We start from the raw sequence: 106,944 nt of genomic DNA on the forward strand, positions 1-106,944 counted from the left end.
CCCGACCGACAACCGCCACCCCAACACCCCCCCCCCTCCGCGCGGCCCCCCCCCGGGCACCCCCCGCCCCCCCCGCCCCCGGCGCCGGGCACCGGGGCCGGGCCGACCACGGAACGACCCCCGGCCGCGAGGCGGTCCCGCTGCCCGAGGCAGGGCCTTCGCCGCGTACGCAGACGCCGGCCGCCGACCCGGGCAAGGTCGCCACGTTTTCCCGGCCGTCCGGGCCGGGGCCCGGCCCGCGAGGAGCCCGGCCCGCGCAGCCGGTGGATCGGCGGGCGGGGCGTACGGGCGGCGGCCCCGGCGGGCCCGCGCCGGTTCTCCACAGGCTGGGGACAGCGCGTCTGCTACCGGTCGGTACCCCCTCGCCCGAGTCCTGCCCCGGGTGGCGTCCCTCACGGTAGCCGGAGGTTGACAGCCCGAAGCGCTGGATGCCCGTGTGAGCCTCTTTGAGCCCCTTCCCGCATATGGGGAGTCGGAGAGAGGAGGTTCAGGGCGGCACATGCGGACTCAGGTACCGGCAAACCCCCATTCATGTCGGTGGTACCGGTAGACTGGAGCCCAATCCCGCCCAATCGCGGGATCACCTGTTGAGTACCGCTGACAAACGCTGACAACGCAGATCGACGCAGCCGCTCCCGCTCGCATGCCTGCTGGCCCGGAGTACGGCCTGTGCTGTGCCAGAAAGGGCGCTTCGTGGCCGATTCCGGCAACCCCAACGACAAGAACGAGTCCACCGCCGAGGGCGAGGCCGGTGGGGCGAACCAGTCCTCGTACACCGGCAGCAACATCCAGGTCCTGGAGGGCCTGGACGCGGTCCGCAAGCGGCCGGGCATGTACATCGGATCGACGGGTGAGCGCGGACTGCACCACCTCGTCTACGAGGTCGTCGACAACTCGGTCGACGAGGCGCTCGCCGGGCACGCGGACACCATCGACGTGACGATCCTCGCCGACGGCGGTGTCAAGGTCGTGGACAACGGCCGCGGCATCCCCGTCGACATCGTCCCGTCCGAGGGCAAGCCGGCCGTCGAGGTCGTGCTGACCGTCCTGCACGCGGGCGGCAAGTTCGGCGGCGGCGGCTACGCCGTCTCCGGCGGTCTGCACGGCGTCGGCGTCTCCGTCGTGAACGCCCTGTCGACGAAGGTCGCGGTCGAGGTCCGGCGTGACGGCTACCGCTGGACCCAGGACTACAAGCTCGGCGCCCCGACCGCCGCGTTGGCGAAGAACGAGGAGACCGGCGAGACCGGTACCTCGGTCACGTTCTGGGCCGACCCCGACATCTTCGAGACCACCGAGTACTCCTTCGAGACGCTCTCGAGGCGCTTCCAGGAGATGGCCTTCCTGAACAAGGGCCTGACCCTGTCGCTGACCGACGAGCGCGAGTCGGCGAAGGCGACCGTCGGCGCGGACGACCCGGACGCGGATGTCACCGAGCCCGCGGCGCGCACGGTGAAGTACTACTACGAGGGCGGCATCGTCGACTTCGTGAAGTACCTCAACTCGCGCAAGGGCGAGCTGATCCACCCGACCGTCATCGACGTCGAGGCCGAGGACAAGGAGCGCATGCTCTCGGTCGAGATCGCCATGCAGTGGAACTCGCAGTACACGGAGGGCGTCTACTCCTTCGCGAACACGATCCACACGCACGAGGGCGGTACGCACGAGGAGGGCTTCCGTGCGGCGCTGACCGGCCTGGTCAACCGCTACGCGCGCGAGAAGAAGCTGCTCCGCGAGAAGGACGACAACCTCGCCGGCGAGGACGTCCGCGAGGGTCTGACGGCGATCATCTCGGTCAAGCTCGGCGAGCCGCAGTTCGAGGGTCAGACGAAGACCAAGCTGGGCAACACGGAGGCCAAGACCTTCGTGCAGAAGGTCGTGCACGAGCACCTCAACGACTGGTTCGACCGGAACCCGAACGAGGCCGCGGACATCATCCGCAAGTCGATCCAGGCGGCCACGGCGCGCGTCGCGGCCCGCAAGGCCCGTGACCTGACCCGTCGCAAGGGCCTGCTGGAGAGCGCTTCGCTGCCGGGCAAGCTGTCCGACTGCCAGTCGAACGACCCGACGCAGTGCGAGATCTTCATCGTCGAGGGCGACTCGGCCGGCGGCTCGGCCAAGTCCGGCCGCAACCCGATGTACCAGGCCATCCTGCCGATCCGCGGCAAGATCCTGAACGTCGAGAAGGCCCGTATCGACAAGATCCTCCAGAACACCGAGGTGCAGGCGCTGATCTCGGCGTTCGGCACCGGGGTGCACGAGGACTTCGACATCGAGAAGCTCCGCTATCACAAGATCATCCTGATGGCGGACGCCGATGTCGACGGCCAGCACATCAACACCCTGCTGCTGACCTTCCTCTTCCGCTTCATGCGGCCGCTGGTCGAGGCCGGGCACGTGTACCTCTCCCGACCGCCGCTGTACAAGATCAAGTGGGGTCGCGACGACTTCGAGTACGCGTACTCGGACCGCGAGCGCGACGCCCTGGTCGAGCTCGGCAAGCAGAACGGCAAGCGGATCAGGGAAGACTCGATCCAGCGCTTCAAGGGTCTGGGCGAGATGAACGCCGAGGAACTGCGCATCACCACCATGGACGTCGACCACCGCGTGCTCGGCCAGGTCACCCTGGACGACGCGGCGCAGGCCGACGACCTGTTCTCGGTGCTGATGGGCGAGGACGTCGAGGCGCGGCGCTCCTTCATCCAGCGCAATGCCAAGGACGTTCGGTTCCTCGACATCTGAGTCGGCTCAGCTGACTGCCTGAAAGGACTTCTGACCAGCAATGGCCGACGAAATCACCCCCACCGCCGAGAACCCGGCGGAGGAACAGCCCGTGGTGCGCATCGAGCCCGTCGGGCTCGAGACGGAGATGCAGCGCTCCTACCTCGACTACGCGATGTCCGTCATCGTCTCGCGCGCGCTGCCGGACGTACGGGACGGCCTCAAGCCGGTCCACCGGCGCGTGCTCTACGCGATGTACGACGGCGGGTACCGGCCCGAGAAGGGCTTCTACAAGTGCGCCCGCGTCGTCGGCGACGTCATGGGCACCTACCACCCGCACGGCGACACCTCGATCTACGACGCCCTGGTCCGCCTGGCCCAGCCGTGGTCGATGCGCATGCCGCTGGTGGACAGCAACGGCAACTTCGGCTCCCCGGGCAACGACCCGGCGGCCGCGATGCGCTACACCGAGTGCAAGCTGATGCCGCTGGCCATGGAGATGCTCCGGGACATCGACGAGGAGACCGTCGACTTCCAGGACAACTACGACGGCCGCAACCAGGAGCCGACGGTCCTGCCGGCGCGCTTCCCCAACCTGCTGGTCAACGGCAGCGCCGGCATCGCCGTCGGTATGGCCACCAACATCCCGCCGCACAACCTCCGCGAGGTCGCGGCGGGCGCGCAGTGGGCGCTGGAGCACCCGGAGGCCTCCCACGAGGAGCTCCAGGACGCGCTCATCGAGCGGATCAAGGGACCGGACTTCCCCTCCGGCGCCCTGGTCGTGGGCCGCAAGGGCATCGAGGAGGCGTACCGGACCGGTCGCGGCTCCATCACGATGCGCGCGGTGGTGGAGGTCGAGGAGATCCAGAACCGCCAGTGCCTGGTGGTCACCGAGCTCCCGTACCAGACCAACCCCGACAACCTGGCGCAGAAGATCGCCGACCTGGTGAAGGACGGCAAGGTCGGCGGCATCGCCGACGTCCGCGACGAGACCTCCTCGCGGACCGGCCAGCGCCTGGTCATCGTGCTCAAGCGCGACGCGGTCGCCAAGGTCGTGCTGAACAACCTCTACAAGCACACCGACCTGCAGACGAACTTCGGCGCGAACATGCTGGCGCTGGTGGACGGCGTGCCGCGCACCCTGTCGATCGACGCGTTCATTCGCCACTGGGTGACGCACCAGATCGAGGTCATCGTCCGGCGCACGCGCTTCCGCCTGCGCAAGGCGGAGGAGCGCGCCCACATCCTGCGCGGCCTGCTCAAGGCGCTCGACGCGATCGACGAGGTCATCGCGCTGATCCGGCGCAGCAACACGGTCGAGATCGCGCGCGAGGGCCTGATGGGCCTGCTGGAGATCGACGAGATCCAGGCGAACGCGATCCTGGAGATGCAGCTGCGCCGCCTGGCGGCGCTGGAGCGGCAGAAGATCGTCGCCGAACACGACGAGCTCCAGGCGAAGATCAACGAGTACAACGCGATCCTGGCCTCCGAGGAGCGCCAGCGCTCGATCGTCAGCGAGGAACTGGCGGCGATCGTCGAGAAGTTCGGCGACGACCGGCGTTCCAAGCTGGTGCCCTTCGACGGCGACATGTCCATGGAGGACCTGATCGCCGAAGAGGACATCGTCGTCACGATCACGCACGGCGGGTACGTCAAGCGCACCAAGACCGAGGACTACCGCTCGCAGAAGCGCGGCGGCAAGGGCGTGCGCGGCACGAAGCTGAAGCAGGACGACCTGGTCGACCACTTCTTCGTGTCCACCACGCACCACTGGCTGCTGTTCTTCACCAACAAGGGCCGCGTCTACCGGTCCAAGGCGTACGAGCTCCCGGACGCGGGCCGCGACGCCCGCGGGCAGCACGTGGCGAACCTGCTGGCCTTCCAGCCGGACGAGAAGATCGCCCAGATCCTCGCGATCCGCGACTACGAGGCGGCGCCCTACCTGATCCTGGCCACCAAGGGCGGCCTGGTGAAGAAGACGGCGCTCAAGGACTACGACTCGCCCCGATCGGGTGGTGTCATCGCCATCAACCTGCGGGAGACCGGGGACGGCGGCGACGACGAGCTGATCGGCGCCGAGCTGGTGTCCGCCGCGGACGACCTGCTGCTGATCAGCAAGAAGGCGCAGTCGATCCGCTTCACGGCGACCGACGACGCGCTGCGTCCGATGGGCCGGGCGACCTCGGGCGTGAAGGGCATGAGTTTCCGCGAGGGCGACGAACTGCTCTCCATGAGCGTGGTCCGGCCGGGTACGTTCGTCTTCACCGCGACCGACGGCGGCTACGCCAAGCGGACGCCGGTGGACGAGTACCGCGTCCAGGGCCGCGGTGGTCTGGGCATCAAGGCAGCCAAGATCGTGGAGGACCGCGGGTCCCTCGTCGGGGCGCTCGTGGTGGACGAAACGGACGAGATTCTCGCCATCACCCTCGGCGGTGGTGTGATTCGTACGCGCGTCAACGAAGTCAGGGAGACCGGCCGTGACACCATGGGCGTCCAGCTGATCAACCTGGGCAAGCGGGATGCCGTGGTGGGCATCGCCCGCAACGCCGAGGCCGGTCAGGAAGCTGACGAGGTCGACGAGATCGAGACAGAGATCGGGACCGAGGCAGCCGACGCACCGGCCGCCGAGGCCGCCGGGGGCACGCAGCCCTCGGCCGGGGAGCACGAGGAGTAAGTCGTGAGTGGAGCCACGGGCGCCGGACCGGCCATGACTGGAGAGAACGGTGCCCGTGGCCCTGCCGCGGACTCCCAAGGGGGAACCGTGACGGACACCCGAGGACCGCAGCCGCAGGCCGGCGCGGGACCGGACCACGGCCTGGCGGCACCGCCGTACCAGCCGCCGCAGGCCTACTCGGCGCCCTCGGGCCCGGGAGCGCCGCGCGGCGGCGTGGGCGGGGCGGCGCAGCGCAAGCCGCGTACGGGGGCCCGTACGGCCCCCAGGACCCGCAAGGCGCGGCTGCGGGTGACGAAGGCCGACCCGTGGTCGGTGATGAAGGTCAGCTTCCTGCTGTCGATCGCGCTCGGCATCTGCACGATCGTGGCGGCGGTGGTGCTGTGGATGGTCATGGACGCCATGGGTGTCTTCTCGACCGTCGGCGGCACGATCAGCGAGGCGACCGGCTCGAACGAGAGCAACGGCTTCGACCTCCAGTCGTTCCTGTCGCTGCCGCGCGTGATCGTCTTCACGTCGGTGATCGCGGTCATCGACGTGGTGCTGGCGACGGCCCTCGCCACGCTGGGCGCCTTCATCTACAACCTGTCGGCGGGCTTCGTCGGCGGTGTGGAGCTCACGCTCGCCGAGGACGAGTGAGCTCCGGAGACCTCCGCACGGGGTGCCGATGACGCGCGGATGACCTGCGCAGACGGCTCCGGACAACGGATTTTGGACTGACCGCGTCTGTGCGCTAATCTTCTGGAGTCAGCGCGCAGCGCGGATGGGGCTATAGCTCAGTTGGTTAGAGCGCATCCCTGATAAGGATGAGGCCACAGGTTCAAATCCTGTTAGCCCCACAGTGTCGAAGACCCCCAGGCCCGAGGCCTGGGGGTCTTCTTCGTTGGGCCGTCCGAGGGGTCGGCAGGTCACCGATCGGTATCGGTCGGTGTGTATTGTTGGCGGCCATAAGTCCCCAACGTCAACGAAAGACGAGGTCGCGCGGTGAAGAAGCTGCTCCTGGTCGCACTGGCCGCCATCGGCGGGCTCCTCGTGTACCGCCAGATCCAGGCGGACCGCGCCGAGCAGGACCTGTGGACGGAGGCAACTGACTCCGTGCCCTCTGGTTCCGGTGTGTGAGACCGAAAGCTGATCGCTCGAAGCCCCGACTGCCGCTGCGGCCGGGGCTTTGTGCTGTTCTGTGGTGAAAAGTTACGTTATGAAAAGATTTGGCTTGCGCTAGCAAACTCGGGGTGGGCGTGATGGGTCGGGTACGGCGGAACGTGCGGGCGGTGGCCGGGACCGGAGCGGCGGCCGTGCTCCTGGCGGCGCTCCCTCCGGGGGCCGCGGGGGCCGCGCCCGTGGCGCCGGAGCCGGTGCCCGCGTACCGGGCGGCGGACGGCGCGAAGAAGGTCGAGGGCAAACCCTCCACGGCCGACGCCCCGCAGCTGGCGGTCGGGAACCTCTACGCGGACACGATCTCTCCCGGGGACCGCCTCTACCGGCTGGTGCTGGAGAAGGACGGCTCGAACGTCTACGTCTCCGCCGTGGCCCGGCCCGCCGCGGGTGCCGAGGTGAGCTACAGCGACGGCATCGCGGTCCAGGTCATGACCACGGAGGGGCGGGCCTGCCCCGGCAACCCGGGGCGGGCGGACTTCGGCTACGACCCGGTGCCGATCAGCGCCGTCGGCATCCGCTGGGGCGCCGAGGACGCGGTCTGCGCCCCGGCCGGCGTGTACTACGTGAAGGTCACCCGCACCTCGGCCAAGGGCTCCGACCAGAGCCCCTGGCCGCTCGAACTCCGCGTCCAGCGCGAGCCGGCGCGGGGCCCCGGGGGACCCACGAGCGCGCCCGACCCCCGGCCCTCCGCCGCCCCGGTGCTTCCGGGCACGGAGCCCGCGGCCCGCGCGGGCGGCACCGGCTTCAACGACGCCCGCGCCCTGGGCGCCGGGGTGTTCCGCGACGACCTGCGGCCGGGGCAGACCCGTTTCTACCGGGTCCCGCTGGACTGGGGGCAGCAGCTCGGCGTCGGCGCCGAACTCGCCGGGGCGAGGATGACGAAGGAGTCCGGCTCGGCCCCGGGCGGGCTCAGCGTCTCGCTCTACAACCCCTACCGCCAGCTGGTCACCTCCAAGGACGCCTCGTACGACGGCGAGCAGGCCGGGGTGACCCTGGGGAGGACCGCGCCCGTCGCCTACGAGAACCGCTACGCCAGCGAGCGCACCGTCCACTCGGTGGCGCTCGCCGGCTGGTACTACCTCGCCGTCACGATGGGCGGGAAGGTCGGCGAGTTCACCGAGGACGCGCAGCCCGTGCCACTGACCCTGCGGATGGACGTGGCAGGCCGGGGCGCCGCGGGGCCCGCGTACCAGGAGGGCCTGGCCGCGAGCGGGTTCGGGGTCGGCGGGGCGGACCGGGCCGCCGCCGAGGAGGGGCTGACCGCCCCGGAGGCCGCCGACGCCGCGGCGAACCGGTCGGCGATGCGCGTGGTCGCCGCCGCGGGCTTCGGTACCGGGACGTTGCTGCTGGCCGGGCTCGGCGGCTGGATCCTGCTGGCCCGCCGGGGCCGTTCCGTCACATCCGGGTGAGGGCCCAGACGCCGACCGCGAAGCAGAGCAGTGCCGCGAGGACGACCGCGGCCCGCACCCGGGCCGTGGGCGGGGCGACGGCGGCGGGGCGCGGCGCCGGGGCGGCGAGGTCCGCGGGAGCCGGCGGACGCCACCCGTACGGCGTCGGGGGCGGGAGGTGGAAACTGCCCGTCTCCGAGGGTCCGTACGAGGGCCCGGAGGCGGGCCCGTACGGGGGTCCCGGTGCGGGCCCGGGTGCGGGCCCGGGCCCCGGGGCGGGTCCGTACGCGGACCCCTGGGTCGGGACGGCCGGGCGCGGCGGGTGGCCGCCCGGGCCGCCCGCCACGCCCCGCGCGCCCTGGGCCTGCGGCGGGCGCTGTGCCCCAGGCGCACCTGGTGCCCCGGGTGCGCCCTGTGCGCCCGTCAGGGCCGCTGCCGGGGTGCCTGCGGGGTGTCCCGGAGGGGTGGGCGCGGCCGGGCCGCCGGAGAGGGCGCCGCGCGGGTCGGTGCGGGTGGGCTCCGCCGCCGTCGCCGCCGGTCCGCCGAGGGGGTACGAGGGGGCCGTGGGCGGCCCGGCGACGGCCGGGCCCGGGCGGCTCGGGGCCGATTCTTCCCGGTGTCGGCCCAGCGGGCCCTGAGGTCCGAAACCGGCCGGGAGCGGACCGAGTTGGTCGAAGACCTCCACCAGGTCCCGGTCGCCGGCGGCCGCCAGGAGCTCCACGGCCTGGGACAGGGCCTTGCGGGCCCCCGTGGCCGTCTTGAACCGGCTGTGGGGGTCCGGCTGCAGCAGACCGGAGACGACGTCCCAGATCGGCGCCGGGACGCCTTCCGGGGCGCCGGGGGTGCCCTGGGCGGTGAACTGCTCCACCAGGGCCCGGGAATCGGGCTTGCGGCCCTGCAGGAGGTACAGCGCGACCAGTCCGACGGCGAACAGGTCGGCCGAGAAGTCCGGCTCGGCGCCCAGCAGTTGCTCGGGGGCGAAATATCCGGGCGTGCCCACGACGTAGTCGGTCTCGGTCAGCCGGGGCTCGCCCTTGCGCATGGAGATGCCGAAGTCGGACAGCCGCAGGTGCGGCCGCCCGGTTCCGGTGGCCTCCATCAGGATGTTGGCCGGCTTGATGTCGCGGTGGACGACGCCCTCCGCGTGCACCGCCGCGAGCCCCGACAGGAGCTGGTCGAGCAGCGTGCACACGAAACGGGGCGGGAGGGGGCCGTAGTCCCCGATCACGTGCCCCAGGGAGCCCCCGGCGACCAGGTCCATGGTGAACAGGACCTTGTCGTCGTCGGCTGCCCAGCTGGCGGGGGCCAGTACGTGCGGGTGGTCGATCCGCAGGGCCTGCTCCCGCACGAACCGCAGGAGGGTGTGCGCGTCGCTCTGCAGCAGGACCTTCGCGGCGACGTACCGGCGGCGGCGATGGTCCCAGGCCCGCCACACGGCGCCCGCCCCGCCGCGCCCGATCGGATCGATCAACTCGTACCGGCCGGCGAAGATCTTACCCATCGCTGCGCCCGTCCCCCGTCCCCCGTCGCCGTGCGTGCGGTCAGTTCTGGTGCGCCTCGTAGTGGGCGACCGCGTCGGCGGTGCGTCCCGCGCCGTACACCCGGAGGAACTCTGCCAGTTCCGGATGGCTGGGGGCCAGCGAGGCCGCCGCGTCGATGATGTCCCCGGCCGCGGAGACCGACCGCAGGAGCGACTGGATCTCGCGGACGACCCGCTTGACCGTGGGCGCGCCCGAGCTGGTGGGGGTCTGGCCGCTGTTGCTGAGGACGGAGCCCCCCTGGGTCTTCTTGATCTCGTCCATCCGGTCGGTCGCCTCCACCGCGCTGACGCTCCCGTCGGCCACCTGGCCGGCGAGATCCTGGAGGGCCTGGACGCGCTGCACCACGGCCGGGTTGCCGATCTTGGCGCGCTGGCCGCTCATCAGCTGGGAGAGCATGGGCGCCGACAGTCCGAGGACGGCAGCGAGGCGGGCCTGGTTCAAGCCGAGGTCATCTATGAGCCGGCGGAAGAGCGCTCCCAGGGGCTCCCCGTACCAACTCCGTTGCAGCTCTCTGGCTCTGGCCGTGGCCTCTTGCTGTACTGCGTCCACTCTTCGTACTCCCCTTCGCTGGTGCGAACCTCGCGAGCATCTTACGGAGCGTGGTCGCGGGGCGGGAGTCCCTATCATTTTGCGGGAAGAGGGGGTACACCCGGTACTCTGTTCTGCGGAACGACCCCTCCTCGTACGAGGGACGGGTGCGTCCGTATTCCGGGGCCTTAGCTCAGTTGGTAGAGCGCTGCCTTTGCAAGGCAGATGTCAGGAGTTCGAATCTCCTAGGCTCCACTCCTGGAAGGCCCCCTTGACCTGCGAAAACGCAGTTCAAGGGGGCTTTTTGCCTCGCCAGACGGCGGGCGGACACCTCGTCCTTCGTGCCCATCTCCAGCCGGCGCGGGATGGAGCGGCGCAGCTCGCCCTTGGGCGAGTTCCTCGCCGCCGGGATCGGCGAGGTGACGGCGTCGCCGAAGGGGCGGGCGGACTCCCAGACGCTCTCCCGGGAGCGGTAGAGGTAGCTCACCATCGACGGGTCGCGCACGACGAGCGCGCCCTGGCCGGGCGGCTGCTCGGCCTCGGAGATGACCGCAGGGTCAGGCAGCCCTGGGCGGCGAAGTCCGAGTTGTCGCGCGGGACGGCGTGCAGGAGGCGCCGCCCGGTGACCAGCCAGGTGAAGTGGCGAGGGCGGGTATCCGTCACCGGGGCTGGAGATCGATCCAGTAGCGCCGCTTGGGACCGATCAAGGTCTCCCGGACGTCCTCCAGGACCCCGCCGTTGTGCTCGATCGTGCGCACCGAAGGTTCGTTGTCGGGGTCGCAGGTCAGCAGGACCCGGTCCATTCCCCGGATCCGCGCCTCGTGGAGCACCTCGCGCAGCGCCCAGGTGGCCAGGCCGCGCCGGCGGGCCGAGGGGCGGATGCTGTAGCCGATGTGGCCTCCCGCGTCGAGGAGGAAGGCGTTCAGGTAGTGGCGCAGGTCGATGGAGCCGAGGTAGGTGTCGCCTTCGGCGATCCACCAGTAGGTGGCGGGGACCCGGCCCGGCTCGACCGGGGCCGTGCGGTCCGAGCACCGGCGCAGCCACTGCACCCAGGCTTCGAAGCCCTCCGGGTCCTCCACGTCGTCCTGGGCGCCGAGCCCACTCCCGTCCATGTGGGCGTCCTCGCCCCACTCCGCGCGCGCGGCGGTCCAGGAGGGGTACAACCGGGCGGTGGGGGTGATGAGCTCGGGCATGTTCCGGACGCTACCAGGAGGCCCGCTCCTGTCCGCGGGGCGATGTTTCACGTGAAACATCGCCCCGCGGGAGCGTCACGGCCACCGCGACGTCGGTCAGCAGCCGTGCGGCGCCGATCGCGAGGGCCAGGGGGTACCGGCAGTGACGGCGCCCTCCCGCGCCTGGGTCCCTCGGACGGCCCCGTCACAGGGCCGTCGCAAGCACCGTGTCCGACAGTGGGACGAGGGGCACCGAGCCCGGCGGCACCACACGGCGGAGGCGTACAGACATGGGACTCTTCGACTTCCTGAAGTCCGACAAGAAGAAGGCGCACGAGGACGCCGACAAGGCGCGGGAGCAGAATCAGCAGCAGGCGACGGCCGGATCGGCAGCCGCCACGAGCACCGCGTCCGACGCCGCGTCGGCCACCAGGGCCGCCGCCGAGCGGATGGCGGCCGCCGCGCCGCCCAAGCCGGCCCCCGCCGCCCCGGCCCCGACGTCGGCCGCGCACAAGGCCGTTCCCGCCACCCCGACCCCGACGTCGGCCGCGCACAAGGCCGTTCCCGCCACTCCCAGGCCAGCCGCCGTGCCACCGAAGCCGGCGGCGGCCTCCACGCGGCCCGGCGCGCCCCACACCCCGACCCCGATGTCGGCCGCGCACAAGGCCGTTCCGGCGGCCCCCGAGCCGGCCGCCACCGCCAAGAAGCGCACGTACACGGTCCAAACCGGGGACTCGCTCTCCGCGATCGCCCGCCGGGAGCTCGGCAACGAGGGCCGCTGGCGCGAGCTCTACGCCATGAATCAGGGGGTCATCGGCCCCAACCCCGACCTCATCCGCCCCGGCACGGTCCTCCACCTCCCCGGCTGACGTGCCCGCGCCCGGCCGACCCGGCGCGCGCCGCCACGCCGAAGGGGCCCGGATCCTGGTGGATCCGGGCCCCTTCGAACGCTGCGGACGGACGGGTCAGAGCTGCTTGTCCTGCGGGCTCGGACCCGAGCCCGAGTCCGCCTCGCGCTCCTTCTCCGCCAGTTCGTCGTCGAAGCTGGTCGTGCCGGTGTCGCGCGCCGGGACCTCCGTGGCCGCCGGCGGCTCGACGAGCCAGTCCGGATTCGACTGCTGGTCCCACCACTTCCACGCCGCGAACGCCGCGCCCGCGAGTACGCCGGCGATCGCGACCCCGCGCAGGGCCCGCCCGCGGCGCGCCCGCCGCTCGTGGCGCCGCACCAGCCGGCGCACCTCCTGGGCCGTCACCTGTCCGCGCAGGGCGGCCAGCGCCGCGGTCGAGCGGGACGCGGCCTCCTCGGCGGCCGGAGTGGCCGCCACGATGACGCTCTCGATCTTCGGCTGCGTGTAGTCGGCCGCCTGCCGGGCGGCCCGGCGCGTCTGCTCGACGGCCCTCGCCGCCGCCCGGTCCACGTTCGGCGGCACGTGTGCGCGCGCCGACTTGAGCATGGGTTGCAGATGGCAGTCGTACGTCACGCGGGCTTGTCGGGCGGCCTCGTTGGCCGCGTGCGACACCATGGGCGCCAGCCGCTCATTCGCCTCATGCGCGTAGTGCACCGCGGCATCCTTGGCGGATTCTGCGTACGGCGCCACCACTTCCGCCGCGTATCGGACACTCTCCCTGGCGCTCTCGGCGGCCAGGCGTGCGCTGTCCTTGCGGGTCACGGGATCCTCCTCCTCGGTGGCGGACACAGTTCACCTTTCCACCCTTTGTCGGATCATGCCTGCCGCACCGCCGGGGAGCATGCGTGACAAGGCATACGGGTGGCGGATTTTCAGTGGCGGGCTGCGCTCCGTGCGACTATCTGGACCGACAGTGATGACTATGGAAGGCAGACCCGTGGCCGAGAAGCTCTACGCCACCCTGAAGACCAGCAAGGGCGACATCGAGATCGAGCTGCTGGCGAACTTCGCCCCGAAGACCGTACGCAACTTCGTGGAACTGGCCACGGGCGCCCGCGAGTGGACGCGTCCCACCGACGGGCAGAAGACCACGGATCCCCTGTACGACGGCACCGTCTTCCACCGCGTGATCAGCGGCTTCATGATCCAGGGCGGCGACCCGCTCGGGAACGGCACCGGCGGCCCGGGCTACCAGTTCGCCGACGAGTTCCACCCCGACCTCGCCTTCACCAAGCCCTACCTGCTCGCCATGGCCAATGCCGGGCCGGGCACCAACGGCTCGCAGTTCTTCATCACCGTCGCCCCCACCGCCTGGCTGACGCGCAAGCACACCATCTTCGGCGAGGTCACCGACCCGGCCAGCCGGAAGGTCGTGGACCACATCGCCGGAGCCCCCACCAACCCGCGCACCGAGCGCCCCCTGGACGACGTGATCATCCAGTCGGTCGTCGTCGAGAAGCGCTGACCCGGGAACCTTTCCGCCCCGCCCGTCCGTCCTGGATACATACCGGATCGGCGGGGCGCGCATCCCGGCCCCGCCGCTGATCGAGGGGACCGATGGACACCGACCGCCTGCCGGGCTGCTACCGCCACCCGGACCGCGACACGGGGATCAGCTGCACCCGTTGCGAGCGTCCCATCTGCCCCGAGTGCATGATCAGCGCCTCGGTCGGCTTCCAGTGCCCCGAATGCGTCCGCGAGGGCTCCGGCACGGGCCACCGCCCGGGCGCGAACGCCCCGCGCACCGTCGCGGGCGGGGTGGTGGCCGCCGATCCCCACCGCGTCACCAAGATCCTCATCGGCATCAACGCGGCCGTGTTCCTCCTGGCGCAGGTCGTGCCCTCGATCGTCGTCCCGATGGAGCTGCTCGGCCGGTACGTCCTGTCCTTCGGCGGCCCCGCGGAGGGGGTCTCCACCGGCGAGTACCACCGCCTGCTGACCTCGGTCTTCCTGCACGTCGAGTGGTGGCACGTGATCGGCAACATGATCGGCCTGTGGGTGATCGGCGGTCCGCTCGAAGCAGCGCTGGGCCGGGCCCGCTACCTCGCCGTCTACCTGCTGTCCGGCCTCGGCGGCAGCGCCCTCGTCTACCTGCTGACCGCGCCCAACACCCCGACCCTGGGGGCGTCCGGAGCCGTCTTCGGCCTGCTCGGCGCGACCGTCGTACTCGCGCGCCGGCTGCGGTACGAGATGCGGCCGGTGATCGTGATGGTCGTGCTGATGCTGTTCCTGACCTTCGTACCGATCGGCGGCGGCCTCCACGTGTCCTGGCAGGCCCACGTGGGCGGCCTGGTCACGGGCGCGCTGGTGGCCCTGGGCATGCTCGCGCCCGCCACCGGCCGCAAGCGCGCACTGGTCCAGTGGGGGACCTGTGCGGGGGTGTTCCTGCTGGCGGGGGCGGTCGTCCTGGCCCGTACGGCCGCACTCACCTGATCACACCGGCGTCAACTCTCCACAGAGTTATCCACAGATCTTCTGTCTTTTCCTCAGGTGTGGATGACGCTGTGGATAACTCATGGGGAGAGCTTCCGTCAGCGGCGGATCAGTGCTACTTCCACTGCGTGGAAACACCGAATCCGGCGGCGATGAATCCAAAACCGACCACGATGTTCCAATTGCCCAGTGCCTCGACCGGCAGCTGGGTCTCGGTCACGTAGAAGACGACGATCCACGCGAGTCCGATGAGGAAGAGCGCCAGCATCACCGGGGCGACCCAGCTGCGGTTCGTCAGCCTGATCGCCTGGGGCTGCCTCGTCGGCGGCGGCGTGTAGTCGTCCTTCTTGCGGATACGTGACTTCGGCACGAGGGGCTCTCCTGTCGATGGGCTGGGGACCTTGCCTGCCCCGGGCGTCCGTTAGCGTAGTGGACCTGTGGCGTTGAAGGAGAAGGGTACGTTGAGCAATTCCGACGACTCCTCCGCGGGTCCCCGTCGCCGGGCCAGACCGGTCCGGCTGCTCACGGCCGCCGTGTTCGCCCTGGCCGGGCTGATCTTCGTCACGAGCTTCAACACCTCCAAGGGTACGAACATCCGGACGGACGCCTCGCTCCTCAAGCTGTCCGACCTGATCGAGGAGCGCGGCCACGACAACGCGGCGCTGGAGCAGAGCACCGGAGCGCTGCGCGGCCGGGTCGACGCCCTCGCCGAGCGCGACGACGGCAGGACCAAGGCCGAGGACGCCCGCATGGCCGCGCTGCGGACGGCCTCCGGCACCGAAGAGCTGTCCGGGAAGGGCCTGACGGTCACCCTCGACGACGCCCCGCCGAACGCCACCGCCCGCATCCCCCACGTGCCCGAGCCGCAGCCCAACGACCTGGTGATCCACCAGCAGGACCTCCAGGCCGTCGTGAACGCCCTCTGGCAGGGCGGCGCCGAGGGCATCCAGGTCATGGACCAGCGGCTGATCTCCACGAGCGCCGTGCGCTGCGTCGGCAACACCCTGATCCTCCAGGGCCGGGTGTACTCGCCCCCGTACAAGGTCTCGGCGGTCGGTGACCCGGGCGCGCTGCGCAAGGCCCTCGCCGCCTCCCCGGCGCTGCAGAACTACCAGCTGTACGTGAACGCGTACGGCCTCGGCTGGAAAGTGGACGAGCACAGGGCGCTGACACTTCCCGGCTACTCCGGCACAGTGGACCTCCACTATGCGAAGCCGGTGGAACCGACCCCCTGAACGGGCCCGCGCCGACGCCGTGCTGCGCCTGGTGGTGCGGACGTTCAGCGAGGCGTGCCTGACGGCGGGCACGGTGATCGTGCTCTTCGTCGCCTACGTCCTGCTGTGGACCGGGGTCAAGGCCGATCGCGCCATGGACGACGAGCGGGCCCGGCTGCGCGGCAGCTGGTCGGCGGCGGCCCCGGAGGCGGCGCCGGCGGCCGCCCCGGCCCCGGTCCCCGGCCCCGAGACCCCCGAGAGCTACCCCGAGGGCCGGGCCTTCGCCGAGATGTACGTGCCGCGCTTCGGCCGGGACTGGGTCAAGCCCGTCCTGGAGGGCACCGGCACCGAGCTGTTGAAGAAGGGCCTCGGCCACTACCCCGGCACCGCCCGCCTCGGCGCCACCGGCAACTTCTCGGTGGCGGGCCACCGGCGCACGTACGGGGACCCCTTCAAGGACTTCCCCGAGCTGCGCCCGGGGGACGCCGTGATCCTCAAGGACGCGACGACCTGGTACACCTACACCGTCCGGGGCGGGCCCCTGCGCACCCTGCCCACCGATGTCGCGGTCGTCGACCCGGTACCGCGGAAGTCGCCCTTCTCCGCCCCCGGCCGGTACCTGACGCTGACCACCTGCGAGCCGGAATGGGGCCACAGCCACCGGCTGGTCGTCTGGGCGGAGCTCACCGCGACCCGGATCGTGGGGCAGGGCAGGCCGGAGGGTTTGTCCGGGTGACCCTCCCCGCCGGGCCGGTGCCTCTAGTCTGTTGACGTACCGCTCCCGCGGTGCGTGGGACGATCGTGGACGAAGGGGAGCAAGGCGGCATGTACGGCTGGATCTGGCGGCACCTGCCGGGCAACGCGTGGGTGCGCGCGCTGATCTCGCTCGTACTCGCCCTCGCGGTGGTGTTCGTGCTGTTCCAGTACGTCTTCCCGTGGGCCGAGCCGCTCCTCCCGTTCAACGATGTGACGGTGGACGAGGGATCGGGAGCCACTCCGTGAGCGCGCGCATTCTGGTTGTGGACAACTACGACAGCTTTGTCTTCAACCTGGTCCAGTACCTCTACCAGCTCGGCGCCGCGTGCGAGGTGCTGCGCAACGACGAGGTCGAGCTCTCGCACGCGCAGGACGGCTTCGACGGCGTGCTGCTGTCCCCGGGCCCGGGGACGCCGGAGGAGGCGGGCGTCTGCGTCGACATGGTCCGGCACTGCGCGCGGACCGCGGTCCCGGTCTTCGGCGTGTGCCTCGGCATGCAGTCGATGGCCGTGGCGTACGGAGGGGTCGTGGGCCGGGCGCCCGAGCTCCTGCACGGCAAGACCTCACCCGTCGTCCACGGGGGCCTCGGGGTGTTCGAGGGCCTGCCCTCGCCGTTCACCGCCACCCGCTACCACTCCCTGGCCGCCGAGCCCCTGACCCTGCCGGACGCGCTGGAGGTCACCGCGCGGACCGAGGACGGGATCATCATGGGCCTGCGCCACCGGGAGCACGACGTGGAGGGCGTGCAGTTCCACCCCGAGTCCGTGCTGACCGAGTGGGGCCACCGGATGCTCGCGAACTGGCTGGTGCGCTGCGGTGACGCCGGCGCCGTGGAGCGCTCGGTGGGACTGGCCCCGGTGGTGGGCAAGGCCGTCGCGTGACCGCGGTCGCGCCGTCCGCGCCCACGGGGGGCCGGGCCGCGCGGCGCAGGGCGGCGCAGGAGGCCGCCAAGCGGGCCGCCCGACAGTCGCGCAGGCGCGGCGGGCGGCGACGCAGGCGGCCGGCGTCGGGCGGGCCGGTGGTCGTCGCGAGCCGGCTGGCCGGCGAGCTGTTCATCACCCTGGGCCTGGTGATGCTGCTGTTCGTCGCCTACCAGCTCTGGTACACGAACCTGCTGGCGGAGCGCACGGCGAGCGGGGCCGCGGGCTCCCTGCGCCAGACGTGGGAGCGGCAGCCCGACGGCGCGGTCCCGGCGCCCGAGGTGACCGCCTTCGAACCGGGGCAGGGATTCGCGATCCTCCACATCCCCAAGCTGGACGTGAAGGTGCCGGTGGCGGAGGGGATCAGCAAGCCCAAGGTGCTGGACCGCGGGCTGGTCGGGCACTACTCCGAGGGCGCGCTGAAGACGGCGATGCCGGCGGACCCGAAGGGCAACTTCGCGGTGGCGGGTCACCGCAACACGCACGGGGAGCCGTTCCGCTTCATCAACCGGCTGGTGCCCGGGGACCCCGTCGTGGTCGAGACGAGGGACGCGTACTACACGTACGAGACGACCTCGTCGCTGGCGCAGACCCCGCCGACGAACGTCGCGGTGCTGCGGCCGGTGCCGGAGGGCTCGGGCTTCACATCCGAGGGCCGGTACATCACCCTGACCACCTGCACCCCGGAGTTCACCAGCACCTACCGGATGATCGTATGGGGCAGGATGACCGACGAACGCCCCCGCAGCCAGGGCCCGCCGCCCGCGCTGACCAGCCCGTAGCAGCCACGAAGGACGAACCCGCAGTGTCTCGTGCCCGCCGCAGCCCCGACGCCGAGCGACCCCCGAGCCGCAGTCTGCTCGCCGGATTCCTGAGCCTGCTGGGCGAGGTGCTGATCACGGTGGGGCTGGTGCTCGCCCTGTTCGTGGCCTACTCGCTGTGGTGGACCAACGTCCTCGCCGACCGCCAGGCGTCCGCGCGGGGCGACCAGGTCCGCCGGCAGTGGCTGGCGCCCTCCCCCGCGGAGGCGGCGAAGCCCGCCGAGCCGGGCGCCCTGGACACCCGGGACGGCGTCGGCTTCCTGCACGTACCGGCGATGCGCAACGGCGAGGTGCTGGTCAAGCGCGGCACCGCCCCGGAGGTCCTGAACGACGGCGTGGCCGGCTACTACACCGAGCCGGTGAAGTCCGCGCTGCCGTGGGACGAGAAGGGCAACTTCTCGCTCGCCGCGCACCGCGACGGCCACGGCGCCAAGTTCCACCACATCGACAAGCTGCGCGGCGGCGACGCGATCGTCTTCGAGACGAAGGACACCTGGTACGTGTACAAGGTCTTCGCGGAGCTGCGCCAGACCTCGAAGTACAACGTGGACGTGATCAGCCCGGTCCCCAAGGAGTCGGGGCGCACCGCTCCGGGCCGCTTCATCACGCTGACGACCTGCACGCCGGTGTACACCTCGAAGTACCGCTACATCGTCTGGGGCGAGCTGGTCCGGACGGAGAAGGTGGACGTGAAGCGCACCCCGCCGGCGGAGCTGCGCTGACGTCCGGCGCCCGCGGCCCCGGGAAGGGCCCTGCGGGCGCCTGTGAGGCCCTACGACGGAGGCCCGGCCCCCCAAGGGGGCCGGGCCTCTTTGCGCAGGCGTGCGGGGCGGTGCCCGCGGAGCGGTCGGATCAGCGGCGGTTGCCGCCGGTCAGGCCCCCGAAGAGGCCGCCGCCGCCGTTGTTGTTGCCGCCGTCCTGCTGGCCGCCCGCGACGGTGTGGACGTTGACGACCTGGCCCGCGGCGATCGGCGAGCCGGCCGGCGGGTCCGAGAACAGCACCTTCGCGTTGTCGTCGCTCGGGCCCGAGAGCGCCGCCCCGAAGGACAGGTTGGCCCGTCGCAGCTCGTCCTTCGCCTGGGCGAGGGTCTTGCCGGTCAGGTTCGGGACCTGCGTCTGCTGCGCGGCCTTCGAGACGGTGATGTTCACCGTCTTGCCCACCTCGATCTGCTCGCCCGGCTGGTACTGCTGCTGGATGACCGTCTTCGGCGGCGCCCCGGGGGACTCCAGCTCCGTCGTGCTGCCGAGCTTCAGCTTGGCCTCGGCGAGGAGCTTGGAGGCGTCCTCCTTCGACTTGCCGAGGAGGTTGGGGACCTGTGCCTTGGACTGCTCCTTGGACACGGTCAGGGTGACCAGGTCGCCCTTCTTCGCCTCGGTACCGGGCTTGGGGTTCTGCTCCAGGACGATGCCGGGCGTCCGGTCGGACTCCACCAGCTTGCGCTCGACCTGGAACCCCTTGTCCTTCAGGGCCTTCTCCGCCGCGTCGTACTGCGTGTTCAGCACGTCGATGACCGGTACGGGGGCCGAGCCCGAGGAGATCTGCACCGTGACCGTCGAATCCTTCTCGACCTTGCTGTCCGGCGCCGGCTCCTGCTTGCAGACGGCGCCCTTGGGCTGCTCGTCGCAGACGACGTCGCCGCCCTTGACGACCTTCAGGCCGACGTTGTTGCCGTTCTGCTGCGCCTGCTCCAGGGTCGAACCGATGAACCGGGGGACCGTCGGCCGGTTGTCGGCGTTCCCGTTGACCAGGGAGCGGCCGATGAGGATCGCGCCGACCAGGACGAGGATGCCGGCCGCCACGAGCAGGATCGTGGACGCCTTGCTCTTCTTCTGGCGGCGGTGCGGGCCCTGGTCGTAACCGCCGTGGCCCTGGTCGCCGTACCCGTATCCGCCGTCGCCCGGGGGCATCGGCGCCATCATCGAGGTCTGGCCCGCGTCGGTGGTGCGCAGCGCGGTGGTGGGCGCGTCGTAGCCCTGGTGGCCGTAGCCGTGCCCCTGGTCGGGGTAGCCGTAGCCGGCCGCGCCCATGGAGGCGGTGGCGGCCACGGGCTGGCCCTCGAGGCAGGCCTCGATGTCGGCGCGCATCTCGTCGGCGGACTGGTAGCGGTAGTCGGGGTCCTTGACCAGCGCCTTGAGGACGATGGCGTCCATCTCGGGCGTGATCTCGGGGTCGAAGTTCGACGGGGGCTGCGGCTCTTCCCGGACGTGCTGGTAGGCGACGGCCACCGGGGAGTCGCCGACGAAGGGGGGCCGGACGCTGAGCAGCTCGTAGAGCAGGCAGCCCGCGGAGTAGAGGTCGGACCGCGCGTCGACCTGCTCGCCCTTGGCCTGCTCCGGGGAGAGGTACTGGGCGGTGCCGATGACGGCGGCGGTCTGGGTCATGGTCATGCCGGAGTCGCCCATGGCCCGGGCGATGCCGAAGTCCATGACCTTGACCTGGCCGGTGCGGGTGAGCATGACGTTGGCGGGCTTGATGTCGCGGTGCACGATGCCGGCGCGGTGGGAGTACTCCAGGGCCTGGAGGATCCCGGTGGTCATCTCCAGGGTGCGCTCGGGCAGCAGCTTGCGACCGGAGTGCAGGAGTTCGCGCAGGGTCGACCCGTCGACGTACTCCATCACGATGTACGGGATGGAGATGTTGTCGACGTAGTCTTCGCCGGTGTCGTAGACGGCGACGATCGCCGGATGGTTCAGCGACGCGGCCGACTGGGCCTCGCGCCGGAACCGGGCCTGGAAGGACGGGTCGCGGGCGAGATCGGCGCGCAGGGTCTTGACGGCGACGGTACGGCCGAGCCGGGTGTCGTGGGCGAGGTAGACCTCGGCCATGCCACCGCGGCCGAGCACGTGGCTCAGCTCGTACCGGCCGCCGAGGCGACGCGGCTCTTCCATAACGTTGCAGCCCTCTCCGTCAGTCCCGACCGCACCTGTGTGTGGTCCGGCGGTGTGCTGTTCGCGCAAAGGCTACCGGCCGATCGTCGGTGATCGGTTCGCGGCCACAGGCTGATACAGGACCGGTACCGTACGCTCCGATCCGGGCGGGAGCAGTGAGGTGCGCCACCCCGCTCCGGCCGGTCATTCCTTGTTGCTCAACACGGCTTCCATCACGGCCTTGGCCACCGGGGCGGCGAGGCCGCCGCCGCTGATGTCGTCGCGGCTGGCGTCGCTGTCCTCGATGACGACGGCCACGGCGACGGGCGAGGAGCCGTCCGGGTTCTGGGCGTAGGAGATGAACCAGGCGTACGGGCGCTTCTTGTTGCCCTCGCCGTGCTGGGCGGTACCGGTCTTGCCGCCGACCGTCACGTCCTTGATCTTGGCCTTGGTGCCGGTGCCCTTCTCGACGACGTTGACCATCATCTGCTGGATCTTCTGGGCGTTGTCCGCCGAGAGGGGCCGGCTCATCTCCTGCGGGGAGTGCTTCTCGATGATGTCGAGGTTGGGCGCCGTGAGGTGGTCGACCATGTACGGCTTCATCAGCTTGCCGTCGTTGGCGATCGCGGCGGTCACCATGGCCATCTGCAGCGGGGTGGCGGCGGTGTTGAACTGCCCGATGGAGCTCTGGGCGTTGCCGTCCTTGCCCATCTTCTTGTCGTAGACGCTGGCGAAGGCGCGGACCGGGGTGTCGATCTTGTCGTTGTTGAACCCGAACTTCTCCGAGGTCTCCACCATCTTGTCGCGGGTGACCTTGTCGCCCAGGTTCGCGAAGACGGAGTTGCAGGAGACGCGCATCGCCTCGTTGAGGGAGGCCTCCTTGCACCCCGAGGCGTGGTTGATCATCTCGGTCTTGGTGCCGGGCAGGAAGTACGGGTCCGGGGTGTCCGTCGGGTCGTCGATGCCTTTCACGACGCCGTGTTCGAGCGCGGCCGCGGCGGTGACGACCTTGAAGGTCGAGCCCGGCGGGTAGGTCTCGCGCAGGGCGCGGTTGACGAGGTTCTTGTCCTCGCTGTCCTTCAGTTCGACCCAGGCCTTCTCGTCGGTCTTGGAGTTGCCGGCGAAGCGGGAGGGGTCGTACGAGGGGGTGGAGACCAGGGCCAGGATGGCGCCGGTGCGCGGGTCGATGGCGACGGCCGCGCCCTTCGTCTTGCCGAGCGCCTCGAAAGCGGCCTTCTGGGCGGCCGGGTTCAGCGTCGTGACGACGTTGCCGCCCTGCTTCTTCTCGCCCGTGAACATGCCGATGGTGCGGTCGAAGAACAGCCGGTCGTCGTTGCCGGTGAGGATGCCGTCCTCAAGGGACTCCAGCTGGGTGGCGCCGAAGGCCTGCGAGGCGTACCCGGTGACGGGGGCCCAGAGGGGGCCGTCGAGGTAGGTCCGCTTGTACTTGTAGTCGCTGCCGTCGGTCTCCGCGGAGCCCGTGATCGGGTTGCCCTTGACGATGATGTTGCCGCGCTCGGTGGCGTACTGGGCGATCTGGACCCGGCGGTTCTCCTTGCGGGTGCTGAGGTCCTCGGCCTGGACGTACTGCAGCCAGTTGGTGCGGACCAGCAGGGCGAGGACGAGCAGCCCGCAGAACAGCGAGATGCGGCGCAGGGGCTTGTTCATGACGGACGGACCACCTGGGTCATCTCGGAGTCGGGGGACGGCGCGGGGGCCGGGGCGGGTCGGCGTGCGGTGTCGCTGATCCGGATGAGGATCCCGATGAGGGCCCAGTTCGCGAGGACGGAGGAACCGCCCGACGCCAGGAACGGCATGGTCATGCCGGTGAGGGGGATGAGGCCCATGACGCCGCCGGCGACGACGAAGATCTGGAGCGCGAAGGCGCCGGAGAGGCCGATGGCGAAGAGCTTGCCGAAGGGGTCGCGGGCGGCGAGGGCGGTGCGGACGCCCCGCTCGATGATGAGCCCGTAGATCAGCAGGAAGGCCATCACACCAGTGAGCCCGAGCTCCTCGCCGACGGTGGAGAAGATGAAGTCGGAGTTGGCGGCGAAGCCGATCAGGTCGGAGTTGCCCTGGCCCCATCCGGCGCCGAGGACCCCGCCGGAGCCGAAGCTCATGATCGACTGGCCGACCTGCTCGCAGGCGCCCGAGGTGGTGTAGCAGCCGAAGGGGTCGAGCCAGGCGTTCACGCGGGCCTGGACGTGGCTGGCGAAGGAGGCCACGACGACGGCGCCGCCGACCGACATCAGCAGGCCGATGACGATCCAGCTGGTCCGCTCCGTGGCCACGTACAGCATGATCACGAACATGCCGAAGAAGAGCAGCGAGGTGCCGAGGTCGTTCTCGAAGACCAGGATCAGCAGGCTCATCGCCCAGATCATCAGGATGGGGCCGAGGTCGCGGCCGCGCGGCAGGTAGAGCCCCATGAAGCGGCGGCTGGCCAGGGCCAGGGCGTCGCGCTTGACCATCAGGTAACCGGCGAAGAAGACCGCGATGACGATCTTCGCGAATTCGCCGGGCTGGATGGAGAAGCCGCCGACGCTGATCCAGATCTTGGCGCCGAAGACGTCGGCGCCCAGGCCCGGGATGACGGGCAGGATCAGCAGGATGAGCGCGGCGACCATGGAGATGTACGTGAAGCGCTGCAGGACGCGGTGGTCCTTGAGGACCAGCAGCACGCCCGCGAACAGGGCGATGGCCAGTGCCGTGTAGAGCATCTGGTTGGGCGCGGAGGGGGAGAAGTCACCGAAGGAGCGCTTGGCGAGGTTCTGCAGCCGCGGGGACTGGTCGAGCCGCCAGATCAGGACCACGCCGAGTCCGTTGAGCAGGGTCGCCAGCGGCAGCAGCAGCGGGTCCGCGTACTTGGCGTACCGGCGCACGACGAGGTGCGCGACGCCGGCGAGCGCGGCGTAGCCGAGCCCGTACGTGACCATGCCGGGCGGCAGCTTGCCGTCGATCGCGAGGCCCACGTTGGCGTAGGCGAAGATCGGGATGACCACGGCGAAGCCGAGCAGCAGGAGCTCGGTGTTCCGCCGGCTCGGCAGCTCGATGGCGCCGATGGTGGTCGTGTTGGTGACAACGCTCATGGTGTGGCAGGCCCCCTGTGCCCGCGGGTGTCTACTGCTTTCCGCACAGGCCGACCACTTGCTGCTCCTCGGGAGTCAGCGCGGGGCCGGGTGTTTGGCTGTTCTGCGCCTCGGCGTCACGGCGTTCCTGGTCCTTCTTGCAGGCGGAGACCTGGACGCCGAGCTTGTCGATCTTCACGCGGGCGCCGTCCAGGGTGCCTTCGCTGATGGTGGCCCGGACCTGCTTCAGCTGGAACGGCGGCAGGTACTTCAGTTCGATGTCGGGGCGGTCGGTCTGCACCTTGGAGAGCTCCAGCGGCCCGAGCTTCTGGCTGATGCCGCGGAAGAGCGCGACGTGGTCGCCCTTCACGCCGACGTAGAACTGGGTCTGGGTCCAGCGCCAGCCGGCGTACAGGCCGCCGCCGATGACGCCCGCGACCAGCAGGAAGGTCAGCGTACGGGTCGTCCACTTGCGCCCTTTGCTGCGGCGCCGGCGGGGATGGTCGTACGTGTCCTCGTAGCCGGCGTCGGCGTCGTAGCCCTCGGCCTCGCCGAAGCTGCCGTACCCGCCGCCCTGGTCGGAGTAGCCGTAACCGGGGGCGTCACCGCTGCCGGGGGGGCCGAAGGCGCCGGCGGGCGGGGATCCCTGGCGGCCGAGTCCCGAGGCGCGGCCGGCCGGGGTCTGCATGGCGTTTCCGCCGTCGAAGAGCTGGTGCTGGTTCTCGGCGACCGCGCCGACGACGACCGGGGTGTCGCTGACCTGGGCGGCGAGGGTGTCGCCGCTGTCGGTGTCGAGCACGTCCGCGACGATGCAGGTGATGTTGTCGGGTCCGCCGCCGCGCAGGGCGAGCTGGATCAGGGCCTGCACGGTCTCGCGGGGGCCGTGGTAGTCGGCGAGGGTCTCCTCCAGGGTCTGGTGGGAGACGACGCCGGAGAGGCCGTCGGAGCAGATGAGGTAGCGGTCGCCGGCCCGGACCTCGCGGATCGAGAGGTCGGGTTCGACGATGTCGCCGCTGCCCAGCGCGCGCATCAGCAGGGAGCGCTGCGGGTGGGTGGTGGCTTCTTCCTCGGTGATCCGGCCCTCGTCGACCAGGCGCTGCACCCAGGTGTGGTCCTGGGTGATCTGGGTGAGGACGCCGTCGCGCAGCAGGTAGGCGCGCGAGTCGCCGACGTGCACGAGACCGAGGCGCTGGCCGGTCCACAGGAGGGCGGTCAGGGTGGTGCCCATGCCCTCCAGCTGGGGGTCCTCCTCGACCATCGCGCGCAGCTGGTCGTTGGCCCGCTGCACGGCGACGCTCAGGGCGGTGAGGATGTCGGAGCCCGGGACGTCGTCGTCGAGCTGCACGAGGGTGGAGATCACCTCGGAGCTGGCGACCTCGCCCGCGGCCTGGCCGCCCATGCCGTCGGCGATCGCGAGGAGGCGGGGCCCGGCGTAGCCGGAGTCCTCGTTCCCCTCGCGGATCATGCCCTTGTGCGAACCGGCGGCGAACCGCAGGGACAGACTCATGCGCACCTGCCCTGTCGACGATGCCTCCGGGTACAACCGGTCTCGAGCCACACTGCCCACCCTCCGGTCGGGAGCGCGCGCGGGTCCGTGTCCCCGGTGGGACGGACCGCTGCGGCTCGCTCGCTCCGCTCGCTCATTCTCGTACTACTTCCGCAGCTCGATGACGGTCTTGCCGATGCGGATCGGGGCGCCCGGCGGAATGGGCGTCGGGGTGGTCAGCCGGTTCCGGTCGAGGTACGTGCCGTTGGTGGACCCGAGATCCTCGACGATCCACTGGCCGTCACGGTCGGGGTAGATCCTGGCATGGCGGCTGGACGCGTAGTCGTCGTCCAGCACGATCGTGGAGTCGTGCGCGCGGCCCAGCGTGATCGTCTGGCCGGCGAGGGCCACCGTGGTCCCCGTGAGGGTGCCCTCGGACACGACGAGCTTGGTGGGCGCACCGCGGCGCTGCCGCTGCTGCGGGGGCGCGGCCTGGCGGCCCCCCGCCTGCTGCGGGGCGCCTGTGTTCCCGCCGCGGCGGGAGCCGCGCTGGGTCACTCTCGTTCCGAACAGGTCACTGCGGATGACCTGGACGGCCACGATGACGAACAGCCACAGAACGGCTAGGAAACCCAACCGCATGACCGTCAGGGTCAGCTCTGACATTGCCCCCGCTTCACCCTTCGGCTTGCCGGTAAATGATGGTCGTGCTGCCCACGACGATCCGCGAGCCGTCGCGGAGCGTAGCGCGGGTGGTGTGCTGCCCGTCCACCACGATGCCGTTGGTGGACCCGAGATCCTGGATCGTCGAGGGCGTTCCGGTCCGGATCTCACAGTGCCGGCGGGATACGCCGGGGTCGTCGATCCGCACGTCGGCTTCGGTGCTTCGGCCGAGTACGAGCGTCGGGCCCGAGATCTGGTGGCGGGTGCCGTTGATCTCGATCCAGTGGCGCCGGGTGGCGCCCGAGGAGGCTACGGGAGGTACTCCTACGGCACCAGCGGCGGGCCGCCGCGCACCGGGCCCGGGACCGCCCGGAGGCGGACCGGGCGGCATCGGCGGGGCACCGGCCGGGGGGTAGCCGTAGCCGCCCTGGCCGCCGCCGCCCTGCTGCCGGCCCTGGGGGGCCTGCGGCTGGGAGGTGCTGGCGGCGAGGGTGCGGCTGCGGACCCGGTAGAGGCCGGTGTCGAGGTCGTCGGCCTTCTCCAGCTGGACCTTGATGGGGCCCATGAAGCTGTACCGCTGCTGCTTGGCGTAGTCGCGGACCAGGCCCGCGAGCTCGTCGCCGAGCTGCCCGGAGTAAGGGCTCAGGCGGTCGTAGTCACCGGCGCTGAGCTCGACGATGAAGTCGTTGGGGACGACGGTCCGCTCGCGGTTCCAGATGGTGGCGTTGTTGTCGCACTCCCGCTGGAGGGCGCCGGCGATCTCCACCGGCTGGACCTCGGACTTGAACACCTTGGCGAAGGTGCCGTTCACCAGACCTTCGAGTCGCTGCTCGAACCGCTTCAGAACTCCCATGGGGCACCTCCTCCGTCGTTGTCGCCCTGTACTGCTTACTGATCGTATCCACGCGTGGCGGATTCGGCTGGTTCCCCATCGGTCCCGTGGCGAGGAGTGTTGGTCCTCACAAGCGATCGTAGGGGCGGTCCAGCAACAGTGTCCCGCACCGCGAGGGGAGTCCGGGAGGGGTGGTCCCGGCCGGGCCGGGGGTGCCGGGAAAGCGATGTGATTCCACCCCGTCCGACGTGCTAATGTTTCGACGTCGCCAGGGGAACGGACCGAAAGGGAAGAACCGCTGGAGTGCTGCTCGGGCGAGTGGCGGAACGGCAGACGCGCTGGCTTCAGGTGCCAGTGTCCTTCGGGACGTGGGGGTTCAAATCCCCCCTCGCCCACAGAAGCGAAACGGTCGTCATCGTGAAAACGGTGGCGGCCGTTTCGCGTTGGGGCGCGTCCGGGCCCGGAGTTGGCGGGCGGGGGGCGCGAGCCGGTGCCGGGGTGGGGACGAATCCGCTGCGGGGCGGGGGCAGTTCGCTCGGCGGCGCCGGTTCCTCCGGACCTTCGCCGGGCCGGCGGCCTTCGGGTTGCGGGTCCGGGGCCGTGGACTCCTCAGCTGCCGGCGGCCGTCGACTTTCGTCGCGCGGGCCGCGACGAAAGAGGGCAGTGCGCGGACCGGCCGGGTGTCTAGGGTCGGTCGCGTGGATGCGAAGGCGAAGGTGCGGGCGGGCTGGGACTGGCTGAAGGGGCCCGAGCCCTGGACCCGGCGGACGACGGCGGGGGACCTGCTGACGGCGGCCGCGCTCATCCTGCTCGGTCTGGGCGTCGAGGAACTCGACAACGGCTCCGGCGCGCGCATGCTGGCGAGCGCCGCCGTCGTGGTGGTGCTGACCCTGCTGCGGCGCCGGCTGCCGGCGGCGACCCTGGTCCTCGGTTCGGCGGCGGGCGCGTTCCTGCCCGGGGCGTTCCTGGTCATGAGCCTGCTGGGCTGGTCGGCGGGATACCGGATCGTCGGGGTGGGCCGGGCCATGGCCGCCTTCACGGTGGCCTTCCTCGCAACGGTCGGCGGCAGCGTGATCGCCGAGTGGGCCTCGCTGCGTCCCCTGCTCGTGATCGTGTTCACCACGCTCATGTTCCTCGTGACGACCGTCATCCCGGGTCTGGCCAGCCGCTACTGGCACCAGCGCCGCACACTGCTGAGCGCCCTCCAGGAGCGCAACGGGCAGCTGATGCGGGAGCGGGTCATGATCGCCGGACAGGCGCGGCTGCGCGAGCGGCAGCGGATCGCGCAGGACATGCACGACAGCCTCGGCCACCAGCTGGCGCTGATCTCCGTCCACACCGGAGCCCTGGAGGTGGATCCGAAGCTCACCGACCGCCAGCGCGAGGCCGTGGGGGTCCTGCGGCAGGCCTCGGTGGCGGCGATGCACGAGCTGCGGGAGGTCGTCGGCATCCTGCGGGACGGGGTCGAGGCGCCGCTGCCCGTGGAGGAGGCCGCACAGCCGGCGGCGCGCGGGGTCGCGGGGATCGCCGCCGTGGTGGAGGCGGCGCGCGGGGCGGGCACCGACATACGGCTGACCGCCTCGGGACCGCCGAAGCCGCTGGTCGCGGCGTGCGACCACGCGGTGTACCGGATCGTGCAGGAGGCCCTGACGAACGCGTACAAGCACGCCCCGGGGGCGCCGATCTCCGTGGAGCTGCGGTACGAGGACGACTCGCTGGTCGTGGAGATCTCCAACGGTCCGGCGGCCGGACCCGGGGCCGGCGAGGTGGTCTCGGGCGGGCAGGGGCTGACCGGGCTGCGCGAGCGGGCCCGGCTCGTCGGTGGGATGGTGCACGCCGGCGCCACCGAGGGCGGCGGCTTCCGGGTGGCCGGGGTGCTGCCGTACGGGGCGGGGCCGGCCGCCGCGGAGGAGGCGGCCGACGACTTCGGGCAGCGGGACCGGAACCAGCCCCTCGGGCCGAGGGAAGTCCGGCCGATGGACTGGAGCGTGGTGGACCGCGAACTGGCCGTACCGGGGCGCAGCCGCGCCGGGGGCGTCGGGATCGGCTGCGGCATCGCCTTCGCCGCCGTGGTGGTGCTGGTGATCGCGCTCGTGGCCGGAGTGGTCCTGTTCGTGGGCTCGATGGGAGAATCGATGATCGGCCGGGGGGAGTTCGACGCCGTGGGGCTGGGCGAGACGGAGCAGGCGGTCCGTGACCGGCTGCCCGAGGGGGAGAGCATCCTGACCTCGGGAATGGACCGCAAGGGCCCGCCGAGGCCGGAGGGCTCGCACTGCCTGACCCTGCTGTCCACCGAGCCGTCGCGGGAGCTGACCACCGACACGGTTTTCCGGTTCTGCTTCGTGGACGGCAAGCTCGTGGACAAGCAGGCGTACGAGGTCGAGCAGTAGGAGCGCGGGTGACAGCCAAGGTGATCCGAGTGGTGATCGCTGACGACGAGCCGCTGATCCGGGCCGGGATCAGGATGATCCTGACCTCGGCGCCGGACATCGAGGTCGTGGCGGAGGCGGCCAACGGCCGGGAGGCGGTGGACCTGGCCCGCGCCCACGCGCCCGACGTGGTGCTGCTGGACATCCAGATGCCCGTGATGGACGGGCTGACCGCGCTCGGGGAGCTGGTGCGCACCCTGCCGGAGACGCGGTCCCTGATCCTGACCACCTTCGGCGAGAAGGAGAACGTGCTGCGGGCCCTCGGTCAGGGCGGCGCCGGGTTCCTGCTGAAGGACTCGGCGCCCGGCGAGCTGATCGGCGCCGTCCGGGCGGCCGCGGCGGGCGACGCGTACCTCTCCCCCGGAGCGACCCGGCACGTGGTGGACCAGCTGGCGTCCGGCCGGGCCGCCGTGCGCGGCGAGGAGGCCCGGCGGCGGGTGGCGGAGCTGAGCGAGCGCGAGCGCGGCGTGCTGGCCCTGCTGGGCGAGGGGCTGTCGAACGCGGACGCGGGCCGGCGGCTGCACATGAGCGAGGCGACGGTGAAGACGTACGTGAGCCGGATCCTCGCCAAGCTGGGGTGCGAGAACCGGGTCCAGGCCGCGCTGCTGGCCAGGGACGCCGGGCTGTAGGTACGGTCAGCCCGTTCTGGAGATCCACGGACGGACGACGGGTGGGGGCGGCGCGGATGGCGACGGTTGCGGGACTGCGGATTCCGGAGGTGGCGGGGTTCGCCCCGCGTGCGGCGGCGGGTTCGCCCCGGGCCGAGGGCAAGGCGCTGCGCGCGCGCGTGCCGCGCTCGGCCCACGCGCGTTTCGAGGCGCCGGCGGACCGTCCGGACGCGGTGCGGGCCGTGGAGGAGTCCAGCGCCGGCCGGGTCGCCGAGCTGGCGCCGATACGGGTGGGCCGGATGGCCTCGACCCCCTTCGCGTTCCTGCGCGGGGCGGCCGGGCTGATGGCCCACGACCTGGCCGGCGGACCGGTGACCGGCATCGGCGCGCAGATCTGCGGGGACGCGCACGCGGCGAACTTCGGGCTGTACGGGGACGTGCGCGGCCAGCTCGTGATCGACCTGAACGACTTCGACGAGACCGCTTTCGGCCCGTGGGAGTGGGACGTGAAGCGCCTCCTGACCTCGCTGGTGCTGGCCGGGCGGGTGTCCGGCGCGGACGAGGACGCCTGCCGGGCGGCGGCGCTGGACGCGATCGGGGCGTACCGGCGGACCGTGCGGCTGCTGGCCAGGCTGCCCGCGCTCGACGCGTGGAACGCCATCGCCGACGAGGAGCTGGTCTCCCACACCGATGCCCGGGATCTGATGGGCATCCTGGAGCGGGTCGCGGAGAAGGCCCGCAACAACACCTCCGCCCGGTTCGCCGCCAAGTCGACGGAGCCGTCTCCCGACGGCGGGCGGCGGTTCGTGGACGCGCTGCCCGTGCTGCGCCGGGTCGGGGACGGGGAGGCGGCGGCCGTGGCCGCCGCGCTGGGCCCCTACCTCGAAACGCTCCAGGGCGACCGGCTGCCGCTGCTGGCGCGGTACGCGATCCACGACGTGGCCTTCCGCGTGGTGGGCACCGGCAGTGTCGGTACCCGCTCGTACGTGGTGCTGCTGCTGGACCACCGGGGCGAGCCGCTGGTGCTCCAGGTGAAGGAGGCCCGGCCCTCGGTGCTGCTGCCGCACCTGCCCGCCCTGGGCTTCGCTTCTCCCGCGGAGGAGCACGAGGGCCGGCGGGTGGTGTTCGGGCAGAAGCGGATGCAGGTGGTGTCGGACAGCCTGCTGGGTTGGACGACGGTGGAGGGCCGGCCCTTCCAGGTGCGGCAGTTCCGCAACCGCAAGGGCAGCGTGGATCCGGCGGCGCTGGCTCCCGCGCAACTGGACGACTACGCGAGGATGACCGGGGCCCTGCTGGCCCGGGCGCACGCGCACACGGCCGATCCGCGGCTGCTGGCCGGGTACTGCGGCAAGAACGAGGAGCTGGACGAGGCGATGACGGCCTTCGCGGTGGCGTACGCCGACCGGACCGAGGCCGACCACGCCGACCTGCTCGCGGCGGTCCGCGCCGGCCGGATCGCGGCGGAGACCGGGGTCTGACGGGTCGCCTCGCGGCGGGCGGGGCCGGGCTCGGCGTTTCACGTGAAACATCGGGCCCGGGGTGTGCGGGGGCCGGGTTCGACGGCCGCGCTGACGGCGGCGGGAGCCGGGTCTGACGGCCGCGGGAGCCGGGGCCGGGCATGATCCACCGGGCACCCCCTAGGCTGGCCGGGTGAGCGAGCAGAGCGAGCAGCCAGAGCAGACCGTACCCGGCGACGCGGGAGCCTCTTTCGGCGCGGAGCGCCCCGAAGCGCGGCTGGAGCGGGCCGTGCGGGCCGCTGAGCAGGCGCTGATCGAGTTCGAGATCGCGGTGGAGACCTTCCGGGTGGAGGTGGAGAACTTCTCCCGGCTGCACCACCAGAAGCTCGGCCCGATGTACTCGCGCCTCGACGAGCTGGACGCGCTGATCGCGGAGGCGAAGGCGGCCCGGACCGGTGACCCCGACGACCTGCGCCGGGCGCGCGACGCGCGCTCGCTGGTCATGCCGATGCCCGGCGTGGACGAGCTGTTCCACGACTGGTTGGACTCGGACGGGATCTCCGACGACGCGTCCGCGATGCTCACCGAGCGGCCCGTGCGGCCGCCGGAGCGGGTGCGGCCCTCGGAGGAGGTCCGCAGGCTCTACCGCGAGCTGGTCCGCCGGGCCCACCCGGACCTGGCCCAGGACGAGGCCGAGCGCGGGCGGCGCGACACCTTCATCGCACGGGTCAACACCGCGTACGGGCGGGGCGACGAGCAGCTGCTGCGCGAGCTGGCGCAGGAGTGGGAGGCCGGCCCGGCGCCCGAGGCCGCGGGGCCCGAGGAGAGCGGGGAGCTGTACGCCCGGTTGGAGTGGCTGGCCCGCCGCAAGGAGCTGCTGTCGCTCGTGGCCAAGGAGCTGGAGGACAGTGCCATCGGATCCATGCTGCGGATGGCCCCGGAGGACCCGGACCGGCTGCTGGAGGAGATCGCGGAACAGCTCCTGGCGCAGGTGTCCGAGCGTGAGGCGGAGCTGGCGGCGCTCGCTGCCGGTGAGGGCGGGGCGTGATGTGCCGTCGGATAGGTTTGCACCCCCATCTGCGATGAGAGAAGGCGACGTATGAACTTCGGACCGCTTCCCTCGGTGGACGCCGCCGCGGTGCCCTCCGAAGGCTTTGTCCTGGACGTCCGCGAGGACGACGAGTGGGCTGCCGGCCACGTCGAGGGCGCCCTGCACATCCCGATGAGCGACTTCGTGGCCCGCTTCGGTGAGCTGACGCGGGCCGTCGAGGACGGCCGCCGGGTGCACGTGATGTGCCGTGTCGGCGGGCGCTCCGCGCAGGTCACCCAGTACCTGGTGGGCCAGGGCCTCGACGCCGTCAACATCGACGGCGGCATGCAGGCCTGGGACGGCGCCGGGCGCCCGATGGTGACGGACAGCGGGAACCCGGCCTTCGTCCTCTAGGGCGTCCCTGGCGGAGCCGGCGGGACACCCGGCGGGGTCTCAGGTGAGGGAGTGGGCGGCCAGCAGGTCGCCCAGGGCCTCCTCGTGCGCGGCCGCCGGGCCGAGCTGGAGCTCCAGCTGCTTGGCCCACGCGTGGTAGCGGTGCAGCGGGTAGTCGGTGTCGGCGCCGAAGCCGCCGTGCAGGTGCTGCGCGGTCTGCACGACCCGGCGCACGCCTTCCGAGGCCCAGATCTTGGCGACCGCGACGTCCCCGGAGCTGGGCAGGGGGCCGCCGGCCCCGCCGGTCGCGGCGTCGAGCCGCCAGGCGGCCTGCCAGAGGGTGACCTCCATGGCCCGCAGGTCGATGTAGCGGTCGGCGGCCTGGACGGCGACGGCCTGGAAGGTCGCGACGGGGTGGCCGAACTGCTCCCGCTTGCCGGTGTACTGGCTCGTCATGGTGAGGACCTGCTCGCCGAGGCCGAGCGCGAGGGCGCAGGTCCCGGTGGCGAGGAGCTGGCGGAGCCGCTCCCAGGCGCCGGGGGCCTCGACGAGGTGCGCCGCCGGGACCCGTACGCCGTCCAGGGCCAGTTCGGCGAGGCGCTCCCCGCTGGTGGAGTACTGCTCGGCGAGGCCGAGTCCCCCGGCGGTGCGCGGGACGAGGGCGAGGACGGCTTCCGCTCCGTCGGTGTGGGCCGGTACGGCGATCCAGTCGGCGTTGTGGGCCCAGGGGACCGCGGTCTGCGTCCCGTCCAGGACCCAGTCGGGGCCCTCCCGGCGGGCGGTGACGGCCAGCTCCGCGGGATCGTGGCCGGTACGGCCGTGGGCGGCCGCGGTCAGGACGAGCGTGCCGCGCCCGGCGGCCGGCAGCAGCGCGGCGGCCAGTTCCGGACCGCCGTGGGCCTGGACGGCCATGGCCGTGGCGCAGTGCTCCAGCAGCGGCACCCGGGCCAGTGCCCGGCCCGCCTCGCGCAGCACCAGGCACAGGGCGATGGCGTCCAGCCCGGCGCCGCCGTGCTCCTCGGCGAGGACCAGGCCCAGCAGATCGGACGCGGCGAGCGCGGCCCACAGCGGGCGGTCGAAGTCCTCGGCCACGGCTCCGGGGGTGAGCGCCGGGCTGGGCACGCCGTCGGGTGCGACACCCGCGAACACGGCCTTCGCCGCCTCGACGGCGGCCTGCTGCTCCTCGGTGAAGGTGAAGTCCACTACCTGTCCTCCCGCGCGCACCGGATCCCGTCCGTTCAGGTCTGACGGTGCGTCAAGATAGAACAGGTTCTGGAAATTGGACAGGGGGGCGCGGTCCCGGCGGCCCCGTCCCCCACACCCGCCTATCGGTCGAAGTCGATCTCCACTTCCTCGGTCACCGGATGGGACTGGCACGCGAGGACGAAGCCGGCCTCCGTCTCCTCGGCCTCCAGCGCGAAGTTCCGCTCCATCCGGACCTCGCCGGCCACCACGAACGCCCGGCAGGTGCCGCAGACCCCGCCCTTGCAGGCGTACGGAGCGTCCGCGCGGTTGCGCAGCACCGCGTCCAGCAGGGACTCGCCGTCCTGGACGGGCCAGGTGCCCGAGCGGCCGTCGAGCCGCGCCGTGACCCGCCCGCGCGCGGGGGCTCCCGTCGCCGCCGCGCGCGCCGGGGCGGCGACGTCCTCGACGTGGAAGATCTCCTCGTGCACCCGGGTCCGCGGGACACCGAGCGCGCCCAGCGTCCGCTCCGCGCCCTGCACGAGTCCGTACGGGCCGCACAGGAACCAGCCCGTCACGTCCTCGACGGGCAGCAGCGCGGGCAGCAGGGCCGCCAGCCGCTCCCCGTCCAGCCGGCCGGACGGCAGCCCGGCCTCCTGCTCCTCCCGGGAGAGGACGGTGACCAGCTGGAACCGTGCCGGATAGCGGTCCTTGAGGTCGGCGACCTCTTCCAGGAACATCGTGGACGCCGCCGTACGGTCGCTGCGCACGAGACAGAACCGGGCGTCGGGCCGGGCGGCCAGCAGGCTCGCCGCGATCGACAGCACGGGGGTGATGCCGCTGCCGCCGACGATCGCCGCGTAGTGCGCGCGGGCCGGAGCCGAGGCCGGGTCCAGGACGAACCGGCCGGCCGGGACCATCACGTCCAGCACGTCCCCGGCGGCGATCTCCTTGTGCGCGAACGTGGAGAACTCGCCGCCCTCGACCAGGCGCACACCGACCCGCAGCAGCTCCGGACCCGGGCCGTCGGGCGCCGGGGCGGGGGAGCAGATCGAGTAGGTGCGCCGGACCTCGGTGCCCCCCGGGGCGGACCGGCGCAGGGTCAGGTGCTGGCCGGGGGCGTGCCGGTAATCGGCGCGCAGCTCCTCGGGGACCCGCAGCGTCAGCGCCACCGAGTCGTCGGTGAGGCGCTCGACCGAGGCCACCGTGAGCGGGTGGAACGCGCCGTGCCGGGTGGCCGGCCGGGGTGCCTCGGCCATCTACAGCTCCTTGAAGTGGTCGAACGGTTCGCGGCAGGCCACGCAGCGGCGCAGCGCCTTGCACGCGGTGGAGGAGAAGCGGCTGAGCAGCTCGGTGTCGGTGGACCCGCAGTTGGGGCAGCGCACCGAGAGGGTCAGCGGGACCGGTCCGCCGGCCGCGTGCGGGCGCGGCGGTGCGATGCCGAACTCGGCGAGCTTGCGGCGGCCCTCGGCGCTGATGTCGTCCGTCGACCAGGCGGGCGCCAGCACGGTGGACACCCGCACCTCGGGGATGCCGTGGCCGGTCAGGACCCGCTCGATGTCGGCCGACATGGCCTCGATGGCCGGGCAGCCCGTGTAGGTGGGGGTGAGGGTGACCTCGGCGTGGCCGTCCTCGTGCATCCGCACCCCGCGCACCACACCGAGCTCCCCGAGGGTGAGCACGGGCAGTTCGGGATCGGGGACGGAGCCGGCGAGCTCGGCGAGCTCCGCCTCCAGCCGGGTGGTCCCGGTCCCGGTCACCACGACGCCCCCGGGTGGCTGCGGTGAAGGTGCTGCATCTCGGCGAGCAGGCGGCCGAACGGCTCGGTGTGCAGGCCCTGACGGCCGGCCCCGGCCGCCCAGGCGCCGGTGCGGGGCCCGGCGGGCCGGGCGAGCCCGGCCCGCTCCAGGACACCGGTGAGCGCGGTCAGCCAGCGTTCTTCCAGGGCGGCCGGGTCGATCTCTTCGAGCCCCTCCACCGGCAGGAACATCTCCCCGGTGAACTTCCACAGCGCGTCCAGCGCGGCCCGCATGCGGGTGCGGCTCTCCTCGGTGCCGTCGCCGAGCCGCAGCGTCCACTGCTCGGCGTGGTCGCGGTGGTACGCGGTCTCCTTCACGGCCTTGGCGGCCAGCGGCGCGAACGGGCCGTCACCGCGCGCGAGTTCCCCGTAGAGCTCGTGCTGGTAGAGGGAGAAGTAGAGCTGGCGGGCGATCGTGTGGGCGAAGTCGCCGTTCGGCTGCTCGACCAGCTGGAGGTTGCGGAAGGACCGCTCCTCGCGCAGGAAGGCGAGCTCGTCCTCGTCGCCGACCGTCGACAGCAGGATGCGGGCCTGGCCGAGCAGGTCGAGCGCGATGTTCGCGAGGGCGACCTCCTCCTCCAGGACGGGTGCGTGCCCCGCCCACTCGCCGAGGCGGTGGGAGAGGATCAGCGCGTCGTCGGCGAGGGCGAGCGCCGCCGCGTTGGCGGTACCGGTGCTGGTCACAGGTGGCTCACCCCCTCCGGGATGTCGTAGAAGGTGGGGTGCCGGTAGGGCTTGTCGGCGGACGGGGCGAAGAACGGGTCCCGCTCGTCGGGCGAGGAGGCGGTGATCTCCGTGGAGGGCACCACCCAGATCGAGATGCCCTCGCCGCGCCGGGTGTACAGGTCGCGGGCGTTGCGCAGGGCCATCTCCGCGTCGGGGGCGTGCAGGCTTCCCGCGTGCGTGTGGGAGAGTCCGCGCCGCGAGCGGACGAACACCTCCCACAGGGGCCAGTTCTGCGTCATACCCGTGCCTCCTCGTCCTTCGCCGTCTTCACGGCGTGCTTCTCCGCGTACGCCGCGGCCGCGTCGCGCACCCAGGCGCCTTCCTGGTGCGCCGTGCGCCGCTGGCCGATCCGCTGCTCGTTGCAGGGGCCGTTGCCCTTGAGCACGTCCCAGAACTCGGCCCAGTCGATGGCGCCGAAGTCGTGGTGCCCGCGCTCCTCGTTCCACTTGAGGTCCGGGTCGGGCAGGGTCAGGCCGAGGGACTCGGCCTGCGGGACGGCGATGTCCACGAACCGCTGGCGCAGCTCGTCGTTCGAGTGGCGCTTGATCCGCCAGGCCATCGACTGCGCCGAGTGCGCCGACTCGTCGTCCGGCGGGCCGAACATCATCAGCGAGGGCCACCACCACCGGTCGACCGCGTCCTGCGCCATCGCGTGCTGTGCCTCGGTGCCCCGCGACAGGGCGAGGAGCAGCTCGTACCCCTGGCGCTGGTGGAAGGACTCCTCCTTGCAGATCCGGACCATGGCGCGCGCGTAGGGACCGTAGGAGCAGCGGCAGATCGGCACCTGGTTGGTGATCGCCGCGCCGTCCACGAGCCAGCCGATGGCGCCGACGTCGGCCCAGGTCAGGGTGGGGTAGTTGAAGATCGAGGAGTACTTCTGCTTACCCGAGTGGAGCTTGTCGAGCAGCTCGTCGCGGCTGGTGCCCAGCGTCTCGGCGGCGCTGTAGAGGTACAGGCCGTGGCCCGCCTCGTCCTGGACCTTGGCCATCAGGATCGCCTTGCGGCGCAGCGAGGGCGCGCGGGTGATCCAGTTGGCCTCGGGCTGCATGCCGATGATCTCCGAGTGCGCGTGCTGCGCCATCTGGCGGACGAGGGAGGCGCGGTACTCGTCGGGCATCCAGTCGCGCGGTTCCACGCGCTCGTCGGCCGCCACGGCGGCGTCGAACGCCGCCGCCAGCTGTGCGCCGAGGTCGGCCGTCATATCGGTCCCGCCTGTCCTGTCCGTCCCGAGGGCCATGCCCTGTCCCGTCTCCGGGGTCACTGCCACCATCCCGGCCCCCTGTCAGAGTCCGCCGTCCGCCCGACCGACCGATCGTTCGGTTCATGCCCTTCAATGGTGGGTCGGCGGCCCGTAGGGTGTCAACCTCTGAGGTCAACCCTGTGGACGCCGGATGATCGGGGCGGGATGGATTCGAACGACCGCGAGCCCTCGGAAGAGGCCGCTCCAGCGCCGTCCCGGGCGCCGGGGATCGCCGGTCTGTCCACCCCGTACCGCGTCCTCGCGGCCCTGGCGCTGGGGGCCGTGACGGTGGCCGCGTGCGCGCACCTGGCCCTCGTCTTCCTGCACGTCGCCCCGTCCAACACGGTGAGCAAGCGGCACGCGGGAACGATCGACGGCTGGATCTACCCCGAATTCGAACAGAACTGGAAGCTCTTCGCCCCGAACCCGCTCCAGCAGAACATCGCCGTCCAGGCGCGGGCGCAGGTGCGCACCGCGGGCGGAGAGCTGGTCACCACCGACTGGCGCGACCTGTCGGCCGAGGACGCCGCGGCCATCCGGCACAGCCCGCTGCCGAGCCACACCCGCCAGAACGAGCTCCGCCGGGCCTGGGACTTCTTCACCGGCTCGCACGACGACCGGAACGAACCGACCGGTGACCGGGGCGCGCTGTCCGAGGAGTACCTGCGCCGGATCGCACTGAACCGGCTGGCGCCCCACCACCGGGGCGGACACCTCCTGCGGATCCAGCTCCGCTCGGCGACCACGGCCGTGGCCGCGCCGGAGTGGACCACCGAGACCACCGACACCGAGACCTACTTCCGGGAGCTGCCGTGGTGGACGGTGTGAACGGTGCGCGGGAGGCCGCCGGGCGGCTGCTCGCCCAGGTCACCGGGCAGGCGCTCGGCCCGTACCAGAGCGCCGTGGTCCGCATCGGCTTCGCCGCCACCTGGCTCTTCTTCCTGCTCCGCGAGATCCCGAACCGCCACGAGCTGTACGGACCGGACGGGCCCTGGAGCTGGGAGCTGGCGCAGCGGCTGACCGCCTCCAACCGGGCCTTCACGGCCTTGATGTGGTCCGACTCCACGCTGTGGTTCGAGATCGTCTACGCCGGCTCCGTGCTGGCGAGCCTGCTGCTGATGCTGGGCTGGCGGACCCGGGCGATGTCCGTGGTGTTCATGGTCGGCGTGCTGTCGCTGCAGAACCGCAGTGTCTTCATGGGGGACGGCGGGGACAACGTCATCCACCTGATGGCGATCTACCTGGTCCTGACCCGGTGCGCGCAGGTGTGGTCGCTGGACGCGCGCAGGGTCCGCACGCGCGGCTCGGCGTCGGCCGGGCCGGGCGGGCCCGTGCTGTGGGGCGGGCTGGGCGCGCTGTTCGCGTACGGGGCACTGGCCGGGCACCTGAGCGCCGGCTGGCTCGCCGTCTTCGCGGCGCTGTGGGTGATGTCCGGCCTGTGGTGGGCGGTCGACCGGTACGAGCGGGAGGGCGAGGGGCGGGCGGCCCTGGACGTCCTCGCGAACCTGCTGCACAACGCGGGGATGCTGGTGATCGCGGCGGAGGTCTGCCTGATCTACGCGACGGCGGGCTGGTACAAGATCCAGGGGTCGCGGTGGCAGGACGGAACCGCGCTGTACTACCCGCTGGGGCTGGACTACTTCACGCCGTGGCCGGGGCTGTCGGGGCTGCTGGCGGGCAGCGGGACGCTGGTGATGCTGCTGTCGTACGGGACGGTCGCGGTGCAGGTCGCGTTCCCGTTCACGCTGTTCAACCGGCGGATCAAGAACGTGCTGCTGGCGGTGATGATGCTGGAGCACGCGGGGATCGCGGTGCTGCTGGGTCTGCCGTTCTTCTCGCTGGCGATGATCGCCGCGGACGCGGTGTTCCTGCCGACGGGGTTCCTGGTGTGGCTCGGCGCGCGGTTCGCCCGGCGCGGGCGGGCGGTACCGGTGCCGGTGGTCGGGCCCCGGGAGCCCGCGCCGCGAGCGCCGGCCGGAGCCGGATCTCCCGGTGGGGGACCGTAGGGTCGGGGGATGAGCGAGGATCGGGATTTCGGGGAGATCGGGCGGCAGTGGCGGGAAGGTGCCGGGCGGGGCGATCTCGTGGTGCTGGACGGGTTCCACGCGTTGAAGCACGCGCTGCGGTTCGGGGCCGAGGTGCGGCTGGCCGTCGCCGATGATCCCGGGGCCGTACGGGCGCTCGCCGCGGAGCTGGCGCCGGACGTCGAGGCCGAGGTGGCCCGGCTGGTGCGGCCGGCGGAGCTCAAGGGGCTGCTGCCCCGCGTACACCCCACCGGGGTCGCCGCGCTGGCCGTACGGCCCGACCGGGAGGCCGGGCTCGCGGCGCTGCGGCGGCTGCCGCGCCCCGCGCCCGTCGTCGTCCTCGACCACCCCCGCAACCTCGGCAACGTCGGCGCCGTCGTCCGCCTCGCCGCCGGCTTCGGCGCCACCGGCGTGGTGACCCGGGGCGACCTCGACCCCTGGCACCCGAACGTGGTCCGGGCCGGGGCCGGGCTGCACTACGCCACCACCGTCGAACGCCTCGCCCTGGACGAGCTGCCGCCCGGCCCGCTCTACGCGCTCGACCCGGAGGGCGAGGACATCCGCGCCCTCACCCTCCCCGACGGGGCACTCCTCGCCTTCGGCTCGGAACGCCACGGGATCTCCCCGGAGCTGCGGGACCGGGCCGACCGGCTGGTCTCCCTGCCCATGCGCCCCCAGGTCTCCAGCTACAACCTGGCCACCAGCGTGGCCATGACCCTCTTCCACTGGGGCGGACCCGCCCCGCGGGGCGAGTAGGTCAGGCCTGGCGGCGGACCTCGACCACCCGGAAGCGGTTCGAGACGAAGGCGCCGTCGCACAGCGCCGCGTTGGCCGCCGGGTTGCCGCCGGAGCCGTGGAAGTCCGAGAACGCGGCGGTCTGGTTGACGTACACCCCGCCGGTCAGGTTCAGGGAGAGCTGCGCGGACTCCTCCAGGCAGACCTCCTCGATCGCCCGCTCGGTGTCCGCGGACGTGGTGTACGCGCCCACCGTCATCGCGCCCTTCTCCCGGACGGTGCGCCGCAGCAGCTCCAGCGCGTCCGCCGTGGAGTCCACGGCCACCGCGAAGGAGACGGGTCCGAAGCACTCCGAGAGGTACGCGGCATCCGGGTCGGGCTTGGCGGCGTCCAGCTTCACCATCACCGGCGTGCGGACGACCGCGTCCGGGAACTCCGGATGGACGACCTCGCGGGAGGCCAGGGCGACCTCGCCCAGTCCGGCCGCCGCCTCCAGCCGGGCCTTGACGTCCGGGTTGACCAGCGCGCCCAGCAGGGCGTTGGCCCGGGCGTCATCGCCCAGCAGTCCCCCGACCGAGGCCGCGAGATCGGCGACGACCTCGTCGTAGGCCTTGTGCCCGGCGTCCGTCGCGATGCCGTCGCGCGGGATCAGCAGGTTCTGCGGAGTGGTGCACATCTGACCGCTGTAGAGGGAGAGCGAGAAGGCCAGGTTGGACAGCATTCCCTTGTAGTTGTCGGTGGAGTCCAGGACGACGGTGTTGACGCCCGCCTTCTCCGTGTAGACCTGCGCCTGGCGGGCGTTCGTCTCCAGCCAGTCGCCGAACTCCGTGGAGCCCGTGTAGTCGATCAGCTTGATCTCGGGCCGCACGGCGAGGGTCTTGGCGATGCCCTCGCCGGGCCGCTCCACCGCCAGCGCCACCAGGTTCGGGTCGAATCCGGCCTCCGCGAGGACCTCCCGCGCCACCTGGACGGTGAGCGCCAGCGGCAGCACGGCCCGGGGGTGCGGCTTGACCAGCACGGCGTTGCCGGTGGCCAGCGAGGCGAACAGGCCCGGGTAGCCGTTCCAGGTGGGGAAGGTGTTGCAGCCGATCATCAGCGCGATGCCGCGCGGGACGGCGGTGAAGCTCTTGCCGAGCTCCAGCGGGTCCTTCTTGCCCTGCGGCTTGGACCAGTCGGCCCGGCCGGGGACGCGGGTCTGCTCCTCGTACGCGTAGGCCACGGCCTCCAGGCCGCGGTCCTGCGCGTGGGGGCCGCCCGCCTGGAACGCCATCATGAACGCCTGGCCGCTGGTGTGCATGACCGCGTGGGCGAACTCGTGGGTGCGGGCGGAGATGCGGGCCAGGATCTCGATGCAGACCACGGCGCGGGCCTCGGGTCCGGCGTCGCGCCAGGCGCCCATGCCGGCCCGCATCGCGGGCAGCAGCACCTCCGGGTCCACGTGCGGGTACTCGACGCCCAGGTCGAAGCCGTACGGCGACACCTCGCCGCCCACCCAGCCGTCCGTGCCGGGCTGCCCCAGGTCCAGGCGGGTGCCGCGGACGGCCTCGAAGGCGGCGAGTCCGTCGGCCGGCGCGGTCTCGCCGTACGCCTTGGGGTGCTCGGGATGCGGCGACCAGTAGGCGCGGCTGCGGATCGCCGACAAGGCCTGGTCAAGGGTGGGCCGGTGCTTGGCGGACAGCTGGGGGACGGTGAGCTCGGCGGCCATCAGGGACCAACTCCTCGTTGAGCCGGGCGAAGGAGAGCAGACTGGAGTTAGAGTAACCGAACGATCGGTCGGGACAAGAGGGCCCGGCGGTCCTGTGGACAAGTCGGTGCGGGAGGATCAGGACATGACAGCAATCGAGCGGTCCCGCACTGTGGCGGTCATCGGCGCGGGCACCATGGGCCAGGGCATCGCCCAGGTCGCCCTTCTCGCAGGTCACCGCGTGCTGATCTACGACATCAACGCCGCGCTCGCCGCCGACGGCGTCTCCTTCGTGCAGGACCGGCTCGAACGGATGGCCGCCAAGGGCCGCCTCGATCCGGCCGAGGCCGAGGACGCGTCCGGCCGCATCCGGGCGGCGCAGGGCCTTGCGGGGCTGGCCGACTGCGCTCTGGTCATCGAAGCCGTCGTGGAGGACGTCGCCGTCAAGCGCGCGCTCTTCGCCGCGCTGGAGGAGGTCGTCGCCCCGGAGGCGCTGCTGGCCACCAACACCTCCTCGCTCTCGGTCACCGAGCTCGCCGCCGGTCTCGCGCACCCCGGCCGCTTCCTCGGGCTGCACTTCTTCAACCCGGCTCCGCTGCTCCCGCTCGTCGAGGTGGTCAGCGGCTTCGCGACCGACCCGGCCGCCGCCGAGCGCGCGTACCGCACCGTCCTGGGCTGGGGGAAGACCCCGGTCCGCTGCGCCGACACCCCCGGTTTCATCGTCAACCGGATCGCCCGCCCCTTCTACGCCGAGGCCTTCGCGGTGTACGAGGAGCAGGGCGCCGACCCGGCCACCATCGACGCCGTGCTGCGGGAGTGCGGCGGCTTCAAGATGGGTCCCTTCGCGCTCACCGACCTCATCGGCCAGGACGTCAACGAGGCGGTCACCCGCTCCGTGTGGGAGTCCTTCCACCGCAGCCCCAAATTCACCCCCTCGCTGGCGCAGCGCCGACTGGTCCAGTCGGGCCGCCTGGGCCGCAAGTCGGGGCACGGCTGGTTCCCGTACGGCCCGGACGCGCCCGCCGGACAGCCGCACACGGCCGCGCCCGAGGCGGCTCCGGACAAGGTCACCCTCGTCGGAGACCTCGGCCCCGCCGCCGTGCTCGCCGAACTCCTGGAGGAGGCCGGCGTCGCGGTGACGGCCACCGAGCACGGGGGCCCGTACATCCAGCTGCCCGGCGAGGGCCAGCTGGTCCTCGCGGACGGGAAGACCTCCGTCGAGTTCGCCGACGTCGTCTACTTCGACCTCGCGCTGGACTACCGGGGCGCCACCCGGATCGCGCTCTCCGCGAGCGCGGACACCAGCGAGCGCACCCTCGCCGAGGCCGTCGGACTGTTCCAGAAGCTCGGCAAGCAGGTCTCGGTCATCGGCGACGTCCCGGGCATGATCGTCGCCCGGACGGTCGCGATGCTCATCGACCTCGCGGCCGACGCCGTCGCCCGGGGCGCGGCAAGCGCGCAGGACATCGACACCGCCATGCGGCTCGGCGTCAACTACCCGCTCGGCCCCTGCGAATGGCACGAGCGGCTCGGCCGGGACTGGGCGTACGACCTGCTGCACCACCTGGACGAGCGCTGTCCCGGCGGCCGGTACGCGCCCTCGCTGGCGCTCTTCAAGCTGGGCTACGCGGGAGACGACGCGGACGACGAGGCGGGGGCGCGATGACGACGGTCAAGCGGGACACCTACACCCCCGAGACGCTGCTGTCCGTGGCCGTCCAGGTCTTCAACGAGCGCGGCTACGACGGCACCTCGATGGAGCACCTCTCCAAGGCCGCGGGCATCTCGAAGTCCTCGATCTACCACCACGTCGCGGGCAAGGAGGAGCTGCTGCGCCGGGCCGTCAGCCGCGCCCTCGACGAGCTCTTCGCCGTCCTGGAGGAGCCCGGCGCGGTACGGGGCCGGGCGGTCGAGCGCGTCGAGTACGTCACCCGCCGCACCGTGGAGGTGCTCGTCTCCGAGCTCCCGTACGTGACGCTGCTGCTGCGCGTCCGGGGCAACACCCGGACCGAGCGGTGGGCGCTGGAGCGCCGCAGGGAGTTCGACCACCAGGTCGCGGAGCTCCTCAAGGCCGCCGCGGACGACGGGGACCTGCGGGCGGACGTGGACATCCGCCTCGCCACCCGGCTGCTCTTCGGCATGGTGAACTCGCTGGTCGAGTGGTACCGGCCGCACCCGGGCACGGGCCCGGACGAGCTCGCCGACGCCGTCGTCCACATGGCCCTCGACGGCCTGCGGACGGTCCGCTGACCAGCGGGTGCCACCCCACCTCCCCCAGGCGGCGGCGCTCGACGTGACGCCGACCGGCCCGAAGGAAGCGGGCCACCGCGTACGGCCTAGTCCTCCGTGATGGTCGGGGTGCTCGTCGTGCCCGGTCCCGGGGCCAGGAGGTCCGTCTCCTCGAACACGAGCAGCGTGCGTGTGGAGAGGACCTCCGGGATGGCCTGGAGGCGGGTCAGGACCAGCTCGCGGAGCGTGCGGTTGTCCGGGGTGTGGACCAGCAGCAGGACGTCGAAATCCCCGCTGACCAGGGCGATGTGGGCGGCCCCCGGGAGCTCGCGGAGCTTCTCGCGCACCGTCCGCCACGAATTCTGGACGATCTTCAGCGTGATGTATGCGGAGGCCCCCTGACCGGCGCGTTCGTGGTTCACGCGGGCCGTGAACCCGCGGATCACCCCGTCGTCGATCAGCCGGTTGATCCGGGCGTACGCGTTCGCGCGCGAGACGTGGACCTGCTCGGCCACCGAGCGTATCGAGGCCCGGCCGTCCGCCTGGAGCAGCCGCATGATCGACCGGTCGATCGGGTCCAGAGGCCGGGGCGGAACGGGCGAAACGGGTGGGACGGACGGAACCGACGGTGCCCCAGGGGCGCCGCCCGACGGGCCCGGTGCTGAGCCCGTTCCGGCCATTTGTTCATCCGGCATTGCCCGATGCCTCCCTCTCCTGGACGTCCTGCATCCATCCCAGGGCCACGGCGCCCGTTTGTCCACAGCCTGGAGCCGCCTGTAGCCAAATTGCGCGGACAACCGAACAATCGGTAGGTGAGGCGCCTCACACCCGGGGCTGTCCCTGCCCGCTTCCCACGAGGAGGTGTACGCCGCCATGACGGTCCAAGAGCTGCCCGGTGCCGGTGCGTCCCACCGTCCCACCCCGCCGCCCGCCTGGAGGCCCCGTACGGACGCCGCCCCGCTGCTCCCGGACCCGGAGCCCTACCGGGTGCTCGGGACGGAGGCCGCCGACCGGCTCGACCCCGCGCTGATGCGCCGCTGCTACGCCGAGCTGGTGCGCGGCCGCCGCTACAACGCCCAGGCCACCGCGCTCACCAAGCAGGGGCGGCTCGCCGTCTACCCGTCCACCGTGGGCCAGGAGGCCTGCGAGATCGCGGCGGCGCTGGTGCTGGAGGACCGGGACTGGCTCTTCCCGAGCTACCGCGACACCCTGGCGGCCGTGGCACGCGGCCTGGACCCCGTCCAGGCGCTGACCCTGCTGCGCGGCGACTGGCACACCGGCTACGACCCGCACGAGCACCGGATCGCCCCGCTGAGCACCCCGCTCGCGACCCAGCTGCCGCACGCCGTGGGACTGGCGCACGCCGCCCGGCTGCGCGGCGACGACGTGGTCGCGCTGGCCATGGTCGGCGACGGCGGCACCAGCGAGGGCGACTTCCACGAGGCCATGAACTTCGCCGCCGTCTGGCAGGCCCCGGTCGTCTTCCTCGTGCAGAACAACGGCTTCGCGATATCCGTCCCGCTCGCCAAGCAGACCGCCGCCCCGACACTGGCCCACAAGGCCGTGGGGTACGGCATGCCCGGCCGGCTGGTCGACGGGAACGACATCGCCGCGATGCACGAGGTGCTCTCCGAGGCCGTCCGGCGGGCCCGGGCGGGCGGCGGCCCCACCATGATCGAGGCCGTCACCTACCGGATGGAGGCCCACACGAACGCCGACGACGCGACCCGGTACCGGGGCGACGCCGAAGTCGAGGCGTGGAAGGCGCACGACCCGGTGGAGCTGCTGGAGCGCGAGCTGACCGCGCGCGGCATCCTGGACGACGAGGGCATCCGCGCGGCCCGCGACGACGCCGAGCAGATGGCCGCGGCGCTCCGCGAGGGCATGAACGCGGACCCCGTACTGGACCCGATGGACCTCTTCGCGCACGTGTACGCGGAGCAGACCGAGCAACTGCGCGAGCAGGCGGCCGTGCTGCGGGCCGAGCTCGAAGCGGAGGACGGCGAATGACGACGGTGGCGGCGAAGGCGGCGAAGCCGGGGGCCAAGCCCGCGACGATGGCGCAGGCACTGACCAGGGCCATGCGCGACGCGATGGCCGAGGACCCGACGGTCCACGTCATGGGCGAGGACGTCGGCACCCTGGGCGGGGTCTTCAGGATCACGGACGGCCTGGCGAAGGAGTTCGGCGAGGAGCGCTGTACGGACACGCCGCTCGCCGAGGCGGGCATCCTGGGCGCGGCCGTCGGCATGGCGATGTACGGGCTGCGCCCGGTCGTGGAGATGCAGTTCGACGCGTTCGCGTACCCGGCCTTCGAGCAGCTGATCTCGCACGTGGCGAAGATGCGCAACCGGACGCGCGGCGCGATGCCGCTGCCGATCACCATCCGGGTGCCGTACGGCGGCGGCATCGGAGGGGTGGAGCACCACTGCGACTCCTCCGAGGCCTACTACGTGGCGACGCCCGGCCTGACCGTGGTCACCCCGGCGACCGTGGAGGACGCGTACGGACTGCTGCGCGCGTCGATCGCCAGCGACGACCCGGTGGTGTTCCTGGAGCCCAAGCGGCTGTACTGGTCGAAGTCCGACTGGTCCCCCCAGGCGCCGACGGCGGTGCCGGGCATCGGGAAGGCCCTGGTCAGGCGGGCGGGCACGAGCGCGACCCTGATCACCTACGGCCCCTCGCTGCCGGTGTGCCTGGAGGCGGCCGAGGCGGCGCGCGAGGAGGGCTGGGACCTGGAGGTCGTGGACCTCCGCTCGCTGGTCCCCTTCGACGAGGAGACGGTCGTGGCCTCCGTACGCCGTACCGGGCGCGCGGTGGTCGTGCACGAGGCCGGCGGCTTCGGCGGACCGGGAGCGGAGATCGCCGCCCGGGTCACGGAGCGCTGCTTCCACCACCTGGAGGCGCCGGTGCTGCGGGTGACGGGCTTCGACATCCCGTACCCGCCGCCGATGCTGGAGAAGCACCACCTGCCCGGCGTGGACCGGATCCTGGACACCGTGGCCCGCCTGCAGTGGGAGAACTGATGCCGCAGGTCATGGAATTCAAGCTGCCGGACCTCGGCGAGGGGCTGACCGAGGCCGAGATCGTGCGCTGGCTGGTCGCGGTGGGCGACGTCGTCGCCATCGACCAGCCCGTCGTCGAGGTCGAGACGGCCAAGGCGATGGTCGAGGTGCCCTGCCCGTACGGCGGTGTGGTCACCGCCCGCTTCGGGGAGGAGGGCACGGAACTCCCCGTCGGGGCACCGCTGATCACCGTGGCGGTGGGGGCGCAGTCCCTCCCGCAGGCTCCGGCGGACGGAGCCGGGGGCTCCGGCGACGCGCCCCGTCCCCTGATCGGTTACGGCACGGACCACTCGCGCCCGGCGCGTCGGCGACGGGTGCGACCCGTCACCGCCGGGGTCGCGGCGCCGGTCACCGTGCCGGCCACCGTGCCGGCCGCCGTACCGGCCGCGGCGCCCGGCCCGGCCGTCGCGGCCGGGCCGGTGCCCGTGATCTCGCCGCTGGTGCGCAAGCTGGCCAGGGACCACGGGGTCGACCTGCGCGCGCTGCACGGGTCCGGACCCGAGGGTCTGATCCTGCGGGCGGACGTCGAGGCGGCGCTGACCGCGCTGCGGGCCCCGGAGGCGGCCCCCGTCGCCGCGGCTGCGGCTCCGGCCGTCCAGGGCGAGCGGATCCCGCTCAAGGGCGTGCGGGGGGCGGTCGCGGAGAAGCTGTCGCGCAGCCGCCGCGAGATCCCGGACGCCACCTGCTGGGTCGACGCGGACGCCACCGAGCTGATGGCCGCCCGGGCCGCGATGAATGCCGCGGGCGGGCCCAAGATCTCGGTGCTGGCGCTGCTGGCCCGGATCTGCACGGCCGCGCTGGCCCGGTACCCCGAGCTCAACTCCACCGTGGACCTCGCGGCCAAGGAGATCGTCCGGCTCCCGTCCGTGCACCTCGGCTTCGCCGCGCAGACCGAGCGGGGCCTGGTGGTCCCGGTGGTCCGGGACGCGCAGGACCGCAACCCGGAGTCGCTGTCGGCGGAGTTCGCCCGTCTGACCGAGCTGGCGCGTTCGGGGAAGCTGGCCCCGGCCGATCTGACGGGCGGGACGTTCACCCTCAACAACTACGGGGTGTTCGGGGTCGACGGCTCCACTCCGATCATCAACCACCCGGAGGCCGCGATGCTCGGCGTCGGGCGGATCATGGCGAAGCCGTGGGTCCACCGGGGGGAGCTGGCCGTCCGGCAGGTCGTGCAGCTGTCGCTGACCTTCGACCACCGGGTGTGCGACGGGGGGACGGCGGGCGGCTTCCTCCGGTACGTCGCGGACTGCGTGGAATCGCCGGCGGTCCTCCTGCGCACCCTGTGACCCGCCCGCCCGACCGCCGGCGGGGGCTCCGGTCTCGAAGCCCCCGCCGGCGGTCTGGCGCGGCCCGCGCGGCGGCCCGGCTCAGGAGGTGAGCAGGACCTTGCCCACGTGGGAGCTGGATTCCAGGAGGCGGTGCGCGGCGGCGGCCTCCGGCATCGGGAACGACGCGTGGACCACCGGGCGGACCCGGCCCGCCGCGACCAGCGGCCAGACGTGCTCCCGGACGGCCGCGACGATCGCCGCCTTCTCCTCCAGCGGGCGCGCCCGCAGCGAGGTGGCGGTGATCGCGGCCCGCTTCGCCAGCAGCGCGCCGAGGTTGAGCTCCGCCTTCACGCCGCCCTGGAGGCCGATCACCGCGAGCCGGCCGTTCACGGCCAGGGCGTCCACGTTCCGCGCGAGGTACTTGGCGCCCATGATGTCGAGGATGACGTCCGCCCCGGCCCCGCCCGTCGCCGCCCGCAGCTCCGTGACGAAGTCCTGCTCGCGGTAGTCGATCAGGACGTCCGCGCCCAGCTCCGCGCAGCGCGCCAGCTTCTCCGGGCCGCCGGCCGTGACCGCCACCGTCGCCCCCACCGCCTTGCCCAGTTGGATCGCCATGGTCCCGATGCCGCTGGACCCGCCGTGCACCAGCAGGGTCTCGCCCGGTCGCAGCCCGGCGACCATGAACACGTTCGACCACACCGTCGTGACCACCTCGGGCAGCGCGGCCGCCGTCACGAGGTCTACGCCCGTCGGCACCGGCAGCAGCTGCCCCGCCGGCACGGCCACCCGCTCGGCGTACCCGCCGCCGGCCAGCAGCGCGCACACCTCGTCGCCCACCGACCAGCCCGACACCCCCGGCCCGATCGCCGCGATCCGCCCGGAACACTCCAGGCCGGGGTAGCGGGAGGCGCCCGGCGGGGGGTCGTAGAACCCCTGCCGCTGGAGGAGGTCGGCGCGGTTCACGGCGCTCGCCGCGACCTGTACGAGGACCTCGCCCTCGCCCGCCACCGGATCGGGTACGTCGGTCCAGACGAGGGCCTCGGGGCCGCCGGGCTGCTCGATGGTGATCGCATGCATGGCCCGGAGGCTACGCGACCGGGACGCGGCGGGACAGGACCGCTACTCGGCGGAGGGCAGCGTCACCACCTGGGAGGCCGGTGTCGCGCGGACGATCGAGATGACCCGGTCCATCAGCTGGAGCGGGCTCGCGTGCGGATCGTCGTACGCCAGCAGCCGGTGCCCGCGCAGCACGCTCACCACCAGGTCGTCGGTCTCCCGTACGGATTTGCCGACCTCGGACTTGTTGACGGGCCGTTCGATCAGATCGAGGCCGCTGCCCTGCTGGATCAGGTCCTCCATCACCGTGCCGGCGCTCGGGCTGAGCACCGACAGGCCCAGCAGCCGGCCGGCCGCGCTCGCGCTCGTGATGACGGCGTCCGCCCCGGACTGGCGCAGCAGCGGGGCGTTCTCCTCCTCGCGCACCGCGGCGACGATCTTCGCGCCCCGGTTGAGCTGGCGGGCGGTCAGAGTGACCAGGACCGCCGTGTCGTCGCGCTGGGTGGCGATGATGACCTGTCGGGCCTTCTGGATCTCGGCCCGCAGCAGGACGTCGGAGCGGGTGGCGTCGCCGACCACTCCGGTGAAACCCTCCGAGTTGGCGATGTCGATCACCTTGGAACTGGGGTCGACGATGACGACCTGTTCCCTGGGGAGGCCGGTGGCCAGCAGCGTCTGCAGGGCCGAGCGGCCCTTGGTGCCGAAGCCCACGACGACCGTGTGCTCACGCAAGTTCTTCCTCCAGCGGCTGAGCCGCCACTCTTCCCTCGTCCGTTCCGTCAGGACTTCCAGGGTGGTACCGACCAGGATGATCAGGAACAGCACCCGCAGCGGGGTGATCAGCAGGATGTTCACCAGCCGCGCGGTGTCGCTGTACGGGACGACGTCGCCGTAGCCGGTCGTCGACAGCGTCACGGTGGCGTAGTAGACGCAGTCGAGGAGGTCCACCTCGCCGTTGGCGTTGTCGTGGTAGCCCTCGCGGTCGAGCCACACGATCAGGACCGTCAGGCAGAGCACGAACAAGGCCATCAGCAGGCGCTTGGAGACCTGGCGGATCGGCTTCTCGACGATGCGCCGGGGCAGTTTGATGCGCCGGGAGACGAGTTTCTCGTCGGCCTCCCGAGCCATGGCGTCCTGGCCGTGGAGTTTCACGTGAAACATCCTCCCGAAGCCCAGGGCAGATCGAGGACTTCCAGTTCCTGACCGGACCGCGCGCCGTGCGGCGGTACGACGGCCAGCGCGTCGGCGGCGGCCACGCCGCGCAGCATCGCGGGACCGTTGTAGCGCAGCGGCACCGCGTGCTCGCCGCTGAGCAGGACCGGGACCAGCCGGGTGTCGTACGGGTGGCCCGGCACATCGCCCTGGACCGCGGCCGTGCAACGGGGGCGCCGGCGGCGGCCGGCGAGGGCCCGCAGCAGCGGTTCGGCGAGGGTCAGCAGCCCGGAGACGGCGGCGAGCGGATTCCCCGGCAGCCCGACCAGGTGGCGGCCGTCCGCCCGGTCCCCCAGGCGGGCGAGCAGCATCGGGTGCCCGGGGCGCACGGCGACGCCGTCGACGAGGAGCTCGGCGCCGGCCCGGCCCAGCACCGGGTGGACGTGGTCGACGGGTCCGGCGGCGGTGCCACCGGTCGTGATGAGGACGTCGGCGGTGGAGGTGGTGACGGCCGCCAGCAGGGCCTCGGCCCCGGCGGGGTCGTCGCCGAGCCGCCGGGTGCCGATCACCTCCGCGCCGAGGCGGGTGAGCCAGGGGCCGAGCATGGGGCTCAGGGCGTCCCGGATCAGGCCGTCGTGCGGGAGGCCCTCGGTGAGCAGTTCGTCGCCGAGCACCAGGATCTCCACCCGGGGGCGGAGCCGGGTGGTCAGCTCGTCGTACCCGGCGGCCGAGGCGAGGCCGAGCACGGCCGGGGTGACCAGGGAGCCGGCCGGCAGCAGCAGGTCGCCCGAGCGGCACTCCTGGCCGCGCGGGCGGATGTCCTGCCCGGTGAGGACGGGCCGGTCGGCGAAGAGCTGGCTGCCGCTCTCGCGGCAGTGCTCGGTGCGGATCACGGCGCTCGTGTCGGCGGGGATCCGGGCCCCGGTGGCGATGCGGACGGCGGCGCCGTCGGCGAGCGGCTCGGGCCGGCCGGAGCCTGCCAGGACCCCGCCACCGGTACGGACCGTCCAGGGGCCGGGTCCGGCGACGGCCCAGCCGTCCATGGCGGAGGTGTCGAAGGACGGCAGGTCGGTCAGGGCGTCGAGGGGGGCGGCCAGGACTTCGCCGAGGGCCTCCGCGAGCGGGACCCGGTGGGTGCGGGCGCGCACCCCGGATCCGGCCTGGACAGCGGTGTCCCGGGCCCGCGGCCAGGCGGCGGCGCGGTGGCCGCCCTTGTCGGGGTTGCGGCTGACCAGGGCCAGCGCCTCGTCGAGGGCCTGGTCGGCGGAGGACTGCGGCGGCCGCGCGGCGGCGGAGCCGTCCGGCCCGGCGGTGGCCCGGTCCTGCGCGTGTTCGGCGTCGGTGGGGGTCATCCGGAGCCGTTCCGCTCGGCGGCGCTGCCGGTGTCGGGAGCGGGGCCCGCCCCGGCCTCGGCCTCGGCGGCCCAGCGCAACGCCAGGTCGGCGGCCTTGCGGGAGGCTTCGGCGACGGCCCGGGCCGGGTCGGCGCCGGTGGCTTCGGCCTGGGCGGCCGCGTAGCCGACCAGGAAGGTGGTCAGCGGGGCTGCGGGCCGGGCGACGCCGTGGGCGGCGTCACGGGCGAGGTCGAGCAGGGTCGTGGTGTCGACGGGGAGGTCGATGCCCAGCTCGTTCTTGACGGCGGTGATCCATTGGTCCAGCACGGTTCCATGCTCCCTGATCCGGGCGCGGGCGACGGCGAGATCCTCCCAGGTGTCGCAGTCGAAGGAGGCGAGGGGGGTGCAATCCGTCACTTCGGCCAGGTCCAGCTCGGCGGTGAGGGCGCGCAGCGGCAGTCCGCCGAGGGCGCCGTGCTCGGCGGCCAGCAGGGCGATCTCGCGGCGCAGCGGCTCCGCGCGGTAGGCGGCGACCAGGGGCTGGGCACGGCCGTCGGCGTCCCGCAGGAGGGCGCCGTCTCCGGGGCCGGCCCCGGCGCCGGCCAGCAGCGTCCGTACGGTGTCGCGGTCCAGGAACGGCAGGTCGGCGGAGAGGACGAGGACCAGCTCGGCGGTGGTCCGGCGGAGTCCGGCGTCCAGGGCGGCCACGGGGCCGCCGCCGGGCGGGTCCTCGCGGGTCCAGTGGACGGGGCGGGCGGTGGCGCGGCGGCCGCCGACGACGACGGTGGTCGCGGCGTCGGGGCAGGCGTCGAGGACGCGGTCGAGGAGGGGGCGGCCGCCGACCCGCAGGGCGGGCTTGTCCGCCCCGCCGAGGCGGCGCGCGGCGCCGCCGGCCAGCACGATCGCGTCGTAGCTCATGCCCCAGAGTATGCGTCGGCCATGTCCCCCGAGGGGAGCCGCAGTCGGGCGGCACGTGGCCGGCACTCGGCCGGGGCTCCACCCCGGACCCCGCGTGCCGAACGACGGAGGGGCTGCGCGCGCACGACGAAGGCGGGGCCGGATCGGGATCCGCCCCGCCTTCGACCGGTGGTCGCCGGGGATTAGAGGTACGGGCCCGAGCGGATCGCGCCGTGCCCGCCGTCCTCGTCGTCGTCGTGGGAGGCACCGGGCGGGAGTGCGCGGCGCATCTGCTCCAGCTGGGCCCGCGCCGCCATCTGCTGCGCGAACAGAGCCGTCTGGATGCCGTGGAAGAGTCCCTCCAGCCATCCGACCAACTGGGCCTGCGCGATGCGCAGTTCCGCCTCGGACGGGATGGCTTCCTCCGTGAACGGGAGGGACAGGCGCTCCAGTTCCTCCACGAGTTCCGGGGCCAGACCGTCCTCCAGCTCCTTCACGGAGGCGGCATGGATGTCCTTGAGCCGGACCCGGCTCGCCTCGTCGAGAGGCGCGGCACGTACCTCTTCCAGGAGTTGCTTGATCATGCTGCCGATCCGCATGACCTTGGCGGGCTGTTCGACCATCTCCGTCACCGGAACCTCGCGCGACTCGTCATCGGCGCCGCCGACCGCCGTCCCGTCCTGTCCCACGATCAGGACGTTCGGGGGGCTGTCCTGCGACCGTTCACTCCTCGGCATCTCCATGCCGCCATTGTCTCGTACACCGCCGTACTCACAGGGTGTGCCCCCGTACAGGCGTGATCCACCCTGTACGGGGGCACCGGTACGGCGCCGTTGCGGCTAGCCGGCGGCCCGCCGGGCCAGGGCCCCGCTGGAGCGGGTGACCAGGGCCGCGAGCAGGGCCGCGCCGAGCGGGACGACGACGAGCAGCCCGGCGAGGGTCTCCCACGGCACGGCGATCGGGACGTACGGCACGGCGTCCGCCGCCGCGTACCTCATGTACTCGCCCGCCTCGTAGAGCCGCTCCAGCTCGCGCCGTTCCGTCAGGCGCAGCCCGACAGCGGGGAGGACGCCCGCCGCCGAGCCCAGGACGACGCCCATCAGGGCCACCACCCCGCACTGGAACCCGCTCAGCGTGCGCCGCACCCGCGGCGGAGCGCCCACCGCGGCCAGGGTCTTCAGGTCGGCCTCGGCGTCGGCCTGGGCCAGCCCGGTGGCGATGCCGGCCGCGCCGATGGTGACCAGTCCCGCGAAGACGGTCAGGGCGAGCAGGGTCAGGTCGGCGCCGCCCTGGTACCCGGCCTCGATGCGCAAGGAGGCCTCGACGCCCATCCGGTCGATCTCACCGTCCAAGCGCTGGCGCTGTTGCGTGCCGGCCTGTCCGTCGAGGGTGAAGTACGAGCCGAACGGCGCGGTGCTCAGGCCCGCGGTCCGCACGGCGGCCGGCGGCAGGACCAGTTTGATGCCCCAGCCCTCCGCGGTGTCCGGGGCCTGGTGGACGGCGAGGACCTTGTCCTCGCCCGGCAGCTCCTCGCCGTTCTCCTGGGCCAGCTCCGCCTTCTCCATGTCGGTGACCACCCGCAGGGTGACCTTGCCGTCCTTGACCTGGCGCTTGTCGAAGGACACGGGCCGGCCCGCCCTGAGGGCGGTCACGGAGCCGGGGTCGCTGACCGCCAGGACGCCGAGCAGCTTCTCGTCGGCGACGACGGTGGCGTGCTGGCCGCCGTACCGGCCGTCCTTGCAGCGCCAGTCCTTGCGCAACTCCCTGGCCGCCTCCGCGCTGAACTGGACGGCACCACGCTGCTCGTGGAGCGGGCAGCGCTGCTCCTTGGGCGTGACGACCTCGACGCGCCCGCACCCGGGCACCGGGGAGAACGAATCGCAGCTGGCCTTGCCGACGAACAGTCGCTCCACGTCCGCCCGCTGTGCCAGCGGGAGTTCCTTGGAGAGCGCCTCGCGCAGCGCCGGCACCTCCTGGTGGGCGGAGTTCTCCGTGACCTGGAGCACCCCGGTGCCGTGCGGGAGTTCGGCGACGTACTCGTGCCGGTTCTGCAGGTCCTGGCTGTGCTGGTACGTGGCCACGGCGACGGTGCCCGCGACGGCGGCCAGGACGGCGGCCACGGCGGGAGCCGTACGCCCCCGGTTGCGGACGGCGTCGCGCAGCGCGAGGCGCGGTGACAGCGGCAGCCACCGGCCGATCCGCCCGAACATGCCGACCAGGACCGGGGTCAGGGCCACGATGCCGAGCTCGGCGATGGCGCTGCCGCCCGCCACGACGGCGGAGCCCATCTGCGAGGTGGTCCCGTACAGGGCGATCGCGGCGCCGGCGGCGACGGCGATCAGGCCGATGACCGGCAGGACCCGGTTGGCGCGGCGCACCCCGCGGCGGCCGGTGAGCGAGGCCAGTACGGTCTGGCGGGACGCGGTGATCGCGGGGACGATCGCGGCGAGCAGGCCGGTGATCACGGCCAGCAGGGCGATCCCCGCGAGTTCCAGCGGCCGGACGTCCCAGCTGCCGAAGCGGGCGCCGAGGCGCTCCTCCAGGAGCGGCTTGAGCCCGATGGTCAACGCCACGCCGACGGCCGTGCCGATGACGGCGGACGCGAAACCGATGACCAGGCCGCCGGAGAGCACGATGGCGCGGATGTGGCGCCGGTCTCCGCCGTTGGCGCCGACGAGACCCAGCTGGCGGCGCGAGCGGCGTGCGCCGACGGCGAAGGCCGGACCGGCGAGCAGGCAGATCTCCAGCATGGCGAGGCCCACGACGGTGGCCAGGACGGCCATCTCGGCGACGAGGGTGCCGTTCTGCTCGAACCGGGCTTCGGGGTTGTTCCGGAAGAGCGGCACCTCGGAGTCGGCGGGCGGGTCGAGGACGACGGCCCGGGAGACCACGCTGACGCTCTTCGTGTTGGCCGTCATGACCATGTTCCACGTGAAACCGTCACCGCCGACCTTCACGAGGAGGCTCTCCCGGGGCCGCACCCCGGCCGAGCCGATGGCGGTCAGGGACTTGTCGAGCGGGTCGATCAGGGTCCCGGGCGGGGCGATGAGCTCGGTCCGCCCCAGCTCGGAGGGAAGTTCGTACGCGCCCACGATCTTGTACGCGGTGTCGGTGCCGCGCGGGGCCACCGAGGAGCCGACGAAGAAGCCGGAGTCCTTGAGGAAGGCCGTGGTGGCGATGACCTCGCCCGCCGCCCGGGGCAGCCGGCCCCGGTCGAGGGCGATCAGGCCCTCGGCCAGCGGGTGGTGCGTGTCGATCTCCCGCAGTTCGACGCTGAGCAGGCCGTGGGTGGTGCGGACCCGGGCGTAGCCGGTCCGGTCCGGGAGGGACTGCGCGCCGGGCGGGAGCGCGGACATCATGGCCGGGAGGTCCTCGCCCTCCTTGCGCACCGTCTGGTGGGAGTCGTAGCCGCCGACGGGCCGGTAGCCGGTGCCGTCGGGCTTCTGCTCGATGGGCCCGTCCGTCCCACTGACGGTGAACCGGGCGTCGGCGGTGCCGATCGACCGGGCCAGGTTCTGCTCGGGTGAGAGTTCGGCGCTGCGCAGGGTGAGGTCGAGGGCGCTGACCCCGACGATCGGCAGGGCGATCATCGACAGGACGAGGGCGCTGCGGCCCTTGGCGCGCCAGGCGTCGCGGCGGGCTATCCGGAGCGCGGCCACCCAGGAGTGGTACCAGCCTTGGAGCGAGGAGGTCACTGGCCGGCCTGCCCCGTGAGCAGGGAGTCGGCGTGGCTGCGCAGGGTCTCGTCGACGACGCTGCCGTCGCGGAGGAAGACCACGCGGTCCGCCCAAGCGGCGAAGCGGGGCTCGTGGGTGACCAGGATTCCGGCCGCGCCCGCGTCGCAGCGGGACCGCAGCAGGGCGAGGACGGATTCGCCGGTCTCGGAGTCCAGGGCGCCGGTGGGCTCGTCCGCGAGGACCAGGCGGCGGTCGCCGACCAGGGCGCGGGCGATGGCCACGCGCTGCTGCTGGCCGCCGGACATCTCGTCGGGGAAGCGGTCGGCGAGCTGCCCGAGGCCCATCTCCTCCAGCGCGGTGAGCGCGGAGACCCGGGCCTTGCGGGCGGAGGTGCCGTCGAGTTCTTGGGGCAGGGCCACGTTCTCGGCGGCGGTGAGGGCCGGTATCAGGTTGTAGTCCTGGAAGACGTACCCGATGCTGCGGCGGCGCAGCGCGGCCAGCTCCTTGCGGCTCGCTGCGGTGATGTCGGTGCCCTCGACGACGACCCGGCCGCCGGTCGGGGTGTCGAGCCCGCCCGCGAGGGTGAGCAGCGTGGACTTCCCGGAGCCGGAGGGGCCCATGACGGCGACGAGTTCGCCGGGGAAGACGGAGAGGTCGATGCCGCGCAGGGCGTGGACCTCGGTGGCGCCGCTGCCGTGCGTGCGGACGAGCCGGTCCAACTGCAGGACGGGCCGTTGTGACTGGTGGTCGGGCATGAGGTGTCCCCCTGGAACGGTGGTTCAGCCCCGCCGCGTGCGGGCGGCGCGGGGCGTGGTGGTGGTCGGTGCCGCGGCGGCGGCCGGGTGCGGTGTCCCGGCCGGGTCGGCGGGTTCGGCGGCCTGGGGCGGTTCGGACTCGGCGGCTCTCCGGTCGGCCGGCAGGGAGAGCCGGACGAGCCGGGATTCGCAGTGGTCGAGCCAGCGGGCCTCGGCCTCGGTCTGGAAGATCAGCTGCTCCAGGACCAGCAGCCAGGCCACGTCGTCGCGTTCGCGGGACTGCCCGCTCTCGACGGCGGCGAGGGCCCTGGCCTTGAGCCGGGTGTAGTCCTGCATCGCCTTGATGGTGGCGTGCCGCTGGGACTGGATGACGGCGCGGATGTCCACGCCGGGGGCCCCGACGGCCATGGCGAGCTTGATGGACAGCTCGTCGCGCGGCGGGTTGGCGCGGTCGACGGGCCGCTCGTACCACTCCCGCAGTTCGGTGCGGCCGTCGTCGGTGATGGCGTAGAGGGTGTGGCCGGCGGAGTCCTCGCCGCCGGGGGCGACGAGCCCGTCGCGTTCGAGGCGGGCGAGGGTCGTGTACACCTGCCCGACGTTCAGGGGCCAGGTGGAACCGGTGCGGGATTCGAACTCGGTGCGCAGCTGGGAGCCGTACCGAGGACCCCGTTCCAGCAGGGCGAGTAGCCCGTGACGGATCGACATACTGAGTATGTATACCGAGTATGTTCGGCACGTCAACCGCCCTGGGGACTACGCCGGACGGTGGACGCGGGCTTCGGAGGGAGGGTCAGATCCCCTTGCGCAGCCGCATTCCGAGGTAGCCGAGGCCCACTCCCATCAGGGCGAACCCGGTACCGAGCGGCAGTATGTGCGCGGCGAGGTCGGCGGCCCGCTCGTTCGGCCCGGTGCCCAGCGCGCTGACCGCCGGGGGCGGGGTGGCCTCGGGGCGCGGCGGGGCGACCGGCTGGGTGCGGGGGCGCAGCGCGGGGGGCCGCGGGGCCGCGACGGCCTCGGGGTTCACGGCAGCGTCCGCGGGCCGCCCGGGCCGTTCCCGGCCGACGCCGTAGGCGCTGCCGGCCAGCCGGCCGGGTCCCGCGTCCGACGGGTCGTCATCCGCTGCGGCGGGCCCGGCGGCCACCGCGGAGAGGGTGGGCGGCAGGGCGTGGGCGAGGGTGAACGGGGCGTGCGCAAAGGTGAGACGGGCGTGCGCGAGGGTGAGCGGCAGGGCGTACGCGGGGACGCCGGGCGCGAGTGCGACGGCGGCCAGTACGACGCCCGCGAGCCCGAGCCGTCGCGGGCCGCGCGGAATGCTGCGGATGCGCCCCAGGGTCACGGCGGAGCCCTCCCGTCCCGAGCGGCCGAGGCGCGGCTCGGATTCAGCGATACGCGCTCAGGTTTGCATATCGGGGCAAAAGCGGCATCCCGGGCGCCCCATCAGGGTGCCCGGGATGCCGGTGTGGCTCAGTGCCCCGCCCGGCCCGACCCGGCCCGGCCCGCCCGGCCGGTCCACCGCGGCCGCGCGGGGGCGTTCGCCGCTACTCCGGATTGCCGGTGGACACGGTCAGCGTGTACTCCGTGCCCTCCTTGGCGATCTTGTCCTGGGGAGCCGGGTTCTGCTCCAGCACGGTGTCCTTGCCGTACACCGCCTCGTCCTTCTCAATGATCTTGTACTTGCCGCCGGAGGCCTGGATGCACTCCTTGACCGAGAGCAGGTTCTTGTAGCGGAGGTCGGGCGCCGAGTACTTGCCGGCCTCGCTGTAGTGCTTCGACGGCTCCTTGCACTTGGCCGGGTCGATCGTGCGCGAGAGGTCCGGACCCTTGAAACCGGCCTTCGCGGAGCCGGACCCGGAGGCCGAGGCGCCCGGGGTCTGACCCTTCGCCTCGGGCTTGTCGTCGTCCCTGGAGAGCGCCGCGATCAGACCGCCGACCGCCAGTACGGCCACCGCGATCGCGCCGACGACCACCGGCATGTTCCGCTTGGCGCCCCCGCCGCCGACCCCCGCGCCCGGACCCTGCGCCGCCGGGGAGATCGTGTACGGCGGCGGGGTGTGCGGGGCGTACTGCTGCTGCGGCGGGGGCGTGTGCGGGTAGGCGTAGCCGCCCTGCGGCTGGGCGACCGGGCCCGGGGCGTACGGGGACGGCGCCGGGGTGTGCGGCGCCTGGTACGGGTGCTGGACCGACTGCGGCGGCGCCTGGAAGCCGGAGTCCACCGGCGGGAACACGGCGGAGGACACGCCGGCCCCGCTGCTCAGCGGACCGATCCCCTGGACGATGACCGGGGCGACGGTCTGCCCGGCGGACAGCACCCGCGCGACCTCGTCCCGCATGGCCGCGGCGGTGGGGAAGCGCTCGTTCGGGTTCTTCTTCAGGGCCCGCGCCACCAGCGCGTCCATCGCCGGGGTCACCGACCGGTTGATCGAGGACGGAGCGACCGGCTCCTCCTGCACGTGCGCGTACGCGATGGCCAGCGGCGAGTCGGCGTCGAAGGGGATGCGCCCGGTCAGCAGCTGGAACAGCATGATGCCGACCGAGTACAGGTCGGAGCGGGCGTCGACCGCGCGTCCCAGCGCCTGTTCGGGCGACAGGTACTGCGGCGTGCCGACGACCATGCCGGTCTGCGTCATCGAGGTGACCCCGGACTGCATCGCGCGGGCGATGCCGAAGTCCATCACCTTGACCACGCCGCGCTTGTTCACCATCACGTTGCCGGGCTTGATGTCCCGGTGGACCAGCCCCATCTCGTGGCTGGTCTCCAGGGCGGCCAGCACGTCGGACGTCACCTTCAGCGCCTTGTCGGCCGGCATCGCCCCGTACTGCCTGACGTCCGAGTCCAGGACGGAGCCGAGCGGCTGCCCCTCCACGTACTCCATGACGATGTACGGCATCACCGCGCCGTCCCCGGTCGGGGAGCCGGCCGAGGTGACGACGCCCTCGCCGGTGTCGAAGACCGAGACGATGTTCGTGTGCGACAGTTTGGCTACAGCCTGGGCCTCGCGGCGGAAGCGCTCGCGGAAGGACTGCTCCCGGCCCAGATCGCTGTGCAGGGTCTTGATGGCGACCTGCCGGTCGAGGGCGGAGTCGTACGCCAGGTACACGGACGCCATGCCGCCCTCACCGAGCAAGTCCCTTAGCTGGTAACGGCCACCGGCCAACGAGCCGCCCGCGTACTGGCCCTTGGTGCCGTCCTGGCTCATGACTGTTGCTTCCCCTCGGGATGTGTCCCCGCGCCTCTGGCCGGGCGCACGTGGCGCCCAGTCTGCCGGAGGGCAAGCACACGTCAAGCCGGGTGCCCGTTCCGTGACCACACGGGCGCAGGGTGTCTGTGTCCGAACGGTGACCGGTTCCGAGGCTGTAGCGTTCGTCGCAGCACAAAGAAAAGGAACCGCTGAGCGGCGGCCGAGAGAGACGACGGCGAGGACTGATGGCACCCGAACCCGAGGGAAACGGCGGCGGGATGGCCGACGGTCCTGAGCACTGGGGCGCCGGTGGCCTGGTGGGCGACGGTCGTTACCGGCTGACCCACCGCCTGGGCCGGGGCGGCATGGCCGAGGTGTTCGCCGCCGAGGACGTGCGCCTGGGGCGCACCGTCGCGGTGAAGCTGCTGCGCGCCGATCTCGCCGAGGACCCCGTGTCCAAGGCCCGCTTCACGCGCGAGGCGCAGTCGGTCGCCGGACTCAACCACCATGCCGTCGTCGCCGTGTACGACTCCGGCGAGGACCGGGTCGGCCCCAACACCGTCCCGTACATCGTGATGGAGCTGGTCGAGGGCCGCACCATCCGCGACCTGCTGATCAGCGCCGACGCCCCCGGACCGGACCAGGCGCTCATCATCGTCTCGGGCGTGCTGGAAGCACTCGCCTACTCGCACCAGCACGGCATCGTGCACCGCGACATCAAGCCGGCGAACGTCATCATCACCGAGACCGGCGCGGTCAAGGTCATGGACTTCGGCATCGCCCGCGCCCTGCACGGCGTGCAGTCGACGATGACGCAGACCGGCATGGTGATGGGCACCCCGCAGTACCTGTCGCCCGAACAGGCCCTCGGCAAGGCCGTCGACCACCGCTCCGACCTGTACGCGACCGGCTGCCTGCTGTACGAACTGCTGGCGCTGCGGCCCCCCTTCACCGGGGAGACCCCGCTGTCGGTGGTCTACCAGCACGTCCAGGACGCCCCGGTGCCGCCTTCGCAGCTGCCGGAGGGCCACCACATCCCCCAGGAGCTCGACGGCCTGGTCATGCGTTCGCTCGCCAAGGACCCGGACGACCGGTTCCAGAGCGCCGAGGAGATGCGCGGGCTGGTCCAGTACGCGCTCCGGATGCTGCACGAGCAGGGGCCCAACACCGGCACCTGGAACACCGGCCCGGTCGCCATGGCCCTGCCGCACGGCCGGGGCGGCGCCGCGCCGACCACGGCCATGCCCGTGGGCGGACCCGGCGGTCGGCAGCACCCCGCGAGCGCCTCGACCTCGCAGTTCCAGCAGCCGATGGTGGCGCCGCTGAACCCGGACGACGGCTCGGCCTTCCCCGGCGGGGGCGGCAACGGCCAGGGCGGCCACGGGGGTACCGGCGGCTACGACGGCTACGACGACCGCGGCGGCAACGGCGGCCGTTGGAAGATGTGGCTGTTCGCCGTGCTCGCGGTCGTCGCGGTCGCGGCCGGCGTGGCCTACGCCGTGAACGGCGGGGGCGGCGGGGGCGGCGGGAAGCAGCCGAACACCACCCAGAGCACCACGGGCGGCCAGCCGACCACCACCGGCCCCCCGCAGGGCACGACGGCGCCGCCGACGACCGAGCACACGCGCCCGACGGACACGGAGACGTACGCGCCGAGCTACCGGCCGACGACCTCCGCCCCGACGTTCACGCCGTCGTTCACGCCGTCGACGACGCCGCCCCCGACCACCACCAAGACCCCCTCGGCGACCCCGACGAAGACCGCCACGGCCACGGTCTCGCGGCCTCCGGTGACGACGCCTCCCCCGACGGGTGGCAACGGCGGCGAGGATCCCGCCAACTGACGCCGGCGACGGAATGGGCCCGTAGGAATGAATTCCGCCGGGCCCATTCCGCTGCGGTCGCCCGCCGTGGTCATCTGCTGCGGCCATCCGCTGCGGTCATATGGGAACAAGAGCTGCCCAGAGGGCGCGAACCGCGGTCCGTTCAGTAGCGCTGCTCCGCCTGCAGGCGGGCCACGTACGCGGCGGCCTGCGAGCGGCGTTCCATGCCCAGCTTGGAAAGCAGGCTGGAAACGTAGTTCTTGATCGTCTTCTCGGCCAGGTGCAGGCGCTCGCCGATCACCCGGTTGGTCAGGCCCTCGCCGATCAGGTCAAGGATCTTCCGCTCCTGCTCGGTGAGGTTCGACAGGCGGTCGTCGCCCTTGCCGTTCTTGCCGTCGCGCAGCCGCTCCAGGACCCGCGCGGTGGCGACCGGGTCCAGCAGCGACTTGCCGGCCGCGACGTCACGCACGGCGCTGAGCAGCTCGTTTCCGCGGATCGCCTTGAGCACGTAGCCCGAGGCGCCGGCCATGATCGCGTCGAACAGTGCCTCGTCGTCGGCGAACGAGGTCAGCATCAGGCATTTGATGTCCTCGTGCTGCGAGCGGACCTCCCGGCAGACCTCCACGCCGCTGCCGTCCGGCAGGCGGACGTCCAGGACGGCCACGTCGGGACGGGTGGCCGGGATGCGGACCAATGCGTCGGCTGCCGTACCCGCCTCGCCGACGATCTCGATGTCCTCTTCGACCGACAACAGCTCATGAACGCCGCGCCGTACCACTTCGTGGTCGTCCAGGAGGAATACCTTGATTTTTCCGTCTTCGCGCACGAAGTCAGTTTCACACACTCACCCCTTCCCTGCCGGAGTTACCCGGGATAACGTGCCGGTGTTCCGGCCCCCTGCAAGGCTGTGACCAGTGGTTGTTCCCGCTTGCGCTGATTTACTTGGAAATCCAAGCAAAATCCCAGGTCAAACGGGGTTTCGCAGTTATGCGGCGCACTGGGTAACGTGCATTGCGCAGGGCACTCGCCGGGGCACCTGTCACGCCTGGATCCCGTACACGACGCGCACCCACCCCGTGCGCGGGTACGGATGCAGGTGAGCCGCACTGGACCCCGGAGAACCCGGGTGCCGGACCGACGGAGGAGCACACGTGACCGTGGAGAGCACTGCCGCGCGCAAGCCGCGACGCAGCAGCGGCACCAAGGGGGCGGCAGGCGCGGCGAGCGCCCGCAAGACCGCCGCCGCCACCGCGAAGACGCATGACGCCGAACCTCAGCTCGTACAGCTGCTGACGCCCGAAGGGGACCGGGTCGAGAACGCAGAGAATGCGGAGTTCCTGCCCTTCGTCGCCGACATCACCACCGACGACCTGCGCGGGCTGTACCGGGACATGGTCCTGACGCGCCGCTTCGACGGTGAGGCGACCGCCCTCCAGCGCCAGGGCGAGCTGGGCCTGTGGGCCTCGCTGCTCGGCCAGGAGGCCGCCCAGATCGGCTCCGGCCGGGCCCTGCGCTCCGACGACTACGTCTTCCCGACGTACCGCGAGCACGGCGTGGCCTGGTGCCGGGGCGTCGACCCGACCAACCTGCTCGGCATGTTCCGCGGTGTGAACCACGGCGGCTGGGACCCGACCACCAACAACTTCCACCTGTACACCATCGTCATCGGCTCGCAGACGCTCCACGCGACCGGTTACGCGATGGGGGTGGCCAAGGACGGGGCCGATTCCGCGGTCATCGCCTACTTCGGCGACGGCGCCTCCAGCCAGGGCGACGTGGCCGAGGCCTTCACCTTCTCGGCGGTCTACAACTCCCCCGTGGTGTTCTTCTGCCAGAACAACCAGTGGGCGATCTCCGAGCCCACCGAGCGCCAGATGCGGGTGCCGCTCTACCAGCGCGCCCAGGGCTTCGGCTTCCCCGGCGTCCGCGTCGACGGCAACGACGTGCTGGCCTGCCTGGCCGTGACCCGCTGGGCCCTGGAGCGGGCCCGCAGCGGCGAGGGCCCGACCCTGGTCGAGGCGTTCACCTACCGCATGGGCGCGCACACCACCTCCGACGACCCGACGAAGTACCGGCGGGACGAGGAGACGGCGGCCTGGGAGGCGAAGGACCCGATCCTGCGCCTGAAGGCCCACCTGCTGGCCACCGGAGGCGCCGACGAGGCCTTCTTCGAGGGGCTGGAGACGGAGAGCGAGGCGCTCGGCAAGCGGGTGCGCGAGGTCGTGCGCGCCATGCCCGATCCCGACACCATGGCGATCTTCGAGAACGTGTACGCGGACGGGCACGCGCTCGTCGACGAGGAGCGCGCGCAGTTCGCCGCCTACCTCGCGTCCTTCGAGGGTGGGGAGTGACCACCGTGCCTACCCAGAAGATGTCGATCGCGAAGGCGCTCAACGAGTCGCTGCGCAAGGCCCTGGAGACGGACCCGAAGGTCCTGATCATGGGCGAGGACGTGGGCAAGCTCGGTGGTGTCTTCCGCATCACCGACGGCCTGCAGAAGGACTTCGGCGAGGAGCGGGTCATCGACACCCCGCTCGCCGAGTCGGGGATCGTCGGTACGGCGATCGGCCTCGCCCTGCGCGGCTACCGCCCGGTCGTGGAGATCCAGTTCGACGGTTTCGTCTTCCCCGCGTACGACCAGATCGTCACGCAGCTCGCGAAGATGCACGCGCGGGCCCTGGGCAAGATCAAGCTGCCCGTCGTCGTACGCATCCCGTACGCGGGCGGCATCGGCGCGGTCGAGCACCACAGCGAGTCGCCGGAGGCGCTCTTCGCGCACGTGCCCGGCCTCAAGGTGGTCTCCCCCTCGAACGCCGCCGACGCGTACTGGATGCTCCAGCAGGCGATCCTGAGCGACGACCCGGTGATCTTCTTCGAGCCGAAGCGGCGCTACTGGGACAAGGGCGAGGTCGACGTCGACGCGATTCCGGACGCGCTGCACGCGTCCCGGGTGGCCCGCGAGGGCTCGGACGTCACGCTCGCCGCCTACGGCCCGATGGTGAAGGTCTGCCTTGAGGCGGCCGCCGCCGCGGCCGAGGAGGGCAAGTCGGTGGAGGTCGTCGACCTGCGCTCGATGTCCCCGGTCGACTTCGACGGGATCCAGGCGTCGGTCGAGAAGACCCGCCGGCTCGTGGTCGTCCACGAGGCGCCGGTGTTCCTGGGCATGGGCTCGGAGATCGCCGCTCGCATCACGGAGCGGTGCTTCTACCACCTGGAGGCGCCGGTCCTGCGCGTGGGCGGTTTCCACGCCCCGTACCCGCCGGCCCGCCTGGAGGACGAGTACCTGCCCGGCCTGGACAGGGTGCTCGACGCCGTCGACCGCTCGCTGGCGTACTGAGGAGAGCCCCGTGACCATCCGCGAATTCAAAATGCCCGATGTGGGCGAGGGCCTCACTGAGGCCGAGATCCTCAAGTGGTACGTCCAGCCCGGTGACACCGTCACCGACGGCCAGGTCGTCTGCGAGGTCGAGACCGCGAAGGCGGCCGTGGAACTGCCGATCCCGTTCGACGGGACCGTGCACGCGCTCCTCTTCGAGGAGGGCACCACGGTCGACGTCGGCCAGGTGATCATCTCGGTCGCGACGCAGGCCCCGGCCGGCGCGGCCGAGACCCCGGTCCAGGAGGCCGCCCCGGCGGCCGCCGCGGCCGCCGCCCCCGCCGCACCGGCGGAGGAGGCCGCGCCCCAGGCGCGCCAGCCCGTCCTGGTCGGCTACGGCGTCTCCACCGCGTCCACCAAGCGCCGCCCGCGCAAGGCGGTCCCCGGTGCGGCGCGGACGGCCGTGCCGTCGCGCAACGGTTCCGCCCCCGCGGCGCCGGCCGCCCCCGCGGCCCCGGCCGTGCCGGCGCAGCCCGGTACGGGCGAGCGGCCGCTGGCCAAGCCGCCGGTGCGCAAGCTCGCCAAGGACCTCGGGATCGATCTGGCCGTCGTGGTGCCCACGGGCGCCGGCGGGGTCGTGACCCGGGAGGACGTCCACGCGGCGGCCACCGCGGTGCTCGCGCCGCAGGAGGCCCCCGCCCCGGCGGCAGCGGCCGCGCCCGCACCGGCGGCGGCTGCGGCTGCGGCGCAGGCCGTCGCGGCCCCGGCCGGGCAGGCCGAGGCGACGGCCAGGGAGACCCGTATCCCGGTCAAGGGCGTCCGCAAGGTCACCGCCCAGGCCATGGTGGGCTCGGCCTTCACCGCGCCGCACGTCACCGAGTTCATCACCTTCGACGTGACCCGCACGATGAAGCTGGTCCAGGAGCTCAAGGCCGACCCGGACCTCGCGGGGCTGCGGATCAACCCGCTGCTGCTCATCGCGAAGGCCGTCCTGGTCGCGGTCCGCCGCAACCCGGAGGTCAACGCCTCCTGGGACGAGGCGGCCCAGGAGATCGTGCTCAAGCACTACGTCAACCTGGGCATCGCGGCGGCCACCCCCCGCGGGCTGATCGTCCCGAACATCAAGGACGCGCACGCCAAGACCCTGCCGGAGCTCTCGGAGGCCCTGTCCTCGCTGGTCGCCACGGCCCGCGACGGCAAGACATCCCCGGCCGACATGCAGAACGGCACGCTCACCATCACCAACGTGGGCGTCTTCGGCGTCGACACCGGTACGCCCATCCTGAACCCCGGCGAGTCCGCGATCCTCGCGGTCGGCGCGATCAAGCTCCAGCCGTGGGTCCACAAGGGCAAGGTCAAGCCGCGGCAGGTCACCACCCTGGCGCTGTCGTTCGACCACCGCCTCATCGACGGCGAGCTCGGCTCCCGCTTCCTGGCCGACATCGCGGCCGTCCTGGAGCACCCGCGCAGGCTGGTCACCTGGTCCTGACCGGATGCGCGCACCCGTACCCTCCCGCCGCCCCCGGGCCGGTGGGAGGGTACGGAAACCACTGTCGCGGCCCCGGCCCCGTGTGATCATCGCCGGATGCTCATCCGCCCCGCCCCCGCCGCGCTCCGCCCCCCTACCGCGGACCCCGCGGCCCTGGCCCGTGCCGACGCCCACCCGGCAGCGAACCGCGGGTCAGGGACGAGGAGCAGCCGGCCCGCGAGGACCTCGCGTTCTCCCCGGACCGCCCGGGCGAGCGCTCCTGGTGGCGCCTCGCCGGGCTGCCGGACGGCGCGCCGGCCGGCCTGGCGCTGCCCTCGGCGACGCCCTACCACCGCGACGTCGGCCACCTCGGCGTCGTACCGGAGCAGCCGGGCAAGGGCCTGATCGACGACGTGCTGGATGAGCTCACCCGCTTCCACGCGGCGGCGGGCGCGGAGCGGATCACCGCGACCACGGACACCGTCAACATGCCGAGGGCCGCGGCTTTCGACCGGGCCGGCTACGAGATCACCGAGATCCGGCTGGTCAGACAAGCGCGCATGAGGTGAATCCCCCGCACGGAACGGCGACGGGCTCGCCGCCGCCCTCGTGCCGGGGAGCGCGGTGGCGCCCGCCGTGGCCGTCCCCGCCCCGCGGGGGCGGTGAGGCGGTAGCCTCCCGCCGGGGAAGGGGGCCGGGGTGTCCATCGCAGAACTGCAGGTGTACTCCGTTGAGGAGGCCGACGTCACGGGCGGGGTGTGCGTGGTCCGGTGCGTGGGCGGCGTGGCGCGGACCGGGCAGGTCTACGCCGTCGGTGAGCTCCGCCTCGGCCTGCGCGGCATCGAGCGGTACGGGCGGACCGTGGTCTCGGTCGGAGCCGGGCACACGGCCCGGGTGCACCTCAGGGGGGCCGTGGTCGCGCTGCTGACCCCGGGCCAGGTGCTGACGGCGGTGCCGCCGGACGGGCACGCGCTGGCGGAGCTGGAGGACTGGCTGGCCGCCGATCCGCCGCTGGGGGACGAACCGGCGCCGCGGACGCTGCGGAGCCTGGCCGGGAGCCGGATGCGGGACGAGCGGCTGCCGGACGCGGTCCGGCTGCGCTGGGGGCGCGTGGCGGTGACCGCGACCTACCGATGCGCGGCGCTGGAAGGCGCGTCCGAGCTGGTCCGGGGGGCCGAGCTGGCCGGCGTGCGCGGCTACCTGATCCAGCGCTTCGGCCCCGGGCGCGGCGGCGACCCGGCGGCCCTGTGCCGGGAGGCGCTGGCGCTGATCGACCTCACCCCGCAGGCCGCGCTGGCGCAGGCCCGTACCTGGCGGGACCTGCCGAAGTCCCGGATCCAGCACCTGCGCCGGATCAAGAACCTGATCCCCGCCCTGGCCCTCGTACGGTCCCACCTTCCGGACGCCGACCCCCTGGCGCGGGCGGTCGACGCCTGGGCGGCGGTCCGGGCCGAGCTCCCGTGAACCATGCCGGGGCGCTCCCGCGCCGGGGCGGCTCAGCGGGGCGGGTACGCCGCCCGTGAGCTTGTCGGCGGCCGAGGTGGCCGACGCCGTGACGGGCCGTGGTCGTACGCGCCGCCCGTGCCACCGCGCGACCGTACGGCGCCCCTTGACGGGCCCCGGTGCCGGCGGGAGGCTCCCGGATCTCGGATCCGAACGGTTGCAGCTGGGGGGCCGCCATGCCGGAGGAGTCTGTCCAGACGGTGGGGGAGCTACGGGCACGGCTCGTGGCACGCGGAGCGCGCTGGTCCGTCCTGGAACACCTGGCCGACGAGGATCCGGTGCCCCGGCCCTCGCTCGGTCTGGAGCCCGGGGCGAACCTGACGCCCGCCGATGCGGTGGGACCCGTCGACCTGCGCTCGCTCGTGGGAGGGGAGAGCGGCAATCCCCACCTCACCCGCCGCCGCGCCGCGCACGGGCTGCTCCCCGGCCGGGAGGCCGACCCGGCGACCCGCCCGGCGGCCGCCGCCCGGCCCGCCGCCGTCGACTGGCGCCACCGCTGGGGCTGGCCCTGGATCACCAAGGTCAGGGACCAGAACCCCTGCGGCTCCTGCTGGGCGTTCGGCGCGGCCGGCCTGGTCGAGTCCATGGCCCGGATCGAGCACGACGTCTGGGCCCGGCGCTCCGAGGGCGACGTGCACGACGCGCTGAAGTCCACCTGCGGGCAGGGTGGCAACCCCGAGACCGCGCTGGACTGGATCAAGGACAACGGCGGGCTCGCCGACCCGGACTGCTGGCCGTACAGCACGCCGCCCGCCGGGCTGCCCGCCGCCCGGCGCGACGCCTGGCGCGCCGAGTACACGCCGAGCTGGGACAGGTCGGGCAGGACGGTCCGGATCACCGACTACGTGCGGCTCGGCGACGTGGAGCAGCAGAAGATCTGGCTGGACACGGTCGGCCCGCTGACCGCCTGCTTCGACGTCTACGACGACTTCTTCGCCCTGGGCTCCGGGGTCTACCACCGCACCAGCGACCGGCTCGCGGGCGGCCACTGCGTGCTCGTCGTCGGCTACGACGACGCCGCGGGCTGCTGGCTGTTCAAGAACTCCTGGGGGCCGGGCTACCACGTGGGCGGCTACGGCCGGATCGCCTACGGCGAGGCAGGCATCGACTACTGGGCCAAGTGCGGACTGCGCGGCACCAACATCGACCCGTGGAGCAAGCGCCGCCTGCACGCCGGCAACGTCTACGAGAGCGGCAACGGCCGGTCCCACCGCAACTTCGAGCTGCTCGCCACCACCGCCGGCAGCCGTCTCCAGCACTGGTGGCGCGAGGGCGACGCGCCTTTCCCCTGGGCCCGCGCGGGCACGTTCGCGAGTGACGCCTCCGGCCAGCCGGCCTTCACCGGGAGCACGTACAACCGGAACATGGAGTCCCTGCACGTGACCACCGGCGGCCGGCTGCGCCACTGGTACTACGAGCAGACCGGCGGCGCCTGGCGCGACGGCGGTGCCTTCGGGCCGGGTGACGCGGCCGTCGGTTCGACGCCGGGCTTCATCCAGAGCGACTACGGGAAGCCGGGCAACTTCGAGGTGGTCGTCCGCACCGCCGACGGCCGGCTGAACCACTGGTGGCGGATCAACGGCGCCCCCTGGAGCTGGAACGACGGCGGCCGGTTCGCCTCCGGCATCGCCCACTACGGACCGGCGCTGGTCCAGACCCGGGGCCGGCGCCTCGACCTCGTCGCCACCCGGCTGGACGGCTGCATGCAGTTGTGGTGGCGCGACGACGCGAACGGCTTCGCCTGGCGCCCCGGGGAGGTCTTCGGCGCCGGGGCCACGTCCGCGCCCTGCTTGATCGAGGGGCAGTACGGGGCCGCCGACGAGGACACCGCCGGGAACTACGAGCTGTGCGTGGCCGTCGCCGGAGGCTTCGTCGAGCACTGGTGGCGGGGCAACACGGGTGCCTCGGGGTGGAGCCGCGGCGCGGTGTTCGGCCACGACGTCCTCGCGGTCACCGGGATGCTCCAGGGCAGCTTCGGGTTCAACCTGGAAGTCATCGTCCTGCGCACCGACCGCCGGCTCCAGCACTACTGGCGCGACCGCGCGGGCTGGCACGAGGGGCCGGTCGTCGGCCCCGTCTGAGAGGACCGCCCGGGTGGAAGTACGGAGCGTCACGCTGGACCCCGGCGAGCCCTACGAGCTGCGGCTCGGCGGGCGGGGGGCGCGCGGGTACGTGTGGACCTGGCAGGTCACCGGTGACGCGGACGCGGTGTCGGTGGCCGAGGGCCCGCCCGGGGCCGGGGCCGGGACCGGGTTGGCGCCGGGGAGCCCGGTGGACGTCCTGCCCGGCGCCCCGGTGGAGCGGACGTACCTCGTCCGGGGACTCCGGGGCGGGCGGGCCCGGATCCGCTTCGCGCAGGTCCGGCCGCCCTACCCGGACGAGGCCCCGTACGACGAGTTCGTCCTGGACGTGGAGGTCACCCGCGGGGCCCGCTGAGCGCCGGTGCCGAACGTCGTGCGGCCGACGAAGCCGCGCAACATCCTTCGATGCGGGCGCGGCGGCGCTCCGGGCTCACCGTCGCGGACGGGTCCGCATCGTGGACGCCGCCCGGGTTTGCACCTCTGATGTATCTATCCTGTGCGCATGCCGGCCGCCCCTCCTCCTTCCGCCCCCGCCCCCGCGCCCACTCCCCCGCGCACGAGCGCCGTGACCGCCGCCGACCGGGTCTACCGGCACGTCAAGCAGGGGGTGCTCGACCGTCGCTACGAGGGCGGCACCCTGCTCACCGAGGGCGAACTGGCCGGAGCCGTCGGGGTGTCCCGCACCCCGGTCCGCGAGGCGCTGCTGCGGCTGGAGACCGAGGGGCTGCTGAAGCTGTACCCGAAGAAGGGCGCGCTGGTCCTGCCGGTCTCCGCGCAGGAGATCACCGACGTGCTCGAAACCCGGCTGCTGGTCGAGGAGTTCACCGTACGGCGGGCCGTGCCCGCGCCCCCCGGCCTGCTGGACCGGCTCGCCGACCTGGTCGAGGAACAGCGCGGGCACGCCGCCGCGGGCGACCTGGCGGCGATGATGGCCGCCGACCGGGCCTTCCACGCCGAGATCGTGCGCAGCGCCGGCAACCAGATCCTCCAACGCCTCTACGACCAACTGCGCGACCGGCAGTTGCGGATGGGGGTGGCCGTGCTGCACGCCCACCCCGACCGGGTCGAGCGGACCCTGGCCGAGCACACCGAGATCCTCGACGCGCTGCGCGCCGGGGACGCGCAGGCGGCGGCCGCGGCGGTCCGCGGGCACATCGGGCGGGTCGAGGCGCTGGTGCGGGGGTCGGGCCGATGACCGCGCCGGCCGCGTCCCCCGGCGCCGCGGGGGCTCCAGGTGCCGCGGGAACTCCCGGCGCCGCGGGCCCTCCCGACGTCCGTGTCGGCGCCGCCCTGCCCGCGGCCGAGGACCCACCGGGCGGCCGGCGGGCGGTCGCCGTCTGGGGCATCGGCGTCGCCGTCTACTTCGTCGCGGTGATCTTCCGGACCAGCCTCGGCGTCGCCGGACTCGACGCCGCCGACCGCTTCCACGTCAACGCCTCGGCCCTGGCCGCCTTCTCGCTGCTCCAACTCCTCGTGTACGCGGGCATGCAGATACCCGTCGGCCTGATGGTGGACCGGCTCGGTACCAAGAAAGTGCTGACGCTGGGCGCGGTGCTCTTCACGATCGGGCAGCTCGGCTTCGCGCTCTCGCCCTCGTACGGGATGGCACTCGCCGCGCGCGCCCTGCTGGGCTGCGGCGACGCGATGACCTTCATCTCCGTACTGCGGCTCGGCAACCGGTGGTTCCCGGCCCGGCGCGGACCGCTCGTGGCGCAGCTGGCCGGGCTGGTCGGCATGGCGGGCAACCTCGTCTCCACCCTGGTGCTGGCGCCCGTCCTGCACGGCGTCGGCTGGACGGCGGCCTTCGCGGGCAGCGCCGTCGCGGGGCTGGTCGTCCTGGTGCCGCTGGTGCTGTTCCTGCGCGACCACCCCGAGGGGCACGGGTCACCGCCCCGGCCGAACGTGGCGCGGGGCGGCGGGGGCGGCTTCGTGCGCCGTCAGATCGCCGAGTCCTGGCGGGAGCCCGGTACCCGGCTCGGGCTGTGGGTGCACTTCACCACCCAGTTCCCCGCGATGGTGTTCCTGCTGCTGTGGGGGATGCCGTTCCTGGTCGAGGCGCAGGGGCTGTCCCGGAGCACGGCGGGCGGGCTGCTGACGCTGGTGGTCGCCTCGAACATGGCCCTCGGGCTGGTCTACGGCCAGGTCGTGGGACGCCGGCAGTCCGCGCGGATACCGCTGGCGCTGGGCACGGTCGGCGTCACCGCCACGCTGTGGGCGGCGGTGCTCGCGTATCCGGGGGACCGGGCGCCGATGTGGCTGCTGGTCGCCCTGTGCCTGGTGCTCGGGATGTGCGGACCGGCGTCGATGATCGGCTTCGACTTCGCCCGTCCGGCCAACCCGGCGGAGCGCCAGGGCACCGCCTCCGGGATCACGAACATGGGCGGCTTCCTCGCCTCGATGACCACCCTGCTCGCGGTGGGCGTCCTGCTGGACGCCACCGGCGACAACTACCGCATCGCCTTCTCGACGGTCTTCGTCCTCGAAGCCCTCGGCGTGGCCCAGATCCTCCGGCTGCGCCCCCACGCCCTCGCCCGCGAGGCGGCGTAGCCCCCGCCGGGCACATCCGGCTCCGCCGACGTTCGAGGCGCGGGGGTCCGGGGCGGAGCCGGGTTCGGCACGGACCCCGGCCCGCCGCGAGGCGTCACCGCGTCACCCGGTCAGCCGCGTCACCGGGTCACCGCGTCACGGCGTCACCGCGAAGGCCGCGAGAATGGCGGCGGCCAGCTCCGGATCGCCCTCCACCTTCACCCGGTCGGCCACGGCGTGCGCCCGCACCCGCCCCGCCGCCAGGCGGACGTACGTCGGCCAGTCCAGCGTCAGCGTCACCGCCGGACCCAGCGACGGCGCCTTGTCCAGCGTCCCCTGGCCGTTCGCGTCGACCCGTACCGTCCGCATGAACTCCAGCTGCCCGTGCACGTCCAGGACCACCGCCGAGTTCGCGGGCGCGCCCGCCCCCTTGGCGACCGCCTTCGGCAGCCCCGCCAGCAGGACGTCCCGCGCCACGTGGGCGCCCGGGGAGTCCCAGTTGCCGGGTGCGCCCAGCGCCGCCCGCAGGTCCTGCTCGTGGACCCACACGTCGTACGCCCGCAGCCGCAGCGCCTGCTCCAGCGTCACCTGGTCGCCCAGCGGGCCCCGCACCATCGTGGCCGGATCCCGCTTCTCGTTGCGCAGCTGGCGGGCGCGCCGGATGACGGTGTACTCCAACTCCGAGGTCATCTCCGGCGCGGTGTGGTGCCGGCGCACGTCGACCTGCACCTCCATGTACCGGCTGAACTCGTCCACCACGTGCCGCAGGTCCCGGGCCACGGTGTGGATCGGCCGCGGGTCCCCGAGCTGCTCGCACTCGATACCGATGATGTGCGACACGACGTCGCGGACCGACCAGCCCGGGCACGGCGTCGCCCGGTTCCACTCGCCCTCCGCCAGCGGGAGGACCAGCTCGGATATCGCCTCGATGGAGTGCGTCCACGCGTCGGCATAGGGCTGAAGGCTGGGATGGACGGTCAACGGGACCCCTCGCGGTGCTGTTCAGTGGCGCGGTCTGGATGCTCAAGACTTCGGAGACTCAGTTTCCAAAACTACGCTGCCGGTGAGCACCCCGGCAGTGCTTTCGTGTGACGATCGTAGGCCCGAGTTGACGGCTTGAATGCCAGGACGGTGGTAGTGTGCGCGCCTCGCTGATCCAAATCGCGGTGAATGAGGGCGAGTCGGTGTCTTCCCGGCGTACTCGGGTGGCCGATCTCGTACGGGAGCAGGCGGGGTCCGACCTCGTGGTCCTGCCGGAGCTGTGGACGGTCGGAGCCTTCACCTACGAGCAGTTCGAGACCGAGGCGGAGCCGCTCGACGGCCCGACCTACGAGGTCATGGCCGGCGCCGCGCGCGACGCCGGGGTGTGGCTGCACGCCGGCTCGGTCGTGGAGCGCGCGGGTGACGGCTCGCTCTACAACACCGCCCTCGTGCTGTCCCCGGCGGGCGAGCTGGCCGCCACCTACCGCAAGATCCACCGTTTCGGCTTCGACCAGGGCGAGGCGGTGCTGATGTCGGCCGGCGACTCCCTCACCACGGTGACCCTGCCGGAGCAGGTCCTCGGCATCGCCACCTGCTACGACCTGCGCTTCCCCGAGCTCTTCCGGGGTCTGGTCGACGCCGGCGCGACCACGATGGTCGTCGCGGCCGGCTGGCCCGCGCGCCGCCGCTCGCACTGGACCCTGCTCAACCGGGCGCGGGCCGTGGAGGACCAGTCGTACGTCCTGGCGTGCGGCCTGGCGGGCACCCACGCGGGCGTCGAACAGGCCGGGCACAGCATGGTGGTGGACCCGTGGGGCGAGGTCCTGGCGGAGGCCGGCCCCGGCGAGGACGTCCTGACGGTGGACCTGGACCCGGCGAAGGTCGCCGAGACCCGCTCCCAGTTCCCGGCCCTCAAGGACCGCCGCCCGGACATCGGCCGCTGAAGCGCCGCCCGCCGTCGCCCTCGGTCCGGCAGCCGTCCGCGACGGCGGGTGTTTCGTCCCGTACGGGTGGTTTCGTGGCGTGCTCCGCGCCCGCGATAGGTTGCCGTCATGCCCCTGCTCTACGTGACCGACCTGGCCTACCCCGCGCGCGGCCGCCGCTACTGCGACGAGGACATATTCCTCACCTCGCGGCTGCGGGAGTCCTTCGAGATCGCCCTGTGCCATCCCGCCGACGCCCGCGCCCTGATGCCCGGCTTCGACGCCGTGGTCGTGCGCAACAGCGGGCCGGTCCTGCACTACCAGGAGGCCTACGACGCCTTCCGCGCGGCCGCCCTCGCCGCCGGGATCAGGGTCTACAACCCGCTGACCGGCCGCGGTGACATGGCGGGCAAGCAGTACCTCCTCGACCTCACGGCCGCCGGCTACCCGGTCATCCCGACCGTCGACGACCCGGCCCGACTGGCGGAGCTCCCCCGGGTGCCGCTGTACGCGGTCAAGCCCAAGCAGGGCGCGGACTCCATCGGCCTGGAGTTCACCGCGCGGCCCTCGGGCCCGGCCGGCTCCGTCCTGATCCAGCCGCGCATCGACTTCGCCTACGAGGTCTCCTTCTACTTCGTCGACGACGCCTTCCAGTACGCGCTGTACGCCCCGGACCCGGCCCGCCGCTGGGAACTGCGGCCGTACGAACCCACCGCCGCCGATCTCGCCTTCGCCCACGGCTTCGTCGAGTGGAACACCCTCGACCACGGCATCCAGCGCGTGGACGCCTGCCGTGCGCCCTCCGGCGAACTGCTGCTGGTGGAGCTGGAGGACCTGAACCCGTACCTCTCCCTGGACCTCCTCCCCCCGGCCGTCCAGGACGCCTTCGTCACGGCCCTCACCCGCTCGCTCCGCACCTTCCTGGGCTGACGCGGGCCCGGAGCCGCTCGGGCCGCTCGGCACGCGGCCGGCTTCGTACGCCCGTGACCTCGCGTTCACGGGCGGGTGGCAAGCTTGAAGCATGAACGATGCCGCCCCGGCGCCCACCCCCGCGCCCGCGCCCCGACGTGCCCGTCTCCGTGCCCCCGAGCTGATCGGCAAGGGCGGCTGGCTGAACACGGGCGGGAAAGACCTGACCCTCACCGGACTCCGAGGACGGATCGTCATCCTCGATTTCTGGACCTTCTGCTGCGTGAACTGCCTGCACGTCCTCGACGAGCTGCGCGAGCTGGAGGAGAAGCACCGCGACACCGTCGTGATCGTCGGCGTGCACTCCCCGAAGTTCGTGCACGAGGCCGAGCACGCGGCCGTCGTCGACGCCGTCGAGCGGTACGAGGTGCACCACCCGGTCCTGGACGACCCCGAGCTCGCGACCTGGAAGCAGTACGCCGTACGGGCCTGGCCCACGCTCGTGGTGATCGACCCCGAGGGCTACATCGTCGCCCAGCACGCCGGTGAGGGGCACGCGCACGCCCTGGAGCGCCTCGTGGGCGAGCTGGAGGCCGAGCACGAGGCCAAGGGCACCCTGCGCCGGGGCGACGGGCCGTACGTGGCTCCCGAGCCGGTCGCGACCGATCTGCGGTTCCCCGGCAAGGCCGTCGTCCTGCCCGGCGGGAACCTCCTGGTGTCCGACACCACCCGGCACCAGCTCGTGGAGCTGACCGCCGACGGGGAGGGCGTCGTACGCCGCATCGGCGGCGGCGAGCGCGGCTTCGGCCCCGGCGCGTTCAGCGAGCCGCAGGGGCTGGCGCTGCTGCCCTCGGGCGCCGTCGTCGTCGCCGACACGGTCAACCACGCGCTGCGCGTCTTCGACCCTGCCACCGGCGCCGTGGAGACCGTCGCCGGAACGGGGCGCCAGTGGTGGCAGGGCTCGCCGACCTCCGGCCCCGCCCTGGAGGTGGACCTGTCCTCGCCGTGGGACGTGGCCTGGTGGCAGGGCCGGGTGTGGATCGCCATGGCCGGTGTCCACCAGCTGTGGACCTGGGACCCGGAGTCGGGGACCGTCGAGGTCGCGGCGGGCACGACCAGCGAGGGCCTGCACGACGGTCCCGCCCGGGAGGCCTGGCTCGCCCAGCCGTCCGGGCTCGCCGCCGCCGGAGACCGGCTGTGGATCGCCGACGCGGAGAACAGCGCCCTGCGCTACGTGGAGGCCGACCCCCGGGCGGAGGGCGGCTACGCGATCCGCACCGCCGTGGGCACCGGACTGTTCGACTTCGGGCACCGCGACGGCCCGGCCGGCCAGGCGCTGCTCCAGCACCCGCTGGGGGTCACCGCCCTGCCCGACGGTTCGGTCGCGCTCAGCGACACGTACAACCACGCGCTGCGCCGGTACGACCCCGCCACCGGCGAGGTCACCACCCTCGCCACCGACCTGCGCGAGCCCAGCGACGCCGTGCTCGTCGGCGAGGACATCGTGGTCGTCGAGTCGGCCCGGCACCGGCTGACCCGGCTGCGGCTGCCGGAGGAGGCGGTCCGCGTCGAGGCCGTGGCGCACCGCACGCAGCGGTCCGCGACCGAGGTCGCCCCGGGCACCCTGCGGCTGGACGTGGTGTTCCAGGCGCCCACCGGGCAGAAGCTGGACGACCGGTACGGGCCGTCCACCCGGCTGCTGGTCTCCTCGACCCCGCCCGAGCTGCTGGTGTCCGGCGAGGGCGCGGGGACGGACCTGTTCCGGGAACTGGAGCTGAACCCCGAGGTCACCGAGGGCGTCGTGCACGTCTCCGCGATGGCGGCGTCCTGCGACGACGACCCGCACAACGAGTACCCGGCCTGCCACGTGCACCAGCAGGACTGGGGTGTGCCGGTGAAGGTCACCGCGGACGGCGCGACCCGGCTGCCGCTGGTGCTGGCCGGCCTCGACGCCGGACCGGAGTAGCGGGCGGCGGAACCGCGCGCGCGGCCCCGCACCGGACGGTTCCGGGGCGGGGTCGCGCGCGTACGGTCCGGGCTCAGCCCTCCAGGAAGGCCACCAGGGCATTCGCGAGGAGGAACGGGTCGTCGGCGCCGCACAGTTCGCGCGCGCTGTGCATCGACAGGATCGCCACGCCGATGTCCACCGTCTGGATGCCGTGGCGCGCGGCCGTGATCGGGCCGATCGTCGTGCCGCACGGCATGGAGTTGTTGGAGACGAAGGTCTGCCACGGCACGCCGGCCCGCTCGCAGGCGGCCGCGAACACCGCGCGCCCGCTGCCGTCCGTCGCGTACCGCTGGTTGACGTTGACCTTGAGGATGGGGCCGCCGTTGGCGCGCGGGTGGTGCGAGGGGTCGTGCCGCTCCGCGTAGTTGGGGTGCACGGCGTGCCCGGTGTCCGAGGACAGGCAGACGGTGCCCGCGAAGGCCCGCGCGCGGTCCTCGTACGAGCCGCCGCGGGAGAAGACTGAACGTTCCAGCACGTTGCCCAGCAGCGGTCCGTCCGCACCGGTGTCCGACTGCGAGCCGTTCTCCTCGTGGTCGAAGGCGGCCAGTACGGGGATGTGGTCGAGCTTTCCGCTCGTCGCCACCGCCGCCAGCGCCGCGACGCCCGCGTGCACCGACAGCAGGTTGTCCATGCGGGGGCCGGCCACCAGCTCGCGGTCGCGGCCGAGGTAGGCGGGCGGCTCGATCGAGTGGACCATCAGGTCCCAGCCGGCCACCGAGCCCCGCGCCAGGCCCTCCTCCTCTTCGAGGAAGGCGATCAAATCGCCCTCCTGGACCTCGCCCAGACCCCAGATCGGCTGCATGTGCCGCTGCTTGTCGAGCTTGAGGCCGTCGGAGTTCACCGACCGGTCCAGGTGGACGGCGAGTTGGGGAACGCGCAGCAGCGCGCGGTCCACGTTCACCAGGCGGTCGGTGCCGTCGAGCAACGTCAACCGACCGGCCAGGCCCAGGTCCCGGTCGAGCCAGGTGTTGAGCAGGGTGCCGCCGTAGATCTCGACGGCGATCTGCCGCCAGCCCTGCGAGCCGGTGTCCGGCAGCGGCTTGACCCGGAGGTTGGGGGAGTCGGTGTGGGCGCCGACGATCCGGAACGGCGTGTGGGCGGCCGTGCCTTCGGGGACGTACCAGGCGATGAGCGCGCCGCCGCGGAGCACGAACTTGCCCCCGGTGCCCGCATCCCAGGCGTCCGTTTCCGACAACTGCCTGAAGCCTGCCTTTTCCAGCCGCTCGGCCGCATTGGCCACGGCGTGGTACGGCGACGGACTGGCCGTCAGAAAGGTCATCAGATCGTCGGTGTGGCCGCGGTCGAAGCGGGCGGGAGAGCTCATGTGGTTCACCTTAACGACGGTCGTGTTCGCCATGGCCGGACTGCGGCGGATAGCCGAGGGTCCGGGGCCGCGGGGCGTGTGATCTGCGGTCCCTTCGATTCTCAGCCCGGCGGGCGCTCGAATCTGCGCTGCAACTGCCTGCGCTCGCCCCGGCGGATGCGCGGGAGCATCTCCGGGGTCTGCGCGGAGCGCTGCGCGCGTCTCTTGCGTCCGGCGCAGAAGATACAGGCCTCACCGGGCGGCGCGTCCGGGTCGATGGGCGCCCCGGGGTGTTCGGAGCAGCCCGACGCGTTGCGCGGCCGGGACAGCTCGCGGGCGACGATGAAGGCGCGGTGCAGGTCGTCCGCCATCCGCACGAAATCGTCGGCGGGCGAGGACAGCGACAGGTGGAAGCGGCGGTCCTCGACCGTACGCAGGCAGTCGCGCAGCGCCCGCAGGGTGTACGGCGGCTCCGGGACGGGGTACCCGAGCCGGCGCTGCTCCCCGGCGGGCCGTTCGGCGGCGGCGGCGCGGGCGCCGTGCGAGCGCAGGCCGAGCCGGCGCCGGTCGTTGCAGAGGAGGCAGCGGCCCCAGCCCTCGGGCGCCTCGGGGTCGAGGGCGCCGTTGGGGTGCTCGGGGCAACCGGTGTAGCTCTTGGCGGGGGCGAGCCCGGCGGCGGTCCGGAACGCGATGTAGAGGGCGTCGGCCACGCTCTCGTACTCGGCGGGGTGCGCACCGTCGTACAGCTCCCGCAGGTGGTCGCCGAGGCTGCCCAAGGTCGCCTGCAGCTCCTTGAGGGCGTACGGCCGCCCGGTGGGGACGGAGTACCCCCTGCTGCTGTGCTGGTCCTGTGGGCTCATGTCTACGAGCGTCCCATGAACGACTGACAAGAAGGGAACGGGGCTGTGCACAGCAGCGGCCGGACCCCCTCGCACAGGGGTCCGGCCGCTGGTGGACGTGGCCCGGTGAGGGCCGCGGCAGCCTAGAAGGCGGCCTCGTCGAGCTCCATGAGGGAGTTGTCGACGGCCTCGGCCAGCTGGCGCTGGACCGAGACGTTCGGCAGGACCTGCGACGCGAAGAACTTCGCGGCGGCGATCTTGCCGGTGTAGAAGGCCACGTCCTTGGCGGAGGCGGTGGCGAGCTTCTCGGCGGCCACGGCCGCGCCCTTGAGCAGCAGGTATCCGACGACGACGTCACCGGAGGCCATCAGCAGGCGGGTGGTGTTCTGGCCGACCTTGTAGATGTTCTTGACGTCCTCGCCGGTGGCGGTGAGATCGACGATCATCTGGCCGACGATGGCCTCCAGGTCCACGGCGGCCTTGGCCAGCGCGTCGCGGGCGCCGGCCAGCTCCTCGCCGCCGGCGGCCTCGGCCAGGAACTTCTTGATCGTCTCGGAGAGGACGTTCAGGGAGGCGCCCTGGTCGCGGACGATCTTCCGGAAGAAGAAGTCCTGGCCCTGGATCGCCGTGGTGCCCTCGTAGAGGGTGTCGATCTTGGCGTCGCGGATGTACTGCTCGATCGGGTACTCCTGCAGGTAGCCGGAGCCACCGAAGGTCTGCAGGGACTGGGCGAGCTGCTCGTAGGACTTCTCCGAGCCGTAACCCTTCACGATCGGCAGGAGCAGGTCGTTCAGGCCGATCTCGGCGGAGGCGTCCTCGCCCGCGGCCTGCTTGGCCTGGATCTCGTCCTGCACCGAGGCCGTGTACAGCACCAGGGCGCGCATGCCCTCGGCGTACGCCTTCTGGGTCATGAGCGAGCGGCGCACGTCGGGGTGGTGCGTGATGGTGACCTTGGGCGCGGTCTTGTCCATGAAGTTCGCGAGGTCCGGGCCCTGCACGCGCTCCTTGGCGTACTCCAGCGCGTTCAGGTAGCCGGTGGAGAGGGTGGCGATGGCCTTCGTGCCGACCATCATCCGGGCGAACTCGATGATCATGAACATCTGGCGGATGCCGTCGTGCTTGTCACCGATCAGCCAGCCCTTGGCGGGGTGCTGGTCGCCGAAGGTCATCTCGCACGTGTTGGAGGCCTTGAGGCCCATCTTGTGCTCGACGTTCGTGGCGTAGACACCGTTGCGCTCGCCCAGCTCGCCGGTCTCCCAGTCGAAGTGGAACTTCGGGACGAGGAAGAGGGACAGGCCCTTGGTGCCGGGGCCGTGGCCCTCGGGGCGGGCGAGGACGTAGTGGAGGATGTTCTCCTCCATGTCGTGCTCACCGGAGGTGATGAAGCGCTTCACGCCCTCGATGTGCCAGGAACCGTCCGCCTGCTGGATCGCCTTCGTGCGGCCGGCGCCCACGTCCGAGCCGGCGTCCGGCTCGGTGAGGACCATGGTGGAGCCCCAGCGCTTCTCGACGGCTATCTGCGCGACCTTCTTCTGCGCCTCGTTGCCCTCTTCGAAGAGGATGCCGGCGAAGGCCGGGCCGGAGGAGTACATCCAGACGGCCGGGTTCGAGCCGAGCAGCAGCTCCGCGTAGCCCCAGATCAGGGAGCGGGGCGAGGTGGTGCCGCCGATCTCCTCGGGCAGGCCCAGGCGCCAGTACTCCGAGTCCATGAAGGCTTCGTAGCTCTTCTTGAAGGAGGCCGGGACCGGTGCGGTGTTGGTGGCCGGGTCGAAGACCGGCGGGTTGCGGTCGGCGTCCTCGAAGGAGGCGGCCAGCTCGTTCTCGGCGAGGCGGGTCAGCTCGGACAGGACGCTCTTGGCGGTCTCGGTGTCCATCTCCTCGAACGGACCGGTGCCGTACAGCTTGTCGCGGCCGAGCACCTCGAAGAGGTTGAACTCGATGTCGCGGAGATTCGACTTGTAGTGCCCCATGGCGACGGCTCCGTTAAGGCTCGGGGAGACAGGTTCCTCGTACATACCGATCGGTAACGTAATCATGCTACCCACCGGTAATAACAGCAACCCTTCCGTCCGGAGTGTGACCAGGGTCAAGCTCGCCCCGGACGGTCCTGGTGCCGGGCGGCGGGCGTGGCCCGTACCCGTCCGTAGTGCGTCGGCGGCTCGGTAGGCTTCGCCCCATGTACGGCTACGACCAGAACGTGAGCGCGGGGCAGCAGCAGTACGCCGCCCCGCAGCAGATGGGCGGCGGGTACGGCGAGCAGCCGCTCTACCCCGAGCCCTCGCCGCCGTCGCTCGCCGACGCGGTACGGGCCTTCACCACCGGGTCGCTGTCCGCCGAGGACTTCCAGCAGATCTTCGCCACCTCGAAGGTCTACTGCCCCCGGGGCGACACTCCGGGCTTCCTGGCGCTGCACAACACGCAGCAGCCGGTGATCCCCATGTTCACCACGCTCAAGGAGCTCCGCCGGTACGCAGGCAAGGAGTCCAAGTACTTCGTGATCACCGGCGCCGAGGTGATCGATCTGCTGCCCACCGGGTACGGCTTCGTCCTCGACATGGAGGGCGACCACCGGATGGTCTTCGACGCGAAGGCCGTCGAGCAGATGGTCGACTTCGCGATGCGCCGCATGTACGGCTGAGTCGCCGCCCGGCGCGCCCTTCGGGGCGCGCCGTGGAGTGAAACGGAGGAGCGTCGCCCGCGTCGACCCCCGCCGAGCGGCCGCCGCTGCCCGGAACCACCCGCACGCCCGTCCCGCCGCAGTCCGCGGCCGGGGCGGGCGTGCGGTCGTTCCGGGGGTGGTGCGCGGCCCCGTTCGCGGGGTGTCGCGGGGCGGGAATGACCGCGCGCGGCGCGTGGTTCAGTCAGGTGTGGCAGAAAGTTCGAGATTCAACTAAACTCGACGCAGAAGGAGGTCCTGACCATGCCCGCAGTGACTGTTGAGAACCCTCTGACGCTTCCGCGAGTGGCCGAGCCGCAGGCGGTCGTCCCGCGCAAGGTGCTGGCCGTAACCACCGCTCCCGGTGGGTTCGAGGGTGAGGGATTCCCGGTGCGCCGCGCGTTCGCGGGGATCAACTACCAGTACCTCGACCCGTTCATCATGATGGACCAGATGGGCGAGGTGGAGTACGCCCCGGGTGAGCCCAAGGGCACGCCCTGGCACCCGCACCGGGGCTTCGAGACCGTCACGTACCTGATCGACGGAACCTTCGTCCACCAGGACAGCAACGGCGGCGGCGGAGTCATCAACGGCGGCGACACCCAGTGGATGACGGCCGGGTCGGGCCTGTTGCACATCGAGGCCCCGCCGGAGGCCCTGGTCGTCAGCGGCGGGCTGTTCCACGGCCTCCAGCTGTGGGTCAACCTGCCGGCCTCCGACAAGATGATGCCTCCGCGCTACCAGGACATCGGCGGCGGCCAGGTCCAACTGCTGACCACCCCGGACGGCGGCTCGCTCCTCCGCGTGATCGCCGGTGAGCTGGACGGCCACGCGGGACCGGGCATCACCCACACGCCGATCACGATGATCCACGCCACCGTGTCCCCGGGCGCGCAGCTCACCCTTCCGTGGCGCGAGGACTTCAACGCGCTGGCCTACGTCATGGCCGGCCGCGGCTCGGTCGGCGAGGACCGCAGGCCCGTTCACACCGGGCAGACGGCCGTCTTCGGCGAGGGCGGTTCGATCACGGTGCGGGCGGACGAGTCCCAGGACGCGAACGCCCCGGACCTGGAGGTCGTCATCCTCGGCGGGCGTCCGATCCGGGAGCCGATGGCGCACTACGGGCCGTTCGTCATGAACAGCAAGCACGAACTCCAGCAGGCCTTCGACGACTTCCAGGCCGGCCGGCTGGGGCGCATCCCCAGCACGCAGCGCACGGGCCTCGGCCACCGGGGCGCCGGCGAAGCGGACGACTGACCGTCCCGGACGTCCTGTGAAACGCGGAACGCCGGAACGCACAACGCACCTGACGGGGCGGGCTCCTGACCGGGAGCCCGCCCCGTCGCGCGCTTCGTAGCCCTCGTCCGCCCGAGCGCTCAGTCCAGCGGGTCGGGATCCGGCTTCGACTGCTCGTGCAGCTCGAACCAGATCGACTTGCCCTCGCCCTGGGGATCGACGCCCCAGGTGTCCGCCAGCATCTCCATCAGCAGGACGCCCCGGCCGCTGGAGGCCATCTCGCCGGGCTGCCGCTTGTGCGGGAGCTCGTCGCTCGTGTCCGCGACCTCGACGCGCAGCCGCCGCGCGCCCAGCTCGCCCACGGCCTCCGCCACCAGCAGGGCGTCGCCGTCCGTGTGCACCAGTACGTTCGTCACCATCTCGGAGACCATCAGGACCGCCGAGTCCACCTGCTCCCCGTCCGCCCAGTCGTGCAGCAGCTCCCGGATCTGCCGCCGTGCGCCGGCGATTCGCGCCGGCTCGGCCTGGGCCACGGTGAGCATCGTGCGGCGGGCCGGCCGGACCGCGTGCGGCGCCGTGCTGCCGCAGCCGCAGTTCCCGCCCTCCCGGCACAGCAGCACGACCGCTATGTCGTCCTCGCGGCGGTCGGCCAGCGGGCCCGTGGTGTGGTGCGAGGAAGGCCCGTGCACCGCCTGGACCAGCAGGTCGGCCAGCCTCTCCAGATGCCCGGTTTCCAGCTGCCCCGCTGCCGTGGGCGGGCCGGGCGGCTCGGCCTCCAGGATCGCGCGCAGCCGGGCCCAGCCCGTGTCCAGGTCGTGCCCGCCCGTTTCGATGAGCCCGTCGGTGCACAGCATCATCGTCTCGCCGGGTTCCAGGGTGAACCGGGTGGTGGGGTAGTCCGTGTCGGGGACGATCCCGAGGGGGAGCCCGCCGGCGGTGGCCCGCATCAGCACGGTGCCGTCCGTCATCCGGATCGCGGGGTCGGGATGGCCGGCCCGGGCCACCTCCAGCAGGCCGGTCCGGGGGTCGCACTCCACGTACAGGCAGGTGGCGAAGCGCGGGCTCAGGAAATCCGGGTCGACGCCGGGATCCCCGTACCCGCCGGGATCCCCGTACCCGCCCGAGCCGCCGTACGGGGTCGGGTCGCCGTACGGGGCCGGGTCCCCGTACGATCCGGAGCCCTCGGGGCCGTCGGACTCGTGCGAGGAGCACAGCCCGGCCAGGAACCGGGAGGCGCGGGAGAGCACCGCGTCCGGGCGGTGGCCCTCGGAGGCGTACGCCCGCACGGCGATCCGCAGCTGGCCCATCAGCCCGGCCGCCCGCACGTCGTGGCCCTGCACGTCGCCGATGACCAGCGCGAACCGTCCCGACGGCAGCGGGATCATGTCGTACCAGTCGCCGCCGACCTGGAGCCCGCCGCCGGTCGGGACGTACCGCGCTGCGATCCGCATGCCGGGGATCTCCGGGCCGAGCTGGGGCATCATCGACCGTTGCAGGCCGGTGGTGAGTTCCCGCTCGGATTCGGCCACGCCGGCCCGCTGGAGCGCCTGGGCCAGCATCCGGGCCACGGTCGTCAGGACGGACCGCTCGTCGGGGGAGAAGGACACCGGGTGCTTGAAGGCGGCCATCCAGGCGCCCATGGTCCGCCCGGCCACGATCAGGGGCAGGAAGGCCCAGGAGGACCGACCGAAGCGCCGGGCGAGCGGCCAGGTGGCCGGGAAGCGCCGTTTGTAGTCCTCGGGGGTGGGCAGGTAGATCGCCCGCCCGGTACGGACGACTTCCGCGGCGGGGTAGTCCGTGTCCATCCGCATGTCCGCGAAGGGCCCCTCGTCCCCGGCGCCGTGCCCGTAGTGCCCGATGACGGACAGCCGCTCCCCGGTCATCCCGAAGACGGCCAGCCCGTCCGGACTGAAGCCGGGCATGGACAGCGAGGCGGCGACCCGCAGCACCTCGGCCGTCGAGCGGGCCTCCGCCAGCGCCCGCCCCGCGTCGAGCAGGAAGGCCTCGCGGGAGCGTCGCCAGTCGCCGGTGATCGGGGTGTGCGCGGCCGTGGTGCCGGGCTGGGGCTCGGCGATCTCCTGGATGGTGCCGATCAGCTCGTAGTCGGTGCGGCCGTCGGGGGCCCGGTTCTCCACCGGTTTGGAGCGGCTGCGCACGGTCCGCAGGACCCGCCCGTCCTCGTCCATGATCCGCAGCCGGGCCTCGGCGAGCGTGCCCTCGGCGACGGCCAGGTTCACGATGCCGTTGATCTCGTTCCAGTCCACCGGATGGAACCGGGACCGTACGGCGACTTCCGGCAGCACCACCGGCTCGGCGGGCAGCCCGAGGAGCCGGGCGGCCTCGCCGTCGAGCGTGACCGTCCCGGAGGCGTTGTCCCATCGCCACAGACCCGTCGCGATCGCGGCCAGGACGTCCTCGGTGCGCACCCGGACATCTTTACAGGTCATCGCGGCGACCTGCCTGTTCACCGTCCCGTCCGGGCGCGCCAGCGCGGTGTCCCTCCCGGACGGTAACCTTGGGACGGTTGAATCCACCCTGGTATCGCGTAGAACTGGATGACTGATGCATCGGTACAGGTCCCACACGTGCGGCGAGCTCCGTGCCTCCGACGTCGCCTCCGACGTCCGGCTGAGCGGCTGGCTGCACAATCGTCGAGACCTGGGCGGCATCCTCTTCATCGATCTGCGGGACCACTACGGCATCACGCAGCTCGTGGCCCGTCCCGGCACCGCGGCGAACGAGGCGCTCAGCAGCGTCACCAAGGAGACCGTCGTCCGCATCGACGGCAAGGTCGTCTCGCGCGGCGCGGACAACGTCAACCCGGAGCTGCCCACCGGCGAGATCGAGATCGAGGTCTCCGAGGTCGAGGTGCTCGGCGCCTCCGCCCCGCTGCCGTTCACGATCAACACCGACGACGGGGTGAACGAGGAGCGGCGCCTGGAGTACCGCTTCCTCGACCTGCGCCGCGAGCGCATGCACCGCAACATCATGCTGCGCTCGGCCGTCATCGCGTCGATCCGCTCGAAGATGGTGGCCCTCGGCTTCAACGAGATGGCGACCCCGATCCTCACCGCGACCTCCCCCGAGGGCGCCCGTGACTTCGTCGTCCCCTCCCGCCTGAACCCGGGCAAGTTCTACGCCCTGCCGCAGGCCCCGCAGCAGTTCAAGCAGCTGCTGATGATCTCGGGCTTCGACCGCTACTTCCAGATCGCGCCCTGCTTCCGCGACGAGGACGCCCGCGCGGACCGCTCGCCGGGCGAGTTCTACCAGCTCGACGTGGAGATGTCCTTCGTCGAGCAGGAGGACGTGTTCCAGCCGATCGAGCGCCTGATGACCGAGCTCTTCACCGAGTTCGGCAACGGCCGCGAGGTCACCTCGCCGTTCCCGCGGATCCCGTTCCGCGAGTCGATGCTGAAGTACGGCAACGACAAGCCCGACCTGCGCGCCAAGCTGGAGCTCGTCGACATCACCGACGTCTTCGAGGGCTCGGAGTTCAAGGCGTTCGCCGGCAAGCACGTGCGCGCGCTGGCCGTCCCGGACACCGCCGGGCAGCCGCGCAAGTTCTTCGACGGCCTGGGCGAGTACGCGATCTCGCTGGGCGCCAAGGGCCTGGCCTGGGTGCGGGTGGGTGAGGACGGCGCGCTGACCGGCCCGATCGCCAAGTTCCTCACCGAGGAGAACGTCAAGGTCCTCACCGAGCGCCTGGGCCTGACCCCGGGGCACGCCGTGTTCTTCGGCGCGGGCGAGTTCGACGAGGTCTCCAAGATCATGTCCGGCGTGCGCGTCGAGGCCGCCAAGCGCGCGGGGCAGTTCGAGGAGAACGTCTTCCGCTTCTGCTGGATCGTCGACTTCCCGATGTACGAGAAGGACGAGGAGACCGGCAGGATCGACTTCTCCCACAACCCGTTCTCCATGCCCCAGGGCGGCATGAAGGACCTGGAGGAGAAGGACCCGCTGGACATCCTGGCCTGGCAGTACGACATCGTCTGCAACGGCATCGAGCTGTCCTCGGGCGCCATCCGCAACCACGAGCCCGAGGTCATGCTCAAGGCCTTCGAGATCGCCGGCTACGAGGCCGAGACGGTCGAGCGGGAGTTCGCGGGCATGCTGCGCGCCTTCCGCCTCGGCGCCCCGCCGCACGGTGGCATCGCCCCGGGCGTGGACCGCATCGTGATGCTGCTGGCCGACGAGCCGAACATCCGCGAGACCATCGCCTTCCCGCTGAACGGCAACGCCCAGGACCTGATGATGGGCGCGCCGACGGTGCTGGAGGAGACCCGCCTGCGCGAGCTGAACATCGCCCTGCGCAAGCCGGTGGAGACGAAGGCGGCCGACGCCAAGCCGGTCACCGAGGCCGTGCACCCGGACGCGGCGCGGTAGTTCCGACCGTCGCACGGAAGGGCCCGGGATCGGATGATCCCGGGCCCTTCCGTCGTTTCGGCCGTGGTCAGAACCGGTCGAGGACGCCCTTGAGGAGGGCGGCGGAGGTCAGCTCGCGGGGGGCGGGGCCGGCGTGGAAGAAGCCGGCGTTCCCGGTGTCCAGCCTGCGCAGGAAGTCGAAGGCCTTGGCGTCGTGGTCACCGAAGGCGACGAACTGCCAGTGGATCCCCGGGGCGGTGGCCGCCGCTTCGACCAGTGCGGCCTTGGCGGGCTGGCGGTTGTCGGGGGCGCCGTCGGTCTGGAAGACGACCAGGGCCGGGCCCTCGCCGCCGTCCTTCTGGTAGCGCTCGACGACGGCCTGGACGGCCACGTGGTAGCTGGTGCGGCCCATCCGGCCGAGCTCGGCGTGGCGGTCCTCGACCCAGGTCTCGCCGTGGGTGTCCAGGGACAGGTCGGCGGTGCCGTCCACGTCCGTGGAGAAGAACACGGTGTGCACGGTGGCCGCGTCGTCCAGGTGCGCGGCGAGGGCGAGTGCGTGGTCGGCGAGATACTGGGCGCTGCCGTCCTTGTAGAACCCGCGCATCGATCCGGACCGGTCCAGCACGAGGTACACCTTGGCGCGGGCCCCGGTCCTCGCCTTGCTCCGCAGCACCTGCCCGGCGGCCCTGTACGCCCCGGCGACTGCGGGGGCCCGCCGCCGCACGGCGGCCCCGGACCAAGCGGCCCCACCCTCGCCGGCAACCTCGGGCGCGGCGACGGCCGGTTCCGCGGGGGCCTCGGCCTGCGCGGCCAAGGGCTCCGCCTGGGGCGCGGTGTCGGCCGGCTCCGGCGGGGCTTCGGCCTCGGCGGCCAGGGGCTCCGCCTTCGGCGTGGTCTCGGCGGCGGGTGCCTGGTCCTCGACCTCGGTCGTGGGCGCGGCGGGGGTGTCCTGCGCCTGCGGCGCGGTGTCGGCCTCGGCGGTGACGATCTCTGCCACCGGCGCGGCGTCGGCCGGCTCCTGCGGGGCCTCGATCTGTGCGGCCGGCGGCTCCGCCTCCGGCGTGGCGTCCGGCGTGGTCTCGGCGGCGGGTGCCTGGTCCTCGACCTCGGTCGTGGGCGTAGCGGGGGTGTCCTGCGCCTGCGGCGCGGCGTCGACCTCGGCGGTGACGATCTCCGCCACCGGCGCGGCGTCGGCCGGCTCCGGCTGGGCCTCGGCCTCGGTGGCCAGGGGCTCCGCCTCCGGCGTGGCGTCCGGCGTGGTCTCGGCGGCGGGTGCCTGGTCCTCGACCTCGGTCGTGGGCGCGGCGGGGGTGTCCAGCGCCTGGGGCGCGGCGTCGGCCTCGGCGGTGACGACTTCTGCTACCGGCGCGGCGTCGGCCTGCTCAGCCGGGGCCGCGGTCTGCGGCTCGGCCGGCGGGGCGGTGTCCGCCTCGGCGGGCTCGGCCGGCGGCTGCGGCGGGGCGTCCGCCTGGGCCGGTACCCGCTCGGCCTCGGTGGCGTCGTCCCGGGTCGGCTCGGACCCGGCGGCAGCGTCACGTCCACCCGCCGGCGGCGACGCGCGGCGGGCCTCCGGGACCGTGGGGTCGGCCACCGGGGCGGGGGCGGTGAGGACGGTGCCCGGTTCGCGGTCCCGCGGAGCGGACTGCGGGGGGACCGTCGGGTTGTCGAAGGATGCCGCCACCAGTTCGGCGGCGACATCCAGGGGGGTGCGTTCCGCCTGGTTCGGGACGGCCGCCGAAGGAGCGCTCGACGTCTCCGGAACCGGCTCGGCGGAACGTCCGAACACCTTGCGCAACAAGTTCCGAATACCCATGGGCCAGGCCTTTCGCATGAGTGCGTGCGTCATTTGTCCGTGCTGCGCGGATGATCCCTGCCCAGAGTGGACACGTAAGGTTATCGGCCGCCCGGCTGGATCTTCGGCAGGGTCGCCTTTCGTGGCGTCCGTCTTCCAGGGAGCCTCTCACGCCGACTGAACTGCCGCCCCGACGTGCCGGGTTCACCGGCCGTTCATCCCCGCGCCGCCGCTTCGGCGCAACCCGCGCCTACCGTCACGGCTGGATCGTCCCGACACGTTGTCGGCGCCCACGCAGCTACTCGGAGGACACTCGTGCGCAAGCTCCTGCCGCTCATCGGCAACCCGCATGGGGGCGGCCGTTCCGCCCTCACCTGCCGCTACCGCTGTGGCGACGCATGCTTCCACGAGGTGCCGAACACCAGCGACAACGAGTACGCCGGCGATGTCATAGCCCGCGCGTACTCCCGCCGCTCGATGCTGCGCTCGGCCGCCGTCGTCACGGTCGCCACCGCCGCCGGCACCGCGGTCACCCTCGGCGGCAACGGCGGGCAGTCCGCCCAGGCCGCCCCCGCCACCGAGGCCGGCGGCGCCTTCGGCCCGGGCGCCGAGGGCGCCCGGGGCCTGCGCTTCAAGCCGGTCGCGCCGAACACCGACGACCGGGTCACCGTCCCCGAGGGGCACGAGCAGAACGTGGTCATCCGCTGGGGCGACCCGATCGTCAAGGGCGCGCCCGGCTTCAACCCCGACCGGCAGACCGCCGCGGCGCAGGCCGGCCAGTTCGGCTACAACAACGACTTCCTGAGCCTGCTCCCGCTCGGCGGCGACTACGAGCGCCAGCAGCTCCTCGTGGCGAACCACGAGTACACGGACGAGCAGCTCATGTTCAAGGCCTACGACCCGGCCAACCCCACCCGTGAGCAGGTCGAGATCGCCTGGGCCGCGCACGGCCTGTCCGTGGTCGTCGTCCAGGAGGACCACCGCAGCGGCAAGCTGACGGCCGTCTCCCGCCACCACCTCAACCGCCGGCTGACCGCCACCAGCGAGTTCCGGATGACCGGCCCGGCCGCGGGCGGCGCACTGCTGAAGACCTCGGTCGACCCCACCGGCACGAAGGTGCTCGGCACGCTCAACAACTGCGCGGGCGGCACCACCCCGTGGGGCACCACCCTGCACGGCGAGGAGAACTTCAACCAGTACTTCGCCAACGCCGGCCAGGTCACCGACCCCGTCCAGGCCGCCCGCTTGAAGCGCTACGGCATCACCGCCGGTGCCACCGAGCGCAAGTGGGAGCGGTTCGACAAGCGCTTCGACGTGGCCCAGGAGCCCCACGAGTCGCACCGGCACGGCTGGGTCGTCGAGCTGGACCCGTACGACGTGAACTCCGTGCCCCGCAAGCGCACCGCGCTCGGCCGCTTCAAGCACGAGGCCGCGCAGCCCCGCCTGACCGAGGACGGCCGTCCCGTGGTCTACATGGGCGACGACGAGCGCTTCGACTACTTCTACAAGTTCGTGTCGAGCAAGCAGATGAAGAAGGGCAACAGCCGCGCGGCGAAGGAGCACAACCTCACGCTCCTCGACGAGGGCACCCTGTACGTCGCCAAGCTCACCGGTGACTCCCCGGCCGACCGGTTCGACGGTTCGGGCAAGCTCCCCGACGACGGCGAGTTCGACGGCTCCGGCGTGTGGATCAAGCTCGCCACCGGCAACGTCTCGCACGTCGAGGGCATGACCGCCGAGGAGGTGTACGTCTTCACCCGGCAGGCCGCCGACAAGGTGGGCGCCACCAAGATGGACCGTCCCGAGGACGTCGAGCCGTCCCCGCGCACCGGCCGCGTGTACGTGGCGCTGACCAACAACACCGACCGCGGCAAGGCCGGCAAGCCGGGCGCGGACGAGGCCAACCCGCGCAACCTCAACAAGCACGGCCAGATCCTGGAGCTCGCCGAGAACTTCGACGACCCGGCCGGCGACGGTTTCGCCTGGCGGCTCTTCCTGGTCGCGGGTGACCCGAACGACCCGGCCACCTACTTCGCGGGCTTCCCGAAGGACAAGGTCAGCCCGATCTCCTGCCCGGACAACGTGGCCTTCGACCCGCACGGCAACCTGTGGATCTCCACGGACGGCAACCAGCTCGGCTCCCACGACGGCCTGTTCGGCGTCGCGACCGCCGGTGAACGCCGGGGCGAGCTCAAGCAGTTCCTGACCGTTCCGCGCGGCGCCGAGACCTGCGGTCCGCTCATCCAGGACAAGCGCGTCCTCGTCGCAGTCCAGCACCCGGGCGAGCTCGACGGCGCCTCGGTCGAGAACCCGCAGTCGGCGTGGCCCGACGGACCGGGCAAGCTCGTCCGCCCGGCGGTCGTGTCCGTCTGGCGCAAGGACGGCCGCAACATCGGTGTCTGACCGGGCCGGTTGACCGCTCCGGTCGACCCGGGCGGTCGACGGTGATGCGCGGGGGTGGGTGTTTCACGTGAAACATCCACCCCCGCGCGCTCACCCCTCGGTCAGGCGGCCGACCGGCAGGCGCAGCGTGGTCGTAGCGCCGCCGTCGGGTGCGTTGGTGAAGCTCAGGGCGATGTCCAGGACCGCGGCCTGACCCGCCACGATCGTGAGGCCCAGCCCGTGGCCGCGGCCGCGGCCCGGGTCGCCGGTGCGGAAGCGGCGGGGCCCCTGCTCGATCAGCTCGGACGGGTAACCGGGGCCGTGGTCGCGGACGGTCACGACGGGGCCCTCCACGGTCACCTCGACCGGGGGCCGGCCGTGCCGGTGGGAGTTGGCCAGCAGATTGGCCAGGATCCGGTCGAGGCGCCGCCGGTCGGTGAGCACCACGGCATCCCGGACCACCCGTACCGAAGCCTCGTGGCCGCTGCCCGCCACCGCCCGCCGGACCGCCCGGCCGAGTTCCACGCGGGCGAGATCGGCCCGCTCCACACCCGAGTCCAGCCGGGAGATCTCCAACAGGTCCTCGGTGAGCAGGTGCAGGGCTCTGAGCCGGTCATTGATCATCTCCTTGGGCCGGCCCTCCGGGAGCAGGGCGGCGGCGGCCAGGGAACCCGTCAGCGGGGTGCGCAGCTCGTGCGCGACGTCCGCCGTGAAGCGCTTCTCCGCCTCCAGCCGCCCCTGGAGGGAGCCGGCCATGGAGTCCAGTGCCTGCGCCACGTCCCGCACCTCGTCCCGAGACCGGGCCGGTCGGGCTTCCTCGTCCGCGGTCCCGTCCGCCTCGTCGGGCGGCAGACCGACGCGGGCGTCGAGGTCCCCGGCGCTGATCCGGCGGGCCACGGCGGCCGTGGTGGCGAGTCGCCGGCTGATCCGGTCGGCGAGGAACAGACCGGCCAGCGCCACCACCCCGGCCGCGAGCACGGAGGAGGCGAGGATCGCGGTGTCGAGGTCCCGGAGCCGGTCGCGGGTGTTGGCGTACGGGATCCAGACGGCGAGCGGTTTCCCGTCGGCGGGGCCGGCGGCCCACATCACGGGCTTGCCCGCGTGGTCGCCGACGATGCTGCCCGTCCGCCCGTCCGCGACGAGAGCGCGCAGCGGCGGGGGCAGGTCGGGCGGATCCAGGGCGGCGTTCACGTCGCCGTGTGCGGTGCCGTACTCGTAGTGGCCGAGGGCGTGGTCCAGGTCCGCGTTGACTTCCTTGCGGACCTCGCCGACGACCTGCCGGGCCACCACGTTGTGCACCAGGATTCCCAGCGCGGCGGCGACCAGGCAGCACACCGCGGTGGTGGTCAGGGCGATTCGCCACCGCAGGCTGCTCAGAACCCGCATCGCGCCGCCCCGCCCGTACCGGAGTCCTCGGCGCCGGGGCACTGGTCGAGGGTGAGCTGGGACAGGTTCATGGTCGCGGACTCCGGGTCCCACACGTAGTCGGAGACGGCGACGTACTCGGGGTTGGAGGTCGGCTCGCGGACCGCCAGGTGCTCGGCGGCCACCTCGACGCCCTCCAGGACCCCGCGCCGGGACAGGATCCGGGCGACCCGGCCGTCGTCCTGGACGGTGTAGACGCGCAGCTCGCTGAGGCGGCCGTCGATGTCCAGGGCGGTGATCAGCTCCTTCCTGCCGTTGCCGGTGAGATCGTGCAGGACGGCCGGCCGCACGGGACAGTCCGGGCCGCCGTCCACCGTCCGTGTACAGCGCGCGAGCCGCTGGACGGCCCGCGGGTCGACGAGGTGACCGGTTCCGCCGTCCTGCGCGGCGGCGGAGGTGATGTCGGCGCGTACGACGTCCAGGGCGTTCACGCGGGCCATGTCCCCTCCGGGCACCCGGGGGATGCCGGGGACGACGGTGGCGGTGCCGGGCTCGTGCGCGGGGTCGGGCGGAGCGGGCCGGACATCCTTCCACAGGGTCTGCGGTGCGTGCGCCGTTCCCAGGTCGCCCTCGCTGCGGAGCCCCTCCACGTCGGCGCACCCGGCCGTGGCCGCCAGCAGGGCGGCGAGGACCGGGACCGCCGTGGTGCGGGGGGTGCGCATGCTTCGATGCTGCCCTGTGCGGGGCGTCCCGGCCCGGACGCGGACCCATTCGGGGGACCGCCCCATGCCCCGGTGCCGGCTCGGGACGGCGGCTCCGCCCGGACGCCGGCGGGGCTACGCGTCGGTGGGCGGCCGGGTCAGGCCGCGGGCCGCCGCGACCTCCTGGTGGACCGGTGTCAGGACGCTCGTCCCGTCGAAGTCCGCCGGCACCTCCACCGGTACCGGCACCGGGCTGCTCCGCACCCCCTGCGCCAGCTCCCGCAGCTGCCGCGTGACGCCCTCCACCTCGGCCGCCGGGGGCACCGCCGCGCCGTGGTTCACCCGCACCCGCGCGGCCGTGGTCGCGTCGACGATCCGCTCGACGGCGACCACCAGCGGCCACCACGCGGCGGCGCGCGCCCCGGTCGGCGGGGGCTCGGTCAGGGCGCGCTGGAACTCGCTGCGCACCCCCGACAGGTCCCGGTAGATCCGCCGCCGTGCCTGGAGCCGGGCCGTGCGGGCGGCCGCGTGGCCGGCCTCGTCCGACACCGGTGCGAACGCCCGTTCGACGTACCGCGCCGCGTCGTCCACGGCGGCGGCGAGGCGGTCCCCGATCCGCGTGTGCCAGCTCTCCGGCCACAGCAGGTACCCGGCGACGAGGGTGATGGCGCAGCCGATCAGACTGTCCAGCAGCCGGGGCCGGATCAGGTCGAAGCCCTGGTGGTCGAGCACGTCGGACAGCAGCAGGATCACCGGGGTGATCGCGGCGGTCTGGAAGGCGTACCCCTTGGCGGAGAAGGCCGGGATCAGGGCGCCGAGCACCATCATCACCGGTACCGCCCACCATCCGCGGGGCACCTCCGAGAGCACGGCGGCGGCGACGACCAGCCCGGCCGCCGTCCCCAGCGCGCGCAGCACGGCCCGGGAGAACACCGAGCCGAAGTCGGGCTTGAGGACGAAGGTCACGGTCAGCGCGACCCAGTAGGACCGCTCGACCTCGATCAGCGAGACGAGCGACTGCGCGAGCCCGATGCACAGCGCCAGCCGGAGCCCGTACCGCCAGGACGCCTCGGACAGCATCATGTCCCGCACCGCCCGCCCGGCGCGGACCCGCAGTGCGGCGGGGCGTCCCAGCCGGTCGTCGACGTCGGAGGCGTCGGGTTCCGCGAGGTGCACGATGGTTGCGGCATGCCGCAGGGCCGCGTCGAGGGCGCGTTCGGCCTCGCCGTGCGGCGCGGGCAGGGTGAGGACCGGGGGCTCCGTGCGGCCCTCTTCCACGGCGGCCGCCAGCTCCCGTACGGCCGCGGGGACCTCGCGCGGCAGCGGACGGGCGCGCAGGTGCGCGGCGGGCGCGGCCTCCACCAGCGGGATCACCGCATTGAGCTGGGCCAGCATCCGCACCAGCGATGGGCTGCGGCCGTGCACCCGGGCCCGGCGGCCCAGGACGAGGTCGTAGGCCTGGTTCAGCGTCTGGGTGAGGTGCTGGCGCGACTCCTCGTACGCGGGGCCGCCGGCGGCCTCCAGCGTGTCGGCGAGGGCCCGGTAGGTGCCCGCGACGGCCGCCCGCTCGGGCCCTCGTCCGCGCAGGGGCCAGCCCAGCAGGGTCAGCGCGAGGACGAACAGCCCGCCCGCGCTCAGCAGCAGCGGTGCGATCCACCAGGGCCGCGGCATCGGCAGCCCGGCACCCACCACCGCGTTCAGCAGGAGCAGGAGCCCGGACACGGAGGCGACCGTACCGATCGAGGAGATCATTCCGGACAGCAGGGCGACCAGGGTGAGGACGCCGACGGCGACCCAGCCGTGGCCGAAGACCAGGGTGCCCAGTGCCACGCCGACGGCGCCGAAGATCTGGGGGACGGCGATGTTCAGGATGCGCATCCGGTAGGCGTCGGCGGTGTCGCCGATGACTCCGGAGAGGGCGCCCATGGAGACCAGTGCCCCGTATTCGGGCTCGTCCAGGGCGAATCCGACGGCGAGCGGCGCGGCCAGGGCGATGGCCGCGCGCAGTGCGGCGGCCCAGGGGATCGGGGCGCCGGTGGGACGCAGTCCGTTGAGCAGCCACGCCGGTGGGACCAGCGCGGGGCGCCGGGCGGGGCCGGACGGTATGTGTTCGGTGCCTTCGGTACTCATTCCCGCTTCCGTGCGGCCGCTCGCGAATCGGTTGTCGCGGTTCTTTCCGCCTCGTTCTCCGCAGGTCGGTATCTTCCGAGCCTATGGGGTACGGCGTAGTCGTCCCGTCAGCCAGGCGGCGAGTGCGGCGGCTAGCCCGACGGCCAGCACCACCCAGGCGGCGGTGCGCAGGAACGCGGTGAGGGCGTCGTACACCGCGGCCGCGGCGGCCCGGTCGATGTCGGGCGGCAGGTCGTCCAGGGTGAGCCGGCGGCCCAGGCCGATCGCGATCCACAGCAGTACGGAGCCGACGGCGAGTCCCAGCCCGGTGGCCATCACGGCGTGGCGCCGGTGCACGGCGACGGCGACGGCCGCGGCGGCGAGCACCAGGGTCAGTACGGGCAGCCAGACGCCGGCGATCTGGAGCATGCGGAAGCCCTTCCGGAGCGCGCCGAGGTTGTCGTACTCCATGACCTTCACGGACAGGGGGTGGTTCACCGGGATCCGGTCGGCGAAGGGCACGCCGTCGGCGACGAGCTCCGCCTTGATCCGGTCGATGACGGGTGCGAGGTCGATGGTGACGGCGTTGCCGTCGCCGGTGGTGAGTGCGTTGAGGAAGGCGGCGTGGGCGGCGCGGTTGGCGGCGTCCCAAGCGGTCCGGTAGGCGGCGGTGTCGGCGAAGGAGCGCAGGGCCTCGCCGAGCAGGGCGTCCACCCCGGGCTGGAAGGGGCCCGCGTCGATCTGTGCGGCGAGGGCGCGCGTGGCCTGGGTGACGACGACGTTCTGCACGGCCGGGTCTCCGGCGAGCGGGGACATGGTCGCGGTGTAGCGGTCGGCGTCGCCCAGCTCGCGGTCGGCCCAGTACGCGACGGCGCTCGCGGGCACCAGCAGGGCCACGAGCACGATGAGTACCGCAGACAGGATGGTGCGCACGCCACCAGGGAATGCCGGGGAGGCGCCGGGCGCGACCGGTACTGCTGCGGGCGGGTGGCGCGTCGGTGGCGCGTCACCCTGGCCGGAGCAATTCTGGGGCGGGGCGGGGCGGGGCGGGGCGGGGCGGGGCGGACGCGGCGGAGTGCGCCGTCGCACACGCCATGGGCCGGGCGAGCCCGCCCGGCGCAGGGCGCCGGCCGCCCGCGACCTCGACGAGATCCGGCAGCGGGCGGAACGCCGGGCCCCGGAGGCCCCGGATCTGCTGCGCACCTGGCCGGCGGCCGGGTAGCGCCCCCGCCCCGGCCCCCCGCACGACACGCACGCAACACGCCACGCGCGCGGCCCCCCGCGGCACACGCATGACCCGCTCGGCACACACCCACACGTACGACCCGGCGCGACCCGTACCGACACCGGAACCCTCCGCCGGTTGATCCACTTGCCGGCCGGTAGCGGTGGGTGTGCCCTGGAGGGATGGGAGAGAGGAGCCCGTCATGGCTCATGCGGCACCCACCGCCACCCGGCGACACCACCGGTCGACAGTGAACGCGGACCACACCGCCAGGAACGCCCTCACCCGCGCCCTGCTCCTCGGACTCGTCTACGGGGTCTGGGCCGCCTTCATCGAGCGTCAGACGGGCCCGGTCGACGCGGGCAACGTCTTCTACGGAATCCTGTGCGGCGCGCTCTTCGCCGGCGTCATGTACGCCCTGAACCGCCTCGGCCCGCGGCTCACCCGCGAGCTCCACGGCGCCGCGTACGGGGCCTTCGGCGGTATCGCCGTCGGCTATCTGCACAGCCTCACTGACGCCGGCGTGCTCCGCTCCGCCGGCATCGGCCTGGCCGTCGGCGCGGGCGTCGGCGCGATCGCGTTCTACCGGTACTACACGCGCGAGGACTGAGTCCCACGAGCTCCGTCGGCCACGCGATCGAAACCACCGGCCTCGTCAAGACCTTCGGCGCCAACCGAGCCGTCGACGGGGTGGACCTGCGGGTCCCTCAGGGCACGGTCTACGGCGTGCTCGGGCCCAACGGCGCGGGCAAGACCACCGTGGTGAAGATGCTGGCCACCCTGCTGCGCCCGGACGCCGGCGAGGCCCGCGTCTTCGGCAAGGACGTCGTCCACGAGCCCGACGCCGTACGCAGCCGGGTCAGCCTCACCGGCCAGTACGCCTCCGTCGACGACGACCTGACCGGGACCGAGAACCTCGTGCTGCTGTCACGGTTGCTCGGACACTCCCGGCCCGCCTCCCGCGAGCGCGCCGCCGAACTCCTGGACGCCTTCGGGCTCTCCGCCGCGGCCGGCCGCCAGGTCAAGCAGTACTCCGGCGGCATGCGGCGGCGCATCGACATCGCCGCCTCCATCCTGAACACCCCCGACCTGCTCTTCCTCGACGAACCCACCACCGGCCTCGACCCGCGCAGCCGCAACCAGGTCTGGGAGATCGTGCGCGCCGTCGTCGCCCAGGGCACCACGGTCCTGCTCACCACCCAGTACCTCGACGAGGCCGACCGGCTCGCCTCGCGGATCGCGGTCATCGACCACGGGAAGGTCATCGCCGAGGGCACCAAGGGCGAGCTCAAGGCATCCGTCGGCGCGGGCAGCGTGCACGTGCGGCTGCGGGACCCGGGGCGGCGGGACGAAGCCGTCCGCGTGCTGGCCCGGGTGCTCGACGAGACCGTCTCACCGGATCCGGACCCGGTCGCGCTGACCGCCCGCGTCGACGACGCGGAGTCCGCCGCCGCCGCACTGGCCGAGCTGGCCCGGGCCGGGATCGTGGTCGACACGTTCGCGCTCGGCCAGCCCAGCCTCGACGAGGTCTTCCTCGCGCTCACCGATGACAAGGGGGCGGCGACATGAGCGTCAACACCCAGCAGAACGGCCGCGCCGACACCGCAGACACGGCCGCCCCCGGCGCCGGTGAACAGGACTTCGTCGCCCCGCGCGCCGATCAGCTCGCGGCGCTGCTGGTCTCCGGCCGGCGTCCGCCGCGCCCCGGCGCGCTCTCCACCTCGCTGACCTTCGGCTGGCGCGCCGTGCTGAAGATCAAGCACGTCCCGGAGCAGCTCTTCGACGTCACCGCGTTCCCGATCATGATGGTGCTGATGTACACGTACCTCTTCGGCGGTGCGCTGGCCGGCTCCCCGGAGACGTACATCCAGACCTTGCTGCCCGGCATCCTCGTGATGTCCATCGTGATGATCACGATGTACACGGGCGTCTCGGTCAACACCGACATCGAGAAGGGCGTCTTCGACCGCTTCCGCACGCTCCCCATCTGGCGGCCGTCGACGATGGTCGGCTACCTGCTCGGCGACATGCTGCGCTACACGATCGGCTCCGCCGTGATGCTGGCCGTCGGTCTCGCCCTGGGCTTCCGCCCGGCGGGCGGGGTGGTGGGGGTCCTGGCCGGAGTGGCGCTGCTGATCGTCTTCTCGTTCGCCTTCTCGTGGGTGTGGACGATGTTCGGGCTGCTGCTGCGCAGTGAGAAATCCGTCATGGGCGTCAGCATGATGGTCCTGTTCCCGCTGACCTTCCTCAGCAACATCTTCGTGGACCCGAGCACCATGCCGGGCTGGCTCCAGGCCTTCGTCAACAACAGCCCGGTCACCCACCTCACCACCGCCGTGCGCGGGCTCATGGCTGGAGAGTGGCCGGCCGCCGCGATCGCCTGGTCTTTGGGGTGGGCGGGACTGCTGGTCGTGGTCTTCGGGCCGGTCACGATGCGGCTCTACAACCGCAAGTAGCCGTAGGCGCGGACGGCCCGGCCCGGTACCTCTGCCCGAGGTGGCCGGGGCCGCCCGAGACGGCGGCGACGGTTCCCGTGCCGTGGCCGAACCGCACGTGACCACGCCCCGTTGCCGGGGCACGGGAACCGGTCCCCCTCGCCGTCCCGGCCCGTCCGCTACGCGCCGGAGTCTGCCGGAGTGCCGTGCTGCGGTTCGGACTCGGACTCGGACTCCACGGACGCGGCCGGGATCTTCGCCGGCGTCGCCGGCTCGGCCTGGCGGGCCGGCGGGGCGGAGCGGGAGGCCTCGGCGCGGAGCATGGCGTTCAGGGCGGTGTACGGGTCGAAGGGCATGGCGGAACCTCAAGGTGCTCGTCGGGGTGTGGTGGGGGGTGTGCGTCGCCGACCGGTCCGGTCAGCAGCGCAGCACCACACTCCGTACGGCCCGCAGGGACAGTGCCGGTTCGGCCGCTCCCCCTACGGGTCGCGCCGACCGCCGCGCATGTTTCACGTGAAACATCGGCTGCCGTGTGCGCCGGGGCTCCGGCACTCCGCGCGCGGCGGCCCGCAGGGCGGACCGGACCTCGGGGTCGGCGGCCGGATCGGGCTGTCCCTCGGTGGGCTCGACGGGAGCGGCGGACGCCGGACGGGCCTCGGCGACCGTCGCGGCGGCCGGGCCCGCGCCGAACACGCACAGCAGTACGACGCAGGCCGCTGTGAGGGCCCTGGTCAGTACCGTCCGCGCCGCCCGAACCGTTCGTGCGCGCCGCCTCCCGCTCATGCGGGGGATGTGCCCCGACACGCCGAAGGACTCCCGGCCGGTCGTCCAGAAGCCCCCGACCGGCGGACGCGCAGACCCCCTCACGGCCGACAGGCGGCCTCAGCGCACCGGTGCGAGTTGCGGACGGGCCCCCGGCGGTTTTGCCTGGATCCATGAACGATCCCTACGCGTACGCCCTCGCCATGGGCGGGGCCCAGCGCTCAGACGGCGACCAGAGTGGCCGTCCCCGCGCCCATCAGCGCGGCGGCGAGGTGCATGGCCGGATGGCCGTAGTCGCCGGACCAGAGGTGGCGCGCCAGTCCCCCCAGGGCGGCCAGACCCGTGACGACACCGATCTGGCCGAACAGCGTGACGGCGGTGAAGGGGGCCACTAGCAGCAGGAACGCGTTCATCCAGAACGGGGCGGCGCCCGTCCAGCCCCGCCACTCACAGATCGCCGTCGGCATGTGCGACCGGCCCCCTTCATTATCAACTCACCGGCTGCACAGCCTCCTTGGGCGCGGCGGCCGACACAAGGCCACGTTCGGCTAGAAAACCGCAGACCAGGCCGAAATTCGCCCCCCGTGTCGCCCGGCGCCGCGGCTGACCGGGGCTTCCGCGCCACCGGAGGAGCCGGACGCCACCGCGTCGGCCACTCCGGTGGCGCGCTTACGCTGCCCCGTATGACGACCCCCTTGGTGCGAGTCCACCTGGTCACGCCCCCGCTGGACGCGGCCGGCCGGCAGGGCCGGTTCGGGACCGGGCTGCCCTGCCCGGGCTACGCGGGCCTACGCGGCCCGGACCCGGGACGGTGGGCCGGGCGGACCCTGGACGAGGTGGCGGCCGAGGACCCGCGAGCGCTGCGGGCGTGGCTCACGGATCCCGGCTGCGCGCCCCCGGGCGGGGAGTCCGTACGGGCGCTGACCGCCCGCGTCGGCGCGGAGCTGGCGGCCCTGACCGCGGGCACGCACCGGGCCGTGGTCGAGCAGGCCGTCGTCCGGGCGGCCGTGGTGCACGCGCTGGAGCTGCCCGCCGAGACCTTCTGGCGGCTCGACGTACGGCCGGACACGGTCACGTGCCTCACCGGGCGCGCGGGGCGGTGGAACCTGCTGGTCGGGCAGCCGGACGGCCCCGACCCCGCGACGCGGTCAGGGCCGCACTGACGGGCGAGGAGGGTGTTACGCCACGATCCAGTCGGACGTGGCGATCACCGGCCGCACGCCCTCGCGGTGGATGGTGCCCTCGATCAGGCCGTACATCCGGTCCGCCGCGAAGTAGACCTCGTTGTCGTTCTTGAGGCCGAAGGGCTCCAGGTCGACGAGGAAGTGGTGCTTGTTGGGGAGGTTCAGGCGCACCTCGTTGACCTTCGGGCAGTTGTCCAGCACCCGCTCGGCCATCTGGTTCAGGGTCTGCTGCAGCGAGTACGAGTAGGTCTCCGCGAAGGCTTCCAGCATGTGCTTGCGGACCTTCTTGTACGACTGGTCCCAGTCGTGGCCGGCGTCGTCGGCGGCCAGCGCCGAGTGCGCCCAGCGCGAGGTGACCTTGGTCGCCAGGATGCGGTCGTACGCCTCCTGGAGGGTCGTGTACTTGTCCTTGATGTAGCCGTGGAACTCGGAGTGGGTCGAGTTCATGACCGTCAGGTCCTTCAGACCCGAGATGACCTGGAGGCCCGTGGTCTCGCTGTAGGTGACCTGCGCCGTGCGCACTTCCTGGCCCTTGCGGACGAAGGAGTGCTGCTCCTTGCGCGTGGGGACCGGGATGCGGTCCCACACGTACTCCTCGATACGGATCTGCGCCTCGCGGATCGGCGCCTGCGAGGAGACGAAGTGCTTGGCGAGCAGGATGCCGAAGGCCTCGGGGGAGGCGATGCCGTGCTCCTTGCCGAAGGCGTACACCGTGTTCTTGGTGGTGTCCGTCGGCAGGCAGTTGGCGTTGTCACCGGTGAGGTGGACGTCGCTGAACTCGCCGCGGAGCGCCACCGAGACGTTGAGGTCGCGGATCTCGTGCCAGGAACCGTCGCTGCCCTTGCGGGTCACCTTGACGATGCGGTTCTCGGCCTTGCCGTACTGGTTCTGGGCCAGGACGTGCTTGCTCATGGAGTCTTCCTTCGGGTACTCGGGAACACGGAGTCCGGTCGTCTGGATCCCGTACGCCCGGCGTCCAGCGGTCTGCCCGCTCCCCGCCGTTCGGCCCCGGGGGACCGCCCCGGGACTGACGTGCATCCCGGTCCGTAGGTGCTTGGCCCGATTTCGGGTCGAGGCCTGAACGGATTGCAACATGAGGGCGGGGGGTCGGCCACCGCACGAATCCTCCGAACACCAGCCCCCTCGGCTTGGGCGAGCCCACAGATCCGCAGGTCAGACAGCGTGTGCGTCCGCCGCCGAGAGGGCCTCGTCCAGGATCGCGAGCCCCGCGGCGCCCACCGCCGCCGGCCCGTCGGCGGCCGACGGCGGCCCGGCGCCGGGGGACCTAGGATTGGCACTCTTGCGAGGGGGTAGGCGGGCGCGGAGCGCGGAGAACGGAGGCCCGGTGGCCGAGCAGACGCGAAGGCTGATCCTGGGCGGTGCCACGTCCGGTGTGGTCGGCCGCTGCCGCGACTTCACCCGGCAGGCCCTGGCCGACTGGCACTGGCCGGGCGCGCCCGAGGGCGTCGAGGACGTCCTGCTCCTCGTCTCGGAGGTCATCACCAACGCGTGCCTGCACGCTGGGGGGCCGCGCGAACTCGTGCTGCGTCACTCCGCCGAGCGGCTGCGCGTCGAGGTCAGCGACGACAGTCCGGAGCACCCCCGCCCCCGGCGGCCCGGCGACCGGGCGCTGCCCGGAGGGCACGGGCTCATCGTGCTGGAACGGCTCGCACGGAGCTGGGGCTCGACCCCGTACGCGGACGGGCGGCCCGGGAAGACGGTGTGGCTGGAGGTGTCCGCGCATCCGGGCGGGCGGACGGGTCCGGCTCGTCCGGCTCTTCGGTGAGCAGACCCTCGCGCAGCCGGGCCAGGGTCCGGTTCAGCAGCCGGGACACGTGCATCTGGGACAGTCCCAGCCGCTCGCCGATCTCGGACTGGGTCAGCTCCTGACCGAAGCGCAGCGCGAGCAGCGTCCGCTCCCGCTCGGGGAGGCCGTCCAGCATCGGCTTGAGGGACTCCAGGCACTCGATCCGGTCGAAGGCCGTCTCCTCCTCGCCGAGGGCGGGCTGCCCCGCGTAGGCGTCCTGGTCGCCGTCCTCCTGCATCGGCGCGTCCAGGGAGCGCGCGGAGTAGGCGTGCGCTGCCTTGAGCCCCTCGGTGAGCTCCTGGGGCGTGACGTGCAGGTGCCCGGCGAGCTCGGCCGAGGTGGGCTCGCGGCCGAGGTCCTGCTCCAGGGCGTCGTGGGCCTTGGCGGTGTCGATCCGCAGCTCCTGGAGGCGCCGGGGGACCTTGACCGCCCAGCTGGTGTCCCGGAAGAACCGCTTGATCTCCCCGGTGATCGTCGGCATCGCGAACGAGGTGAATTCCACCCCGCGCTCCGGGTCGAACCGGTTGATGGCCTTGATCAGGCCGATCGTGCCGACCTGGATGATGTCCTCCATCGGCTCGCTGCGACCCCGGAAGCGGCGGGCGGCGTACTTCACGAGGCTGAGATTGAGCTCCACGAGGGTGTTGCGGACGTAGGAGTACTCCGCGCCGCCCTCCGTCAGCTCGGCCAGCCTCCGGAACAGGGAGACGGACAGGGCCTTCGCCTCGTGGGTCGCGACGTCTGTGAGGTTTGTACGGTGCATGGCACTGTGCTCCTCGGGCGGATACGTCGACGCACTGTCCATGGGGATATACCCGGACGAACTACCCCGTACCCCCGTCGCGGAGCCGGCATCGCCGCAGCGGCGGAACCCCGGGCGTCAGGGAGCCGTAGAGGGGCGTTCGCGGGCGTACGGGAGCCGTCAGAGGGCGGGTGCGGCCCGAAAGAGGCGTTGTCCTCGGCCGGACTCGCCGCCAACACCGAGAGCCCGCGGTACGGCCTGCTGGTCTCGGGCGCCTCCGACAGGGCCGCCGACCACCCGGACGTCAAGGTGCTGGAGCTCGATACGGCGCTGAGGGACCTGAACGAAGAGTAGGCGGCGGTCCGCTGGACCGCCGCCCGAGGTCCGGCCCGGCCGGAATCACTTGTCGGAGTAGCTGAAATCCCCCACGGTCCAGGCGCCGACGTCCTTCACGGCGATCCGGTACATGCCGCCGGTCTCCGGGATGCCCAGGGTGCCCTGGAGGATGCGCGCCACGTGGAAGTGCAGGTGGGAGGGGGTCCCGGCGGTGGTCACGGTGCGGCCGGACTCGCCGGAGGCCTTGAAGACGTCGGCGAACGGGGCCAGCTGGTCCGAGTCGCGGAGGACTTCGGCCACCCGTTCGCGCCAGACGCGTTCGGGGGCGAGGCGGCCCGTGATGACGGCGCCGTGGACGACGACGGTGAGGGACATCTGGTTGGTCTGCTCCGACTCGACCATGGCAGCGAGGTCGGTGAGCAGGTCGTCAGGGGTCGACATGGGCAAGAACTCTAGCAAGCGCGCTCAGGCGTCGGCCGGAGTACCGAGCAAGGCCCGCGCTTCCTGGAGCGGAGTGCGGACGGGCGCCGGAACGGGGGCCGTCAGGTCGCGGCAGGTGAAGCCGAGGCGGGTCAGCGCCCGGGTGACCTCGGCGGCCGTGAAGTCGCGCCGGTCCTGCCGGGTGATGACCTCGCCGACCTGCTTGACCGGGTAGGAACGGCGGCCGATCGTGACGGACGCACCCGTGACGGGCTCGGCCTTGATGCCCTTCATGGCCTCCTCCACCTCGCTCTTCTCGAGGTCGAAGGGGTACCGGGCGATGACGAAACGCATGATGCCTCACAGACGGGGAGGGGTGCGGGTGCGGGGACCGCGGCCGCGGCCACGGCGGTCCGCCCGCCCGCCCCGGGCCGGGGGTCCGGCGGGCGGGGCGGGCGGGCGGGGGGACGTGGCGTCAGGCGGCGATGCCGGAGCTGCGACGGCGCTCCTGCGCGGGCCGGCTGCGACGGCCGCGCTGGGAGCTGGTGCTGCGCCTGGGCCGGTCCGAGACCGGTGCGGTGATGATGACCGGAACACCGGAGGGGGTTTGTGCGCCGGTGATGCGGTTGAGGGCTTCTTCGCCGGAGTGGACTTGGGTGGTTTGTGCGGTGACTCCGGCGGCGGCCATGAG

97 protein-coding genes, 3 tRNA genes and 3 pseudogenes are annotated in these 106,944 nt (G+C 72.6%); 55 read left to right on the forward strand and 48 right to left on the reverse strand.

What is annotated here, in order from left to right; translation table 11 throughout:
- Positions 1-669 precede the first annotated feature (669 nt).
- From gyrB to ACWFQ8_RS09370, 6 genes are all read left to right on the forward strand, one after another.
- Positions 670-2,739 (forward strand): DNA topoisomerase (ATP-hydrolyzing) subunit B, encoded by a 2,070-nt coding sequence (gyrB, locus tag ACWFQ8_RS09345; RefSeq protein WP_453785573.1) that lies wholly within the window; start codon positions 670-672, stop codon positions 2,737-2,739.
- Between the two features lie 40 nt (positions 2,740-2,779).
- Positions 2,780-5,392: a DNA gyrase subunit A gene (gene gyrA / locus ACWFQ8_RS09350; RefSeq protein WP_453785574.1), complete on the forward strand. Its 2,613-nt coding sequence runs from the start codon at positions 2,780-2,782 to the stop codon at positions 5,390-5,392.
- 87 nt (positions 5,393-5,479) lie between these two features.
- Positions 5,480-6,028: a DUF3566 domain-containing protein gene (locus tag ACWFQ8_RS09355; RefSeq protein WP_453785575.1), complete on the forward strand. Its 549-nt coding sequence runs from the start codon at positions 5,480-5,482 to the stop codon at positions 6,026-6,028.
- A 126-nt stretch (positions 6,029-6,154) separates the two neighbouring features.
- Positions 6,155-6,228: transfer RNA gene (locus tag ACWFQ8_RS09360), tRNA-Ile, on the forward strand.
- 145 nt (positions 6,229-6,373) lie between these two features.
- Positions 6,374-6,508 carry a DLW-39 family protein gene (locus tag ACWFQ8_RS09365; protein ID WP_208809277.1) on the forward strand — a complete coding sequence of 45 codons (135 nt, stop codon included), beginning with the start codon at positions 6,374-6,376 and terminating at the stop codon, positions 6,506-6,508.
- Positions 6,509-6,660: 152 nt separating this feature from the next.
- Positions 6,661-7,956, forward strand: coding sequence for a hypothetical protein (locus tag ACWFQ8_RS09370; protein WP_453785576.1), 1,296 nt, complete (start codon positions 6,661-6,663; stop codon positions 7,954-7,956).
- Here the strand turns inward: ACWFQ8_RS09370 and ACWFQ8_RS09375 are convergent.
- Positions 7,943-9,436 carry a protein kinase domain-containing protein gene (locus tag ACWFQ8_RS09375; RefSeq protein WP_453785577.1) on the reverse strand — a complete coding sequence of 498 codons (1,494 nt, stop codon included), beginning with the start codon at positions 9,434-9,436 and terminating at the stop codon, positions 7,943-7,945. The two genes, ACWFQ8_RS09370 and ACWFQ8_RS09375, sit on opposite strands and share 14 nt — an antisense overlap.
- 40 nt (positions 9,437-9,476) lie before the next feature.
- Complete coding sequence (locus ACWFQ8_RS09380; RefSeq protein ID WP_453785578.1) at positions 9,477-10,025, reverse strand: helix-turn-helix domain-containing protein; 549 nt, start codon at positions 10,023-10,025, stop codon at positions 9,477-9,479.
- A gap of 161 nt (positions 10,026-10,186) precedes the next feature.
- Between ACWFQ8_RS09380 and ACWFQ8_RS09385 the strand changes: the two genes are divergently transcribed.
- Positions 10,187-10,259, forward strand: a tRNA-Ala gene (locus tag ACWFQ8_RS09385).
- Positions 10,260-10,345: 86 nt separating this feature from the next.
- Positions 10,346-10,480 (forward strand): hypothetical protein, encoded by a 135-nt coding sequence (locus ACWFQ8_RS09390; protein ID WP_453785579.1) that lies wholly within the window; start codon positions 10,346-10,348, stop codon positions 10,478-10,480.
- 183 nt (positions 10,481-10,663) lie between these two features.
- Here the strand turns inward: ACWFQ8_RS09390 and ACWFQ8_RS09395 are convergent, their stop codons facing one another.
- Positions 10,664-11,197, reverse strand: coding sequence for a GNAT family N-acetyltransferase (locus ACWFQ8_RS09395; RefSeq protein WP_453785580.1), 534 nt, complete (start codon positions 11,195-11,197; stop codon positions 10,664-10,666).
- Between the two features lie 269 nt (positions 11,198-11,466).
- Between ACWFQ8_RS09395 and ACWFQ8_RS09400 the strand changes: the two genes are divergently transcribed.
- A complete protein-coding gene (locus ACWFQ8_RS09400; RefSeq protein ID WP_453785581.1) occupies positions 11,467-12,045 on the forward strand; it encodes a LysM peptidoglycan-binding domain-containing protein in 579 nt (192 codons plus the stop codon).
- A gap of 96 nt (positions 12,046-12,141) precedes the next feature.
- Here the strand turns inward: ACWFQ8_RS09400 and ACWFQ8_RS09405 are convergent, their stop codons facing one another.
- Positions 12,142-12,873, reverse strand: a complete 732-nt coding sequence (locus ACWFQ8_RS09405; RefSeq protein ID WP_453785582.1) for a DUF5324 family protein — start codon at positions 12,871-12,873, stop codon at positions 12,142-12,144.
- A gap of 148 nt (positions 12,874-13,021) precedes the next feature.
- On the opposite strand from ACWFQ8_RS09405, the gene ACWFQ8_RS09410 reads away from it, so the two are divergent.
- A complete protein-coding gene (locus ACWFQ8_RS09410; RefSeq protein WP_453785671.1) occupies positions 13,022-13,549 on the forward strand; it encodes a peptidylprolyl isomerase in 528 nt (175 codons plus the stop codon).
- Between the two features lie 92 nt (positions 13,550-13,641).
- A complete protein-coding gene (locus ACWFQ8_RS09415) occupies positions 13,642-14,517 on the forward strand; it encodes a rhomboid family intramembrane serine protease (RefSeq protein WP_453785583.1) in 876 nt (291 codons plus the stop codon).
- A gap of 115 nt (positions 14,518-14,632) precedes the next feature.
- Here ACWFQ8_RS09415 and crgA read toward each other — a convergent pair whose 3' ends face one another.
- A complete protein-coding gene (gene crgA, locus ACWFQ8_RS09420) occupies positions 14,633-14,887 on the reverse strand; it encodes a cell division protein CrgA (RefSeq protein WP_453785584.1) in 255 nt (84 codons plus the stop codon).
- A gap of 91 nt (positions 14,888-14,978) precedes the next feature.
- On the opposite strand from crgA, the gene ACWFQ8_RS09425 reads away from it, so the two are divergent.
- The 6 genes and pseudogenes from ACWFQ8_RS09425 (at position 14,979) to ACWFQ8_RS09450 (ending at position 18,950) form a co-directional block, all read left to right on the forward strand.
- Positions 14,979-15,752, forward strand: a complete 774-nt coding sequence (locus ACWFQ8_RS09425) for a DUF881 domain-containing protein (protein ID WP_453785585.1) — start codon at positions 14,979-14,981, stop codon at positions 15,750-15,752.
- Positions 15,724-16,467: a class E sortase gene (locus tag ACWFQ8_RS09430; RefSeq protein ID WP_453785586.1), complete on the forward strand. Its 744-nt coding sequence runs from the start codon at positions 15,724-15,726 to the stop codon at positions 16,465-16,467. The genes ACWFQ8_RS09425 and ACWFQ8_RS09430 overlap by 29 nt, the downstream gene beginning before the upstream one ends.
- A 50-nt stretch (positions 16,468-16,517) precedes the next feature.
- Complete coding sequence (locus ACWFQ8_RS09435; protein WP_453785678.1) at positions 16,518-16,733, forward strand: hypothetical protein; 216 nt, start codon at positions 16,518-16,520, stop codon at positions 16,731-16,733.
- The gene (locus ACWFQ8_RS09440) at positions 16,730-17,368 is read left to right on the forward strand and encodes an aminodeoxychorismate/anthranilate synthase component II (protein WP_453785587.1); all 639 of its coding nucleotides are present in this window, start codon (positions 16,730-16,732) and stop codon (positions 17,366-17,368) included. The genes ACWFQ8_RS09435 and ACWFQ8_RS09440 overlap by 4 nt, the downstream gene beginning before the upstream one ends.
- 140 nt (positions 17,369-17,508) lie before the next feature.
- Positions 17,509-18,189, forward strand: a pseudogene (locus ACWFQ8_RS09445) (class E sortase); the annotation flags it as partial.
- A gap of 23 nt (positions 18,190-18,212) precedes the next feature.
- Positions 18,213-18,950, forward strand: a complete 738-nt coding sequence (locus ACWFQ8_RS09450; protein ID WP_453785588.1) for a class E sortase — start codon at positions 18,213-18,215, stop codon at positions 18,948-18,950.
- A gap of 130 nt (positions 18,951-19,080) precedes the next feature.
- On the opposite strand, the gene pknB is transcribed toward ACWFQ8_RS09450, so the two are convergent.
- The 6 genes from pknB to ACWFQ8_RS09480 form a co-directional block, all read right to left on the reverse strand.
- Positions 19,081-21,117 carry a Stk1 family PASTA domain-containing Ser/Thr kinase gene (gene pknB, locus ACWFQ8_RS09455; protein WP_453785589.1) on the reverse strand — a complete coding sequence of 679 codons (2,037 nt, stop codon included), beginning with the start codon at positions 21,115-21,117 and terminating at the stop codon, positions 19,081-19,083.
- A gap of 183 nt (positions 21,118-21,300) precedes the next feature.
- The gene (locus ACWFQ8_RS09460) at positions 21,301-22,764 is read right to left on the reverse strand and encodes a peptidoglycan D,D-transpeptidase FtsI family protein (RefSeq protein ID WP_453785590.1); all 1,464 of its coding nucleotides are present in this window, start codon (positions 22,762-22,764) and stop codon (positions 21,301-21,303) included.
- Positions 22,761-24,185: an FtsW/RodA/SpoVE family cell cycle protein gene (locus ACWFQ8_RS09465; RefSeq protein ID WP_453785591.1), complete on the reverse strand. Its 1,425-nt coding sequence runs from the start codon at positions 24,183-24,185 to the stop codon at positions 22,761-22,763. Before ACWFQ8_RS09465 ends, ACWFQ8_RS09460 begins: the two co-directional genes overlap by 4 nt.
- Positions 24,186-24,216: 31 nt before the next feature.
- Positions 24,217-25,671 carry a protein phosphatase 2C domain-containing protein gene (locus ACWFQ8_RS09470; RefSeq protein WP_453785592.1) on the reverse strand — a complete coding sequence of 485 codons (1,455 nt, stop codon included), beginning with the start codon at positions 25,669-25,671 and terminating at the stop codon, positions 24,217-24,219.
- A 144-nt stretch (positions 25,672-25,815) separates the two neighbouring features.
- Positions 25,816-26,316, reverse strand: a complete 501-nt coding sequence (locus tag ACWFQ8_RS09475) for an FHA domain-containing protein FhaB/FipA (RefSeq protein WP_453785593.1) — start codon at positions 26,314-26,316, stop codon at positions 25,816-25,818.
- Between the two features lie 10 nt (positions 26,317-26,326).
- A complete protein-coding gene (locus tag ACWFQ8_RS09480) occupies positions 26,327-27,166 on the reverse strand; it encodes an FhaA domain-containing protein (RefSeq protein ID WP_453785594.1) in 840 nt (279 codons plus the stop codon).
- Positions 27,167-27,457: 291 nt separating this feature from the next.
- Between ACWFQ8_RS09480 and ACWFQ8_RS09485 the strand changes: the two genes are divergently transcribed.
- The 6 genes from ACWFQ8_RS09485 to ACWFQ8_RS09510 all read left to right on the forward strand — a co-directional run bounded on the left by ACWFQ8_RS09485 (position 27,458) and on the right by ACWFQ8_RS09510 (position 33,083).
- A tRNA-Leu gene (locus tag ACWFQ8_RS09485) sits at positions 27,458-27,540 on the forward strand.
- Positions 27,541-27,843: 303 nt separating this feature from the next.
- Positions 27,844-29,535, forward strand: a complete 1,692-nt coding sequence (locus ACWFQ8_RS09490) for a histidine kinase (protein ID WP_453785595.1) — start codon at positions 27,844-27,846, stop codon at positions 29,533-29,535.
- 8 nt (positions 29,536-29,543) lie between these two features.
- Positions 29,544-30,203, forward strand: coding sequence for a response regulator transcription factor (locus ACWFQ8_RS09495; RefSeq protein WP_453785596.1), 660 nt, complete (start codon positions 29,544-29,546; stop codon positions 30,201-30,203).
- A gap of 56 nt (positions 30,204-30,259) precedes the next feature.
- On the forward strand, positions 30,260-31,660 hold the full coding sequence (locus ACWFQ8_RS09500; RefSeq protein WP_453785597.1) for a DUF2252 domain-containing protein: 1,401 nt from the start codon (positions 30,260-30,262) through the stop codon (positions 31,658-31,660).
- Between the two features lie 172 nt (positions 31,661-31,832).
- Positions 31,833-32,687 (forward strand): hypothetical protein, encoded by an 855-nt coding sequence (locus ACWFQ8_RS09505; protein ID WP_453785598.1) that lies wholly within the window; start codon positions 31,833-31,835, stop codon positions 32,685-32,687.
- Between the two features lie 51 nt (positions 32,688-32,738).
- Positions 32,739-33,083, forward strand: a complete 345-nt coding sequence (locus ACWFQ8_RS09510; protein WP_453785599.1) for a rhodanese-like domain-containing protein — start codon at positions 32,739-32,741, stop codon at positions 33,081-33,083.
- Between the two features lie 39 nt (positions 33,084-33,122).
- Here the strand turns inward: ACWFQ8_RS09510 and ACWFQ8_RS09515 are convergent, their stop codons facing one another.
- The 6 genes from ACWFQ8_RS09515 to paaA all read right to left on the reverse strand — a co-directional run bounded on the left by ACWFQ8_RS09515 (position 33,123) and on the right by paaA (position 38,038).
- Positions 33,123-34,265, reverse strand: a complete 1,143-nt coding sequence (locus tag ACWFQ8_RS09515; protein WP_453785600.1) for an acyl-CoA dehydrogenase family protein — start codon at positions 34,263-34,265, stop codon at positions 33,123-33,125.
- 122 nt (positions 34,266-34,387) lie between these two features.
- Positions 34,388-35,503, reverse strand: coding sequence for a 2Fe-2S iron-sulfur cluster-binding protein (locus ACWFQ8_RS09520; protein ID WP_453785601.1), 1,116 nt, complete (start codon positions 35,501-35,503; stop codon positions 34,388-34,390).
- Entirely contained in the window at positions 35,504-36,007 is a 504-nt protein-coding gene (gene paaD / locus ACWFQ8_RS09525; RefSeq protein WP_453785602.1) for a 1,2-phenylacetyl-CoA epoxidase subunit PaaD, read from the reverse strand.
- Positions 36,001-36,726: a 1,2-phenylacetyl-CoA epoxidase subunit PaaC gene (gene paaC, locus ACWFQ8_RS09530; RefSeq protein WP_453785603.1), complete on the reverse strand. Its 726-nt coding sequence runs from the start codon at positions 36,724-36,726 to the stop codon at positions 36,001-36,003. Before paaC ends, paaD begins: the two co-directional genes overlap by 7 nt.
- Positions 36,723-37,007, reverse strand: a complete 285-nt coding sequence (paaB, locus tag ACWFQ8_RS09535; protein WP_030009045.1) for a 1,2-phenylacetyl-CoA epoxidase subunit PaaB — start codon at positions 37,005-37,007, stop codon at positions 36,723-36,725. The genes paaC and paaB overlap by 4 nt, the downstream gene beginning before the upstream one ends.
- The gene (gene paaA, locus ACWFQ8_RS09540) at positions 37,004-38,038 is read right to left on the reverse strand and encodes a 1,2-phenylacetyl-CoA epoxidase subunit PaaA (RefSeq protein ID WP_453785604.1); all 1,035 of its coding nucleotides are present in this window, start codon (positions 38,036-38,038) and stop codon (positions 37,004-37,006) included. Before paaA ends, paaB begins: the two co-directional genes overlap by 4 nt.
- 135 nt (positions 38,039-38,173) lie before the next feature.
- Here paaA and ACWFQ8_RS09545 point away from each other — a divergent pair, with 135 nt between their 5' ends.
- The 3 genes from ACWFQ8_RS09545 to ACWFQ8_RS09555 are packed head-to-tail and all read left to right on the forward strand — an operon-like array spanning position 38,174 to position 40,788.
- A complete protein-coding gene (locus ACWFQ8_RS09545; RefSeq protein WP_453785605.1) occupies positions 38,174-38,836 on the forward strand; it encodes a DUF5819 family protein in 663 nt (220 codons plus the stop codon).
- Positions 38,833-40,014 (forward strand): HTTM domain-containing protein, encoded by a 1,182-nt coding sequence (locus ACWFQ8_RS09550; RefSeq protein WP_453785672.1) that lies wholly within the window; start codon positions 38,833-38,835, stop codon positions 40,012-40,014. The genes ACWFQ8_RS09545 and ACWFQ8_RS09550 overlap by 4 nt, the downstream gene beginning before the upstream one ends.
- A 9-nt stretch (positions 40,015-40,023) precedes the next feature.
- On the forward strand, positions 40,024-40,788 hold the full coding sequence (locus ACWFQ8_RS09555; protein ID WP_453785606.1) for a TrmH family RNA methyltransferase: 765 nt from the start codon (positions 40,024-40,026) through the stop codon (positions 40,786-40,788).
- 1 nt (position 40,789) lies between these two features.
- Here the strand turns inward: ACWFQ8_RS09555 and paaN are convergent, their stop codons facing one another.
- Positions 40,790-42,472 (reverse strand): phenylacetic acid degradation protein PaaN, encoded by a 1,683-nt coding sequence (paaN, locus tag ACWFQ8_RS09560; protein WP_453785607.1) that lies wholly within the window; start codon positions 42,470-42,472, stop codon positions 40,790-40,792.
- A 124-nt stretch (positions 42,473-42,596) separates the two neighbouring features.
- Here paaN and ACWFQ8_RS09565 point away from each other — a divergent pair, with 124 nt between their 5' ends.
- Positions 42,597-44,117 carry a 3-hydroxyacyl-CoA dehydrogenase gene (locus ACWFQ8_RS09565; RefSeq protein ID WP_453785608.1) on the forward strand — a complete coding sequence of 507 codons (1,521 nt, stop codon included), beginning with the start codon at positions 42,597-42,599 and terminating at the stop codon, positions 44,115-44,117.
- Positions 44,114-44,701, forward strand: a complete 588-nt coding sequence (locus tag ACWFQ8_RS09570; RefSeq protein ID WP_453785609.1) for a TetR/AcrR family transcriptional regulator — start codon at positions 44,114-44,116, stop codon at positions 44,699-44,701. Before ACWFQ8_RS09565 ends, ACWFQ8_RS09570 begins: the two co-directional genes overlap by 4 nt.
- A gap of 86 nt (positions 44,702-44,787) precedes the next feature.
- On the opposite strand, the gene ACWFQ8_RS09575 is transcribed toward ACWFQ8_RS09570, so the two are convergent.
- A complete protein-coding gene (locus ACWFQ8_RS09575; protein ID WP_453785610.1) occupies positions 44,788-45,375 on the reverse strand; it encodes an Lrp/AsnC family transcriptional regulator in 588 nt (195 codons plus the stop codon).
- 178 nt (positions 45,376-45,553) lie between these two features.
- Between ACWFQ8_RS09575 and pdhA (ACWFQ8_RS09580) the strand changes: the two genes are divergently transcribed.
- From pdhA (ACWFQ8_RS09580) to ACWFQ8_RS09590, 3 genes are read left to right on the forward strand one after another with little or no spacing between them, the layout of a single operon-like run.
- Positions 45,554-46,690, forward strand: a complete 1,137-nt coding sequence (pdhA, locus tag ACWFQ8_RS09580) for a pyruvate dehydrogenase (acetyl-transferring) E1 component subunit alpha (protein WP_453785611.1) — start codon at positions 45,554-45,556, stop codon at positions 46,688-46,690.
- Entirely contained in the window at positions 46,687-47,706 is a 1,020-nt protein-coding gene (locus ACWFQ8_RS09585) for an alpha-ketoacid dehydrogenase subunit beta (RefSeq protein WP_453785612.1), read from the forward strand. Before pdhA (ACWFQ8_RS09580) ends, ACWFQ8_RS09585 begins: the two co-directional genes overlap by 4 nt.
- A complete protein-coding gene (locus ACWFQ8_RS09590; protein ID WP_453785613.1) occupies positions 47,706-49,031 on the forward strand; it encodes a dihydrolipoamide acetyltransferase family protein in 1,326 nt (441 codons plus the stop codon). Before ACWFQ8_RS09585 ends, ACWFQ8_RS09590 begins: the two co-directional genes overlap by 1 nt.
- Positions 49,032-49,112: 81 nt before the next feature.
- On the opposite strand, the gene ACWFQ8_RS09595 is transcribed toward ACWFQ8_RS09590, so the two are convergent.
- The 10 genes from ACWFQ8_RS09595 to ACWFQ8_RS09640 form a co-directional block, all read right to left on the reverse strand.
- The gene (locus ACWFQ8_RS09595) at positions 49,113-50,090 is read right to left on the reverse strand and encodes an NAD(P)H-quinone oxidoreductase (protein WP_453785614.1); all 978 of its coding nucleotides are present in this window, start codon (positions 50,088-50,090) and stop codon (positions 49,113-49,115) included.
- A gap of 42 nt (positions 50,091-50,132) precedes the next feature.
- On the reverse strand, positions 50,133-51,230 hold the full coding sequence (locus ACWFQ8_RS09600; protein WP_453785615.1) for a potassium channel family protein: 1,098 nt from the start codon (positions 51,228-51,230) through the stop codon (positions 50,133-50,135).
- Complete coding sequence (locus ACWFQ8_RS09605; protein WP_453785616.1) at positions 51,218-52,573, reverse strand: molybdopterin molybdotransferase MoeA; 1,356 nt, start codon at positions 52,571-52,573, stop codon at positions 51,218-51,220. Before ACWFQ8_RS09605 ends, ACWFQ8_RS09600 begins: the two co-directional genes overlap by 13 nt.
- Positions 52,570-53,472 carry an NTP transferase domain-containing protein gene (locus ACWFQ8_RS09610; RefSeq protein WP_453785617.1) on the reverse strand — a complete coding sequence of 301 codons (903 nt, stop codon included), beginning with the start codon at positions 53,470-53,472 and terminating at the stop codon, positions 52,570-52,572. Before ACWFQ8_RS09610 ends, ACWFQ8_RS09605 begins: the two co-directional genes overlap by 4 nt.
- A 182-nt stretch (positions 53,473-53,654) precedes the next feature.
- Entirely contained in the window at positions 53,655-54,194 is a 540-nt protein-coding gene (locus tag ACWFQ8_RS09615) for a bacterial proteasome activator family protein (RefSeq protein ID WP_453785618.1), read from the reverse strand.
- A gap of 96 nt (positions 54,195-54,290) precedes the next feature.
- The gene (locus ACWFQ8_RS09620) at positions 54,291-57,041 is read right to left on the reverse strand and encodes an FtsX-like permease family protein (protein ID WP_453785673.1); all 2,751 of its coding nucleotides are present in this window, start codon (positions 57,039-57,041) and stop codon (positions 54,291-54,293) included.
- 101 nt (positions 57,042-57,142) lie between these two features.
- On the reverse strand, positions 57,143-57,883 hold the full coding sequence (locus tag ACWFQ8_RS09625) for an ABC transporter ATP-binding protein (RefSeq protein WP_453785619.1): 741 nt from the start codon (positions 57,881-57,883) through the stop codon (positions 57,143-57,145).
- Positions 57,884-57,907: 24 nt separating this feature from the next.
- The gene (locus ACWFQ8_RS09630; protein ID WP_453785620.1) at positions 57,908-58,588 is read right to left on the reverse strand and encodes a PadR family transcriptional regulator; all 681 of its coding nucleotides are present in this window, start codon (positions 58,586-58,588) and stop codon (positions 57,908-57,910) included.
- A gap of 85 nt (positions 58,589-58,673) precedes the next feature.
- On the reverse strand, positions 58,674-59,219 hold the full coding sequence (locus ACWFQ8_RS09635; protein WP_453785621.1) for a hypothetical protein: 546 nt from the start codon (positions 59,217-59,219) through the stop codon (positions 58,674-58,676).
- Positions 59,220-59,421: 202 nt separating this feature from the next.
- On the reverse strand, positions 59,422-61,080 hold the full coding sequence (locus ACWFQ8_RS09640) for a protein kinase domain-containing protein (RefSeq protein WP_453785622.1): 1,659 nt from the start codon (positions 61,078-61,080) through the stop codon (positions 59,422-59,424).
- 227 nt (positions 61,081-61,307) lie between these two features.
- Between ACWFQ8_RS09640 and ACWFQ8_RS09645 the strand changes: the two genes are divergently transcribed.
- On the forward strand, positions 61,308-62,906 hold the full coding sequence (locus tag ACWFQ8_RS09645) for a protein kinase domain-containing protein (protein ID WP_453785623.1): 1,599 nt from the start codon (positions 61,308-61,310) through the stop codon (positions 62,904-62,906).
- A 142-nt stretch (positions 62,907-63,048) separates the two neighbouring features.
- On the opposite strand, the gene ACWFQ8_RS09650 is transcribed toward ACWFQ8_RS09645, so the two are convergent.
- On the reverse strand, positions 63,049-63,711 hold the full coding sequence (locus tag ACWFQ8_RS09650; RefSeq protein WP_453785624.1) for a response regulator: 663 nt from the start codon (positions 63,709-63,711) through the stop codon (positions 63,049-63,051).
- A 325-nt stretch (positions 63,712-64,036) separates the two neighbouring features.
- On the opposite strand from ACWFQ8_RS09650, the gene pdhA (ACWFQ8_RS09655) reads away from it, so the two are divergent.
- The 9 genes from pdhA (ACWFQ8_RS09655) (at position 64,037) to ACWFQ8_RS09695 (ending at position 73,800) form a co-directional block, all read left to right on the forward strand.
- Positions 64,037-65,236, forward strand: coding sequence for a pyruvate dehydrogenase (acetyl-transferring) E1 component subunit alpha (gene pdhA / locus ACWFQ8_RS09655; protein ID WP_453785625.1), 1,200 nt, complete (start codon positions 64,037-64,039; stop codon positions 65,234-65,236).
- A gap of 5 nt (positions 65,237-65,241) precedes the next feature.
- Positions 65,242-66,222: an alpha-ketoacid dehydrogenase subunit beta gene (locus ACWFQ8_RS09660; RefSeq protein WP_453785626.1), complete on the forward strand. Its 981-nt coding sequence runs from the start codon at positions 65,242-65,244 to the stop codon at positions 66,220-66,222.
- 31 nt (positions 66,223-66,253) lie between these two features.
- Complete coding sequence (locus ACWFQ8_RS09665) at positions 66,254-67,690, forward strand: dihydrolipoamide acetyltransferase family protein (RefSeq protein ID WP_453785674.1); 1,437 nt, start codon at positions 66,254-66,256, stop codon at positions 67,688-67,690.
- A 392-nt stretch (positions 67,691-68,082) separates the two neighbouring features.
- Positions 68,083-68,238 (forward strand): hypothetical protein, encoded by a 156-nt coding sequence (locus ACWFQ8_RS09670; protein ID WP_453785627.1) that lies wholly within the window; start codon positions 68,083-68,085, stop codon positions 68,236-68,238.
- A gap of 130 nt (positions 68,239-68,368) precedes the next feature.
- On the forward strand, positions 68,369-69,133 hold the full coding sequence (locus ACWFQ8_RS09675; protein ID WP_453785628.1) for a hypothetical protein: 765 nt from the start codon (positions 68,369-68,371) through the stop codon (positions 69,131-69,133).
- Positions 69,134-69,348: 215 nt separating this feature from the next.
- Entirely contained in the window at positions 69,349-71,253 is a 1,905-nt protein-coding gene (locus ACWFQ8_RS09680; protein WP_453785629.1) for a C1 family peptidase, read from the forward strand.
- 13 nt (positions 71,254-71,266) lie between these two features.
- A complete protein-coding gene (locus ACWFQ8_RS09685; protein WP_453785630.1) occupies positions 71,267-71,608 on the forward strand; it encodes a hypothetical protein in 342 nt (113 codons plus the stop codon).
- 147 nt (positions 71,609-71,755) lie between these two features.
- A complete protein-coding gene (locus ACWFQ8_RS09690) occupies positions 71,756-72,448 on the forward strand; it encodes a GntR family transcriptional regulator (RefSeq protein ID WP_453785631.1) in 693 nt (230 codons plus the stop codon).
- Positions 72,445-73,800, forward strand: coding sequence for an MFS transporter (locus tag ACWFQ8_RS09695; RefSeq protein WP_453785632.1), 1,356 nt, complete (start codon positions 72,445-72,447; stop codon positions 73,798-73,800). Before ACWFQ8_RS09690 ends, ACWFQ8_RS09695 begins: the two co-directional genes overlap by 4 nt.
- Positions 73,801-73,935: 135 nt before the next feature.
- Here the strand turns inward: ACWFQ8_RS09695 and ACWFQ8_RS09700 are convergent, their stop codons facing one another.
- Complete coding sequence (locus tag ACWFQ8_RS09700; protein ID WP_453785633.1) at positions 73,936-74,760, reverse strand: maleylpyruvate isomerase family mycothiol-dependent enzyme; 825 nt, start codon at positions 74,758-74,760, stop codon at positions 73,936-73,938.
- Positions 74,761-74,918: 158 nt separating this feature from the next.
- Between ACWFQ8_RS09700 and ACWFQ8_RS09705 the strand changes: the two genes are divergently transcribed.
- From ACWFQ8_RS09705 to ACWFQ8_RS09715, 3 genes are all read left to right on the forward strand, one after another.
- On the forward strand, positions 74,919-75,704 hold the full coding sequence (locus ACWFQ8_RS09705; protein WP_453785634.1) for a carbon-nitrogen family hydrolase: 786 nt from the start codon (positions 74,919-74,921) through the stop codon (positions 75,702-75,704).
- Between the two features lie 108 nt (positions 75,705-75,812).
- Positions 75,813-76,613: a hypothetical protein gene (locus tag ACWFQ8_RS09710; RefSeq protein ID WP_453785635.1), complete on the forward strand. Its 801-nt coding sequence runs from the start codon at positions 75,813-75,815 to the stop codon at positions 76,611-76,613.
- A gap of 91 nt (positions 76,614-76,704) precedes the next feature.
- Positions 76,705-78,558: an NHL domain-containing thioredoxin family protein gene (locus tag ACWFQ8_RS09715; RefSeq protein WP_453785636.1), complete on the forward strand. Its 1,854-nt coding sequence runs from the start codon at positions 76,705-76,707 to the stop codon at positions 78,556-78,558.
- A gap of 73 nt (positions 78,559-78,631) precedes the next feature.
- Here ACWFQ8_RS09715 and ACWFQ8_RS09720 read toward each other — a convergent pair whose 3' ends face one another.
- The 3 genes from ACWFQ8_RS09720 to ACWFQ8_RS09730 all read right to left on the reverse strand — a co-directional run bounded on the left by ACWFQ8_RS09720 (position 78,632) and on the right by ACWFQ8_RS09730 (position 82,712).
- Positions 78,632-79,924 (reverse strand): M18 family aminopeptidase, encoded by a 1,293-nt coding sequence (locus tag ACWFQ8_RS09720; protein ID WP_453785637.1) that lies wholly within the window; start codon positions 79,922-79,924, stop codon positions 78,632-78,634.
- Between the two features lie 101 nt (positions 79,925-80,025).
- Complete coding sequence (locus ACWFQ8_RS09725) at positions 80,026-80,763, reverse strand: hypothetical protein (protein ID WP_453785638.1); 738 nt, start codon at positions 80,761-80,763, stop codon at positions 80,026-80,028.
- A 122-nt stretch (positions 80,764-80,885) separates the two neighbouring features.
- Entirely contained in the window at positions 80,886-82,712 is a 1,827-nt protein-coding gene (locus tag ACWFQ8_RS09730; protein ID WP_453785675.1) for an acyl-CoA dehydrogenase, read from the reverse strand.
- 206 nt (positions 82,713-82,918) lie between these two features.
- On the opposite strand from ACWFQ8_RS09730, the gene ACWFQ8_RS09735 reads away from it, so the two are divergent.
- Positions 82,919-83,380: an SseB family protein gene (locus tag ACWFQ8_RS09735; RefSeq protein ID WP_405979841.1), complete on the forward strand. Its 462-nt coding sequence runs from the start codon at positions 82,919-82,921 to the stop codon at positions 83,378-83,380.
- A gap of 282 nt (positions 83,381-83,662) precedes the next feature.
- Positions 83,663-84,655 carry a pirin family protein gene (locus ACWFQ8_RS09740; RefSeq protein WP_453785639.1) on the forward strand — a complete coding sequence of 331 codons (993 nt, stop codon included), beginning with the start codon at positions 83,663-83,665 and terminating at the stop codon, positions 84,653-84,655.
- A gap of 119 nt (positions 84,656-84,774) precedes the next feature.
- On the opposite strand, the gene ACWFQ8_RS09745 is transcribed toward ACWFQ8_RS09740, so the two are convergent.
- A complete protein-coding gene (locus ACWFQ8_RS09745) occupies positions 84,775-87,060 on the reverse strand; it encodes a SpoIIE family protein phosphatase (RefSeq protein WP_453785676.1) in 2,286 nt (761 codons plus the stop codon).
- A gap of 136 nt (positions 87,061-87,196) precedes the next feature.
- Here ACWFQ8_RS09745 and aspS point away from each other — a divergent pair, with 136 nt between their 5' ends.
- A complete protein-coding gene (gene aspS / locus ACWFQ8_RS09750) occupies positions 87,197-89,014 on the forward strand; it encodes an aspartate--tRNA ligase (RefSeq protein ID WP_453785640.1) in 1,818 nt (605 codons plus the stop codon).
- A gap of 67 nt (positions 89,015-89,081) precedes the next feature.
- On the opposite strand, the gene ACWFQ8_RS09755 is transcribed toward aspS, so the two are convergent.
- Positions 89,082-90,806: a VWA domain-containing protein gene (locus ACWFQ8_RS09755; RefSeq protein WP_453785641.1), complete on the reverse strand. Its 1,725-nt coding sequence runs from the start codon at positions 90,804-90,806 to the stop codon at positions 89,082-89,084.
- 294 nt (positions 90,807-91,100) lie between these two features.
- Between ACWFQ8_RS09755 and ACWFQ8_RS09760 the strand changes: the two genes are divergently transcribed.
- A complete protein-coding gene (locus ACWFQ8_RS09760) occupies positions 91,101-93,188 on the forward strand; it encodes a PhoX family protein (RefSeq protein ID WP_453785642.1) in 2,088 nt (695 codons plus the stop codon).
- A 90-nt stretch (positions 93,189-93,278) separates the two neighbouring features.
- Here the strand turns inward: ACWFQ8_RS09760 and ACWFQ8_RS09765 are convergent, their stop codons facing one another.
- From ACWFQ8_RS09765 to ACWFQ8_RS09780, 4 genes are all read right to left on the reverse strand, one after another.
- Positions 93,279-94,553 carry a sensor histidine kinase gene (locus ACWFQ8_RS09765; RefSeq protein WP_453785643.1) on the reverse strand — a complete coding sequence of 425 codons (1,275 nt, stop codon included), beginning with the start codon at positions 94,551-94,553 and terminating at the stop codon, positions 93,279-93,281.
- A complete protein-coding gene (locus ACWFQ8_RS09770) occupies positions 94,541-95,254 on the reverse strand; it encodes a hypothetical protein (RefSeq protein ID WP_453785644.1) in 714 nt (237 codons plus the stop codon). Before ACWFQ8_RS09770 ends, ACWFQ8_RS09765 begins: the two co-directional genes overlap by 13 nt.
- A 114-nt stretch (positions 95,255-95,368) precedes the next feature.
- The gene (locus tag ACWFQ8_RS09775; RefSeq protein WP_453785645.1) at positions 95,369-97,363 is read right to left on the reverse strand and encodes an FUSC family protein; all 1,995 of its coding nucleotides are present in this window, start codon (positions 97,361-97,363) and stop codon (positions 95,369-95,371) included.
- An 81-nt stretch (positions 97,364-97,444) separates the two neighbouring features.
- Complete coding sequence (locus tag ACWFQ8_RS09780) at positions 97,445-98,275, reverse strand: hypothetical protein (protein ID WP_453785646.1); 831 nt, start codon at positions 98,273-98,275, stop codon at positions 97,445-97,447.
- 142 nt (positions 98,276-98,417) lie between these two features.
- Here ACWFQ8_RS09780 and ACWFQ8_RS09785 point away from each other — a divergent pair, with 142 nt between their 5' ends.
- The 4 genes from ACWFQ8_RS09785 (at position 98,418) to ACWFQ8_RS09800 (ending at position 101,023) form a co-directional block, all read left to right on the forward strand.
- On the forward strand, positions 98,418-98,564 hold the full coding sequence (locus tag ACWFQ8_RS09785; protein ID WP_453785647.1) for a hypothetical protein: 147 nt from the start codon (positions 98,418-98,420) through the stop codon (positions 98,562-98,564).
- Positions 98,565-98,769: 205 nt separating this feature from the next.
- The gene (locus tag ACWFQ8_RS09790; RefSeq protein WP_453785648.1) at positions 98,770-99,177 is read left to right on the forward strand and encodes a hypothetical protein; all 408 of its coding nucleotides are present in this window, start codon (positions 98,770-98,772) and stop codon (positions 99,175-99,177) included.
- Positions 99,174-100,136, forward strand: a complete 963-nt coding sequence (locus tag ACWFQ8_RS09795; RefSeq protein WP_453785677.1) for an ATP-binding cassette domain-containing protein — start codon at positions 99,174-99,176, stop codon at positions 100,134-100,136. The genes ACWFQ8_RS09790 and ACWFQ8_RS09795 overlap by 4 nt, the downstream gene beginning before the upstream one ends.
- A complete protein-coding gene (locus ACWFQ8_RS09800) occupies positions 100,133-101,023 on the forward strand; it encodes an ABC transporter permease (protein WP_453785649.1) in 891 nt (296 codons plus the stop codon). The genes ACWFQ8_RS09795 and ACWFQ8_RS09800 overlap by 4 nt, the downstream gene beginning before the upstream one ends.
- Before the next feature lie 158 nt (positions 101,024-101,181).
- On the opposite strand, the gene ACWFQ8_RS09805 is transcribed toward ACWFQ8_RS09800, so the two are convergent.
- The 3 genes from ACWFQ8_RS09805 to ACWFQ8_RS09815 all read right to left on the reverse strand — a co-directional run bounded on the left by ACWFQ8_RS09805 (position 101,182) and on the right by ACWFQ8_RS09815 (position 102,231).
- Positions 101,182-101,358 (reverse strand): hypothetical protein, encoded by a 177-nt coding sequence (locus ACWFQ8_RS09805; protein ID WP_453785650.1) that lies wholly within the window; start codon positions 101,356-101,358, stop codon positions 101,182-101,184.
- A 61-nt stretch (positions 101,359-101,419) separates the two neighbouring features.
- Entirely contained in the window at positions 101,420-101,785 is a 366-nt protein-coding gene (locus ACWFQ8_RS09810; protein ID WP_453785651.1) for a hypothetical protein, read from the reverse strand.
- Between the two features lie 200 nt (positions 101,786-101,985).
- Positions 101,986-102,231 carry a hypothetical protein gene (locus tag ACWFQ8_RS09815; protein ID WP_453785652.1) on the reverse strand — a complete coding sequence of 82 codons (246 nt, stop codon included), beginning with the start codon at positions 102,229-102,231 and terminating at the stop codon, positions 101,986-101,988.
- A 216-nt stretch (positions 102,232-102,447) separates the two neighbouring features.
- Between ACWFQ8_RS09815 and ACWFQ8_RS09820 the strand changes: the two genes are divergently transcribed.
- Entirely contained in the window at positions 102,448-102,927 is a 480-nt protein-coding gene (locus ACWFQ8_RS09820; RefSeq protein WP_453785653.1) for a histidine phosphatase family protein, read from the forward strand.
- A 15-nt stretch (positions 102,928-102,942) separates the two neighbouring features.
- Here the strand turns inward: ACWFQ8_RS09820 and pucL are convergent, their stop codons facing one another.
- On the reverse strand, positions 102,943-103,860 hold the full coding sequence (gene pucL / locus ACWFQ8_RS09825; protein WP_453785654.1) for a factor-independent urate hydroxylase: 918 nt from the start codon (positions 103,858-103,860) through the stop codon (positions 102,943-102,945).
- 181 nt (positions 103,861-104,041) lie between these two features.
- On the opposite strand from pucL, the pseudogene ACWFQ8_RS09830 reads away from it, so the two are divergent.
- Positions 104,042-104,617, forward strand: a pseudogene (locus tag ACWFQ8_RS09830) (ATP-binding protein); the annotation flags it as partial.
- On the opposite strand, the gene ACWFQ8_RS09835 reads toward ACWFQ8_RS09830, so the two are convergent.
- On the reverse strand, positions 104,598-105,518 hold the full coding sequence (locus ACWFQ8_RS09835) for an RNA polymerase sigma factor SigF (RefSeq protein WP_453785655.1): 921 nt from the start codon (positions 105,516-105,518) through the stop codon (positions 104,598-104,600). The pseudogene ACWFQ8_RS09830 and the gene ACWFQ8_RS09835 sit on opposite strands and share 20 nt — an antisense overlap.
- Before the next feature lie 189 nt (positions 105,519-105,707).
- On the opposite strand from ACWFQ8_RS09835, the gene ACWFQ8_RS09840 reads away from it, so the two are divergent.
- Positions 105,708-105,851, forward strand: a complete 144-nt coding sequence (locus ACWFQ8_RS09840; protein ID WP_453785656.1) for a hypothetical protein — start codon at positions 105,708-105,710, stop codon at positions 105,849-105,851.
- A 45-nt stretch (positions 105,852-105,896) separates the two neighbouring features.
- Here ACWFQ8_RS09840 and ACWFQ8_RS09845 read toward each other — a convergent pair whose 3' ends face one another.
- The 3 genes and pseudogenes from ACWFQ8_RS09845 to ACWFQ8_RS09855 form a co-directional block, all read right to left on the reverse strand.
- Positions 105,897-106,274 (reverse strand): hypothetical protein, encoded by a 378-nt coding sequence (locus ACWFQ8_RS09845; protein WP_453785657.1) that lies wholly within the window; start codon positions 106,272-106,274, stop codon positions 105,897-105,899.
- A 24-nt stretch (positions 106,275-106,298) separates the two neighbouring features.
- Positions 106,299-106,607, reverse strand: coding sequence for an SCO5918 family protein (locus ACWFQ8_RS09850; RefSeq protein WP_453785658.1), 309 nt, complete (start codon positions 106,605-106,607; stop codon positions 106,299-106,301).
- Between the two features lie 121 nt (positions 106,608-106,728).
- Positions 106,729-106,944, reverse strand: a pseudogene (locus ACWFQ8_RS09855) (DEAD/DEAH box helicase); the annotation flags it as partial.

The organism is Streptomyces sp. NPDC055254 (assembly GCF_053606025.1).

Excerpts from the sequence above, each read along its gene's own strand:
- ACWFQ8_RS09430 (WP_453785586.1), top strand. The coding sequence starts at position 15,724 with ATGCGAAGCCGGTGGAACCGACCCCCTGAACGGGCCCGCGCCGACGCC.
- ACWFQ8_RS09395 (WP_453785580.1), bottom strand. The coding sequence starts at position 11,197 with ATGCCCGAGCTCATCACCCCCACCGCCCGGTTGTACCCCTCCTGGACC.
- ACWFQ8_RS09725 (WP_453785638.1), bottom strand. The coding sequence starts at position 80,763 with ATGAGCCCACAGGACCAGCACAGCAGCAGGGGGTACTCCGTCCCCACC.
- ACWFQ8_RS09470 (WP_453785592.1), bottom strand. The coding sequence starts at position 25,671 with ATGAGTCTGTCCCTGCGGTTCGCCGCCGGTTCGCACAAGGGCATGATC.
- ACWFQ8_RS09820 (WP_453785653.1), top strand. The coding sequence starts at position 102,448 with ATGACGACCCCCTTGGTGCGAGTCCACCTGGTCACGCCCCCGCTGGAC.
- ACWFQ8_RS09625 (WP_453785619.1), bottom strand. The coding sequence starts at position 57,883 with ATGCCCGACCACCAGTCACAACGGCCCGTCCTGCAGTTGGACCGGCTC.
- ACWFQ8_RS09630 (WP_453785620.1), bottom strand. The coding sequence starts at position 58,588 with ATGTCGATCCGTCACGGGCTACTCGCCCTGCTGGAACGGGGTCCTCGG.
- ACWFQ8_RS09720 (WP_453785637.1), bottom strand. The coding sequence starts at position 79,924 with ATGAGCTCTCCCGCCCGCTTCGACCGCGGCCACACCGACGATCTGATG.
- ACWFQ8_RS09850 (WP_453785658.1), bottom strand. The coding sequence starts at position 106,607 with ATGCGTTTCGTCATCGCCCGGTACCCCTTCGACCTCGAGAAGAGCGAG.
- ACWFQ8_RS09570 (WP_453785609.1), top strand. The coding sequence starts at position 44,114 with ATGACGACGGTCAAGCGGGACACCTACACCCCCGAGACGCTGCTGTCC.
- ACWFQ8_RS09790 (WP_453785648.1), top strand. The coding sequence starts at position 98,770 with ATGGCTCATGCGGCACCCACCGCCACCCGGCGACACCACCGGTCGACA.
- aspS (WP_453785640.1), top strand. The coding sequence starts at position 87,197 with ATGCATCGGTACAGGTCCCACACGTGCGGCGAGCTCCGTGCCTCCGAC.
- ACWFQ8_RS09615 (WP_453785618.1), bottom strand. The coding sequence starts at position 54,194 with ATGGAGATGCCGAGGAGTGAACGGTCGCAGGACAGCCCCCCGAACGTC.
- ACWFQ8_RS09500 (WP_453785597.1), top strand. The coding sequence starts at position 30,260 with ATGGCGACGGTTGCGGGACTGCGGATTCCGGAGGTGGCGGGGTTCGCC.
- ACWFQ8_RS09480 (WP_453785594.1), bottom strand. The coding sequence starts at position 27,166 with ATGGGAGTTCTGAAGCGGTTCGAGCAGCGACTCGAAGGTCTGGTGAAC.
- ACWFQ8_RS09520 (WP_453785601.1), bottom strand. The coding sequence starts at position 35,503 with ATGGCCGAGGCACCCCGGCCGGCCACCCGGCACGGCGCGTTCCACCCG.
- ACWFQ8_RS09680 (WP_453785629.1), top strand. The coding sequence starts at position 69,349 with ATGCCGGAGGAGTCTGTCCAGACGGTGGGGGAGCTACGGGCACGGCTC.
- ACWFQ8_RS09710 (WP_453785635.1), top strand. The coding sequence starts at position 75,813 with ATGCCCCTGCTCTACGTGACCGACCTGGCCTACCCCGCGCGCGGCCGC.
- pdhA (WP_453785611.1), top strand. The coding sequence starts at position 45,554 with ATGACGGTCCAAGAGCTGCCCGGTGCCGGTGCGTCCCACCGTCCCACC.
- ACWFQ8_RS09815 (WP_453785652.1), bottom strand. The coding sequence starts at position 102,231 with ATGCCGACGGCGATCTGTGAGTGGCGGGGCTGGACGGGCGCCGCCCCG.
- ACWFQ8_RS09565 (WP_453785608.1), top strand. The coding sequence starts at position 42,597 with ATGACAGCAATCGAGCGGTCCCGCACTGTGGCGGTCATCGGCGCGGGC.
- paaA (WP_453785604.1), bottom strand. The coding sequence starts at position 38,038 with ATGGTGGCAGTGACCCCGGAGACGGGACAGGGCATGGCCCTCGGGACG.
- ACWFQ8_RS09600 (WP_453785615.1), bottom strand. The coding sequence starts at position 51,230 with ATGTTTCACGTGAAACTCCACGGCCAGGACGCCATGGCTCGGGAGGCC.
- ACWFQ8_RS09740 (WP_453785639.1), top strand. The coding sequence starts at position 83,663 with ATGCCCGCAGTGACTGTTGAGAACCCTCTGACGCTTCCGCGAGTGGCC.
- ACWFQ8_RS09605 (WP_453785616.1), bottom strand. The coding sequence starts at position 52,573 with ATGACCCCCACCGACGCCGAACACGCGCAGGACCGGGCCACCGCCGGG.
- ACWFQ8_RS09835 (WP_453785655.1), bottom strand. The coding sequence starts at position 105,518 with ATGCACCGTACAAACCTCACAGACGTCGCGACCCACGAGGCGAAGGCC.
- ACWFQ8_RS09620 (WP_453785673.1), bottom strand. The coding sequence starts at position 57,041 with ATGATCGCCCTGCCGATCGTCGGGGTCAGCGCCCTCGACCTCACCCTG.
- ACWFQ8_RS09415 (WP_453785583.1), top strand. The coding sequence starts at position 13,642 with ATGGACACCGACCGCCTGCCGGGCTGCTACCGCCACCCGGACCGCGAC.
- ACWFQ8_RS09610 (WP_453785617.1), bottom strand. The coding sequence starts at position 53,472 with ATGAGCTACGACGCGATCGTGCTGGCCGGCGGCGCCGCGCGCCGCCTC.
- ACWFQ8_RS09715 (WP_453785636.1), top strand. The coding sequence starts at position 76,705 with ATGAACGATGCCGCCCCGGCGCCCACCCCCGCGCCCGCGCCCCGACGT.
- ACWFQ8_RS09845 (WP_453785657.1), bottom strand. The coding sequence starts at position 106,274 with ATGTCGACCCCTGACGACCTGCTCACCGACCTCGCTGCCATGGTCGAG.
- ACWFQ8_RS09800 (WP_453785649.1), top strand. The coding sequence starts at position 100,133 with ATGAGCGTCAACACCCAGCAGAACGGCCGCGCCGACACCGCAGACACG.
- paaB (WP_030009045.1), bottom strand. The coding sequence starts at position 37,007 with ATGACGCAGAACTGGCCCCTGTGGGAGGTGTTCGTCCGCTCGCGGCGC.
- ACWFQ8_RS09645 (WP_453785623.1), top strand. The coding sequence starts at position 61,308 with ATGGCACCCGAACCCGAGGGAAACGGCGGCGGGATGGCCGACGGTCCT.
- ACWFQ8_RS09475 (WP_453785593.1), bottom strand. The coding sequence starts at position 26,316 with ATGTCAGAGCTGACCCTGACGGTCATGCGGTTGGGTTTCCTAGCCGTT.
- ACWFQ8_RS09465 (WP_453785591.1), bottom strand. The coding sequence starts at position 24,185 with ATGAGCGTTGTCACCAACACGACCACCATCGGCGCCATCGAGCTGCCG.
- ACWFQ8_RS09460 (WP_453785590.1), bottom strand. The coding sequence starts at position 22,764 with ATGAACAAGCCCCTGCGCCGCATCTCGCTGTTCTGCGGGCTGCTCGTC.
- ACWFQ8_RS09755 (WP_453785641.1), bottom strand. The coding sequence starts at position 90,806 with ATGGGTATTCGGAACTTGTTGCGCAAGGTGTTCGGACGTTCCGCCGAG.
- ACWFQ8_RS09590 (WP_453785613.1), top strand. The coding sequence starts at position 47,706 with ATGCCGCAGGTCATGGAATTCAAGCTGCCGGACCTCGGCGAGGGGCTG.
- ACWFQ8_RS09665 (WP_453785674.1), top strand. The coding sequence starts at position 66,254 with ATGCCCGATGTGGGCGAGGGCCTCACTGAGGCCGAGATCCTCAAGTGG.
- ACWFQ8_RS09805 (WP_453785650.1), bottom strand. The coding sequence starts at position 101,358 with ATGCCCTTCGACCCGTACACCGCCCTGAACGCCATGCTCCGCGCCGAG.
- ACWFQ8_RS09585 (WP_453785612.1), top strand. The coding sequence starts at position 46,687 with ATGACGACGGTGGCGGCGAAGGCGGCGAAGCCGGGGGCCAAGCCCGCG.
- ACWFQ8_RS09810 (WP_453785651.1), bottom strand. The coding sequence starts at position 101,785 with ATGAGCGGGAGGCGGCGCGCACGAACGGTTCGGGCGGCGCGGACGGTA.
- ACWFQ8_RS09545 (WP_453785605.1), top strand. The coding sequence starts at position 38,174 with ATGGATTCGAACGACCGCGAGCCCTCGGAAGAGGCCGCTCCAGCGCCG.
- ACWFQ8_RS09695 (WP_453785632.1), top strand. The coding sequence starts at position 72,445 with ATGACCGCGCCGGCCGCGTCCCCCGGCGCCGCGGGGGCTCCAGGTGCC.
- ACWFQ8_RS09555 (WP_453785606.1), top strand. The coding sequence starts at position 40,024 with ATGAGCGAGGATCGGGATTTCGGGGAGATCGGGCGGCAGTGGCGGGAA.
- ACWFQ8_RS09775 (WP_453785645.1), bottom strand. The coding sequence starts at position 97,363 with ATGAGTACCGAAGGCACCGAACACATACCGTCCGGCCCCGCCCGGCGC.
- ACWFQ8_RS09765 (WP_453785643.1), bottom strand. The coding sequence starts at position 94,553 with ATGCGGGTTCTGAGCAGCCTGCGGTGGCGAATCGCCCTGACCACCACC.
- ACWFQ8_RS09735 (WP_405979841.1), top strand. The coding sequence starts at position 82,919 with ATGTACGGCTACGACCAGAACGTGAGCGCGGGGCAGCAGCAGTACGCC.
- ACWFQ8_RS09375 (WP_453785577.1), bottom strand. The coding sequence starts at position 9,436 with ATGGGTAAGATCTTCGCCGGCCGGTACGAGTTGATCGATCCGATCGGG.
- pknB (WP_453785589.1), bottom strand. The coding sequence starts at position 21,117 with ATGGAAGAGCCGCGTCGCCTCGGCGGCCGGTACGAGCTGAGCCACGTG.
- ACWFQ8_RS09510 (WP_453785599.1), top strand. The coding sequence starts at position 32,739 with ATGAACTTCGGACCGCTTCCCTCGGTGGACGCCGCCGCGGTGCCCTCC.
- ACWFQ8_RS09400 (WP_453785581.1), top strand. The coding sequence starts at position 11,467 with ATGGGACTCTTCGACTTCCTGAAGTCCGACAAGAAGAAGGCGCACGAG.
- ACWFQ8_RS09690 (WP_453785631.1), top strand. The coding sequence starts at position 71,756 with ATGCCGGCCGCCCCTCCTCCTTCCGCCCCCGCCCCCGCGCCCACTCCC.
- gyrA (WP_453785574.1), top strand. The coding sequence starts at position 2,780 with ATGGCCGACGAAATCACCCCCACCGCCGAGAACCCGGCGGAGGAACAG.
- ACWFQ8_RS09595 (WP_453785614.1), bottom strand. The coding sequence starts at position 50,090 with ATGCATGCGATCACCATCGAGCAGCCCGGCGGCCCCGAGGCCCTCGTC.
- ACWFQ8_RS09640 (WP_453785622.1), bottom strand. The coding sequence starts at position 61,080 with ATGAGCCAGGACGGCACCAAGGGCCAGTACGCGGGCGGCTCGTTGGCC.
- pucL (WP_453785654.1), bottom strand. The coding sequence starts at position 103,860 with ATGAGCAAGCACGTCCTGGCCCAGAACCAGTACGGCAAGGCCGAGAAC.
- ACWFQ8_RS09575 (WP_453785610.1), bottom strand. The coding sequence starts at position 45,375 with ATGCCGGATGAACAAATGGCCGGAACGGGCTCAGCACCGGGCCCGTCG.
- ACWFQ8_RS09770 (WP_453785644.1), bottom strand. The coding sequence starts at position 95,254 with ATGCGCACCCCCCGCACCACGGCGGTCCCGGTCCTCGCCGCCCTGCTG.
- paaN (WP_453785607.1), bottom strand. The coding sequence starts at position 42,472 with ATGGCCGCCGAGCTCACCGTCCCCCAGCTGTCCGCCAAGCACCGGCCC.
- ACWFQ8_RS09730 (WP_453785675.1), bottom strand. The coding sequence starts at position 82,712 with ATGGGGCACTACAAGTCGAATCTCCGCGACATCGAGTTCAACCTCTTC.